Raw genomic sequence first — 115,343 nt, forward strand, 5'->3', positions numbered from 1 at the left:
GTGTGCGGTCGGGGCGGATCGGGAAGGTCATCGTGCTTCCTGACCTCAGACGATGCAACGACCCCTAGAAACCACCCAACGGCCAACACGCCGGCGAGGGAAGGTGCGGCGGCCGCGCCGGGGGTTGCGCGGCCGCCGCACGGGGTTTCAGACGTCGCGGGAGCGGAAGACCGCGAAGGTCACGGCCAGCACGATCGCCGCGACCACGTACAGCCAGAGCAAGCCGCCCAGGGGCGGCAGGAAGCCGGGGTTGCCCTCCGGGGAGAGCACCTGCATGCCCGCCGAACTGGGCCAGAACTTCAGCAGCGGCTTGCCGATCACCGAGGGCAGGCTGGGCAGGATCGCGGTGGGCACCAGCAGGGTCGCGGTGAACATGACCGCGATCCCGCCCGCCGTGGCCCGCACCAGGGTGCCCACACCGAGGCCGAGCAGTGCCACCGCGGTCATCACCAGGCCGACGCCGACCACCGCGCGCAGCACACCGGGCTGGTCCAGGGTCGAGAACGGCACGTCCTGGGCGGCGAAAACGCCCTGTCCGGCGAAGAACATGGCGAAACCGACCGGGATGCCGACGGTGAGACCGGCCAGGGTGACCACGGTGGCCTTGGCCGCCAGCAACCGGCCGCGGCGCGGGACCGCGGCCAGGCTGGTGCGGATCATGCCGGTGGAGTACTCGGAGGTCATCGCGAGCACGCCCAGCACCACCATCGCCAGCATCCCGAAGATGAGCCCGGTGAACAGGCTCTCGTAGGTGGGATCGAAGGCGGCCCGGCGGGCGTCGGCGCCGTTGCGGTAGGTCTGGGCCGCGTCCAGGCTGGCCAGTGACCCGATGCCGACGCCGACCACGGCGGTCAGCACCAGGGTGTACCAGAAGGACTTGAGGCTGGCCATCTTCTGCCACTCCGAGCGCAGCGCGTGCCCGAACGTCGCGGCAGGCGCGGTGGCGTGTTGACTCATCGCAGGGCTCCTTCCGGCACGCCGAATTCCACGCTGTCCCTGGTGAGTTTCATGAACGCCTCTTCCAGCGATGCCTGCCGGGTGGTCAGCTCGTACAGCACCACGCCGTGGGTGGCGGCGAGTTTGCCGACGGCCTCGCAGTACATGCCGGAGACCTCCAGCATGCCGCCCGGTCCGGGGGTGACGCTCGCGCCCGCTTCGGTGAGGCGGCGGGCGAAGGTCTCGGCGTTCGGGGTGCGCAGGAACACCACCTTCTGCGAGTTGGCGCGGACGAAATCGGCCACGCTGGTCTGCGCGATCAGCTCGCCGCGGCCGATGACCAGCAGGTCGTCGGCGGTCAGCGCCATCTCGCTCATCAGGTGGCTGGACACCAGCACCGTGCGGCCCTCGTTGGCCAGGTCGCGCATGAGGTTGCGGACCCACAGGATGCCCTCGGGGTCGAGCCCGTTGACGGGTTCGTCGAACATCAGGATCCCGGGGTCGCCCATCAGCGCGGCGGCGATGCCCAGGCGCTGGAACATGCCGAGGGAGAACTTGCCGACCCGGCGGCCGGCGACCTTGTCCAGGCCGACCACGCCGAGCACCTCCGCCACCCGGCTGCGGGCGATGCCGTTGCTCAGCGCCAGGCACAGCAGGTGCTGGTAGGCGGTGCGCCCGCCGTGCACGGCCCTGGCGTCGATCAACGTGCCGACCTCGCGCATCGGCGCGGGCAGGTCCAGGTAGCGCTTGCCGTTGACGGTGACGGTGCCGCTGGTCGGCCGGATGAGCCCCAGGATCATGCTCATCGTGGTGGTCTTTCCCGCGCCGTTGGGCCCGAGGAAGCCGGTCACCAGTCCCGATCTGATCGTGAAGCTCAACTCGTTGACCGCGGGCACGGCGCCGTACTTCTTGGTGAGGCCACGAGCCTCGATCATCCGTCCTCCTTGGCGCGGACTCTTGGTGCCTCCACCGTGCCTTCGGGCGCTGACCGGAGCCTGACACCGGACAGACCCCCGCGCCGATCACCGGTCTGACCGCGGACCGCCCGGCGGGTGGGTAGGGGGTGGATAAGGGGCTGCCTACGGGGCACCACCCCTTTTCTTTCTGGGTTCCCACGTTGCAAGCCGCGCTTTTAGGGTGCTAGCGGTAAGTCTCCACACCGCACGAGGGAAGGAGGCAGTGGCGTGAATCGGATCAACGACACCCCGGGCGGCACCGAGATCGTGCTGGTGGGCGGCCCGGCCGACCTACCGGCCACGATCAGGAACCTGCGGATCGGCAACGTGGGCAAAACCAAGATCAAGATTCCGCGGCTGGGCGGCTACGAGCACTTCGAGCTGATCGCGGAGGTGGGCAACGGCCGCCCCGCGGTGCCACTGGTGTTCCGGTGGACAATGCGCACCAAGATCGCGGAATAGCTTTCCCCGAGGGAAACAATCGTGTGGGGATGCGGACACCGGGCCCAGGTCCGGTCGCCGCGGTCGCTGTCGTGGGGACGACGAGGCGACCCGGACCCGGCTGTGCGACCGGCGTCTGATTCCCCGGGGGACCGAACCGCCGCTGCGACGCGCCGACGCGTCGCCGGCCGGGAGCCGGGTTCGGTCTGACCGCCTCACCGGGAGGCGAGCACCACCTCGGCAGCTCCTTGGACCACCAATCGCCGAGTTCATATGTGCACCGCGCTGGGGGCGGCTGACGGTGACAGAGCGCTTCAGGGGAGAGGCTTAGTGAAATACGAGATCCTGGGACCGTTACGGGTCTTAGACGACAACGCGTACACCTCCATCAGCGCGCGCAAGGTGGAGATCACCCTGGCCGTGCTGCTGATCCGGGCGGATCACGTGGTGTCCTTCGATCAGCTGGTGACCGAGCTGTGGGGTGATTCGCCGCCGCGCCGGGTGGCCGCGGGGGTGCACGTGCACATCTCGCAGCTGCGCAAGTTCCTGCATCGCCCGGACCGGGCGGACAATCCCATCGTCACCCACCCACGGGGCTATTTGCTGAAGCTGGGCAACGACGAACTCGACTTCCGGCACTTCCTGCGGCTCTGCGAGAGCGGTCGCGGTCTGGTGCGGGAGGAGCGCTGGGCGGAGGCTGCGGACTGCCTGGAGCGGGCGCTGGGGCTGTGGCGCGGGCCGGTGCTGCGTGATCTGGGCAACGGGCCGATCATCGACGGGTTCGCGGCCTGGCTGATGGAGTCGCGGCTGGAATGCCTGGAACTGCTGGCCGACTGCTGGCTCCAGCTCGGCAGGCACCGGGAACTGGTGGCGCAGCTGTACTCGCTGATCGCCGAGTACCCGCTGCGGGAGACCTTCTACCGGCGGCTGATGCTGGCGCTGTACCGCTCCGACCGGCAGGCCGACGCACTGGAGGTCTACCGGCGGGCGCGGCGGACCCTGCACGACGAACTGGGCCTGGAACCCTGCCGGGCCCTGCAGGACCTGCAACGGGCGATCCTGTCCTCACCCAGGCAGCTGGACCTGCTGGCAGCCGGGTGACACCGCCCCGGGGTGGCGGCGCGCACCGCCACCCCGGGCCTCCACCGGCCCGTCTACGAAGGTGTGGTGACCAGTCGTGAAATCCCGTCCGCTGGCGGTGCCCGGCGTGTTCCTGTTCTCCCCCCAGGCTTTCGCCGATCCACGGGGCGTTTTCCTGTCCCCGTACCAGGAGGCGTCGTTCGTGGAAGCCTTGGGGCACAAGCTGTTCCCGGTCGCGCAGACCAGCCAGAGCACCTCCCGGCGCGGGTCGGTACGCGGCATCCACTACACCCTCGCGCCACCGGGCACGGCCCGCTATGTCTGCTGTACCAGGGGTCGGGTGCTCGACTTCGCCATCGATCTCCGGGTGGGCTCGCCGACGTTCGGGCAGTGGGACCAGACCGAATTGGACGGGCAGAGCTGCCGCTCGGTGTACTTCCCGCCCGGGGTCGGGCACGCCTTCGTCGCGCTGGAGGACGACACGGTGGTGACGTACCTGATGTCGGAGCGGTATGTCCGGGAGAACGAGCTGGCGGTCTCGGTGGTGGACCCGGCAATCGGGCTGCCCCTGCCCGCGCTGGCCGACCCTGTCCGCTCGGACCGGGACCGGGAGGCGCCAACCCTGGCCTGGGCCCAGGACCTGGGCCTGCTACCCGACTACGCCGCCTGCCAGGCAGTCGAGCAACGCTGGCGACAGGACTAGGTCCACACCCCACCGGCGTGTTGGCCGTTGTCGTACGCAGTCTTGGCCGATCTGGCGGCGTGCTCCGCGCTCCCGTACCACTTGGGCCAACCGGTACGCCCACTTGGGCCAAATTGGCGTACCAGTTGGGCCAACTCGGCGTCCACAACGGCCAACACACCGTACGACAACGGCCAACACGGGCGGGGGGGTGTTAACGGGCCGCGAGGGGTACTGCGACGCCGCATTCGGCGGCTAGGTGGCGGGCTCGGGTGGTCAGTTCGGCTGCTTGAGGGTCGTCGCCTAGTTCGCGGTGGGCTTTGGCGAGTTCGGCTACTGCGAGGGTTAGTTCGTAGCGGTCGCCTTCGCGGTCCAGGGTGCCGATGGATTCGCGTAGCAGTGGGAGGCGTTCCTCGGCGGCTCGGGTGATTGCGAGTACTCGCAGGGAGACTCCGCGTGGGCTGCCGCCGGCCGGGCAGCGGAGTAGCTGTTCGTAGACCAGGTCGCGGGCCAGGTCGAGTTTGCCGAGGCCGATCAGGGCCTGTGCGGCGTCGGTCCGCCAGGGGACCACGGTGGGCAGGTCGAGTTCCCAGGCGGTCATCAGCTGGCCGCAGGTCTGGAAGTCGGCCAGGGCGGCCTGGTGGCGGTCGGTGGCCAGGTAGTAGCCGCCCCTGGCGCGCAGGTACTGGAGGCCGAAGACACTGCGGAACATCATGTCCGGCACCGGGATCCGCAGATATCGGGCCGCCTGTTCGTGCTTGCCCATCGCGGTGGTGGCCAGTAGCAGCGAGGGCAGCGGCATGGCCAGGAACACGCCCCAGCCCGGCGGCGGGACCAGGGTCACCGCGTCCTCCGCGGACGCCTCCGCCTCGGCCATCCGGCCCTGCCGGATCTGCACGATCGCCTGCAACGCCTTGAGCAGCGCCTGCCAGCCGGGCGCCTTCTGGTACTCGGATTCCTTGACCAGGGACTGGCACCAGCTCGCCGCGCTCTCCAGCTTGCCCGCGTAGACCAGTGCGACCACCGCGGCCATGCTGGAGGCCAGTTCCGCCTCATCGCGCAACAGGACCTCCGGCAGCACCTGCTCGGATTTGGCCAGCACGTCGTGGTCCCCGGCGAGCACCCCGGTCAGCATGTCGCTGGCCCACCGGGGTCCCAGCACACCGGCCGGGACGCCGTCGACTTCGGCGCCGTTGACCCGGGCCGGGCCGGCCAGTTCCGGGAAGATCGCGCGCAGCCAGCGGCGGACCAGGTCCAGATCGCCGGAGGTCGCCGCCGCGCCCTGGCCGGGGTTCGGATCGACCGCGTCGAGGACCTCCAGGGCCTGGTCGAGCTGCCCGTGCCAGGCCAGGTGCCGGCACAGGCCGGCCACGTCGGGTGCAGCTAGGCGGCCATGCCGGGCGTGCGTGACCAGGTCGGGCAGGTAGCGCAGGCCGCGCGCGGGTGCGAATCGCCACTCGGCCTTGGCCAGCTCGGCGGTGAGTCGCGCCTGCTCCCGCTCGTCCGCGCTGATCTCGCGGGCCCGGTGCAGGAAACCCACGGCCTGTTCGCCCTGACCGCATTTCATCGCCTGCTCGGCCGCCTCCTCCAGGACCGGCACCGCCCAGGTGCGGGTGGTGTCCTCGTCCGCGGCGATCAGGTGCCGGGCCACGATCATCGCCGAGCTGCCCCGGTCGTGCAGCACCCTGGCCGCCCGGCCGCTCAGTGCCGCGCGTTCGGCGGGCAGCAGGGTTTCCAGCACCACGGTGCGGGCGGTCTCGTGCCGGAAGAGGTGGTCCCGGACCAGGCCGACCCGGGTGAGGATGCCGAGGGCCTGCCCGACCGAGGGGACGTCCAGGCCGAGCAACTCGCCCAGCACCGCGCGCGTGTCCGCCCGGCCGGGCGCGGGTAAGTCCGGGCCCAGCACCGCCAATGCCTGGGCGAGCGCGAGTTCGGCCGGGTCGCCGCGGTAGAGGCAGTAGGACACCGCGGCGCGGAATGCCTCACCGGGTGCGCAGGCAGTGCGGTTCGCCTGGCAGTCCTCCAGGAAAGCCTGTACCAGCAACGGGTTTCCGCCGGTGACCTGGTGACAGGAGGCGGCGGTGACCGGGGTGCCGTCCAGGTTCGCGGCGGTCAGCAGGGTGCGGACCCCGGACAGGGACAGCAGGTCGAGTCGCAGTTGCCGGCAGTGCGGCATGCTGGACAGTTCGGCCTTGACCGCCAGGTACTCCCGCGGCAATCGGGTGTTCTCGGTGAGCACCACCAGGATCCGCGCGGAGCGCACCCGGCGGGCCGCGTGCAGCAGGCATTCCAGCGAGGCCAGATCACTGTGCTGCACATCGTCGACGAGCACCACCAACGGTTTGTCGCCCGCGAATTCCAGCAACGCGGTCCGGAACTCGCGGCAGAACCGGGGCAGGGAATCGCTGTCGGCGGACCGGGTGGCGCCGGTCTCGGCGAGCAGTTCACCGACCACACCCAGCGGCTCCGCACGTTCCCGCGGGGAGGCCGTCGCGGCGAGCACCACGGCCCCTGACTCGGTGGCATACCGGCTGAATTCCTGTAACAGCGCGGTTTTCCCGCTCGCCGGGACACCGCTGATCACCACCACACCGCCGTTGCCCGCCAGGCAGTCGGTCAGGGTGTCCCGCAGGACCGCGAGTTCGTCGTCCCGGTCGGCCAGGGTCATGATTTCTGCCCGTTGGAGCCTTCGTACAGCTCGTGGTGGTCCACGATCACGTTGGGCACCTTGCGCATCGCGATCAGCGCGGTCACCGCGGCGATCACCAGCAGCACCGCCCCGGTGACCGCGGTGACGTGCACGGCGTCCACGAAGGCCGACCTGGCCGCCGCGACCACCTGCTGACCGGCCTCGCCGGTAAGCCGGCCGGCCGCCGCGATGGCGTCCCCGATGGACTCGCGGATCGCGGGCACCGCCTCGACCGGGGTACCCGACGGCACGACCAGGCCGGTCCGGTAGACGGTGCTGAGCAGGGTGCCCAGGATGGTGATGCCCAGTGCCCCGCCCAGTTCCTGCGCGGTCTCGGCGATCGCGGAGGCCGCGCCCGCACTGTCCCTCGGCGCGCTGGCGATGATGTTGTCCGTAGTGACCGCCATGGCCACGCCCAGGCCACAACCCAGCACCAGGCCCGCGGTCAGCAACAGGGTCAGCCCTGGCGTCACGCCGATCCAGTTGAAGGCCAGGAACCCGGCGGCGGAAAGCCCGAGTCCGGCGCAGACCACGCCGCCACGGCCCAGTTTGGCCACGAGTTGCCCGCCCAGCGTGGCGCCGAGGGTGATACCGAAGACGATCGGCAGGAAGGCCAGTCCGGTGTTGAACGGTGGCCAGCCCCAGGCGAACTGGAGTAGCTGGGTGAAGGCGAAGGACAGCACGACCAGGGTGAACACCGTGATCAGGTTGGCCACGATGGAGGCGGAGAAGGCCGGGTAGCGGAACAACCGCACGTCCATGAACGGGTGCGCCAGCCGCTTCTGCCGCCGCACGAACACCACCAGCAGCACCAGCCCGAGCACCGCGGCCCCGATCACATCCGGTTTGGTGAGCCCGGACAGCGGTGCTTCCTTGATCGCGTAGACCACGGCCACGATGCCGACCGCGGACAGCGCCGCGCTGAGCAGGTCGATGCGGCCGGGCCGCGGGTTGCGGGATTCGGGCAGCACCAGGAATCCGCCGATGACGATCAGCAGCACCACCGGGATGTTGATCAGGAACACCGTGCCCCAGTGGAAGTTCTGCAACAAAGCCCCGCCGACCAGTGGCCCCAGCGCCGCGCCGCCCGCGCCGACCGCGCTCCACACGCCGATGGCCATCGAACTCTCTTTGGGGTCGGTGAAGACGTTGCGCAGGATGGACAACGTGGACGGCATCACGGTGGCCGCCGCCGCGCCCTGCACCGCCCGCGCCACGATGAGCAGTTCGGCGGTGGGTGCGTAGGCCACCGCCACCGAGGCCAGGCCGAACAGCGTGGTGCCGATGAGCAGCAGTCGTCTACGACCGATCCGATCGCCCAGGTTGCCCATGGTGATCAGCAGCCCGGCCAGGGCGAAGGTGTAGGCGTTGGCGATCCAGAGCAGCTGGACCGCGGAGGGTTGCAGGTCGACGGTGAGCGCGGGGATCGCCAGGTGCAGCACGGTCAGGTCGATGGCGAGCAGCATCATCGCCAGGCAGGTGACTGCCAGTACCGCCCACTTCCGCGCCTTGGTCATGCTCGCAGTCTGGCCGCCGCGGCTGACCTCTCGCGGACCACTTGCTGACGGTGCTCGGCGAGCAGCGCCAGCGCCTCGTCCGCGGACATCGACTCGCCCTTGCCTCGCAGGTCCTCGAATCGTTCCACGCCAAGGGTTTCCCTGGCCGCCGCCGCAACCCGCCCGGTGTCCGGATCGCCTGCCCGGGACCGGCCGCGGAGAGCCGCGCCCGCGCCGAGCAACGTCGCGGCGCGGTCCCCGTCACCGGCCAGCACCGCGACTCCGGCCAGTGCTTCGGCGGCCTTGGCCAGGTCGTCGGAGGCCCCGTTGGCCGACCCCACGGCCACCGCCTCACCCAGCAGTTCCCGCGCTCTGGGGAGGTCTCCGTCGGCGGTGCGCAGGCGGGCCAGCGCGATCAGCACCCGCAGCCGGATGTCGTCCTCGGTCCACGCGGCGGCCGGGAGGTCGGAGTGCGCCGATTCCATCAATCGCCGGGCCTGGGCCAGATCCCCGGCCAGCCGGGCGAGTTCGCCGAGGCCGTGCCGGGCCGCGGCGAGCGCGTGTGGCAGGTCGGCGCGGTCGGCCAGCTCGATGGCCAGCTCGAAGTCGGCGCGGCCACCGTCCGGGTCACCGGCGCGGACCCTGGCCTCGCCGCGTTCGCACAGCAGGTCGGCCATGTCGGCGATCGCACCCATCTCCTCGACCAGGTCAATCGCCTCGCTGGTCAGCGCGATCGCCTGCTCGTGCTCGCCGCGCCAGCTGCGCAGGGTGCCCAGCGGAATCAGCGTGGAGGCCATGCCGAGGCGTTCGCGCAGGTGACGGAAGATGTCCAGGGCGACGGCCAGTTCGGCTTCGGCGTCATCGAGCCTGCCACCGGCGATGGCCGCGACGCCCCGGTTGGCGCGGGCCGCGGCGCGGGTCCACCGGTCCTGGCTGTCCTCGCTGTGCCGGATCACCGATTCGGCGGCGCGTGGGTTGGCCATGAACCGCACCACGTAGGGCCAGAACATGGTCAGCAGCGGGTAGCGCGGCGCCCGGTCGATGCCGTCCAGAACCTGTTCGGCGTAGAGGATGTGCGGTTGCAGATCGCGGTCGGCGGCCCCGCCCATGGCCCCGGCGAGCACGCACATCACGTACTCCTCCTCCAGCCCCGGCGGGCAGGTGGTGCCGAGGGCGTCCAGGATCTCCCCGGCCCAGCCGCCGTCGCCGAGTTTGCCGCGCATCAGCCAGTCGGTGCTGAGCACCGCGACCAGTTGCAGGGCCAGTCGCAGGTCGTTCGTCACCGCCCAGCGCACCGCGGCGTGCGTGTCGTCGTCCCCGGCGGCGACCACGCCGAGCCAGTGCCGCTGCCTGGAGCTGCGCAGCCGCGGTTCGGCCTGCCGGGCCAGGCGCAGGAAGTACTCGGCGTGCGCGCGGCGCAGCCGGGTCTCCTCCTCGGTGGCGGCGAGTTGTTCGGCGCAGAACGCGCGCACGGTCTCCAGCATGCGGAACCGGCCGCCGGTGACCTCGACCAGTGACTTGTCGGCCAACCCGGTCAGCACGTCCAGGGGTGTGCGACAGACCTGTTCCACCGCTTCCAGGGTGACCTCACCGGCGAAGACCGCCATCCGGCGGGCGGCGGTGCGCTCGTCCTCGCTGAGCAGGTCCCAGCTCCAGGCCACCACCGCGCGCAACTTCCGGTGCCGTGGTGAGGCGGTGCGGCTGCCCTGGGACAGCAACGCGAACCGGTCGTCGAGGCGGGCCGCGACCTCGGCGGCGGGCAGGGCGCGCAGCCGGGCGGCGGCCAGTTCGATGGCCAGAGGCAGGCCGTCCAGGGACCGGCAGATGTGCAGTGCGGCCTCATCCAGCTCGAAGCCGGGCCGGACCGCGCTGGCTCGGTCCAGGAGCAGCCGGACCGCGGGGAAATCCGAGGCGTCGGCGGGCGGGGTTCCCGGTGGCGGCAAACCCAGGGTGCGCACCGGGTAGAGCGTTTCGCCGGTGATGCCGAGGGGTTCCCGGCTGGTGGCCAGGATGCGCAGGCCGGGGCAGGCGCTGAGCAGCCGGTCGGCCAGCTCGGCCGCGGAGGCCACCACGTGCTCGCAGTTGTCCAGCAGGAGCAGCACCGGCCGCTGGGCCAGCACGGCGGTCAGCCGGTCGACCGGGTTACTCGTGGCGGCGGGCGCGTGCAGCAGTCCGGTGTCCCGCAGTCCCAGCGCGCCGAGGACCGCGTGCGGCACCTCGCTGCCGTCGCCCAGCCGGGCCAGTTCGACGAGGCAGGTGTCCGGCTCCCGCCTGCCGACTTCGAGGGCCAGCCGGGTCTTGCCGGAGCCCCCCGGCCCGGTCAGCGTGACCAGCCGCAACTCGCCCAGCAGCCGGGCCACCGCGGGCACGTCCGCATCCCGGCCGACGAAGCTGGTCAGCTGCGCGGGCAGCCCGGCAGGTCGCGGCGACGCGGCCGGGGGCGCGGGGACCGGCGCGAACATCTCCCCCGCCAGCACCGCCCGGTGCGCCTCGGCCAGTTCCGCCCCCGGGCTCGCGCCCAGCTGCTCGACCAGGGCCCGCCGGGTGTGATCGAACGTCGCCAGCGCGTCGGCCTGGCGGCCGCTGAGACACAGCGCGCGCATGAGCAGCCCGCAGGCCCGTTCGCGCAGTGGCTGGGCGGCGACCAAGCGCTGGAGTTCGCTGACCGGCCCGGCGTGCTCGCCCAGGGTCAGCTCGGCCTCGGCGCGGTCCTCGACCACCGCGGCGCGCAACTCCTCCAGGCTGACCGCGTAGGCCACCACCGAACGGGCGTCCACACCGGTGAGCGCCGGTCCACGCCAGAGGCTCAGTGCCCGGCCGAGCAGCGCGGCGGCCCCGGCGTGATCGCCCGCGGCCAGTGCCCGCCTGCCCTCGGCCGCCACCCGCTCGAACAGGTAGGCGTCCACCTCGGACGGGTCGACCGCGAGCCGGTAGCCGGAGCCGGTGTGCTCGATGGGCAGGTCGAGGGAACTCCGCAGCCGGGAGACCTGCCGTTGCAGCGCGTTCACCGCGCCCGAGGGCGCCGCGCCGCCGTACTCCTCATCGATCAGCTGCTCGACCGGCACCACCCGGCCGACGTTCATCAGCAGCAGGGCCAGCAGATCCCGCAGCCGGGCCCCGCGCACGGTGACCGCGCGCCCGGTGGGCAGCCGCACCTCGATCGGCCCGAGGACGGAGAACCGCACAGTGGTCATCATCGTGGTACCGCTCCCCCTCCCGGCATGGTTACCCAGTCTGCCAGGGCAGACCGGCTTTAGCGGGAGATTGGCCAGCCTTCAGGTAGCCGCGATGTGCTGGCCCCGTCCCGCTCGCCAGTACGCCTCCGGAGGATCTCGTGCGCATTCTCTTCGCCCCGCTCCCCCAGGTCAGCCACTACTTCCACCTGGTGCCGCTGGGCTGGGCCTGCCGCGCCGCCGGGCATGAGGTGCGGGTCGCGGCCCAGCCCGCGCTCGCCGAGCACATCACCCGCTCCGGGCTGACCGGTGTCCCACTGTCCGAGGTGGCCGCCGACGGCGACTGGCTCAAGGTGGACATGGCCGCACTGACCGCGCTCCCGCCGGACCAGCGGCTGCGGAAGCTGCGCGAGGTGCGGACCCGGCAGTTCGTCGCGATGGCCGATGCCGCCGCCGACGACCTGGTCTCCTTCGCGAAGTCCTGGCAGCCCGACCTGGTGGTGGCCGACCCGCTGAACCTGGCCGCCCCCTTGGTCTCGGAGACCCTCGGCGTGCCGCTGGTGCACCACCTGTGGGGCCCGGACGTGGCCAGGCACCTCGGCTATCCGGGCCTCGGCCTGCCGGTGGCGGAGTGGCCCAGCGAGCTGATCGAGCTGTATGAGCGGTTCGGCCTGGAGATCCGGCCCGGGTACGCGCGGCACACCATCGACCCGTGCCCGGACAGCCTGCAGAGCGCCGAGGTCCCCGACCGGATCCCGATGCGGTACGTGCCCTACAACGGCAACAGCCCGCTGCCGGACTGGCTGCGGCAGCCTGCCGAACGGCCGCGGGTCTGCGTGTCCTGGGGCTACACGCACAACCCGGCGGGCGGCGGCGGTTCCCGGCTGCCCGAGGTGGTCGCCGCACTGGCCGCCTTCGACGTGGAGGTGGTCGTCGCGGTCGCCAAGCTGGACCGCGAACTGCTCGGCGACCTGCCCGCGGACGTGCGCGTGGTGGCCGAACTGCCCCTGCAACTGCTGCTGCCCACCTGTAGCGCGGTGGTGCACCACGGCGGCGGCGGCACCATGTTCACCGCGGCCGTCTACGGCGTGCCGCAGGTGGTGGTGATCCCGGACGCCATCGCCGCCGCCCTGCTGACCGGCCCGCTGTCGGACTGCCGGATCGGCGTCTGCCTGGAGTCGGACGCGAGCGTGGACGAGATCAAGGCCGCGGTCGGCTCGGTGCTGGTGGACAGCGCGCAGGAGGGCATCCAGCGGCTGCGTAAGGAAATCCTGGCCACGCCGACCCCGGCCGCCATCGTGCCCCGCCTCGAATCCCTGGTGGCACAACGGAGTTGACCCGGACAAGCAACGGAAGCGCCGCGATCTCAGCCACCGGCGACCCCGGGGGCGGAATCATGCACGATATCGCATCCGTTGACGAAGTAAATAAACCTTCCTAACCTTCCATCATGTCTGAGACTCCGCGAGGCAGAAGGTCTCAACCCACCCGCGACGCCGCCAACGCGCCCCGCCTCGCGGAGCTGTACGACGACGCCATGCGCCGCCACTCCCGCCGCACCGTCTTCCGGGTCGGCGCGCTGGGCGCCGCCGCGCTCGCCACCGGCGGCGTGCTGGCACCCGCAGCCGCCGCCGGTCCGACCGTGCTGCTCAACGCCGACACCGTGGCCGGGTCGGCGTTGCGGCCGTTCGGGCGGCATCTGGCCTTCGGCGCGGACGCCGCCCGGTCGGTGGTGGTCTCCTGGCAGACACCGGCCAGGGTGACCGCGCCCTACCTGCGCTTCGGCACCAGCCCCGGCGAGTTCGGCACCGCCGTGCCGGCCGAGGTGCGTGCGCTGACCAGTGATCTGGCCTGGCAGAAACCGGATCACACCTTCTCGCCGCACCTGGGCAAGGCGGTCACCCAGTACTACCACCACGTCCGGCTGGACGACCTGCTGCCGAACACCACCTACTACTACCTGGTGGGCCACCAGGGTTACGACCCGGCCACCAGCGGGCGGATCGGCGAGCTGGCCACCTTCCGCACCGCGCCGACTCCGGCCGGCGGCGGCGCCTTCGCCTTCACCGCCTTCGGCGATCAGGGCGTGAACTACAACGCGCTGGCCACCAACAGCCTCATCGCCGATCTCGCGCCGCAGTTCCACCTGGCCATGGGGGACATGAGTTACGCGCTCAACGGCGAGGGCGGCCACCCGGCCGAGGACATTTACGACGCGCGCAAGTGGGACTCCTTCTTCGCCCAGAACGAGCCCATCGCGGCGGAGATCCCGTGGATGGTCGCGCTCGGCAACCACGAGATGGAGGGCTGGTACGACAACTTCGGCTACGGCGGGATGCGGGCCCGGTTCTCCATGCCGGACAACGCCTGGGCCGGCTCCACCTGCATCTACTCCTGGCGGTACCAGAACGTCGGCCTGATCAGCCTGGACGGCAACGACATCTGCTACAACAGCCCGTCCAACCTCAACTACACCGAGGGCAAGCAGCTGCGGTGGCTGGAGGCGCAGCTGGCCAGGTTCCGCGCTGATCCCACCATCGATTTCATCGTGGTCTACTGCCACCAGTGCACGTACTCCACTTCGGACTCCAACGGCGCGGAGCTTGGCGCACAACAGAAGTGGGCCCCGCTGTTCGACCGGTACCAGGTGGATCTGATCCTCAATGGACACAACCACGTCTACGAGCGCACCGACCCGATCCGCGGCAACAAGGGCACCCGGACCGCGCCGATCCGCAGCACCGTCAACCCGGTCAAGGACGGCACCACCTACATCACCGCGGGCGGGGGCGGTGAGAGCGTCAACAAGTGGACCGACCGCGGCATCGACGATTCCTACCTGGGCCACGTCCGGGACGCCACCGCGACCATGCGCCTGGACCAGCAGGACGGTCCGACCGAGCTGATCAAGGTGAACTGGTCCCGGGTGCGTTATCGCGGCTACAGCCTGGTCTCGGGCGAGGTCACCCCGGCCGCCAACGGCAATCCCGCCCAGCTGAGGATCCGCGCGCTCACCGAAACGGGCGTGCTGGTCGACGAGATCACCCTGCGGCGCAGCTGATCCAGCCCACTTGCCCTAGCAGATAAGGCTTCCGCATGTCTGACACTGCGCACTACTCGCGACGGACCCACTTCACGGCAGCTGCCACAACCGTTGCCCCAGGCCAGAAACTACGGCCGCTCGGCCGGCACCTGGCCTATGGCGCGGATCCGGCCCGGCAGGTGGTGATCTCCTGGCAGGAACTGGGCGCGGTGACCGGACCGTACGTCCGGATCGCGACCGAGCCGGGCAAATTCGGCCCGCCGATCGCCGCCGAACCACGCACGCTCAAGAGCGAACTCTCCTGGCAGCACAGCGAACACGACTTCCCACCGCACGCCCCGCCCACCATGAGCCAGTACTACCTGCACGTCCGGCTCGGCAACCTCTCCCCCGGCACCACCTACCACTACGTCGTGGGCCACCAGGGCTACGATCCCCTTGCCAGCGGCCGCATCGGCGAGATCGCGAGTTTCCGCACCGCCCCGGCCGTGGGCAGCAGCGCGCCGTTCAACTTCACCGCCGTCGGCGATCAGGGCATCGGCTACAACGCGCGCCGGGCCAACAGCGCGATCGCGGATCTGGCCCCGGCCTTCCACCTCGCGCTGGGCAACCTCAGCTACGCCATCACCTCAGGCAAAGCGGGCCTGGAAGGCGGACACACCGACACCGACCAGTACGACGCCGGCCGATGGGACGCCTACTTCGCACAGAACGACATCGTGGCCGCCGGCATCCCGTGGATGATCACCCTCGGCAACCGCGAGATGGAGGATTGGTACTCCGGCAACGGATACGGCGGCAGCACCGCGCGCTTCGCCATGCCGGACAACGCGTGGAGCGGGTCCACCGGCATCTACTCCTGGCGGTACCAGAACGTCGGGTTGCTCAGCCTGGACGGCAACGACATCTGCTACCGCAACACCGCGAACTACGACCACACCAAGGGCAAGCAGCTCAGGTGGTTCGACAGCCAGCTGGCCAAGTTCCGCGCTGACCGCACCATCGACTTCATCGTGGTCTACCTGCACCACGCCACCTACGCCACCGCCGACGGCGGCGCGGAGCTGGTAGCGCAACAGAAGTGGGCCCCGCTGTTCGACAAGCACCAGGTCGACCTGGTGCTCAACGCGCACAACCGCCTCTACGAACGCACCGACCCGATCCGCGCGGGCAAGGGCACCCGGCAGGTCAAGCCCCGCGGCACCGTCAACGCGACCACCGACGGCACCACCTACCTCACCGCCGGCGGTGGCGGCCAGGGCCTGGACGCGATCTACCGGAACGCCCCGGAGAGCTACCTGGACCACGAGAACACCGGCGGCACGCCGACCATGCGCTGCTTCCACAAGAACAGCTCGAAGTTCACCGAGACCAAGGTCAGCTGGTCCCGGGTGCGGTATCGCGGCTACAGCCTGGTCGCGGTGGACGTCACCCCGGCCGCGAACGGCACTCCGGCCCAGCTGAAGGTCCGGGCGCTGGCCGAGGACGGGACGCTGATCGACGAGATCACCGTCCGGAGGTAGCCCACGTCATTTAAGTCAGCTGATTGACTTATGTCCTCCTCGTGGCCAAGCTGGTGGCAGAAGCACCCACGAGGAGGAGTCGGCGATGACGCAGAGCCAGGCCGGGCAGCTGCCGCGTTTCCCGTTCGAGACCGAGGCCGCGCTGGAGCCGCCCGCCGAGTGGGCGCGCTACCAGTCGGAGTGCCCGGTCGCCCGGGTCCAGCTGGCCAGTGGCGACGAGGCCACGCTGCTCACCCGCTACGACGACGTGAAAAGCCTGCTGGCCGACCCCCGGTTCACCCGGCCCACCTCGGCGGACAACGCGGCCAGGGTCGCCGACACCGAGTCCGGCGGACTGTTCAACAGCGAGATGTCCAACGTCCTCCCCCAGCACGGCGAGGGGCATCTGCGCTGGCGGCGAATGATCGGCAAGTGGTTCACCGCCCGCCGGATGAACGCGCTGCGGCCCGCGATCGAGGCGATGGCCGAGCAGCTCGTGGACGACATGGTGACCAAGGGCGGACCGGCGGATCTCAAGGCAGCACTGGGCTTTCCGCTGCCCGTGTGGGTCATCTGCGACCTGCTCGGCGTGCCGGATGCCGACCGGGACCGGTTCTCGCACTGGTCGGACGCGCTGCTCAGCATGACCCGCTACACCCAGGCCGAGATGGACCTGGCCCAGCTGGAGTTCGCCCGCTACCTGGCCGGGCACATCGCGGCCAAGCGGGCCGACCCGGGCGAGGACCTGCTCAGCGCGCTGATCGGTGAGATCGGCCCGGACGGCGAGCCGATGTCGGACGCGGCGCTGATCGCCACCGGCATGGGTCTGCTGATCGCCGGACACGAGACCACCGCGAACATGATCAGCAAGATGATCGCGATGCTGCTGGCCGACCGGCGCCGCTGGGAGCAGCTGCTGACCGATCCGGCGCTGGTGCGCACCGCGGTGGAGGAGGCGCTGCGGCTGGACGCCAACGCGGGCTTCGGCATGGCGCGCTACCTCACCGAGGACCTGGAGATCGCCGGGACCACGTTGCCCGGCGGCACCACCGCGGTGTGCAGCATGGCCGCGGCCAACCGGGACGAGGAGGTCTTCACCGGCGCCGCCGAGATGGACCTGACCCGCAGCCCCAACCCGCACCTGGCCTTCGGCGCGGGCGCGCACGCCTGCCTGGGTCAGCCGCTGGCCCGGACCGAGTTGCAGGTGGTCCTGGAGGTGCTGTTGCGCAGGCTGCCCTCGCTGGAACTGGCCGTGCCGGTGGCCGAGTTGCGCAAGGTCGAAGGGCTCGCGGTGGGCGGATTGCGGGAGCTTCCGGTTCGATGGCGGTCATGACAACGACCAAGGCCGCGCGGGCGCAGGCGACCAGGGACCTGATCCTGGCCGCCGCGGAACGGCTTTTCGCCGAGCACGGGGTGTTCGCGGTGTCCAACCGGCAGGTCGGCGAGGCCGCCGGGCAGGGCAACAACACCGTGGTCGGCTACCACTTCGGCACCAAGGCCGACCTGGTGCGGGCCATCATCCAGCGGCACGCCGACCCGGTGGAGGAACACCGCGGCCGCCTGGTCGCCGAGGCGGGTGACAGCCGGGAGATCCGGGACTGGATGAACTGCCTGGTCCGCCCCATCGTCGACCACCTGGCCGCCCTGGGCAGCCCCACCTGGTACGCCCGCTTCGGCGCCCAGGTGATGACCGACCCCTCGCTGCGCCCGATCATGATCGAGGAGGCGCTGACCTCCCCCTCCATCGGCCGGATCGTGGACGGCCTGCACCGCAGCCTGCCCGACCTGCCGGCCGAGGTCCGCGCCGAACGCAGCGACATGCTCCGCCAGCTGCTGGTGCACATGATCGCCGAACGCGAGCGCGCCCTGGCCGAGGGCACCGACACCCCCAGGTCCAGCTGGCCAGCCGCCGGCGCGGGCCTGATCGACGCGCTGACCGGGCTATGGCTGGCCCCGGTCACCACCCCGACCACAAAGGACGCCCAACCATGAAGATCAGCGTCGACCAGGACCGCTGCTGCGGCGCGGGCACCTGCGTGCTGCTCGCCCCCACAGTATTCGACCAGCGCGAGCAAGACGGCATCGTCCTCCTCCTCAACCAGCACCCACCCACAGCCCTGCACAAGATCGTCCACGAAGCAGCCACCGTATGCCCCGCCGCCGCAATCACAGTGCAGCCCTAACCCCCACCCACACCGTGTTGGCCGTTCTCGTACGGTGAGTTGGCCGTTCCGGACGGTGAGTTGGCCGATGTGGGCGGTGAGTTGGCCGATGTGGGCGGTGAGTTGGCCGATGTGGGCGGTGAGTTGGCCGGATGGCGTACCACTTGGCCCAACTGGTACGCCCGCTTGGGCAAAACCGGCGTACCAGTTGGCCCAACTCGCCGGAAGATCGGCACGCCAGGGCGAATTCGCCAAAACTGGGTACGACAACGGCCAACACGCCTAAGCCGTTGCCACCAAGGCGATCCCGGCCAGCACCAGGGCCGCGCCGATCAGTCTGCGCACCGGGTTGGCCTCGCCGAACCAGCGCCAGGCCAGTAGCGCACCGAGCACAATGGACAGTTCGCGGACCGGGGCCACCACGCTCAGCGGCGCCAGCCGCATCGCGTACAGCACCAGCACATAGCCCAGTGGCGACAACACCGCGACCACCAGGACCTCGGTGCGGTAGGCCCGCCACACCGCGGCGACCCGCGCGGGCTGCCGCAGTGCCACCGGGGCAAGCAACAGGCTCTGGGTCAGGGATCCCAGGCAGAAGTAGATCAGCGGCGGGACCGCCAGGGTGGTCACCGAGTAGGCGTCCCACAGCGTGTAGCTCGCGATCGCCACTCCGGTCAGTCCGCCGTAGGCCAGGCTGGTGTTCAGCGCGCCGCGCTGGGAACTGGGCCCCAGCCCGATGACGAACACCCCGCCGACGATCGCCGCCGCGCCGAGCAGTCCCGCCCAGCCCGGCCGTTCACCCAGCACCAGCACCGCGGCCAGCACGGTCAGCAACGGACCGCTACCGCGGGCCACCGGATAGACCACCGACATCTCACCCACGGCGTAACCGCGCTGCAGCACCAGGGCGTACACCGCGTGCAGCACCGCGCTCACCGCGACCGCGAGCAGCCAGGTCCACCGCGCCGGGGTGTCACCGAGGAAGAAGGCCAGCACCGCGACCGGTCCGCAGATCAGCACCGAGGCGACCTGGTACAGCCACACGAACGGCGCGCCCCCGTCCCCGGCCCGCTTGGCCGCGAAATTCCACAGCGCGTGCGCGATCGCGGCCAGCAGTACCAGGACGATGGCGGTCACCGGACCTCCGGCAGGCTCTCGAATGGACTATCCGGACTCATCCTTGGCGGGCAGAGCGGGCCGGTCGAGTGATTTTGTACGCACTACTCCCGGCTGATTGACAGCGACGATCTTCACCAGCGACCCTGCAATCAAGGCGAATGCCTTGTGCCACAGGGGGGTTCGAATGTCCGGACGCAGGCTTGGCAAAGTGCCGGTGATCCTCGTCGCACTCTGCGCGTTGATCTCCATCGGCTGGGTGAAACCACCCAGCCAACTCCGGATCATGCCGCTGGGCGACTCGATCACCGAGGCCCCCGGCTGCTGGCGCGCCTACCTCTGGGACCAGCTCCGCCGCGCCGGCCACACCAACCTCGACTTCGTCGGCACCAAGACCGGCGGCAGCTGCCCGGTGGGCCACGACCGCGACCACGCGGGCTACAGCGGCTACCAGGCCGTCGGCATCGCCAGGGACAACCTGCTGCCCACCTGGCTGGCCGTGGCCAGACCCGACATCATCCTGATGCACCTGGGCACCAACGACATCTGGAACGAAATCGGCACTGACGCGGTGCTGTCCGCGTACACGAGGCTGGTTGAGCAGATGCGCGCGAACAACCCCGGAGTACGCATCCTGCTCGCCCGCATCATCCCGATGGAAACCCCCACCTGCACCTCCTGCGCGGAGCGGGTGATGTCGCTCAACAACGCGATCACGGGCTGGGCCAACGGGAAATCCACCGCCCGCTCCCCCGTCGTGGTGGTGGACCAGTGGACGGGCTTCGACCCGGTCGCCGACACCTACGACGGGGTGCACCCGATCGACTCCGGCTTCCGCAAGATCGCCGACCGCTGGTATCCGGCGGTGGCCGCCGCGGTCTGCGCGGCCACCGGCAAGGTCAACTGTGCCACCGGCTGACGATTCTGTCGGCGGATCAGCGGTGTGATCCGCACTCCCGTACCACTTGGGCCAACTGGCACGCCCACTTTGGCCAAACCGGCGTACCAGTTGGCCCAACTCGCCGGAAGCCGTCGGCGCGCCTACCCGGTGGCGGTTCGCTCGAAGAAGAACCAGTACTGCTGCAGGTGTGGCGGGATCTCCGTGCCCGGATACGGCTCCCGCTGCGCAAAACCCCGCGACCGGTACATGCCCTGCGCGTCCGCCATGAACCGCGCGGTGTCCAGCCGGATCGTCGAGGCCCCCAGCCGGATCGCCTGGTCGACCAGACCGTCGAGCAGCCGGGAACCAACACCCTGGCCGCGCCAGGCCGGGCGGACGTACATCCGCTTGATCTCCACGATGCCCGGCGCCAGGGTTCGCAGTGCCCCGGTCCCGGCCAGTTCGCCGGATTCGGTGGCCGCGACCAGCAGGACGCTCGACGGCTTGGCGTACTCGGCGAGGCTGGACCGCATGTCCGCGGGGTCGGTGGGTGAGTCGATGCCGAAGGTGGCCCGGAGTTGCCCGGTGGCCCAGGTCATGTACTCCACCAGGAGGTCACCGAGCGCGTCCGCCTCTGTACCGAGGGCTGCGGGGCGGACGGTGAGCACGGGGTGCGACATGATCGCAGGCTCTCACACCGGCCGGTCAGTCCGGCGCGGCCACCGACCGGCGGTCGGCCAGCACCCGCTGTTTGGCGTTCTCGATGTGCTCCCGCATTCGCGCCGCCGCCTGCTCCGGATCACCCTCGGCCAGGGCCTGGTACACCGCGCGGTGTTCCTCGGCGGCCAGGCCGGGCGCGCCGCGGGCCGAGCCGAGTTTGGCGAAGAACCGGAAGCGCTGCACCTGGCCGCCCAGTGCGCGGTATGCCTTGGCCAGGAACGGGTTGTCCGCCTGGGTGGCGATCAGCTGGTGGAAGCGTTCGTCGATCAGCCAGTAGGAGCTGAACACCTTGTGGTCCGGTGACTTCGCGGCCGCGGCCAACTCGTCCACACTCGCCAGGACCTCGGCCAGGAACTCCGGGGTGGTGCGGCGGGCAGCCTCGTGGGTCAGCGCGGGTTCCAGTACCAGGCGGGCGTCCATCAGCTTGATCAGCTCGCGTTCGCTGAGCAGCGGCGCGACCCGGTAGCCCTTGAGCGCCTCGCGGTGCACCAGGCCGGTGTGTTCCAGGCGGGCCAGGGCTTCGCGCAGCGGGGTCTGGCTGACCTCCAGCTCGCGGGAGAGCGCGCCGATGTTGACCGCTTCGCCCGCCGACCACTTGCCGTCGGTGAACTGCGCGAGCAGCACCTCGTACATCCGGTCCGCCAGTGGTTGCCTGCTGGACTTCCGCGGCGACGCCATCCCCTGCCCTCCTGTCGACGCGTCACGATAGCCCGGCGGTCGAAACTATACTATTGACATCGATCCTATAGTTTCGGCATGAGCAAGCGAGTCCTGGTCACCACGCCCTACCTCGAACCCGGCGGGGAGGTGGACCGGCTGCTGACCGAGGCCGGGTTCGACACCGTCTTCGCCCCCGCCACCCTGCGCCAGGCCACCGGGCTGACCCTGACCGGCGTGGTGCGCGAGGCAGACGGGATCGTGGCCGGCACCGACGCCTTCACCGCCGAGGTCATCGAGGCCGCGCCCCGGCTGCGCGTGTTCGGCCGCTGCGGGGCCGGGTACGACAACATCGACGTGGCCTGCGCGACCCGGCGCGGCGTGGCCGTCACACACACCCCCGGCGCGAACCGCCGCTCGGTCGCCGAACACGTCCTCGCGCTGATGCTCAACTGCGCCCGGCTCATCCCGCAGAACACCGCCGCGGTCCGGGCCGGTGACTGGGCCCAGCGCAGCGGCCTCGAACTGCACGGCGCCACCCTCGGCCTGATCGGGCTGGGGGCGATCGGGCAGACCGTGGCCCGGCTCGCGCTCGCCCTGGGCATGCGGGTGCTGGCCACCGAACCGAACCCGGACCGGGAGTTCCTGGCCGAGACCGGCGTGCGGATCCTGCCGCTGCCCGAACTGCTGGCCGAGTCCGATTTCGTCAGCCTGCACCTGTTCCTGGACGACTCCACCCGCGGCCTGATCGACGCGGAGGCGTTGCGCGCCATGAAGTCCGGCGCGTATCTGATCAACACCGCCCGCGGCGGGATCGTGGACGAGGACGCCCTCGCGGACGCGCTGGAACGCGGCGAACTGGGGGGCGCGGCGCTGGACGTGCTCGCCCAAGAACCGTTGCCCGCCACCAGCAGACTGCGTGGACTGGACACCGTGTTGATCACCGCGCACATCGGCGGCGCGACCACGCAGGCCCGCTCCCGGTCCAGCCTGCTGGCCGCCCGGCAGGTGATCGACGTCCTGCACGGCCGCGCGCCCGCACACCTGGTCAACCCCGGGTACGCGCAGGAGGTCCGGTGATCGAGCTCGACCGCCTGGCCGCCAACCTCGGCTGGCTGTTCACCGAACTGCCCTTCGCGCAACGCTTCGACGCCGCGGCCGTCGCCGGGTTCACCGCGGTGGAATACGCCGACCCGTACCCCTTCCCGGCCGCCGAACTACAGCGCAGGCTCACCGACGCGGGCCTGACCCAGGTGCTGATCAACTCGCCGCAGGGTGGGACCGCCTGCCTGCCGGACCGCATCGCCGAGTTCCGCGCGGGTCTGTCCCTCGCACTGGGCTACGCGGTCGAACTGGGGGCGGCCTTCCTGCACGTGCCGGCCGGGATCCGGCCTCCGCAGCTCAGCCGGGACCGCGCGTTCGCCTGCTACGTGGCCAATATCGCCTGGGCGGCACAGCAGTCCAGGGACACCGGCGTGCGAATTGTGTTGGAGTCACAGAACAAACAGGACAAGCCGGGTTTCCTGCTCGACAATCAGGCGCACGCCGCCTCGGCGGTGGAGGCGATCGGCGCGGACCACGTCGGCCTGCTCTTCGACGTCTACCACGCCCGGCACGACGAGCCCGATGTGCTGGCCGCGTTGCGCGAGTTCCTGCCGCAGACCTGGCACGTGCAGCTCGCCGACGTGCCCGGCCGCGGCGAACCCGGCACCGGCGACATCCCCTGGCCCGAGGTGTTCGGCCTGCTGGAAGCGCATCGCGGCTGGATCGGTTGCGAGTACCGGCCGAGCAGTCCCACCGGCCTGGGCTGGCTCCGATGACCAGGGTCGCGCTGATCAGCGCGACACCCGCCGCCATCGGCCCGGCCACCGCCGCGCTGGGCGAACGGTTTCCCGCGGCGGACCTGTGGAACTTGCTCGACGACAAGCTACTGGCGGACGCGCGCAACGGCGTCACACCCGAACTGGCGGAACGGATGCGGCGGCTGATCGCCTACGCGGTGCACGGCGGCGCGGACGCGGTGCTGCTCACCTGCTCGCTCTACGGCCAACTCGCCCGCACCAGCACCGCATCGGTGCCGGTGCTCGCTCCGGATGACGCAGCCTTCGACGATGTGCTGGCCCGCGCGCCGCGCCGGGTGCTGGTGCTCGCCTCGATCGCGGCGGCGCTGCACGATTCGGTCACCCGCCTGCGCGACCGGGCGCCGCGGCTCCAGGTGGTCGGCGTGCACGCGCCGGAGGCCTTCGCCGCCACCGGCGACACCAAGGCGCTGACCGACATCCTGCTCCGTGCCTGCCAGCAGGAGTCCACAGTGGACTCCGTGCTGCTGGCCCAGTACTCCCTCGCGCCCGCCACGGTGCCGCTGGCCGCGGCGACCGGGTTACCGGTGTTCTCCGGCCCGCGCAGCGCGGCGGCCCGGCTGAAAGCGTTGGTGGGCCAATGCTCGGGGTGATCGCGGACGACGTCACCGGCGCCACCGACGTGGCCGTGTCGTTGCGTCGCAACGGGTTGCGCACCCTGCTGTACTTCGGCACGCCACCAGCCGAGACCGAGCTGCCCGCGGCCGAGGCCGTGGTGGTGGCGCTGCGCAGCCGGATGATTCCGGCCGCGGCCGCGGTCACCGACTCACTGCACGCACTGGGCTGGCTGCGCGGGCACCGGGTCCGGCAGGTCTACTTCAAGTACTGCTCCACCTTCGATTCCACCGCCGAGGGCAACATCGGCCCCGTACTGGCCGCCCTGGCCACCGCGCTCAACGCCCCGACCGTGGTGACCACACCCAGCTCACCGCAGCACGGCCGCACCCAGTACCGCGGCCACCTGTTCGTCGGCGACGACCTGCTCTCCGACTCCCCCCTGCGCGACCACCCGCTGACCCCGATGCGCGACGCCAACCTGGTGCGCCTGCTGCGTGCCCAGGTCACCGACCCGGTCGACCTGCTCGGCCACGACACCGTGCGCGCGGGCGGGGCGGCCGTCCGGCGGGCGATCCGGCAGTCCACCGCCCGCTACCTGCTCGCCGACGCGACCACCGAACAGGATCTCCGGGTGCTGGGCCGGGTCCTGGCCGAGGCCCCACTGGTGGCCGGGGCGGCAGGGCTGGCGGGCGGACTCGCGGCGGCCACCGGCCGTGGTCACCCGCCCGAGGACGAGTTCAGCGTCACCGGCCCGGCCGCGGTGCTCGCCGGCAGCTGCTCGGCCCGCACCCGGGAACAGGTCGGCGAACTCCTGCGCCTGGGCAGGCCCGCGCACCGCCTCGACCCTGTCGCCCAGCCCGACCCGAAAACCCTTGCCGCCCAAGCACTCGACTGGTTCGACACCACCACCGGCGACGCCCCACTGATCTACTCCACGATGAGTCCCGCCGAACTGCGCCACACCCAGAACATCCTGGGCGTCGAGGGCTCAGCGCGGATCCTGGAACGGGCCACCGGCCTGATCGCGGTCGGCCTGGTGCGCCGCGGGATCCGCCGGTTGATCACCGCGGGCGGCGAGACCTCCGGCGCGGTGGTGGCCGCCCTCGGCGTGCGCGGCGGCGCGGTCGGCCCCGAGGCCGCCCCCGGCGTGCCGTGGATCCGGCCGGTCGACCCCGCACATCCCTTGCTACTGCTCAAATCCGGCAACTTCGGCGACCCCGACCTGCTCGCCACCGCCTCGGAAACCCACCACCCGGTCCCCCATCGAACGGATCCGCCATGACCGATCGACCCACCGTCAGCCTGTTCAGCGCGCTCTCCGTGCGCACCGCGCTCGACGACGTGCTGCTCCCGGCCTTCACCGAGCACTCCGGCGCAGATGTCGAAACCAGCTACGACCCCACCACCGTCCTGGTCCAGCGCATCACCGACGGCGCACGGCCGGAACTGGTGATCGCGATCACCGAGGCATTCCCGGCCCTGGCCGAACTCGGCGCGATCGACCCCGCAACGCGGACAGCACTGGCCCGCAGCGGCATCGGCCTGGCCGTCCCTGCGGATGCGGACGCCCCCGATCTGTCCACAGTGGACGCATTGTGTACCGGGCTGACCTCGGCCCGTTCGGTCGCCTACTCGCGCACCGGCGCCAGCGGCATCCACTTCGCCGCCCTGATCGAGCAACTGGGCATCGCCGAGCAGGTGAACGCCCGCGCGACCGTACTGCCCAAGGGTTTCACCGCCGAAGCCCTCCTCGACGGCCGCGCCGACCTGGCCGTGCAACAGCTCAGCGAACTGGCCGCGGTCCCCGGCGTGCGAATCGCCGGTCCACTGCCGGATGAGGTCCAGCAGCACAGCGAACTGTCCCTTGCCCTCGCCCCGAACGCCGGCAGCACCGCCGCCGCGCTGGCCCTGTTCCTCACCCGTCCCCGGGCCACGGCCGCCTTCGCCGCGGCCGGGCTGCTGCCGGTATGAACGCCGTCTACGCCCTCGGGGCGTTCATCGGGGTCATCGTGCTGTGGAACGCGGTGTTCAAGCGCAACATCGGTGAGGCGATGGTGGTCGGCTTCCTGGTCACCGCCGCCTTCGCCGGTGGCGACGCGGTGTCGGTCGGCTGGCAGGGCCTGGTGGACGGGCTCAAGTCCGAGATCACCTTCGCCGCGCTGGCCTTCGTCTTCGTCAGCGAACTGCTCACCCGCACCGGCCTGGTGCAGCGCCTGGTGGACATCCTCAGCTCGGTGCTGGGCCGCCGCCGCGGCGGCTCGGCCTACGCCGCGACCGTGGCCTCCGGCCTGTTCGGCGCGGTCGCGCACAACGGCGCGGCGATCGTGGCCACCATCGGCGCCATCACCATCCCCTGGCTGAAACGCTCCGGTGCCAGCGGCGAGACCGCCGCGCTTGTTCTGTCCGGCAACGCCGGGGTCGGCGCGACCTTCCCGTTCAGCGGCGCGTTCTTCCTGCTGCTCGCCGCGCCCACCGTGCTGCCCGTGCTGGGCACCGGCGGCATGGTCGCCACCATGTTCGTCACCGGCGTCTGGATGGTGCTGATGCGCCTGCTGGTGGCCCGGCTGATCGTGGCCCGGCGCGGGGTAGGTGCGATGAACCCAGCCGATGTGCACCCCTTTGGCCGGACTTTCCGCACGGGCTGGACCTCGCTGCTGGTGCTGGCCTCGGTGGCGGTGCCGGTGCTGCTCACCGCGTCCCCGACCAGCGACCTGGTCTCCGCGCACGTCGGCGTGGCCGTGGACAAGGCGATCCCGATGCTGGTCTGGCTGCCGGTGGTGATGCTGCTGGTCGGCCTGCTGGTCGAACGCCGGTCCCTACCGACCGGTCGGGCGCAGTGGTGGGAGCTGCTGGGCACGGTCGGCCCGAAACTCGGCCTGGTCGGCGTCACCATGATCGCCGCCTTCGCCGCCTCCAACGTGCTCACCACCCTCGGCCTGGGCAGCCAGCTCGCCCCGCTGCTGACCGGCCTGACCGGGGTATCGCCGCTGGTCGCGGCCATCGTGGTCGGCCTGGTGATCGTGATCGTGGCCGGCCCGCTCAACACCACCTCCACGGTGGCCGCCATCGGCCCGGTCGCCTTCGCCGCGCTGACCGCCGCGGGCATTCCCCCGCACGTGGCCTTCGCCGCGATCCTGGTCTGGGCCTCCTCCGAAGGCTGCTCCCCACCCGGCGCCGCGCCGCTGTACGTGGCCGCGGGCATCGCCGGGATCAACCCGGTCCGGGTCTTCCTCCCGGTCGTTCTCTACTACCTGCTGCCCACCCTGCTCTTCGGCGTGCTGATCGCGGTCGGCGTGCTGTGGCTGCCCAGCTGACCTCAGGAGCGTGCCCGTGTACCGGATCCTGCTTGTCGCCACCCGCCTGTGCCTACTCACCTTCCTACTTGGCGGCGTGCTCGTCATCGCCGGTCAGACCACCGGCATCCTGCTCGGCTCCGGCCCGCTGGTGGAAACCTTCGGCGGTTCGGTGGCCGATGTCGCCTGCATGATCGCGGCGCTCGCGGGCGTGTGCGCGTTCCTGCTGCGCTACACCCGGGAGGGCCGGGCGAACACGGTTGACGAATGACGCGGCCCACGGCGGGTGTGCCCGGCCGGTGCGCACCGGCCGGGTAGCATCGCCGCCGTGCCCGGCAGCGTTCCGCCACCGCCCCAACGCGGTCTGCTCACCGAGACCATTTCCCGGCAACTCCGCCAGGAAATCCTCTCCGGTGACCCGGCCACCGGCGCCAAACTGCCCTCCGAGCGTGAGCTGGCGGTGCGGTTCGGGGCCAGTCGCAACGTGGTCCGCGAGGTGTTGCGCAGGCTGGAAGCCCAGCACCTGATCGAGATCGCGCCAGGGCGTGGGTCGTTCGTGGCCGAACGGTCCGCTGCCGAGGCACACGGCTACGACGCGCTGTACCGGACCAGCAGGCCCACCGTGCGCCAGGTGATGGCGGCCCGGATCGTGCTCGAACTGGAGACCGTCGCGCTGGCCACCCGGCACGCCACCGAGGCCGAGGTGGCGGCGATCCGGGCGGCGCACGAGCGGGTGCTCGCCGCTACCGACGTGGTGGCCAAGGCCCGGGCCGACGTGGACTTCCACGACACCATCGCCGCGGCCGCGGGCAACCCGGTGCTGCGGATCATGCTGGCCTCGATCAGCGGGATGATGTTCGAGATCATGCTGCGCTCCAACTCCGAGACCGCCGACCCGGGTCCCGGCGTGCCGCACCACCCGGAGATCGTCGCCGCCATCGAGGCCCGCGACGTCGACCTGGCCCGCCACTGCATGCACGAACACCTGGCCCTGGCCGGCCGCAGCTGGGGCCCAGCAGCCGACCTGAGCGTGGACGCGATGGCCTCCCACCACCTGGAAACCCTCCTCCACCGCACCCACCCGCCAACCTGAGCAGGTCACCGGAAGTTCCCGTCCGCCGTCGACTTGGCCCAAGTGGTACGCCCAGTTTGGCCAACCGGGCGTACGACTTGGGCCAACTCGGCGTTGGGTGGGGCGACGGACCGGTCTTGGCCCTTGCTCCTCGGTGGCCTCGGACGTACTGTCTGGCCGAACTGGTACTACCAGTTGGACCAGGGTGAGGAGGTGGGCTGTCGATGTCGCCGACCCGGCGCGGGTTCCTCACCATGCTCGGGGGTGTTTCCGCTGGTGCCGCGCTTGCGGGCTGTGGTCCGGGCAGTCCTGGGCGGGATTCGCCGTTGCGGGTGCTGGCCGCGAACCACGTGTGGACGCGGGCGGTGCGGGAGCGGATCGGGGAGTTCGAGGAGCTGGTGCGCAGGCGGGTGACGATCACCATGCTCACCGGGGATCAGCTGGCCAGTGCCTACAACGTCAAGCTCAACGCCTCGGCCACCGACATCGACGTGCTGATGGTGCGGGCGTTGCAGGAGCAGGCGCTGTTCACCCGCAACGGCTGGCTGGCCGATCTGACCGACCTGGTCACCGGGGACGCCGGGTACCGGTGGTCCGATGTGCAGCAGGCGCCGCGCACCGCCTCGATCGTGGACGGGCGGGTGCGGTCGGTGCCGGTGGTCACCGAGCGGCCGGTGCTCTACTACCGCAAGGACCTCACCGGCGCACCCGGCACGCTCGCCGAACTCCTGGACCGCGCGCTACGGCTGCACGATCCGGGACGCGGGATGTTCGGCGCGGTAGGGCGGGGGCAGCGGACCGGGGCGGTGACGCAGTGGTCCAGTTTCCTCTACTCCCACGGTGGCGACTTCGTGGTGGACGGGCGGTCGGCGATCGCCAGCCCGGCCGCGATCAACGCCTACCAGTACTACGGCGAGCTGCTCGGCCGGGCCGGGCCGCCGGGGGTGGCGAACATGAGCCTGGAGCAGGCGATGCCGGTGTTCGCGCAGGGCAAGGCGGCCTTCTACGTGGACGCGGACGCGATCTACACCAGCATTGTCGATCCCAAGACCTCGCTGGTGCGGGACCGGGTTGGTTTCGCGCCGTTTCCCGCGGGGCCGGCCGGGGCGCGGCCGTACAACGTGCCCTCGTGGAGTCTGGGGATCAACCGGTTTTCCTTGCTGCAGGAGGATTCCTGGCGGTTCCTGCGCTGGGCCTCCTCGCCGGCGATGGTGGCGGCGTTGCAGGCCAAGGGGATTCCGGGGGCGCGGGAGTCGGTGTGGGCCGATGCTGGCACACTGACCGGGTTCCCGGCGGAGCTGGCGGCGGCGATGCAGGTCAACGCGCGCAACGGGATCGGCTCGGATCGGCCGCGGGTGTTGCAGGTCGGGCGGGCCCGGGACATCGTGGGCGCGCCGCTGGTGGCCGGGGTGCTCGGGCAGCCGGTGGAACCGGCGGCGCGGGCGGCCGATGTGGAACTCGCCGCGTTCCTGGTGCGGGACAACCGGCATCGGGAGCACCGGTGACCGGCGCGCAGCGCAGGCTGCGCTGGCTGATGCTGTCCCCGGCGCTGGCCTTCGTCGGGCTGATGATCGTCTTTCCGCTGGTGTTCACGGTGTACCTGAGTTTCACCGACGCATTTGGCGCGGTGAACGCGGATGCGGGGTTCGCCGGGCTGCGCAACTACGCCGACGCGCTCGGTGACGGCCGCCGGTTCTGGCCCGCGCTGTGGCGCACGGTGGTGTTCACCGTGGGCGCGGTCGCGGTGGAGTCGGTGCTCGGGCTGGCGCTGGCCATGTTGCTGCGCAAGGCTTTCCGCGGGGTGCGCTGGGTGCGCACGGTGCTGATCGTGCCGCTGCTGACCGCGCCGGTGGCCATCGGCGTGCTGTGGCTGCTGATCCTGGATCCCACCAACGGCGTGGCCAACCACCTGCTGACCGCGATCGGCCTGCCCCGGCAGGCATTCCTGGGGTCGGTGACCGGTTCACTGCCCACGCTGATGGCCATCGACGTCTGGCAGTGGACGCCGATGATGGCGATCCTGTTGCTGGCCGGGCTGTCCACGCTGCCCACCGAACCGGAGGAGGCCGCGCTGGTGGACGGAGCCACTGCCTGGCAACGGTTCCGGCACGTGGTGCTGCCGATGCTGTTGCCCGCACTGGCCGCCGCGGTGCTGCTGCGCGCGGTGGACGCACTCAAGACCTTCGACCTCATCTACGCCACCAAGGGCGCGGGCGGTGGGTCCGCGTTCGAGGCCGAGACGCTCAACGTGCTGGCCTACGGACTCACCTTCGACTACCAGGAGTACGCCCTGGCCGCGGCGGTGCTGGTGTTGTTCACCGTGGTCATCGTCGGCGTGGTGCTGGTCGTGCGCCGCCGCCCGGGACGGGAGGCCGCGTGAAAGCCTGGCTGCGCGGTGGCGCGATCACGGTGGCACTGCTGGTTTTGGTGCTGCCGGTGGGGTGGATGGTCGCCTCGGCGTTCAAGACCAACGTGCAGATCACCGATCCCGGTTCCTGGCTGGTGTTCACGCCGACGCTGGAGAACTTCGGCACCGTGCTCTCCGGCGGCGAACTGCCGTCCTCGATGCTCAACTCGCTGATCGTCGGCGTCACCTCCACCGCGCTGTCCGCGGTGCTGGCGGTGCCCGCGGCCTGGGCGGTGGGGCGTTTTCGCTTGCACGGCACGGGTTCGCTGGTGCTGGTGGCCCGGATCGTGCCCGCGATCTCGCTGCTGGTGCCCTGGTACTACCTGTTCGCCCAGCTCGGTCTGGTCGGCAGTTACGCGGTGCTGGTGCTCAGTCACATGTTCGTCTCGGTGCCGCTGATCCTGTGGGTGATGATCAGCTTCTTCGAGGGCCTGCCGGTGGAACTGGAGGAGGCGGCGCAGATCGACGGGCTCACCCCGTTCGGCACCTTCCTGCGCATCGCGCTGCCACTGGCCATGCCGGGCATCGCCACCGCCTGCGTGCTGGCCTTCATCTCCAGCTGGAACAACTTCATGTTCGCGCTGATCCTGGCCGATGAGGACACCAAAACCCTGCCGGTGACGCTGTTCTCCTTCGTCTCCTACGCGGGCACCGACTGGGGCGGGCTGATGGCCGCGGCCACGATCACCACCCTGCCCGCGCTGGCGGTGGCCCTGTTGGCGCAGAAGCACATCGTCGCCGGGCTCACCGCCGGCGCCACCAAGGGCTGAGCGCCCGGAAAGAGGCAGTAGTGAAGATCGTCGACGCGAGCGTGCTCGTGTGCAGTCCCGGCCGCAACTACGTGACCGTGCGGATCGAGACCGACGAGGGCGTCTCCGGCCTGGGCGATGCCACCCTCAACGGCCGCGAGCTGTCCGTGGCCGCCTACCTGTCCGAGCACGTGCTGCCCACGCTGATCGGCGCCGATCCGCACCGTATCGAGGACACCTGGCAACAGCTCTACCGCGGCGCGTACTGGCGGCGCGGCCCGGTCACCATGGCCGCCATCGCCGCGGTGGACGTGGCGCTGTGGGACATCAAGGCCAAGGTCGCCGGACTGCCGCTGTACCAGCTGCTGGGCGGGGCCAGCCGGGACCGGGTGCGCACCTACGGCCACGCCGCCGGCCGCGACCTGCCCGAGCTGTTCGACTCGGTGCGCGCCCGGCAGGCCGAGGGCTATCAGGCGATCCGCATCCAGTCCGGAATCCCTGGACTGCAACGGGTTTACTCCATCGCGCAGTCCGAGCACACCCCGGGGATGCCGGTGGTGGAGGACTGGGACTCCGCCGCCTACCTGCGCCACATCCCGGGCGTGTTCGAGGCGGTGCGTAACGAGTTCGGCCCGGAACTGCCGCTGCTGCACGATGTGCACCACCGGCTCACCCCGCAACAGTCCGCCCGGCTGGCCAAGTCGCTGGAGCCCTACGACCTGTTCTGGCTGGAGGACTGCACCCCTGCGGAGGACCAGTCCGCGCTGCGCCTGGTCCGGCAGCACAGCACGATCCCGCTGGCCATCGGCGAGGTCTTCAACACCGTTTTCGACTACCAGACCCTGATCACCGAACGGCTGATCGACTTCGTCCGCTCCCCCGTCACCCACTTCGGCGGCGTCACCGCGGTCAAGAAACTGCTCGATTTCGCCGCCCTGTACCAGATTCGCAGCGGTCTGCACGGTCCGGCCGACATCTCCCCGGTGGGCATGGCCGCCGCGGTGCACCTGGGCCTGGCCATCCACAACTTCGGCATCCAGGAGTACTCCGGCTACCCGGCCCAGGCCGCCGAGGTCTTCCACCCCGGCTACACCTTCACCGACGGCCACCTGCGGCCCAGCGAGGCGCCGGGACTGGGCGTCACGCTGGACGAGCAGGCCATGGCCGCGCACCCGTACCGGCGGGACTACCTGCCGTACAACCGTTTGCTGGACGGCACCTTGCACGACTGGTGACCCACCGGCGTGCTCAGGAGCTGGCGGCCGCGGCGAGTTCCCGCCAGATCACCTCGGCCGGGCGCTCCGCGGACAGCCGGTTGGTCACCACGGCGACGGTGAGGCCGCGGGCGCGATTGGTGCCCGCCATGGAGTTGAACCCGCCGTAGCTGCCGCCGTGGCCATGCCAGCTGATGCCGCCGGCCTGCGCCCGGTAGCTGCCCATCCCGTAGCTGCGGTCGAAGTCCGGGTTCCGCACTGCCTGCGGCGACGGGGTCACCATGTGCCGCAAGGTTTCCGGGCGCAGCAGCCGGCCGCGGGCGAACAGCCCGTCGAGCACCAGGCCCACGCCGGTGGCGGTGCCCGCGTGGTGCCCGTCGGTGAACGGCAGGCCGTACAGGTCGGTCGGGATGCCGGTCGCGCCGTAGGCGGTGAAGTAGTCCTGTAGCGAGCCGTTGTCCCGGCGGTTGTATCCGTGTGCCAGGCGGCGCAGGGCTTCCGGCGAGCGGTCCAGGGTGATCAGCTGCTCGGTGATCGGTGTCTGCGGGGTGCCCGCGCCGCGCAGGTAGTTCTGGTAGGCAAGGCGCAGGGCGTCGTCACCGCCGGCGAGCTTGGCCAGGACGTGGCCGAGCAGGATGTAGCCGGTGTTGGAGTAGGCGAAGCGCGCCCCGGGCTCGACCGGCGCCCGGATGCCCTTGGCCAGCATCGCGAAGGTGTAGGGCCGGTCCGGGTCGTACTGCTCACCGGGCGGGAACAGCGGCTCGGTGGCCGGATCGGCGTACAGGTCCGGGTAGCCCGAGGTGTGTGTGAGCAGCATCCGGACGCTGACCCGCCGCGCACCCGGCACCGTGTCCCCGATATAGGCCGAGATCGGCTTGTCCAGGGCCAGCGAGCCGTTCTCAACCTGGTGCAGCGCGTACGCGGCGAGCACCAGTTTGCTGAGGCTGGCGTAGGCGAACATGGTGTCCGCGGTGACCGGTCGTGGCGGGTCGGTGATCGCCAGGCCGCGTTGGCCCGACCACAGCACCTGGCCGTGCCGGATCACCACCGCCTGCACCCCGGCCTGGCCGAAGGCGGCGGTGGCCCGGGCCAGTACGCGGTCCATCCGCTTGGCGAAGTCCTCGGCCGGGGCCGCGACCGCGGCGTTCGGCAACATGCTGGACATGCCGAGGACCAGGATGAGGAAGCAGTGCCGGAACCGGCCGCTCATGGTTGCTCCATAACATTGTTGGTACTCAGGACAGGGGGCCGTAGATCGTCGGGGAACCGTCGATCCGGACCGTCGCGCGCCGCTGATTTGGTGCGGCCAGCGGGTCGTGGCGATCGACGGTCAGGGTGAACGCGCGTTCGGGGCCGGTGCCGAGCCTGCCGATGCCGGTCACGCTGAACCAGCCGTCTGCGGTCTGCAACCGGCCAAGGCGCACCGAGTGCAGCACGCCGTGCGGGCCAGCGACCACCACCGTTCCCGCGGCAGACCGGGCGCCGGCGTGCTGGGCGAGCGCGACAACGATTGCGTTGGCACCGCCCGTTTCCGGCCGCACGAGCCCCGCCGTGGCCACCGTGCGGTCCTTGCCGACATGCTGCGGACGGGTGGGCATGCTGGACGCCCGCCGCAACGCCTGCCCAGCGGCCGCGCGGGTGGGTTCGCCGCCGGTGAGCGCGAGCTTGCCGTTGACGAAAACCCAGCGCACGCCAACGGAATACTGCTTCGGGTGCTCGAAGGTGGCCCGGTCGCCGATGGTCTTCGGGTCGAACACTGTCACGTCCGCGGCCATGCCCTCGGCCAGGTAACCGCGGTCCACCATGCCAACCATGGTCGCGGGCAGGCCGGTCATCTTGCGGATGGCCTCCTCCCAGGACAGCAGGCCGCGTTCGCGGACGTAGCGGCCGAGCACGCGCGGGTAGCTGCCGTAGTGCCGGGGATGGGTTTGCGCGGACTCGGTCACGCCGCCGTCGGAGGAGAAGGCGACGAACGGGTCGGTGATGAAGTTGGCGAGATCCTCTTCGGACCCGATGTGCATGACGGCGAGGATGGATCCGTTGTGCGCCTTGAGGACTCGCATGATCGCCTCGCCGATGCTCACGCCGCCGTACTCGGCCATGAGGTCGGCGATCGTCTTGTTGGCCAGGTCGGGCAGCACCACCTTGTCCGGGGTGCCGACGTCGTCGCGCACGAACGCGCTGGTCTCCGCGTCGATGCGCGGGCGCAGTGCCGGGTCGGCGAAGCGGGCCAGCATCGCTGCTGTGCCACCGTCCTTGGCCCAGCCCGGCACGTAGAACTCCAGCGCGGTCGAGGCGGCCGTGTACGGATAGACGTCGCCACCGGCGTGTGTGCCAGCGGCCCGTGCCTCGCGCAGCAGGCGCAGCATGGTCGCGGACTTGCCCCAGTTGCCCGGACCGGCGACCTTCATGTGCGTGATCTCCGGCATCAGCCCGGCGGCCTTGCCGATCGCGATGTCCTCCGCGGTGGATTCAACCACCTGGTTGGTTTCGTCGCGGATGTGGTCGGTGAACATCGCCCGCCAGGCTCGCGCGCCGCGCACCACCTCGGCGACCTCCTGGGTGCGGGCGTAGGAGGCGGGCGGGTAGCCCAGTCCGCCCGAGACACCCCAACCGCCTTGGCGCATACCGCTTTCGATCCGGGCGCGCATCTGGGCGGACTGGGCCGCGGTCGGGCGGGTGTCGCGTTCGCCCATGGTGGCCTGCCACACCGTGTTGAATCCGACGTAGGGCGCGACGTTGATGCCCTTGGGCGCCGCGTCCAGCTCCCGCAGCTGCTGCTCGATCTCATACGCGCCACCGCCGTCCGGGCCGAGCAGCTCGGTGGTGACGCCCTGGGTGAGCGAGCTTTTCGCCCCGGCCAGCGGCGGGCCGGTCTCGGTGTGCGCGTGGATGTCGATGAAACCTGGGGTGACGTACTGGCCGGTGGCGTCGTACCGGGTGCGGGCGCGGATCCGGCCGAGGTCGCCGATCCGGTGCACCCGCCCGTCTTTGAGGCCGACGTCGGTGACCCGGCCGGGTGCGCCGCTGCCGTCGAAAACCTTGCCGCCGTGGATGATCGCATCGAGTTCGGGTGGCGGGGCGGCGGTGGCCGCGGCGGGCCAGGACAGCAGGAGTCCGGTGGCCAGCACGGCCGCCACCGCCCGCCGGGGCAGCACAGTCATGACGCGTTTTCCCTTTCTGCGCAAGCACTCAGCCGCGAGTGGTGGCGGCTGTAGAGCAGGTACACCGCGAGCGCCAGCGCCAGCCAGCCACCGAAGAGCAGGTAGGTGGCGGACGGGAGCTGGTAGATCAGGTAACCGCAGCAGCCGATCGACAGCAGCGGCACCACCGGGTAGCCGGGCACCCGGAAGCCGCGCTTGAGATCCGGCTCCTGTCGCCGCAGGATGATCACCCCCAGGGAGACCACCGCGAAGGCGACCAGGGCGCCCATGCTGGTCAGGTTCGCCAGCGCGTCCAGGGGGACCACCGCGGCGATCAGCGCGACAAAACCACCCACCAGGACGGTGCCGGTCACCGGGGTGCCCCGGCGTGGCTCGATCCGGCAGAACACCGGCGGGATGATGCCGTCCCGGCCCATCGCGTACAGGATGCGGGTCTGGCCGTAGAGCACGATCAGGATCACGCTGACCACCGAGATCACCACCCCGGCGGAGAACACCGGTCCAGGCCAGCCGCCGCCGGTGACCCGTTCCAGGATCGCGGACAGCCCGGCCTGCTGGCCCTCGAAAGCCGTCCACGGCTGCGCGCCGATGCCGACCAGCGCCACCAGCACATACACCGCGGTGATCACCAGCAGCGCGCACAGGATGGCCAGCGGCAGCGTCCGGCGTGGGTTGCGCACCTCCTCCCCCGCCGTGGACACCGCGTCCAGGCCGACGAAGGAGTAGAAGACGATGGCCGCGGCGGCGCCGATGCCGGCGAAACCCATGGGGGCGAACGGCTGCAGGTTCCCGGCGTCGAATCCGGCCGCGCCGACCACCACGAACAGGGCCAGGATCGCCAGCTTGAGCAGCACCATCACCGTGTTGACCACCGCCGATTCCCTGGCGCCCCGGACCAGCAGCAGGCAGCACAGTCCGACCAGGATCACGGCGGGCAGGTTGAGGTAGCCGCCGCTGCCGGGTGGCGCGGAGATGACCGCGGGCAACTGGGCGCCGAAGAGCCGTTGCGTCAGGTCGTTGAGGTACTGGCCCCAGGTGACCGCGATGACCCCGGCGGAGACCGCGTACTCCAGCAGCAGGCACCAGCCCACCGCGACCGCGGCCAGTTCGCCCAGGGTCGCGTAGGCGTAGGAGTAGGACGAGCCAGCGACGGGCACGGCGGAGGCGAGTTCGGCGTAGCACAACGCGGTCAGCGCCGCGGTGACCGCGCCGAGCACGAAGGAGAGGATCACCGCGGGACCGGCCTTGGGCACGGTGGTGTTGAGCGCGAAGAAGATGCCGGTGCCGATGGTGCCGCCGATACCGATCATGGTGAGCTGGAAGACGCCCATGGTGCGGCGCAGGCCGCCGCTGTCCGCCTCGGCGTCGGTGAGGAACGCCCGCACGGGTTTGCGCCTGAGCAGCTGGTTTCGCAGCGAAACACCGGTTCCCAAGAGGACCTCTTTCCGTGTCCGGGAGGTCCCGTCATCCTGGCCGCCCGCGCCCGCCCCGTCGTTGGCGGAACCGCCTACACTTCCCCGGTCCGCCTGACGGAACCGCCCAACGTTTGCGGTGGCCGCAACCGGCCAGCCGGCGGACCGGCCGCGGAAACCTCGCCGAAACCTCGGCGGTGGTCGGCTGAGCGCATGACCTACACGGCGAAACGCCGGACCTGGCTGGTGACCGGTGTCAGCGTGGCCATGGTGCTGGCGGCGGCGACGCCCGCGGCGGCGATCAGCGGCGGCAGACAGGCGACGCAGCGGTATCCGTTCATGGCCTCATTGCAAGCCGACGGCACGCACTTCTGCGGCGGCACCCTCATCCGTCCACTGTGGATAGTCACCGCGAAGCACTGCGTGCTCGACCGCGACGGGAATCCCAAGGATCCCGGCAAGATCCGGGTGCGCTTGGGCAGCAACAACCGCACCCAGGGCGGTGAGATCCGCCGTGGCGCACGGATCGAACCAGCTCCGGCGGCCACCTCAGATATGGCCCTGCTCAAGCTCGACGCGCCGTCCCGGCACACTCCCGCGGCCTTGCCCCGCACCGAACTGACCCCCGGTGACACGGTGCGCACGATCGGCTGGGGCGACCACCAACTGCCGGAGAACCCGGGCGACCCGTGGCCGCCGCCCCCGATCCAACTGCGGCAACTGGACAGTCGGCTCCTCGACCCCGGCCGCTGCCTCGGCATGAGCGGGGAGCCGATGGAGCCCGGCGAGTTGTGCATGGCGGCGCTGCCCGGCAAGGGCAAGTGGCCGCAGACCACCCGCGCCGGTGACTCCGGTGGGCCGTTGCTCAAGCGCGCCAACGGGATCTGGACGGTCTACGGCGCGGTCTCCCGCGGCACCCGCGATCAGCACGGGATCTACGGCTCCGTGCACGGCGCGCTGCCGTGGATCAAGGACACCCTGCGCCGGAGCTGAGCACCTATGCTGGGCCGGTGCGGATGACCGAACCGCCCAGCATCGGCGGCACCAGCGAGGAGCTGTACGCCCTCGCCGACGCCATGGCCGCGGTCATCGGCGGTTCGGTGTCCATCGAGGACCTGGACAACCGGGTGCTCGCCTACTCCGCACTGCCCGAGCAGCGCATCGACGAGCTGCGCCGCCGCGGCATCCTGGACCGCCGGGTCCCCGACCAGCCCCAGCAGATGGACCAGTATCGCCAGGTCCTGGCCGCGACAGGAGTGGTCCGGCTGCCCGTGCTGGCCCCGGACGAACTCCCCCGCGCCGCTGTCGCCATCCGGGACGGCGAACGGCCGCTGGGCACCATCTGGGCCATCGAGGGCCCCACGCCGCTGGGCGCCACGGGTGAGTCCGCGCTGCTCGACGGCGCCCGGCTGGCCGCCACCCACCTGCTGCGGCACCGCGGCGCGGCCGAGTTCGACCGGCAGGTCCGCGAGGACGCCCTGCACAGTGCCCTGCTCGGCGACGGCACGGCGGGCGAGGTCCGGGTCCGGCTCGGTCTGCCCGACCCGCCGCGGCTGACCCTGCTGGCCTTCGCCCCGGCCCGCCCGCCCGAGGGTGAGCCGACGGTGGACGGGCGGCTGGGCGCGGCGGCGGCCCGGCACTGGGCCGCGGTGTCGGCCGAGGCGGCCACCGCCACCATCAACCGCACCGTGTACGTGCTGCTGCCCGACGACCCGCCCGCTACCGCCCGCCGCCTGGCCGAACAGGCGGTCGCCGCCCTGGAACGCAGTCTGGACGCGCCGGTGCGCTGCGCGCAGAGCCGCGGCACCGGCGAGGTCGCCGACCTGCCCGCGCTGCGCACCGAAGTGGACGGCATCCTGCGGGTGACCACGGCCGATCCCGGCGGACGGCCGGTGGCCGCACTCGGCGAGGTGCACGCCGGGGTGCTGCTCGCGCACCTGTCCGACGAGCTGGCCCGGCACCCCGGCCTGCGCCACCCCGGCATCGAGGCGATGGTCGAACACGACCGCACCCGCCGCACCCACTACACCGCCTCGGTCACCGCCTGGCTGGACGCCGCGGGCAACGTCGGCGAGGCCGCGCGCCGCCTGACCGTGCACCCCAACACCCTCAAGTACCGGCTCCGCCGCGCGCACGACCTGTTCGGCCTCGACCTGTTCGGCCACCCCGACGACCGGCTCTCCTGCTGGCTACAACTCCGCCTCCAACCCCCACCGACCAGGTGACCGTCCCGTCGAGTTGGCCAAAGTCGTACGCCTAGTTGGCCCAAGTGGGCGTACCACTTGGGCCAACTCGACGATGTGCCCTCAGATCCCCGGCCGCAGCTCAGGCCCGGTGGTGCCGAGCTGCTCGGTGGACACCACGGGCGGTGGCGGCCAGGTGACGCCGGGCGGTGGCCACTGCTGGCCGGTGGTCTGGAGGAAGTCGGCGGGTGGCTCGTACAGCGGCGGCTGGGTGCCGTCGGGGATCAGGCTCTTCCAGCCGGCTCCGGCGGTGCGCTCCTCGAACTCCTTGCGGATGGCCGCGAGCACCTCGGGCTGGGTCAGCAGGTCCACGGCCGTGGCGGCCAGGTACTTCGCGGCGGCCAGCAGTCCCTTGTGCGCGATGCCGCTGGCCGCGGCAGAGGTGACCGCCCAGTTGTGGTGCGGGATGCCGGGCGGGAAGGTCGCGGCGAGCACGGTGACCTTGGGCGTGCGCCAGGAGACGTCGGCGGCGTCGGTGGACGGTCCGCCCAGGAACGCCGCGGGCGGCGGGGTCAGCGGCACGAGCTGGGTCGGCAGCCCGATTTCGGGACGCCCCAGGGACTTCTGCAAGGTCCGTGCAAGCCGCTGATCCTCCGCCGAGAACTGCGGTGGCCCGATCTGGCGCATGTTCTCATCGGCCAGCTCGGCGGCGATCTTGTTGCCGAGGGAGTTCCAGGTGGCGGCGTGGAACTTGTGCACCAGCCGGGTCTGGCTGGCCTTGGCGGCGGCCTCCGCGGCGGCCACGATCTTGTCGTAGAGCACGGTGAGCCGGGCCGGGCTGCCCTCGCGGACGAAGAACCAGATCGAGCACATGTCGGGGGTGACGTTGGGCGCCCCGCCACCGTTGATGATCGCGTAGTGGAACCGGCCGGAGGGTGCGACGTTCTTCTCCCGCAGGTACTCCGTCATGGTGGCCATGAGCAGCGCGCCGTCCAGCCCGCTCTTGTTGCCCAGCGGCGATCCCCCGTGCCCGGCCGCGCCGAGGAAGGTGAAGGTGGCCGAGGCCAGCGCGGAGGTGGTGTTCCAGCTGGCGAGGGTGGCGGCGAACGGATGCCAGTCCAGGTAGGCGTCCAGCCCCTCGTACGCCCCGGCCTTGACCGCGAAGGGCTTGCCCACCAGCTGTTCTTCCCCGGTGGACCCGAACACCTTGAGCGTGCCCGGCAGTCCGTGCCGCTCCATGGCATGCCGCACCGCGATGGCGGCCCCGGTGGCGCCGGCCCCCAGCGCGTTGTGCGCGTCCCCGTGCCCGGCGCCGTAGGTGGGTCCGTAGGCGTCGTGGTTGTAGACCAGGGGATCGTGCGTGCCGGCGCCGCGCTTCTGGGACAGTCCGGGCAGGGCGTCGTACTCCACGTTGAACCCGAGCACCGGCTTGCCGGAGCCGTAGGTGGCGGTGAACGCCGCGGGAAACCCGCCGGTCCCCCACTCGATGCGGAACCCGTTGCGCCGCAACAGCTCCGCGATGGCCTGCGCGGACCGCCACTCCTGCAAGGACAGCTCGGCGAACTCCCACACCGCGTCACTGAGCCCGGTGATCGCCGCCGCGTTGCCGTCCACCCAGGCGAGCGCGGCCTGCTTCGCCGCCGAGTCCTTGGCCAGCCCACTGGGCGCCCGGTACTGCTCGGCCGAGACCCCGATCGCCTCGTCGTAGGCCAGCGTGGCCCCCAGCACCGGATCAGCCGCCCGCATCGCCGCGACCCCGGCCCCGGCACTCAACCCGAAGAGCTGCAACACCCTCCGCCGCCCAACTCCATGATCCATCCCCGCATCCTGCCCGCCAAGGCGGCCCAGCGTCGAGTTGGGCAAAGTGGTATGCCCAGTTGGGCCAACTATGCGTACGACTTGGGCCAACTCGGCGTGGGCGGGGGTACGGCTTAGGCTGCTGCGCCGGGCTGGGTTGCGCGGAGTTGGGTGAGGAATTCGGTGTTGGACTTGGTGGCGCGCAGGCCGTCCAGGAGTTTGTCGACGGCCTGGGCTGGTTCGGTGTTGCTCAGGGCGCGGCGCAGGGTGTGGGTGGCGGCCAGTTCCGCGGGGGAGCAGAGCAGTTCCTCCTTGCGGGTGCTGCTGCGGCGCACGTCCACCGCGGGGAAACGGCGCTGCGCGGCGACCTTGCGGTCCAGGGTGAACTCGGCGTTGCCGGTGCCCTTGTACTCCTCGTAGATCAGCGCGTCGCCGACCGAGCCGGTGTCCACCAGGGCGGTGGCGAAGATGGTCAGCGAGCCGCCGTCCTCGATGTTGCGGGCGGCGCCGAGGAAGCGTTTCGGCGGGGTGAGCGCGGCGGCGTCGACCCCGCCGGAGAGGATGCGGCCGGACAGCGGCGCGGCCAGGTTGTAGGCCCGGCCCAGTCTGGTCAGCGAGTCCAGCAGCACCACCACGTCCTGGCCCAGCTCGACCAGGCGTTTGGCGCGTTCGATGGCCAGTTCGGCCAGCAGGATGTGCTCGGCGGGCGGCTGGTCGAAGCTGGCCGCGATGGTCTCGCCGGGCACGGCCCGGCTGAAGTCGGTGACCTCCTCCGGGCGTTCGCCGACCAGCACCGCCATCAGGTGGCACTCCGGGTGGTTGTGGCTGATCCCCTCCGCGATGGCGCGCAGCACCGTGGTCTTGCCCGCCTTGGGCGGGGCCACGATCAGCGCGCGCTGGCCCTTGCCGACCGGCGTCAGCAGGTCCATCACCCGGGTGGTCAGCACCCGCGGTCCGGTCTCCAGCCGCAGGCGTTCGCGCGGGTAGAGCGGGGTGAGGTCGGTGAAGGCCGGCCGGCGGGCACTCTGCAGCGAGCTGAGTCCGTTGACCGTATCCAGCTGGGTGAGGCGTGGTGTGCCGTTGCCGGCCGGTTGCGCGGAGCCGGTGAGCAGGTCACCGCGGCGCAGACCGTACGCGGCGACCAGCGCGGCCGGGACGGCGACGTCGTCGGGTCCGGGCAGGTAGCCGTCGACGCGCAGGTGGTGGTGGCGGTTCGCCGTGGTGTCAAGCACCCCGGCAACCGTGCTGAGGATGTCGGACATGGGAGTCTCTTTCGGTTTGGTAGCGCGTTGTTGATCACTGAGGTTGTTCGAGATACCCGTTCGAGCCGGGGAAGGCCGATGCTCAGGCCACGTCCAGCACAGGAATTCCGGGATCTCACACACGCGCTTCGGGGGACATTCGTCCAGAACCCGCAAGCGGTAGACGCCGCCAAGGTAGCAGAGGTCGCGCCGGGCGGCCACTGCGTTACCCCGTGGCCCTGACCAGCACCCCCAGGCCGTGACCTGCGCGTTACCGCAGGTCCGGGGAAATGCGGAGGTTGTTTGTACGGCGGGAGCGCCGACACCAGACAACCTCTGGCGGCGTAGACCTTGACCGTCCGGGTCCTACCGGGGGTCCAGGACGTGAGGGGTCAAAGTGAACACAACGAGGGTCAGCACGAACGCACTACCAGTAGGCCGGGCCAGCCGTGCGTGGGACACGGCGGCGGTCACCGGCTCCGCGCTGGGCACGGGTCACCCGATGCGGTGCGAACCGCAGCAGGTCCTGGCGGTCTCGCACCGCGCCACCTGGTGACCAGCCACCGGTAGTCCAGCAGGCGGCTCCACGCGCTCCGTTCCCCGGGCGTGTGGAGCCGGCCGGGACCTAGGCCAGACCGCTGAGCAGAGCGTCGAGTCCGAGCCGCCAGCGACGATCCACCGACTGCTTCGAGCCGCCGAGGCGGCGCGCGTTCTCCGCCGCGGCCAGGCCCTGGATCAGGGTGAAGAAGACCAGCGCGACATCGGTCGGGTCGCCGGAGAGCAGCCCCGCGTCCACCGCGGCCCTGACCTTCCGGATGAAGATCTTGCGCACCAGCACCCCGGCCTTGACCTCGGCCGCGGTCGGGTCGAAATCGGCGAACGGCCGGGCGAACATCACCTCGGCCAGCACCGAGTGCGTGCGGACGAACCCGCGGAAGCCCTCGGCCAGCCGCCGCAACGCCTGCAGCGGGTCCTCAGTCGGCGGCAGTGCGGACAACTCCGCCGCCAGCAGCCGGAAGCCCTCGAAGAAGACCTCCCGGACCAGGCCGGACTTGTCGCCGAAGACCTCGTAGATGGCAGGCACCGAGGCGTTCGCCCTGCTGGCCACGGTGCGCGTGGTCAGTCCGGCCACGCCCTGCTCGGCGAGCACCGCCAGCGCACTGGCCAATCCGCGCTCACGGAGGGCGTCGGTGCGCTGCTTCACCCTGGGCATCAGCCGACCTTAGCACTGAGTCCACAAAGGCTGGACAGACGTTACGGAACAACGATACGAAACGATGGTACAAAGGACGGGTGACCCTCTCCGTGACCCAGCTGCTGCGCGAGCGCAAGCGCCAGGGCAGCACGCCAGGACAGCGGCGCGATGACGCGCGCCTGGTGCTGTTGATCGAGGGCGGCAGCTCTCGCGGCGCCTACTCCAGCGGCATGACCATCCCGATCGAACGCCAGGGCCTGCTCCCGCTGTTCGACGCCGTCTACGGCAGTTCGGCCGGTGCACTGAACGCCGCCTGGCTGTTGTGCGGCCGCGCGGAGAGCACCATGCACGCCTGGTGGGATCCGGTGGTGATGGGCTCGACCATCAACCTGCGCAACGCCCTGCGCCGCAAGCCCGTGGTGGACACCGGGTTCCTGGTGGGCACCGTGTACACCGAGATCATGCCGCTGGGGTTCCAGGAGATCCTGGACAACCCGGTGGAGTTCCACCCGATGGCCACCGACGCGCACACCGGCGAGGCCGTGGACCTGCATGAGCAGATCACAGACAAGGCCGGGGTGCAGGCGGCGCTGCGGGCCTCGACCGCGATGCCCATCCTGGCGGGCAATCCGGTGCGGATCGGCGGGCGGTCCTATGTCGATGCCGGGCTGAGCGAGACGGTCCCGGTGCGCACCGCACTCGCGCAGGGGGCCACGCACCTGGTCGCGCTGCGCACCCGGCGCACGGATGAGGTCGCCACTCCCCCGTCCTTCGGCGAACGCCTGGTGGCGAAACGGTGGTTCACCCGGCGGGCGCCCGGCGCGCTGGAACCCTGGTTGCGCGGCAACCTGATGCGGGCCGAGGAGGAGCGGCTGCTGGCCGAACATCCGGCGACGCTGCAGATCCGGCCGCCGCTGGGCAGCACCCGGATCGGCCGCACCGAACGCCGCCCGCACCTGCTGCGCGCCGCGGTCGAGGCCGGTCACCAGGCCGCCGCGGCCGAACTGGCGGACTGTGTGGACGAGCCGCTGCCGCGCTGACTCAGGTCGTGGCCAGCACCCGGTCCAGCAACGATTCCGGGGACAGGCCGAGCGCCGCGTGGGCCCGGTGCGCGGTCAGCGAGGCGATGCCGTGCACGCCGACCAGGCGGGCGAGCGCGTCGGTCTCGGTGTCGGTGGGGTGCCGCGCCAGCCAGGCCACACACCAGCGCCGTACCAGGGGGATTGTGGTCGAGCGCAGGTCGGCGCCGGAGGCTTCCAGGAGGTCGTGCCGGAAGAGCAGGTCGAAGGCGTGCGGGCGGCGCACGGCGAAGTCGAGGTAGCCGCGGGCGAGCCGGTCCGGGGTTTCGTCGGTGTGATCCAGCTTGGCGGCCAGGTCTCCGGCGATGCGCTTGGCCAGGTGCCCCAGCAAGACGTTGCGCGCGGGGAAGTGCCGGCGTGGCGCGCCGTGCGAGACCCCGCAGCGCCGCGCGGTCTCCCGGATGGTCACCGCTTCCGGGCCGCTCTCGTCGAGCAACTCGGCGGCCGCGTTGAGCAGCTGTTCCCGGAGATCGTCCGCCACCATCGGCCACACCCTTCGTAGACAGCGTCTACTCTAGCTGGTAGACACTGTCTACGTGATAGCTCTGGGGTTGTTGGCGGTGGCCGCGCTGTGCCACGCCGGGTGGAACCTGCTGGTCAAGTCCTCCGCGCAGCAGGGGCCCGAGTTCGTCTGGCTGTACTCGGTGATCACCGCGCCGGTCGCGCTCGGCCTGCTGGGCTGGTCGATCGCGCAGGGCACGGCGCTGTCCTCGGTGTGGCCGGCGCTGGTGAGCATGGTGCTGCACACCGCCTATGCCGTTGTGCTGCAACAGGCCTACCGGACCGGGGAGTTCACCGTGGTCTACCCGGTCAGCCGGGGCACGCCGCCGGTGCTGGTCACCCTGGCCACCATCCCCTCCGCGGGCTGGCCGGGACTCCAGGTGTGGAGCGGCGTCGGCCTGGTGCTCGGCGGCGTGCTGGCCCTGGACCGGATGTGGACCCGGCCGGGCGTGGCCCGCGGCACGCTGCTGGGCCTGGCCGTCGCGGTGTGCAGCTGCGGCTACACGCTGTGGGACGCCTACGCGATCTCCACCCTCGGCGTGCAGGTGCTGCCCTATCTCGCGGTGGCCAACCTGGGTCAGGTGCTGGTGCTCTCCGCGGTCATCCGGCCGCGCCGGGAACGCCTCGGTCCGGTGCTGGCGTACTGGCGGCGGGCGCTGCCGATCGCGGTGCTGGTCCCGGCCGGCTACGGCCTGGTACTGGTGGCGATGTCATTGGAACCCGTGTCCGCGGTGGCCACCGGCCGCACCCTCAACGTCGTGCTCGGCGTGCTGCTCGGCGTGCTGGTGCTGCGCGAACGCCTCACCGCCTGGCGGGTGGCCGGGCTGGCCGCGGTGATCGGCGGCGTCCTGCTCGTCTCGACCTGAATCGCGTGCGCTACCTAGGCACAGCGCCCGGAACCACACCTTCGGGTCGCGCCCGGCCCAGCCCGGTTTCACCTCCGCCCTGACCGCCCAACCGAAGGTATGAACAGCACAGACAACCCAGCGACACTGTGGATCCACACCGGGGACTGGTGGGTGCGGGCCGATCAGGTCGCCGCGATCGGCATCGCCGAGGTGTTCCACATCGGCGGCCGCTACAGCGTGCGGATCCACCTCGCCGGGGTGCCCGGCGACGGCGAGTTCCACGAGCTGCACCGGTGCGCCGACCAGGACCAGGCCCGTGCCTGTGCGGCCGCCGTCGCCGAGCGCCTGACCGGCTGGCGGCACGGGTACGGCACCTTGCAGGTCAACTCCGCCGGCGAGGTGGTGACCGTGCGTCCGGTGCCGGAACTGCTCGACAGCGGTTGACGTCGACGGCCTCAGCGCGGCTGCTCGGCCAAGGGGCGCAACGCATCCCGGAACTCCGCGGGCACCGGCGGCATGCCCGGACGCTACCGCGACCGCCCGGGATCGATCCCCCCGCCAGGTCAGCCGCCGCAGGGCGGGGCGTAGTCGCGTTCGGGCAGATGCCGGGCCCACTGTTCGCGGGTGATCGGCCGGGCGCCCGCGCACATCCCGGCCTGCGCGCGGGTCACATCGGTCTCCCACAGCCGCGCCGACCGGTCCGCGCCCGAACTGGCCAGCAACCGGCTGTCCGGGCTGAACGCCACCGCGGCCACCTGGTCGGCATGACCGGTCAACGTGCCCACCTGCTCCGGCCATTGTGGCCGGGTCACGTCCCACAGGCGGATCGTCCGGTCCGCGCCCGCGGTGGCCAGCAGTCGCCCGTCCGGGGAGAACGCCGTCATCCACACCAGGCCGGCGTGGCCGGGCAGCGTGGCCAGCGGCCGCGGGCGGCCGGGGTCAGAGACATCCAGCAGCCGCACGGCTTTCGCGGGTTCGTGCCAGGTCGCCAGCAGCCTGCCGTCGGGACTGAAGGAGCGGGCGGTGACCATGTCCTCCTGGCCGGTCGGGAACTCGATGGCGGTGGGGTTGGCCGGATCGCGCACGTCCCACAGGCGGGTTCGCCACTCGCCGTCGCCGCCGGTGGCCAGGGTCCGGCCGTCGGGGCTGAACAGCACGGTCCACACCATTCCGGCGAAGTACGCGCGGCGGACTACCCGGCGCGGCTGCTCCTCCATGGCCCACAGGCTCAGCGCGCCCGGACCGCCGACGGCGAGCAGCTTGCCGTCGGGGGCGAAGGCCACCGCCGCACCCGATTCCGGCAGCACGGCCAGGTTTCGGGGCGCGCGGGGATCGGCGAGGTCCCACAGCCGCACCGCGTCCTCCTGACCGACGGCGAGCACCCGCCCGTCCGGGCTGAACTGCACCGACCGGATCGGGCCCGCGCCACCGGCGACGATGGCCAGTTCCCGCCGCTCGCGCGGGTCGCTGATCTCCCACAGCCGGGCGGTGCCGTCCCAGCTGCCGGTGGCCAGCATCCGGCCGCCCGGCGCGAAAGCCACCGCCGCGACCACATCGCGGTGGCCGACCAGCGGCAGCGCACGCAGTTCCTGCAACCGCACGCCGTGGTCGGCGTCGGTGGCCGCGATGGTCGAGCCGTCCGGGCTGAACACCGCCGAGGCGCGGCCGCCCGGGATGGTGGTGATCGTGGTGGGCGCGGCGCGATCGCGGACGTCCCACAGGATCGTGCCGCCGCCGGTGGAGGCCAGGGTGGTCCCGTCCGGGCTGAACGCGATCGACCACACCGCGCTCGGATGCCCGGTGAGCACGGCGCCCGGGATTGGCGCGGCCGGGTCACCCACCGCCCACAGCCGGACCCGGTTGTCCCAGCTGGAGGTGGCCAGCCAGCGGCCGTCCCGGTCGAAGGCCACCCCGGTGATCAGCCCGGTGTGTCCGGAAAGGACACCCAGCGGCCGGGGCGCGGCAGGCGCGCTGATCTCCCACAGCCGCACCGAGTCCCCGGAGGCGACGGCCAGCACCCGGCCGTCCGGCCGGAAGGCGACCGTGGTCGAACGGACCGAGTCCGAGGCCGATCCGGTGGCCGGGGCGGACAGTTCCCGTGGCCGCCGCGGATCCCGGATGTCCAGCAACCGCACCGATTTCTGGTTGGTGGCGACCGCGAGCAGGCTCCCGTCGGGGCTGAAGGCCAGCGAGGCCACGGCCGCCGCGCCACTGGGTTCGGCCCACACCTGCGCGGGGTTGCGCGGATCGCTGACATCCAGCAGCCGGATGCTCGACTCCCCCACGGTGGCCAGCAGCGGACTGGCGGGCGCGAGGGCCACCGCCAGCAACTTCTCCGGCAGTCTGGTCACGCTGATCTCCGCCGGTGGCCCGGAAACCTCCCACAGCCGCAGCGTCATGTCCCCGCTGACCGTGGCCATCCGCTTGCCGTCCGGGGCGTAGGCGGCGAAGACGTCGGTGCTGGTGTGCCCGGCCAGCCGGGTCGAGCGCGGTGCGGCGTAGGCGCTGAGCAGGGTGTCCCTGGTCTCGGCCAGCGGGGCGATCCGGTGTGCGGCCAGCACGAGTTGCCCGGCCAGTGCCGGGTCGACCGCGCGCACCGCGTCCGCACCGGTGAGCACCCGCCGGGCGATGGCCACGTTGCGCTGTTCGGTGGCCTCCTGTTCGGCGCGCACCGCGTACCCGCCGGCGGCGGTGGCCGCGATCAGCAGCACCGACAGCAGTGCGACCAGCCGCCGCAACCGGGTGGCCTGCCGCCTGGCGGTGACCGCCTCGGCCTGTTCGGCGGCCACACTCGCGGCCAGGAATCGCTGCTCCACCAAGGTGAGCACGGCCGTGGCCGACCAGTCCCGGGCCACCGCCAGGCGGCTGCCGCGGTAGAGCGTGCCGGGGTCGTGCTCGTGCGCCTCCCACACCTGCGCGGCCTCGGTGAGCATCCGGTGCACCCGCAGCCCGGCGCGGTCCTCGGCGATCCACTCGCGCAACCGCGGCCAGCAGCGCAGCAACGCCTCGTGGCCGAACTCCACGGTGTCGGCGTCCACGGTCAGCAGCCGCGCCGCGGTGAGCCGGTCCAGCACCGACCCGGTCTCCAGCTCGTCCCGCCGGACCCGCCGCTTGGCCGGTGCGGCGCCGTCCGGAAAGGCGATCAGCCGCAGGAAAACCCGGCGCGCGATCTCCCGTTCCGGCTCGGTGAACCCGGTGTAGACCTGCTCGGCGGTGCGCGCGATGGCGTGCTCGATCCCGCCGGCCGCCTCATATCCGGCCAGGGTGAGGGTGGCCCCGCTGCGCCGCCGCCAGGTCTCCAGCAACGCGTGCGAGACCAGTGGCAGCACCACCGCCTGGCCCGCCGCGTCCGCGATCAGCCGGGACACCAGCGCGGCCTCGACCATGCAGTCCGCGTCCGCGGCCGGCCGGGTGATCACCTGCCGCAGCTCCTCCGGGCCCATCGCGCCGACGAGCAACTGCCCGCCGCGCAAGGCCGCCACCAGCGCCGGATAACGCCCGCAGCGTCCGTAGAAATCGGCCCGCACCCCGATCACCACCCGGGCCCGTCCCTGTTCCGCGGCGCCCACCAATGCCTCGACGAACGCCACCCGCTCGGCCTCGTCCTCGCAGAGGGTGAACAGCTCCTCGAACTGATCCACCACAACTAGGGGCTCGTCCCCGCTCACCCGGTCCGCGAACTCGGCCAGGGGGTGCTGACCAGGGGTGAACAGCACCGCGGGCCCGTCCACCCTGGCCAGCAGCCCCGCCCGCAGCACCGAGGACTTGCCCGCCCCGGAGGCCCCGAACACCCCGGTGAACCGCCGCTCCCGCACCAGCCCCAGCAGCTCCTCGACCACCGCGTCCCGCCCGAAGAACCGCCCGGCGTCCCCGGCCTGGAACGGCGCGAGGCCCACGTACGGCGCGCCGGTGTCCACCGGGTCGTCACCCGCGGTGAGTTCGGCCGACACCGTCCGCCACCGCTCCTGCCACTGCCCGACATCCCCACCGCAGGCGCGCACGTAGGCCAGCGTCACCGCCAGGCTCGGCAACGCCCGGCCACCGGCGGCCTTGGACAACGCGGCGACCGAGTAGTCCACCCGCGCGGCGAGTTCCCGGTAGGTCGGCGACCCGGCCTGAGCGCGGAGTTCCCGAAGCTCGGCGGCGAAGCGGCCCAGCGCGCTGTCAGCCGCGTCCAGCGGCCGTTCCCCCCGTGGCACAACGGCCTCCTGATCGCACTTTGGTGCAGCCGAGCGTTGTTTCCGATCATCGGCCCGGCGGTAAACAACGCGGTCACGGTAGACCCACCGCACATACCCCGTACAGCCGAAAGAGACTTCCTGATGACGAATCCGACCAGGTTCGCCAGACGCCTTGTCATAGCCACCGCGGCGACCGCGGTGCTGGCGAGTGCGGTGGCCGTGCCGAAGGCGGTCGCGGCCGATCCGGGGATCACCCCGGAGCAGTTGTCCACCGCGTTGTTCAGCGCCGCCGTCCAGCTCAAGGACAACGGCCGCACCCATGACCGCAACCTGCTGCTCAGCGCCGAACTCCTGGACTGGCGGGCCAAGAACCCGGGCGCCTCCGCCGACGCCCTGGACCGGCACGCCGCCGACGTGCAGCGGGTGGTCGGCCTGGCCGTGGCCCCGGCCACAGCCCGTGACCTGGTGCCGGACACCCTCGGCCGAGGGGTGGAGGCGCTCTACGCCATCCCTGAGGTGGACCGGGGCGGCCCGCAGCTCAAGGTGCTGCTCGGCGCGCTGACCACGCGCGACCTCAAGGCGACCAGCGCGCCAGAGGACCTGCGTGGTGTGCTGACCCAGATCACCTCCTCCTCGATCGAGATCGCGCCCACCATCTGGAGCGCGCTGCGCGAGGCCGCGAGCCGGGACGCCACCCTCAACGGCATCTGGCAGAACCGGCTCGGCAAGGCCACCGTCGCCGAGTCCGCCCCGGTGGACCCGGCCGCGTCGCTGGACGCGCTCAAGCAGCTGCCGCAGATCAAGAAGGTCATCGACGTCGAGGCCATCCAGGCCGGGTTCCGCCAGGGCTTCCCGGAGGGCATGGCGGCACTGACCAAGCAGATCAAGCCGCTGATCAAGGTGCTCGGCGACCCGAACTCGCCGGACACCCCGCTGGGCAAGGCGCTGGCCTGGGTCAAGGAGCACGTCGACCCGGTCACCGGTGAGATCAAGCGCCCCACCGAGGACAAGCTCAAGCAGTACGCCGAGGACGCCAAGCAGTTCGACGAGTACCTGGACAAGGTCAAGGGCGGCCTCACCGCCGTGGCGACCGTGGCCAAGGTGCTCAGCCCCCGCTACGCGGCGGAGCTGGTCAAGTTCGCCGACGCGCTATACAAGATCGGCAAGCACGTGGCGCCGATGATCAACGCGGTGGCCGCGCTGGGCACCGCCATCGCGGCGGGCGCGGCGATCGGCTCGATCGTGCCCGCCATCGGCACCGTGATCGGCGCCGCGGTCGGCCTGGTCGTCACCCTGGTCGGCCTGCTCGGCAGCGGTGGTGGTCCCAGCGCTGAGCTGCAGGCCATCCAGAACATGCACAAGGAGATGCGGGAGAGCTTCAAGCAGCTCAAGGACTTCCTGATCGCCTTCCACCAGGACGTCAGCGTCCGGTTCGACCGCATCGACGCCACGCTGAACCTGATGTACGGCGACATGCTGCTGAAGTTCGACGAGGTGCTGCTGGCCATCGCGAACTCCAACTTCCAGCTGACCCAGCAGATCAAGGACCTGCACGCGCACCTGCTGGGCATCGCCTCGAACATGCAGTCCAACCACCAGCAGCTGATGGCCGCCGTGCAGGCCGACGGGGCCAAGGACTTCCGCGGCGCGGTCCGCAAGTACCTGGACTACGCCGCCCGCGAGGGGCGTCCGATCCCCTCCTTCGACCAGGGCAACGACAACTACAAGGAGGCCGCGCAGGCGTTCTCCGACGGCGGCGACGACCTCGCCCGCACCGCCCTGTTCATGCACAACGGCCAGGACGCGGCGCCGGAGAGCGTGCTGCCCGGCAACAACTCCACCTTCCTGGTGAACTACCTCAAGACCTGGGCGGTCAACAACGTCGGCGCCCAGTACGGCAACGGCCACCCCGGCTCCGGGGTGCCCAACGCCGACCTGCTGGCCGCGGCAATGCGCTCCTACAGCACCCTGATGAACCAGAACCCGGCGCTGTCCGCGCAGGAACAGCTGGTCGAGCTGAACGGCAAGAAGACCGTGGCCAGGGTGCAGGACCTGCTCAACGCCGGCGAGGACGTGATCGCGGCGACCCGGCGGTTCAACCAGCCCCGGTTCAAACCGGCCACCGGACCGTGGACCGCCACCAACTCGCTGCTGGAGCGGGTCCAGCAGGACAACGCCGCCCGGCTCACCGAACTGGCCAACGGGCTGAAGCGGTACGAGTCCGATCCCGCCGTGCAGGAACCCGGCCGGCCGTTCAACCTGTGGGCCGACCGGAACCAGCGGGTCGAGGGCTTCATGAAGCGGGACGACGTCCCGGTCTACAACTGCGACAACCCCAACGAGGCCACCAAGATCGCGGTGATGCCGGACGCGATCAAGAGCGACAAGATGCCCGCGCCGCTGCGACTGCTCCGGCAGCTCCACTCCGGCATGGACCCGCGCACCTGCTGGCGCGAGGTGCGGGTGCGCGACGACGAGACCACTTACGAGCGGTACCCACTGGACGGACCGACCAGGATCCCGTGTGAGTGGGCGGAGGACCCGCCAGTGGGCTGCACCAAGACGGTGCACGAGGGTCTGAAGAAGATGGTGCGGCTCAATGTCACGTTCGAGATCCTGGGCAGGATTCCCGGCTATGCCGGCGAGTGGCAGCTGGGCAGGCACACTGGAGTGATCGCCTGGGAGCGGTGCCGGTTCCCCGGCGTCGACTGGGCCGCCGACGAACCGAAGAACGACAAGTGCTGGAACAGCAGGGCCAAGCTCGAGGAGATGGTGCCGAAGCCGCCCCGGTACGACTTCACCGGCGCGATGTCGGAGGTCCACACCGACACGATCCACCCGCTGATCGACAAGACCCTGGCCGGGCGCCGGGCCGCCTACTACGGGCTGATCACCAACGACGTCAAGGACGCGACGCCGAAGCTGCCCGAGGCGGTCCGGGTCGACACCAGCCTGCGGCTGCTGCGCGCCTACCTGGAGGTCGGTTTCCCCACCGCGCTGCAGAGCGACGCGCGTTTCCGGGAGCTGATCTACGGCACCAAGGCGATCCCGTCCTCGCTCAACGTCCGGCCCTCAGTGGCCAACGAGATCAGCCCGCTCGCCGGGCTGTACGCCAAGGCGGCGCAGAACGCGGCCGCCCAGCTGCCTCCACTGCACGAGCAGAACGTGTTCAGCCAGTCCGAGCTGCCCAACTGCGCCGCGGCCCCGGAACAGGTCACCACCCAGGACCCGGTGGCCCGCTGCCTGGTCACCGTCTCCGGGCTGCGCCGGGGCGCGCTCGGCGAACGGATCGAGTACTACTCCACCGATCTGGTCACCAACCCGGCCGCCCAGGACCCGCAGATCACCAGCGCGCTGATGCGTTCGCTGCGGATCCAGACCAAGGCCACCCACCCGGACTACCCGCTGGATCCCCCCGGCGAGCCCAACCCGGTGCCGCCCACCGAGATCGGCAAGACCTTCGGCGGACTCGGCGGCTCCGCGCGGGCCACGCTGAACGGCAAGCACTTCATGGTGTGGCAGGGCAGGCAGGACGAAGTTCTGGTCGCCACCAGCGAGGACGGCAAGGCATGGTGGCCGCCGGTCACCGTCTCCGGCCCGCACACCTCCGGTGACGTCCCGGTCCTGGCCGCCTTCCAGAACAAGCTGGTCGCGATCTGGCGCAGCGGGGCGTTCTCCTGGCAGGACGGCAACAACGACCGCACCCTGGCCATCGCCACCAGTGCCGACGGCCGGACCTGGACCACACCCGCCCGGCTGGTGCCGATCACGGTGGGCACCGGCGGCCTCAGCCTGTCCGTGCAGAACGACCGGCTGCAGCTGCTGTTCCGCGGCGCGGGCGCCGACCAGGGCAAGTGGATCACCTCCAGCCACGACGCCAAGAACTGGAAACGGCCCCGGTACACCGAGAACAACGGCGGCACCAACGCCACGCCCGGACTGGCCACGCTCAATGGCACCCTGGTCCAGCTCTGGCGCGGCGCGAACGCCGACCAGGCACTCTGGTTCGCCACCAGCGGCAACGGCATCGACTGGAGCAACCAGCAACTGCTGCCCAACGCCTTCAGCCAGTCCGGGCCGAGCCTGACCGAGTTCACCGGCAAGGTGTTCGCGGTCTGGCGCAACGGGCCCAACGACGGCCTGTCCGTCAGCGACACCGCCAACGGCGGGGCCTGGGCCGCGCCGCGGGCTCTGCACGCGCAGGCGCGCGCCGTCGGGGTGCCCTCGCTGGGCGTGGTGGGCGGCAAACTCGCCGCGATCTGGCGCAATGCCACCGATCCCGACCGGGTGGACGTCTCCACCAGTACCGACGGCATCACCTGGTCGGCGCCCGAGCCGATCAGCAAGCTGACCTTCGAGATCCGGCACCAGCACAACGAGTCGCTGATCACCGAGGCGACTCAGCTGTGGGCGCGCAACGAGCGGGAAGCCGCCGTGGCCAAGGCCAAGCAGGCCCTCGTGCTGGCCAGGGAACTGGTCCGGGAACGGCCGTCCTACGCGGCCACGTTCGGGCAGTGGATCCGGCACCCGGTCGGCCCCTACCTGTCCGAGTCCGGCAAGGTGGACGAATCGATCGCCCTCTACGACGAGGCCATCGCCGCCTTCCGCAAGCTGTCCCAGCAGGAGCCGCAGAACCTGGAGCACAAGCTCTACGAAGCGGCCACCGTGGTGGTGCAGGGCAGCCGGATCTGGGACAAGGGCGAGAAGGACAAGGGCCGCGACCGGTCCCTGGAGGGCGTCAACCTGGCCCGCCCGCTGGTGTCCAAGGGACCGCGCTATGCCGCGGATTTCGCCACCTGGATCCGTTGGCCAGTCAGCGCTTTCCTCGCCGAGACCGGCAAGGTGGACGAGGCCATCGCGCTGCTGGGCGAGGCCGTCACCGCCTCCCGCCAGGCGGCCCAGCAGGAACCGGACAACCCGGAGCACAAGCGGGACGAGGCGGATGCCCTGGTGTGGCAGGGAAATCGGCTGTGGCACCAGGGCGAGAAGGGCCGGGGCCTGGACAAGGCCCTCGAAGGCATCAACGTCGCCCGCCCGCTGGTCGCGAAGGGCCCGCGTTACGCCTCCCACTTCGCCACCTGGATCCGTTGGCCGGTCAGCGCTTTCCTCGCGGAGAGCGGCAAACCCGATGAGGCCATCGCCCTGCTGGGCGAGGCGGTGACCGCCGCACGTCAAGCGGGCCAACAGGAACCCGGCAACCACGAGCACAAACTCAACGAGGCGGATGCCCTGGTGTGGCAAGGCATTCGCACCTGGGACAAGGGCGAGAAGGACAAGGGCAGGGACAAGGCCCTCGAAGGCGTCAACGTCGGCCGCGCCCTGGTGGACAAGGGACCGCGCTACGCCTCGCACTTCGCCACCTGGATCCGCTGGCCGGTCAGCGCCTACCTGGCCGAGACCGGAAAGTTGGATGAGTCGATCGCCCTGCTCGGCGAGGCCGTCACCGCCGAACGCCAAGCAGCCCAACAGGAACCCGGCAACCACGAGCACAAGCTGAACGAGGCCGACGCCCTGATGTGGCAAGGCATCCGCACCTGGGACAAGGGCGACAAGCCCGGCGCGCTGGCCAAGGTCCAGGAAGGTCTCGTGGAGGGCCGCAAGGTAGCGGACAAGGGCCCGCGCTACGCCGAACCGCTCGGCACCTGGCTGCTGTGGCCGGGCACGGAATTCGCGATGGGCAACGGCAAGAAGCCGGAGGCGATCGCCATGGCCCAGGAAGCGGTGGACATCTTCACCCGGCTCACCGCCGCCGACGCCAAGTACCAGCCAAAACTCGACTCCGCCAAGCAGAAGCTGACCGAACTCCAGCGCTAAGCAGGGTCCCTGCCTCACCGTACGACAACGGCCAACACGAAGGACGATCATCATGGGACAACGCATGCGCACACTGGTGCTGGCGGCCGCCGGGCTACTGGCCTCCGCTGGGCTCAGCCCGGCGAGTGCCGCGGCCGCACCGGCCGAGGATCTGCGGGTCATCACCTCCTCCTTCGAGGGCGGGCAGGGTTGCCTGGCCCCGCTGTGGGGCAGCACGGAACCCGGCGCCTACATCAGCTTCGAGCGGTGCGACAAATCCAGGGCCCAGGCCTGGCACCTGCTCCCCCGCGACGGGGTCTGGGGCGGTTTCCGGTCGGCCACCTCTGGGCTGTGCCTGACCGTGCTCAACAGCGGCACCGGCCAGGGCGAGGACATCGTGCAACAGCCCTGCGCCGGCGCCCCGAACCAGCGCTGGCGATCGGTCTCGCGGGACCCGTTCGCCAAGTTCCTCGAAGAGCACGCCCAGCACAGCGACAAATGCCTGAGCGCGGGCTACACCCACCACACCACGCCGGCCGAGGTGGTGCAGCTGGACTGCCTCAACGTCAGCTGGCAGAAGTTCGCCGTCGACACCTGGTCGCCCGCCACCTGAGCACTCCGCGACCCAATCCCTGACCACGAAAGGAGATTCCCCATGCGGAGATGGCTGTCCGTGCTCACCGCGGTGCTGGTGGCGAGCGTGCTCGCGCCACCGGCGCAGGCCAAACCCCAAGCACCGCGACAAAATCCGGCCGAGGTGACGCTGCAACGCGCCGAGGTCTTCTTCCACACCAACGACGAGGACAAGGACCACGACACCCGGATCAAGATCGTGGTCACCGACCAGAACGGCACCGAGGTCGCCGTGGTCGAGGACACCTTCGGGCACTTCGACGACGGCAGCGACCACGGCCCGTTCCCGATGCGGATCACCACCCCGATCCCGCGGGATGTGATCAACGCCGGGATGACCACGATGGTGATCGACCCCAACGGGAACGACACCTGGCGGTTCAACCTGCGGGTCGGCCTGTTCTTCTCCGACGGCTCCCGGATCGGCACCGATCGCGACGGCCTGGAACTGTCCGAAGGGGACACCACCAAACGCTGGGCCATCGGCGACTACTCCGACGAGTACAAGCGGATGGACTTCAGCTGGATCGCGCAGCCGGACACCCTCGCCGACTCGGTGCGGGACGGTTACGCCCGGCGGATTCCCGCGCTGTTGTGGGAATCCTGCGTGCAACCGGACAACACCGGGCGGGGTGAGGGCTCGGCGAGTCACGTGGCCTCCAGCGCCGCGTTGCTCAAACTGATCGAGGACCCGACCGGGCGGACCGAACTGGCCAGGGCCTTGGGCACCGAACCGCCGCTGATGGCCGATCCGACCGGGCTCTACCGGCGCTGCCTGGACCGGATCGCGCCGGGCTGGCGGCCGCCGCCCACCGGCGCCGTGGACCGGCTCAGCACGCACCCCGGCTGGCGGCGGGTGATCAGCGACCTGATGCGGATTCCCGCGCACGCCGGGAAACCGGGCACGGACGCGGTGACCACCTGTCGCACCAACGGATCCGACACCGAGGACTGGGACATCACGATGTCCCTGGCCATGCGGGCCTGGGGTTTGGTGCGCACCGTGCCGCACTCCGTCCTCTTCGGACCGGCGGATCCCGCCTCGCACCCGGCCAAGATGGCCGAGCTGGAGAAGGAGGTCGCGGCCAGGGTGTGGTTGCAGGGCGGCACCGCCAAGGTGGACGAGATCGTCTGCACCATCGTCGCGCCCGACGTCCCGGAAACCGAGAACCACACCTGGATGATCCGCACCACCCGGTTCCTGCACAACGAGCTGCTGCCGCAGACCCAGACGCCACCGCACCAGCCCAAGTACGTGGTGGAGTACAACCGCGACCCGAACCCGGACAACCGGACCAACGGGGTCCTGGCGTACCTGCGGGACGTGACCGCGCAGTGGTCGCGAGAGGACTTCAAGGAGTACAACGCGCGGCCCTACGTGCGCTACCAGATGATCGGGCTGCTCAACCTGTACGACTTCGCCCTCGACCAGTCGGTGCGCCAGGACGCCAAGAAGGTGCTGGACTTCCTGGCGCTCAAGCACGCGGCCACCTCACAGGACAACCAGCGGGTGGCGCCGTTCCGGCGCAAGCAGGTCGAGCAGACGCCGTACCTGTTCCAGGGCAGCACCACCGATTCCATGTACGAGGCATGGGTGGGCGGGCTGCCGCAGCCGGTCCGGCCCGCCGCGGGCGCGGGCAGCTTCAGCGGTGAGATGGCACTGGCCGCGAGTGCGACCTACCGGCCGCCGGCCTGGATGGCCGATCTGCAGCTGGACACCCGGCACCGGGACTACCTGCAGTACTTCAACGGCCGCAACCAGCACGAGGTGGCCTACGGCGGGCGGGACTTCACGCTCACCGGCGGCGGTCGCCGGACGCCCTGCCCCTACCCGGGACCCGGTGGCATCTGCGTTGGCGCGGGCAACGACGAGGGCACCATGCAACCCACCGTGCTGATCCCGCGCCAGTTGCGCACTGACACCGCCAACACCACCGACAATCCGAAGTACTTCGACAACGTCCGGCTGCAATCCTCCTGGGGCAAGCACATCTCCTGTGTGAACCGCAACATCGCCTGCGGGGAGAAGCTGATCGTGCCCGACCGGGTGGTGCGGGACAGCCCGGACTGCCGGATCACCCTGTCCCAGCCGGGACAGCCGCTGGAGATCGGGCTGCGCTTCGACCGATCCTGCTCCCCGGAGCCCGGCCTGTCCTACACCGGCGACTGCTTTTTCGCCTACGGCAAGCAGATCGCGCTGGCCGCCGGCCTGCCGGAGATCGCCTACCTGGTGACCCACTCCTGCGAACCGGGCAGCAGCGACGCGGACCGCAAGAAGTGGTTCGAGGCATTCGTGGAGTACATGGCGATCCAGGGCAACCCGCGCTCGGAGTGGGACCGCTGCGCGGGACCCAACCAGTACTGGATCAAGGTGCACACCAAGCAGCCGCCAGCGGACCGGATCGACCTGACCGGGGTGACCGAGGGCAGGCCGGTCACCGCGCACGGCACCCTGTGCACCGACGAACCCGGCTTCGAGCTGATCATCAACGGCCAGGGCGGGTTCCCCGGCACCGGCGCGCTCAGCGGCGATCTCACCCTGTCCGGCGGCCGCTATCCGGTGCCCAGGGTCTCCCTGGCCACCACACCGGACCGGACCTCGGCGGCCGGTGAGCAGTTCGCGCTGACCGCCACCATCCACGACACCGACAACCGGGTCCCCACCGGGAAGGTGGCCTTCCTGGTCGGCGCGCGAGTGATCTCCGAGCAGCCGGTGACCGTCGCGCCCGACGGCACGGTGTCGGCGAGAATGCTCACCATCCGGGGCTTGGAGCTGGGCGTCCGGCGGGTCACCGCGGTCTACACCGGGGACGAGGTGTTCACCGGAGCCGCGGTCACCGAAACGCACACCGTCCGCCCGGATCTGGCTCGGGCCAAGGAGCTGATCGAGCAGGGCAACCTGCTGTGGAACCGCGGCGAGCGGGCGGACGGCTACATCCGGACCGCCGGGGCGATCGAGCTGATCCGCGCCCTGGCCGCGGCCGACCCGGCGCACCGCAGGCTGATGGCGGAGTGGCTGGCCAACCCGGCGGCCAACTACCTCGGCGAGCTGGGCAGGCACGGCGAGGCGGTCGAGTTCGTCACCGAGTCCACCGAGCTGTACGACCAGCTCATCCGGGAGAACCCCGGTGACCGGAGCTTGACGGACGGACTGATCGGCGCGCTGTGGGAGGCCGTGGCCATCCACACCCGCACCGGCGACACCGCGAAGGCGGACGCGGCCCGGAATCGCCTGATCCAGCTCGGCGCGTTCGTCGGACGGTGGACGATGACCCAGTCCAACGGCCACGTGGTCACCCTGGAACTGACCGGCGACCGGACCGGCGCCCTGGGCGGTCGCGGCACCTACAACGGGATCGCCGGCGAGATCCGGGACGGACGCCGGACCGTGGACAAGGTGGAGTTCGTCATCCACTGGATCGACGGCGCGATCGGCAAGTACACCGGCCAGCGCGGGGCGGACGGCACATGGTCCGGCGACTCCGTCCGGCTGACCGGCGAACCGATCACCGCCCGCTGGACGGCGATCCAAGCCTGACCCGAAGCCGCCGAGTTGGCCCAAGTCGTACACGTAGTTGGCCCAACCGGGCGTGCGATTTTGCCCAACTCGGCGGCGGAGGTGGGGCTGTGGGTGCGAACATAGGAGTTGATGTCCGTACAGCTCGCATTTGGCCTGACCGCCGCAGCTGGGTCGCGCTGCTGGCTGCCCACCTCCGGCGGCCGGCTCGCACCCAGACCCGCCGAGGACCGGGCCGGCGCGCACCCGCCCGGCGCCCCCGTCGCCATCGGACCGGCCGAGGCCGGACCCGAACAGGTCCGGGAGGCGTGTCGGCAGCTCGTCCTGTTGGTGGGCAAGGGAACCGAGGCGGTCGCGGCGGCGGGCGTCGACCTCGGCGGCGGCTTCACCTCGGCGCGACTGGCCGGGGCGCGCGGGGACCGGCGGGACGCGGTGCTGGCCGCGCTGCGGGTGCTCGGCGCGGACGGCGCGGACCGCCTGGGTGACCGCAGCGCCCGGCTGGTGGCGCTGTTCGGGCCGTCGGCCACCAAACGGGTCGGCGCGGCCGCGCACACCGCGGTCGCCGAGGAACGCTGGGCCGCCCTCGGCCTGGCCGCCGCGGCCTCGGACCTGCTCGGCCCGGAACAGCTGGAACGCCTGCTCGAACTGCGTGCCCCGGACGGCATCGACCCCTTCCCGCGCGGCGCCGCCGCCACCCTGGCCGGGCACCTTTCCCTTGCGCTGAGCGGCTATCCCCAGCCGCGACGGCTCGCGCTGATCCTCAGCCTGTGGGAACAGGTGTGCGCGCGACTTCTGCACCGGCAGCGCCTGACCCGGCTGGCCGCCACGCAGACCAAGGCCGACCGGATCGAGAAACTCCGCACCCGCCACCAGGACTTCTTCGACGGTGCGATCCTGCGGCAGGCGGGGTACAGCCTCGGAAACCGTATGACGCTGGCCGCCGCGGCTCGCTGGCGGCCGCCCTCCTGGTGGGCCACCTGGGAAATCACCTGGTTGCTGCACGACGCCATCGCGGCGACCGCACTGCTGCGGTTCGCCAGGACGGTCTCCGACGAGGGTCTCGCGGCCGCCATCGAGCAGCACCGCGGCGAGCTGCTCGCGGCCGACGCCATCCTCGATGAGGACACGCGGTCCAAGGCCGCCCGTCGTCGGGAGGGCGACTACAGCCACCCGGCGCGGCCGGGGTGCTACCTGCACCAGGTGCTCCAGTCGCTGGAACCGGGACGGGCGATCACCCCGAAGACCGAGAACGCGGTGCGGACCCGGATCGCCATGGCCCGCAACTACGGCGAGGTCGTCCTCGACGCGGTGACCGAGCACCTCCCCACCTTCGAGCGGCAGTACCTGCATCACTGCTGGAACCACCAACAGCGCTGGCAGGCCGGCCACCTGCGCAGGTGGCGGGCCGCGGCGGGGTTCACCAGGGCGCCGGGCAGCTGGGAGCAGCCGCCGCTGGAAGACGCGCACGCCGAGGAGCTGACCCAGCCGCTGGCCCAGCGACTGGCCGCCAACCCGGACGCGGACCCGGTCACCGTGGAGGAACCGCACGATCTGCTGTGGTACGCCGATCTCGCCGACGCGCTGGCGCCCTTCGCCGGCCACGAGTCCGCCACCGCGGTGCCCGGTGAGTCGATGCCCGAACTGTCCTACGCCGGGCCGCCGGACCAGGAACAGCCGAGCGCCGACTCAGTGCCGCTGGCCGCCGCCGAGGTGGCCCAGCTGGTCGCCTTCGGCGCGAAGCCACCACCCCGCTGCCGGAGCTGGACCGAACTCGCCGAGGGGGTCAGCGCCGCCGCGGTGATCGCCGAGGCCAGCGTGGGCGCCTTCCCCATCCCCGCCGAAGTGTCCACTGTGGACAAACAGATCGTCCCGGGCGCGGAACTGGTGGTGGAACTGGGCCGGGAGCCGCGGCAGCTGGCCGCCTGGTCCGGCTACATGGGCAACTGCATTGGCGACACCTGGTACGCCGAGGTGGCCCGCCGCGGCCAGTGCGTGCTGATGGCGTTGCGGCACCCCGTCCAGGGCCACATCGTGGCCAACCTGGACATCCGGCGGCACACCGGCGGCTGGCACGTGCACGAGCTGCGCGCCCGGTTCAACGACGACCTCGACGAGTCGCTGGCGGCGCACATCAAGAACTGGGTGACCGCCCTCCCGGTCCCCGCACCACCCGAACCCGAACCCCTGGAACCCGTGGCACCAGCGCGGGCCCGGGGTGGCGGCGCCCGCCGGAACGCGGCGACCCGGCTGCCCGCCGACCTCACCCGCGACCTGACCGCCGAGGTCGAGCGGGAACTGGCCTCAACGCCGGTCGCCGCGGCCCGGCGCACCTACGTCACGCTGGCGCGCGGGCTCGGCCGAGCCGGGCACCCCGCCGATTTCGAGCCCGAGGCGGCGGTGATCGCGCTGAAACGGCTCAGCCCGGCCGAGCACGTCGACCTGCTCCGCACCGCCCTGGCCAACGGACTCGGCGCGACCGCCCTGTGGCACGCCACCCGGGTCCGGCCGCTGACCACCGCGGTGGGCCGCCTCGACCCGGCGCAACGCGAGTACGACCGGGTGGCCACGCTCACCGGCGGCGGACCGCTGCCACGCTCACTGCGCGCGCTGGTCCGCCGCGCGGCGATCACCCCGGCGCACGCCATGGACGAGGTGGCGCGGGCGGTCCGGGCGGCCATCGGCGCACTGGCCCACGACGAGGCCCTGGGCCGGTCGGTGGCCCGGCGGCCCGCACCCGAACTGGTGTGCGCGCTGGCGATCGCGACCACCTGCGCGACTCCGTCCACAATGGACGGTGTGCTGCGGGTGACCGAGCCGAAGAAGGCGACGGTGCCCGGTTTTCCCGCCGGCGACCTGTTCGACGAGGACGGACCGTGGCAACGAGCCCTGGCCGCGGCGGCCGAACTCGGCGCGCCGGTGCAGGTCTTCGCCGACCGGATCGCCGAGCACGGACTGCTGATCCCGGCGGCGTTGCTGGGCAAGGGCGGCTGGCCCGCGCTCTGGCAGCGCGCCCACCGCTGAGAGTAGGTTGGGGCAATGGCGTGCCGGATCAGTGAACTTGTGCTCGATTGCCGCGATCCCGCGGCGCTGGCGCGGTTCTGGTGCGAGGTCCTGGACTTCGTCGTGCTCGACACCGAGGAGGACGGCTCGATCGAGATCGGGCCGCGCGCAGGGTTCGGCGGGGCGCAACCAACGCTGTTCCTCAGCCGCCAGGACGAGCCGCGGCAGGGGAAATCCCGGCTGCACATCGACGTCAACGCCACCGACCGCGATCAGGGCGCCGAACTCGAACGCCTGCTCGGGCTCGGCGCCCGCCCCGCCGACATCGGTCAGACCGGCCAGGAGCAGTGGCATGTCCTCATCGACCCGGAGGGCAATGAGTTCTGCCTGCTCAAGGCCCGCCTCAACCCGCTCTGACGCCGCCGGTCCCCGGTGCGGCCTGATCGATCTGTTCGCGCAGGATGTCGCCGTGTCCGGCGTGCCGGGCGAACTCCTCGATCATGGCGAGCAGGGTCCAGCGCATGCTGACCGTTCCTTCCAGGGCGATGTCCTTGGTGTCGTCGAGGTCGAAGCGGGCGGCGATCTCCCGTGATCGCCGGCTCGCGCGTTCGAACTCGGCGATCACCTCGGCCAGGGACTCCTCCTCGGTGACGGTGAAGGTGCCCTCGTCCCGCTCCGAGTAGCCGTCGCATTCGGACGCGTCGAGTCCCGCCCAGAACCGTTGGAACCAGATCCGTTCGGCGGCCGCGGCGTGCTTGAGCAAGGAGATCGGTGTCGTCAGTGACGCGACGAGCCGGCGGCGGGCGTCCACTTCGGAGAGGCCGCGGACGGTCTCGATCAGGGCTTCACGGTTGCGATCGAGCATGTTCTCGATGAGCGTGCGTTCGAGGCCGTTGGTGATTCTGTTGGTACTCAAGGCTTTCACTCCATGCGGGGTGTGCGGACAGGACGATGCGTCCAGAGGCTGGAACAGGGGGAACGTCGAGGCGTTCGAGTCGATGCGGGCAGAACACAACACCGCAGTCGCCGGGCAGATCCATTGAAGGCGCCGACGTCGTCACCCTACCACCCGGTCCCGGCGCACGAACAACACCAGCACCGCCGCCAGCAGACTCGCCGCGGCCAGGGCGTAGAGACCCCAGGTGACCTCGCCGGTGGCCTCCTTGATCAGGCCGAAGCCGTACGGGGCGACAAACCCGCCCAGGTTGCCCAGCGAGTTGACCACCGCGACCACCGAGGCGATCGCCACCGGGTGCACGTTGCCCTGCGGAATGGTCCAGAACAGCGGGCTGGCGCTCTTGAAGCCCATCGCGGCCACGCACAGCAGGACCAGCGCGAACAGCGGTGCGGCCACCGCCGCGAGGTAGGTCGCGCCGGCGGCCACCACGAGTGCGGCGATCAGCAGCGGTTTGCTGCGGCCGGTGCGGTCGGAGGCGCGGCCGGTCAGGTACATCGCCACGATCGCGCAGATCCACGGCAGCGAGGACAGCAGGCCGACGGTGACATCGTCCGCGCCGGAGATCCGGTGCACGATGGTGGGCAGCCAGAACGTGTTGGCGTAGATGGAAAGCTGGATCGCGAAGTAGATGAGACAGAACAGCAGGATCTGCGGGTGCAGCAGCATCCGCCAGCGGGACACCGGCCCGTCGGCGGTGGCCCGGCGACCGGCGTCCTCCTGTTCGATCGCGGTGGATAGCGCTTTCTTCTCCGCCACGGAAAGCCAGCCCGCGGTGTCGATGCTGGTGTCCAGCCTGCGGTAGGCGAACAGCCCGACCACCACGGAGAGGGTGCCCTCCAGCACAAAAAGCCATTGCCAGCCAGGGATGCCGAGGAATCCGTGCAGGGCCAGCAGCGGACCGGAGAGCGGGCCGGAGATGGCCGCGGCGATCGAGGAGCCCGCGACGAACAGCGCGGTGGCGCGGCCCCGGTGCGAGGAGGGCAGCCAGCGGGAGAAGTAGTAGATGATCGCCGGGAAGAACCCGGCCTCGGCCGCGCCGAGCAGGAACCGCAGCAGGTAGAAGGAAAGCGGGCCCTGCACGAACACCATGGCCGCGGACACCACACCCCAGCTGACCATGATCCGGGTCAGCCAGATCTTGGGGCCGTAGCGCTCCATCAGCATATTGCTCGGCAGCTCGAAGAACGCATAGGCGATGAAGAACAGCCCGGCGCCGAAGCCGCACGCGGCCGCGCCGAGGACGACATCGGCCTCCAGATGCCGTTGCACGTAACCGATACGCCGAATTGGCCCAAGTCGTACGCCTAATTTGCCCAACTGGGCGTACCACTTGGGCCAACTCGGCAGTTATGAGTCGGGGAACAGGGCCCGCGGTGTGCCGCGCAGCCGGACCGTGACGAGCAGCCCGCCGGTGGGGCCGGGTTCGAGTTCCAGGATCCCGTCGTGGGCCCGGACGATGCTGTGCACGATGGCCAGCCCGAGGCCGACGCCGGCGTGGTCCTCGGTGCGCACGCGTTCGGTGCCGCGCTGGAAGGGTTCGGTCAGGGTCGGCAGCAGCTCCGGCGACAGCGGCCGGCCGGTGTTGGCCACCCGCAGCACACTCGCGCCGTGCCGCGATTCGGTGTGCACCGTGACAGCGCCGCCGGCGGGCAGGTTGTGCACGATGGCGTTCTGCACCAGGTTCATCACCATCCGCAGCAGCAGCGCGGCCGAACCCGCGGTCGGCGTGGGTTCGCCGGTGACCTCCAGGGTGATCCCGCGCCGTTCGGCCAGTGGCAGCAGGGTTTCGGCGGCTTCCTCGGCGAGCAGGGAGAGATCGACGGGCTCGCGGGTGAAGCCGCCGCGGTCGCTGCGGCTGAGCAGCAGCAGGGCCTCGGTGAGGTCGATCGCGCGTTTGTTGGCGGTGTGCAGGCGTTCGATCAGTTCGCCCCGGTCCTGGGCAGGGTCGGTGCGGGCGACTTCCAGGAGTGCCTGGGAGATCGCCAGCGGGGTGCGCAGTTCGTGCGAGGCGTTGGCGGCGAAGCGTTGCTGTTCGGCAACGTGGGATTCGAGCTTTTCCAGCATGGTGTCGAAGACGTCGGCGAGTTCACGGAACTCGTCCCGGCGGCCGGGCAGCCGGATCCGGTGGGACAGCGAGCCCTTCGCGGCCAGCCGGGCCGCGTCGCCGATCCGGTTCAGCGGCGCGAGCATCCGCCCGGCCAGGAACCAGCCGCCCACCAGGCCGATCACCAGCAGCACGATCATCGCCACGGTCGCGGCCTCGCCGAAGATGCGCGACAGCAGGAATCGGTTGGGGCTGATCCCGAGCAGGCCCTGATCCTTGTCCGGCACGTACCGCAGCAGGTACAGCCAGGCCACGGCGATCAGGACACTGCCGGTGACCAGCACGACCCCGGCATAGCTGACGGTGAGTTTCAGCCGGGCGCTCGCACCCGGATGCCTATCCACGGGCATCGCCGCCCTCGATCCGGTAGCCGACGCCGGGCACGGTGGCGATCAGCCAGGGTTCGCCGAGCCGCTTGCGCAGCGCGGACACGGTGATGCGCACGGCGTTGGTGAACGGGTCGGCGTGCTCGTCCCAGGCCCGCTCCAGCAACTCCTCGGCGCTGACCACCCCGCCCTCGGCCGCCACCAGGACTTCGAGCACCGCGAACTGTTTGCGGGTGAGCGCGACGTAACGCCCGTCCCGGAAGACCTCCCGGCGGAACGGGTCCAGCCGCAGGCCCGCGATCTCGCGGACCGGCGGCCGGGCGTGCCCGCGCCGACGATCCAGTGCCCGCAACCGCAGCACCAGCTCACGCAGCTCGAACGGTTTGGTCAGGTAGTCGTCGGCGCCCAGTCCGAACCCGGTTTCCTTGTCGTCGATCCGGTCCGCGGCGGTGAGCATCAGGATCGGGATCCCGCTGCCGGATGCCACGATCCGCCGGGCCACCTCATCACCGGAGGGTCCGGGGATATCGCGATCGAGAACCGCGAGGTCGTAGGAGTTCACGCTGAGCAACGCCAGCGCGGTGTCCCCGTCCCCGGCGATGTCCGCCGCGATCGCCTCCAGCCGAAGCCCGTCCCGGACAGCCTCAGCCAGATGCGGCTCGTCCTCCACGATCAACACGCGCATATCAGCAGCCTAGGCACTCGCCCCACCACCGCGTCGTCCGTTCTCGCACGGCGTGTTGGCCGTTATGGACGGCGAGTTGGCCGTTGCGGACGGCGAGTTGGCCGTTATGGACGGTGCGTTGGCCGAGTGGGCGTACCAAGACTGCGTACGACAACGGCCAACACGCCGGTGAGTTGCGGACATGGCTAGGCGGCCTGGCAGATCGGCGACGCCGGGACGTCGGATCTGGTGCGCCACCAGCGGCGCGAGATCAGCGCGGCCAGCACCGCGCCGGTGGCATTGAGCAGCACATCGTCCACAGAGGACACCCGGTCCAGCTGGAACACGTACTGCGCGACCTCGATCAGGATCGAGGCGCCGCCCGCGACCGCCAGCACCCGCCGTAGCGACCCCATCGCGAAGAACCGCATCGGGGCGCAGAATCCCAGCGCCGCGAAGATCAGCATGTTGCCGATGATCTGGCCGGTGTCCATCTCCAGCAGATCCTGCAACGGCACCAGGCTCGTCCGGCCGGGCACCAGGCCGGCCCGGCTGCCCGGCATCAGGGTCAGCCACACGAACGGCAGCGTCCCGTAGACCAGGCCGACCTCGGCCACCGACCGCCGCCACGCCCACCCCGTCGGCGTGCCCGCGGCCCGCCGGAGCACCGCCAGCCCGCACACCACCGCCCCGGCCACCGGCAGTGCGAGCACCGTGCCGGCCACCAGACCGGTCTCCGTGCCAACCCAGTCCTGCCACTTGTCGAGCACTCTTACTCCGCTTTCCTTCGACCGAGATTGTCTTGTGGTGCCAACAGAAGTCAGGGCGCGCCCATGATGACCTTCTGCTCCAGCTCCAGGATCTCCCCCAGCGGGATGTCGTCGTAATTGCTGAGCACCACGCCGACCCAGCCACTGTCCAGGTAGAGGTTGTAGTTGACGCTGGTGCCGGGATTGGTGCCGCCACGCCCGGTCACCCACTGTCCCTTGTGGATGGACATCGGCATGGTGTAGTTCGTGAACGCCGGGAAATCGGGCGGTGGGCCGCCGAACTTGCCCCGGCCGATGGGGATCTTGGCCTGAGTGAACAGGTCGGCGTATGCCTTCTCCAGCACCGTGCCGTCCCGCAGTCCCTGTGCGAACCTGGCCAGGTCCGTCGCGGTGGCAAAGCCGCCGTTCCCGGCGTGGTCGATGAAGGCGCGGGCATTGTTCTTGCCCGGTTCGAACGGACTCAGGCCGCCCTTGTCCAGGTTCCGGACCGCGTCCACCCGGCTGCCGTCGGCCTGCCGCATGTAGGAGTGCGCGATGTGCGGCTCGGTGAGCCACTGCGGCCTGGTGAAGAACCCCGACCCGGTCATGCCCGCGCGCCGGAAGATGTGCTCCTGCACGTAGTCCCAGTAGGTCAGACCGCTCACCGCCTCCACGATCTGCGCGGCGACTACCAGGCAGCCTTCCGACCGGTCGGAGTCCGAGCCGGGGGCGAACTCCAGCTTGCCCTGCCGGGACCACCGCTCCCAGTACTCGTGCACCTCCTCCTTGCTGTGGAAGACGCGCTGCAGGTCATGCGCCGGGTTGACCAGCCCGGAGCTGCCGCTGAGCAGGTGGTGGACGGTCACCTTCTCCAGGATGTCGGTGGCGAAGCCCTTGAGATGGGTGCCCACCGGTTCCCACAGCCGCACCTTGCCCTGCTGCGCCAGTTGCAGGATGGCCACCGCGGCGAACGGCTGGACCGCCGAGCCCAGATTGACCGCGACGCCGTCATGGTTGCGGATCCCCTTTTCCTTGTCCGCCAAGCCATAACTGCGCGAGAGCACCGTCCGCCCCCGGTAGGACAGCAGCACCGTGCCGGAGAACTTGTCCTCGGCGGCCAGCTTCGCCACAAACCGGTCGTAGGCCCCGCCGGGCAGGGTGTCCGGCGGCAGCCGGTCCTGCCGGGACGACTCAGCCGGTGCCGCGTGGCCAAGCCCGGCGCCCAGCAGCGGCGCCCCGGCCACCGCGCCCGCCGCCGCCAGCCCACCCCAGCCGAGCAGCCGCCGCCGGTCGATGCCGCCTGCGGAATCCGAGTTCATACCCACGGTCCTTCCCTGGCCGGCGCACCGACCGTTGTCGCTTGTCGCCTCCACTGAAGTCGGTGGACTGTTGTCAGGGCGTATGCGGTTTTCGATACGCCCGCGATACATCCCGGCCCGGACTGAAAGACCGGGTCCCCTGACGGACATATGCCCTCCGAGGAGCAGTCCGTCAGAAGGAGAGCCCCCGTTGAGACAGCACCGCCCGCGGGCCGCGCTCAGCCTCGCGCTGAGCACGGTCCTCGCCCTCGCGATCGCGACCCCCGCCGCCGCGACCACGGCCCCCACCAGCCCACCGTCCGCCACCGTCACCTCCGCCGGACAGCACTGGATCACCCTGGTCACCGGTGACCGGGTGCGCACCGACGACCAGGGCAGGCCGACGCAGTTCCGGCCCGCGCCGGGCCGGGACCGCATCCCGGTCGCTGTCCGCTCCGACGCCGGGCACGTGTACGCGGTGCCGGCCGACGCGGAGGTGATGATCGCCCAGGGCAAGCTCGATCGGCGGCTGTTCGACCTGGCCCTGTTGAGCCGTCCCGAGTACACCGCGCGCAAGGGCCTCGGGCTGCTGGTCTCCGCCCAGGGCGGGGCACCGGGGTGGCGGCGGAGCGGAGCCGAGGTGACCCGGTCGTTCCCGCGGATCGGGGCCGACGCCCTGATGGTGTCCGCTGATCGCGCCAGCGGCATGTGGGAAGCGCTTACCGTTGGTAGTGCCAAGGAACGTCGTCCCGCGCCCGGGGTGAGCACGATCTGGCTGGACGCGGTGCACCGGGCCGCGCTGGACCGCAGCACCGGGCAGATCGGCGCGCCAGCGGCCTGGCAGGCCGGGTTCGACGGCAAGGGGGTCAAGATCGCGGTGCTGGACACCGGGGTCGACCAGAGTCACCCGGACCTGGCGAGCCAGGAGATCGCGGAGCAGAACTTCACGCCCGCGCCGGACAACAAGGACCGGGTTGGGCACGGCACGCACGTGGCCTCCATCGCCGCGGGCAGCGGCGCCAAGTCCGGCGGCAAGTACCAGGGTGTCGCGCCGGGCGCGCGGATCCTGGACGGCAAGGTGCTCGGCGATGACGGGTCCGGGGCGGAGTCCGGGATCCTGGCCGGGATCGAGTGGGCGGTGCAGCAGCAGGCGGACATCGTCAACCTGAGCCTGGGCGGCCACGACAGCCCGCTGCTGGACCCGATGGAGATCCTGATCAACAAGGTCTCCGAGCAGACCGGCACCCTGTTCGTGATCGCGGCAGGCAACGCGGGTCCGAACTCGGTCGGCTCCCCCGGCAGCGCACAGGCCGCGCTCACCGTGGGCGCGGTGGACCGCAACGACAAGCTCGCCGAGTTCTCCAGCACCGGGCCCCGCAACGGCGACGGCGCGATCAAGCCCGACCTCACCGCGCCCGGGGTGGGCATCGGCGCGGCGGCCGCGGCGGGCAGCAGGCTGGGTGAGTCCCGGCCCAAACCGGCCGAGGGCTATATCTCCCTGGACGGCACCTCGATGGCCACCCCGCACGTGGCCGGGGCCGCGGCGATCCTGGCCCAGGCTCGCCCGGACTGGCGTGGCGAACAGCTCAAGGCCGCGCTGATGGCCGCGGCGAAACCGGGTGCGCACAACCCGTTCGAGCAAGGCGCGGGCCGGGTCGACGTGGCCAAGGCGATCACCCAGACCGTCTCCGCGGACAGCTCGCTGTCCTTCGGCACCGCGCTGTGGCCGCACGGCGACGACACCCCGATCAAGCGCGACCTGGTCTACCGCAACACCAGCGACCAGCCGATCACGCTCTCGATCGGCGCGGAAGGCAAGGGCCCCAACGGTTCCGCCGCACCGCAGGGCTTCTTCACCCTCGGCCAGAGCACGCTGACCGTGCCCGCCCGCGGCACCGCCACCACCACGCTCACCGCGGACACCAGGCTGGGCGGGGACGCCGAGGGCACCTTCAGCGCCTACGTCACCGCCACCGGCGGCGGCCAGTCCGTCAGCACCCCGGCCGCAGTGACCCGCGAACCCGAGCGGTACAGCGTCACGATCAAGGCGATCGACCGCAAGGGCCGGCCCGCCGCGGACTGGCGGACCGACCTCCAGGGGATCACCGGGGAAGCCAAGGGCACCTACCACGAACTCGGCACCGGCCTGGAAACCCTGCGACTGCCCAAGGGCCGCTACCTGCTCACCGGACGCAGCTGGATCGGCCCGGAACAGCCGGACGCCGGCTACAACTGGTTCAACGGCGGCAACATCGAGGTCGGCGCGGACACCACGCTCACCCTGGACGCGCGGCAGGCCAAGCCGGTGGACATCGGGCTGCCCGACCGCGAGGCGGTGCAGCGACACGCCTACATCAGGGTCGGCCACAAGACGCCGGGCATGGAGTACGGCTTCGGCCTGCTGGGCCTGCCGTTCAACGTCCTGCACACCGCGCACATCGGCCCCGAGGGCAAGCCGGGTGAGACCGAGGAACTGCTGGTCGGCTCCTACTCCGGAGCCGCCGACCGCACCGAGTTCCACCTGGTCGACCAGTCCAGCACGCTCACCCGGTTCTGGACCGGCTACCGCAAGCACCTGACGAACAAGGACCTGGTCACCGTCACCGCCGCGGCCGGTGCCACCGCGCCGGACCGCACCGGCTTCCTCTACGCCAACGCCGCCATCAGCGACAGCCCGGTGATCACCGGGGCCTTCGGCTACGCACTCCCGCACACCCGGACCATGCACCTGTACTCACCCAAGCAGGTCTGGGGTTTCCGCTTCGAGCAGGACCACGGCAGCAGCACCGAGGCAGCCTGGGAAACGGAGGATGAGGTGCTCAAGCCGGGCCGCACCCACCAGAAGACGTTTAATACCGGCGTTTTCGGCCCCGCCCTGCCCGCGGAGCGCCGGACCGGCCTGTTCCGGGACGGGGACATCCTGCTCGGCGGCCTGCCGTTCTTCACCGACGGCCAGGGCCGCGGCGGCGGCTCGGCCATCGACTCCGGCTCCACCGTGCTGAAGCTGGACGGCAAGGTGATCGGCTCCACCGACCGCCCACTGGACCCGGAGACCTTCTTCTCCCTGCCCGCGGCGGCCGGCCGGTACGAGTTCACCACCACGGCCAACCGCAAGGACCTGGCCGCGATCAGCACCTCGGTCAGCACCACCTGGGGCTTCACCTCGGCGCACACCGACGGCCTGACCCGGGTGCCGGTGTCCATGGTCCGGTTCACCCCGGCCCTCGGCCTGGACGGCGCGCTGCCCGCGCACTCCTGGCAGCGGGTGCCGCTGACCGTGCAGGGCGCGGCAGCCGGTGACCAGCTCAAGTCACTGACCGCGGCGGTGTCCTACGACCGGGGCGTCAGCTGGCAGCAGGCATGGGTCGCGGGCGGGGCGGCGTTCGTGGTCAACCCGGCCAAGGGCAAGAGCGTGTCGCTGCGGGCCACCGCGGTGGGCAATGGCGGGGACACGGTCACCCAGACCGTGCTCGACGCCTATCTGACCAAGTAGCGCGGGGAAGGACACGAAGCGCCCGGCCAGCTCCCCTGCCGGGCGCTTCGTGCTGTTCAGCGGCGTGGGAACGCCTGGTCGTAGAGCGCCCGCAGCTCCGCGTCGGCCGGACCGCTGTAACCGCAGCCCATCACCTGCCGGTCGGCGGCGGCGACCAGGTAGGTCTGGCCGGGTTCCGGCGCCAGTCCGGCCAGGATCGCCGAACTGGCCGCGTCGGCGTTGCGGACCTCGGCGAGGTCGGTCTCCGCGCCGGTCCAGGTGCGTTTGACCTGGAGCGTGACCAGGTTGTCCACCACCCGCAGCACGGTGCCCTCGAAGGCCAGCCCCGCGGTCGCGGCCAGGTGCTGGGCCTCCGGTTTGGGGCAGCGGCCGCCGGGGTCCGCGCGGTCGGTGAGCACGTTCACGGTGATCTTGCCGCCCGGTGTCGGCGAGGTGGTCGCCGGTGGCGGGCTGGTGGTGTGCGGGGTGCCGGAGGGCGGTCGGCCGGTGGGGTTCGGCTGGGCCGCGCTGCTGCTGGGCGCTCCCGGGAACGTTCCCGGGAACGTTCCCGTCCCCGGTCCCGGCTGCCCGGTGCTGGTCGGCAGCGCGATGACCGGCCCAGGACCTGGTTCGCCGCCACCACTCCCGCCGCTGGTCAGGGCCACCACCACGACTGTGGTGGCGACCAGGGCGCCGGCGCCGATGAGCACCAGCGGTCGCCGGAGGAAGGGTGGCCGGGGCGCGGGCACGTCGAGCACGGCCGTGCTGGCCTCGGTGAGCAGTCGGCGGGTCTGGTCGGGTGGCAGGGGACGCAGTCCGGCCGCCGGGTCGGCGCGGCGCAGCCGGTCGCGCAGGTTGTCCTCGGTCATGGCCGCTCCCCTTCCGCCTGCGCCCGCTCGTGCTCGGGCAGCATGGACCTCAGCTTCTGCCGTGCGCGGTGCAGACGGATGCTGACCGCGTTCGGGCTCAGCCCCACCACCAGGGCGATCTCGGCCGGGCCGAGTTCCTCCCAGGCCCACAGCCGCACCAGCTCGGCGTCCACAGTGGACAACCGGGCCAGCGCCCCGGCCAGCTCCGGATCCGGGTCCGACCCGGCGGGCGGGGGCTCGGGCGGGGCCTGCTCCGGCGGCCGGGCCAACTGCCAGATCCGCACCAGCAGCCGGTCCTGTCTGCGGCGCGCCCGGTCCGCGTTGGCCAGGCAGTTCCGCGCCACGGCATAGGCCCAGGCCAGCGGCTCGGCCGGGAGTTCGGCCCGCCGCCGCCAGCAGACCAGCAGGGTCTCGGACAGCACGTCGTCCGCGGTCGCCGGATCCGTCCGCCGGGCCAGGTACCGCCGCAACGGCTCGATCAGCCCCTGCGCGAGCGCCTCGAACCCGGTCTGGCGCGGCTCCACGTCCACCTGCTCCACCCTGGGTTATGTCCGGCTGCGCACCCAGTCTTTCAGGGAGGTCCCGGTGCAGGTCAGCGAGTCAGCGAGGCGGGCAGCGCGCCCGGTGCGGGCCAGGAGTCCTCGACCAGTCGGCGCAGCCGGTGCAGCGAGTGGTCGGCGGGCAGCTGATCCGGCTCGCGGTCCGGCGGGTGCACGAGGAGATCGCGGATGGCGTAGGCCAGGGTGTAGAGCCGCAGCCGGGCCGCGGGGTGCGGTCCGGCGAACGCCGCCGGGTAGTCCGACTCCAGCCCGCGCAGCACGGTCGGATGGGTGTCGGCGCCAACCAGGTGGTCGGTATCGGCGCGTTCGCAGAGCCGTTGCAGGTCCAGCAGTGGCGGCCCGAACCGCACCCACTCCAGGTCCAGCACGGTCAGCTCGCCGGCCTCGGACCACAGCAGGTTGCCCAGCTGGAGATCGCCGTGCAGCAGCCCGTGCGCCGCCGGATCGTCCACCGGCTGCCCGAGTGGCGCGAGCTGGTGCAGCACCCCGGCGGCGGCACGCAGCAGACCGGGATCCACGTGCGGCAGGCCGGTCGCGTGCTCGGCCAGCTCGGCCGCGCGCGCGACCGGCAGCGGATTGTGGTCGCCGCCGAGCAGGCCGGTGATCCGGTTCCCCGGGCGGTACGGGCGATCCAGCAGCAGTGCGGTCAGATCGGGCGACGGCGTCCACTCGTGCAGCTCCCGCAGCATGGCGGCCAGCTGGGACACCGCCGACCGCCGTTGCCCTTCGGTCAGCGCGGGCCAGCACTCGTCGAGTGGGCGTCCGGGCACCAGGCGGGTCAGCGAGTAGGCGAGCTGACTCCCGTGCAGGAACAGCGTGCCGTGGTCCAGGACCTCCGGGCAGCGGATCGTAGCGGGCAGCTGCCGGGTCACGGCGACCTCCCGGCCGATCCGGGCGACGTCGCCGCGCCAGGACACCCGCAGCACCACCGGGCCGCGCCACTCGTCCTCGATCAACCAGGTGTCGTTGGAGTGACTGACGATCCGCCGTGGTGGCGCGATCGGCCGCAGCCCGGCGGTGGCGCACGCGTGGTCGAGCCGGGCGTCCGGCGGCGAGACGGTCACCAGCTGATCCTCGCACCCGGCGGCAACCGGTTTCCGGGCCTCAGCCCTTGAGGAAGCGCAGCAACTCCTCGGTGACGAACCGCGGGTTCTCCTCCACCAGCCAGTGCCCGGCCTGCGGCACGTCCACCGCGCGCACGATGTTGGTCAGCCGCGGCGCCACCGTGGCCTTGATCGCCTCGACCTGCCCCTGCGCCGTCATGACCAGCGCCGGAACTCGCACCGGGGCCGCCGCCACGGTGTCCCGGACGTCCTTGTCCAGGCTGCGGTACAGCTCGAAGCCGCCGGTGAGCGCCTCGGGGCGGCGGTAGGTGCGGGCGTACTCGGTGATCTCGGCCTCGGTGAACGGCGAACGGTCGCTGGTGCCGCCGAAAGCCGTGCCACCAAAGGAAACCTGGGGGTAGAACAGGGCCAGGTACTCGCGGACGTTGTCGCCCACCACGGCTTCCGGCACGCGGCGCTGGGAGTGGAAGGCGATGTGCCAGCTCAGCGAGCGGTAGGTGGCGGCGTTGATGCCGGGGCCGGGCAGCGGCAGGTCGAGGTAGCCGAGCTGTGTGGTGTCGGCGGGAAACTGGGCGGCGTACTGGAAGGCCACCGCCGCGCCGAGGTCGTGGCCGATCACGCGGGCGTCGCGCACGCCGAGGCGGTCGGCGATCAGGGTGTGCACGTACCGGGCCAGGGTGGCCTTGTCGTAGCCGGTCGGGGTGCCGCTGCTGTCGCCGAGTCCGGGCAGGTCGACGACGTAGACGGTGTGGTGTTCGGCCAGTGCGGGCAGGATCGGCCACCAGCCGAACCAGGTCTGCGGCCAGCCGTGCAGCAGTACCACCGGGGTGCCGCGGCCGCCGGTGACGTAGTGCATCCGGACGCCGTCGACCTCGGTGAACTCGTGCCGGAAGGTCTTGGCGAAGGCCGGATCGCCGTGGGTGGCGGTGGCGTGCGCGGGAATCTCGGCGGCGGGCGGTGCGGCGCAGGCGGCGGTGCTGAGCAGCAGGGCCAGGGCGATGGCGGCGATCCGGCGGGCGGGGCGGCGCGGTGCGGTGATCATGGGTTCCCGTCCTGGAAACGAGGTCGGCGGCACCGGATGGCGCCGCGGCCAGTCTCGCCAGGGGTTGCCGGAGCTGGCACGGATTCTTGCCGTTCTGGCAACCTGGAGCCATGGACGACGAGATGGACCAGGTGCTCGACGCGGTCGGCCCGCGCCTGCGCGCGTTGCGCACGGCCCGCGACCTCACCCTCGCCGAACTCGCCGCGGCGACCGGGATCTCGGAGAGCACACTGTCCAGATTGGAGAGTGGGCAGCGCAAGGCGACCCTGGAACTGTTGCTGCCACTGGCCCGCACCTACGACGTGCCGCTGGACGATCTGGTCGGCGCGCCACGCACCGGCGACCCGCGGATCCACCTCAAGCCGATCCACAAGTTCGGCCTGACCTTCGTGCCGCTGTCCAGGCGACCGGGCGGGGTACAGGCGTTCAAGATGCTCATCCCGGCCCGGCGCGAACCGGCCGAACCCACCCCGCAGACCCACGCCGGCTTCGAGTGGCTCTACGTGCTCAACGGCCACCTGCGCCTGGTCCTCGGCGAACGCGACCTGACCCTGCCCCCCGGCGAGGCCGCCGAATTCGACACCTCCACCCCGCACTGGCTGGGCAGCGCCGACGGCGAGGCGGTCGAGATCCTCGTCCTGTTCGACCCACAAGGCGTCCGAGCCCACGTCCGAACCACCCCGGAGCGCTAGCTCCCCGGCGTGTTGGCCGTTGTGGACGTCGAGTTGGCCCAACTGGTACGCCGAGTTGGCCCAAGTGGGCGTACCAGTTGGCCCAAGTGGTACCAGTTCGGCCAACGCACCGTACGACAACGGCCAACACGGCGTCCGGAACGGCCAACACGGCGGGTGGGGGGGCTACTTCTCCTGCTGGCGGCGGACCATTTCGTTGATCCAGGTGGGGGCGAAGGGGGAGGTGCAGTTCGGTGGGGTGGGGTAGTCCTTGAGCACCTGTAGGCGTTCGCCGATGGCCAGGGCGCGGGCGCGGTGTTCGGGGTGTTCGATGCCGATCTGGGCCAGGCAGAAGTTCATTGCCCACTGGAGGCGTTCCGGGGCGTCCTTCATGTGCGCCTCGATGAGGTCGAGCAGGGCCGCCAGGTCCAGGCCCTCGGGCTTCTTGATCACGCGTTCGCTGGTCAGCGCCCAGCCCGCGCTGGCCACCACCGGGTCCGGGTCGGCGAACCAGATCAGCCGCAGCTCCTCCGCGTGCGGGCCCTTCTTCACCACGTAGTTGACCAGCCAGTCGTGCACCTTGGGCCGGTGCGCCTCGCGCAGCATGACGTCCAGCTCGTCCCGCTCGAACGCCTTGGGGCGGCAGATCAGCAGCGCCAGCAGCCGGGCCGGGGTCTCCCCCGTGGCCCAGAGCTGCCGGGCGAGGTCCTGCTGGGTTTTCAGCCGTTTCGCGATCGCGCGCAGCTTGCCCAGGTTCACCCCGTGGTCATCGCCGTGCTTCTCGTTCACCGCGCGGGCCTTCGGGTCCTCCAGCGCGGCCAGTTCGGCCAGCAGCTCGGGCACGGTCGTCCCGGCCAGGGTCGTCTCGGCCATCACCCTCTCCTCTTCCGTCCCGGATGCGGCCCAGCCTACGAGCAAGCGCGGTGCGCCGCTCAGCTCCGGGCTGGTCACCGGTCCACGGCGGCCCCGGCCAGCCAGGTGCGCAGGGCCCACCAGGTGTGCAGGGTGGTGAGCACGTTCGAGCGGCCAGTGGGCGAGGTTTCGCTGAGGTCGATCTCGGTGAGTTCGGCCAGCCGGTCCAGGCGGTAGCGCACGGTGTTGGCGTGGATGTGCAGGGCCGTGGCGGTGGCGGTCAGTCGACGGCCGTGGTCGAGGTAGCACAACGCGGTGGCGGCGATTTCCTGGTGGAAGCCGCTTTTCTCGTCCAGCGGGCGCATCAGTTCCGCGGCCAGGGTCGCCGCCAGCGCCGGGTAGGCGGCCAGCGCGGTTTCCCCGGCCAGGTCAGTGAGCCGGTGCACGCCGGTGACGGCCACGGCAAGGGCCCGCACGCACATCGGGTAGACCTCGCGCAGCGCGGTCAGCGCGGTGGCGGGTGCGACCACCAGCTGCACCTCGTCCTCATCGGACCAGCACGGCGGCTGCTGGGCCAGGCCCGCGAGTCGTCCCTCGACCAGGCCGTAGACGCCGCCGAAGGGTTGCAGGCGGGCCTCCAGGGCCCTGGCCCGGCCCGGATCGGTGACGTCGGAGACCACACAGTGGTACTGCTCGGCCGGTCGCAATCCCGCCCGGCCGAGTTCGGCGGCGTCCGGGAAATCGCCGTCGGGCACCAGCAACCGGCGCAGCACCTGGGTGTTCAGATCGCGCGCGGTGCGGGAGAGCTGGAGTTCGGCGGTGTGGTAGCCGCTGATGATGTGCCGTTCCACCGCGCCGACGTAGTGGTCCAGGTCGACGATGAAGTCCAGGATGGTCGCGTCGTCGGCGTCGGTGCCACGGGCCAGTTCCACACTCGCCCTGATCAACTCGGTGCGGCCCGCGTGCACCCCGCGCAGCAGGCCGCCGATGGACACGCCCTGGGCGGCCCGGTCCGCGCCGAGTGCCTGCGCCGCGGTGAACTCGCCTTCCTCGTGCGCGTCGCCGCGTTCCAGGTGCGCGATGCCCTCGGCGAGCAGGGTGGCGATATGCCGCCGGTTCTCCGCCTCCGGCAGCCGGGCCACCTCGGGCGAGTGGGCGCGGGCCGCGTTGGTCACCCTGGCCACGACCTTGTCGTCGGCGGCCACCACCGCCAGCGCGCGCAGCATCACCTCGGTCATCCGCCCAGCAACCACAAGCACCCTCCGGAGACGTCGTTGTGTGGCGGCCACAACGGGGTCGACGGCCTTTGGCGGGACGAGCCTATCTTCGCCTCGGCCACTACTGGTTACCTGGGATCACGCGAGCGTAACAGCGCGGTCCCCTGCCCCGTCAGCTCGCGCCAACACCCCCTTCGGCGCGGAAAGGTGTGTTCAGCGTGCCCAATTCCAGTCAGGACACCGGTTCGGGCTTCAGCAGGCGCACGCTGTTGACAGCGGGTGGCGCGCTGGCCGTCGGCGGCACCCTCGGCATCGCCCAGGCGCAAGCCGCGCCCTCAGCCGGGCCCAGCGCGGACGCGGACGTCATCGTGGTCGGCTCCGGCCTGGCCGGACTGGTCGCGACCTCGGAACTGGCCGCCGCGGGCAAGCGGGTGCTGTTGCTGGACCAGGAACCCGAGGCGAGCCTGGGCGGTCAGGCGTTCTGGTCGCTGGGCGGGCTGTTCCTCATCGACTCCCCCGAGCAGCGCACCGCCGGGATCAAGGACTCCCTCGAACTGGCCCGCAACGACTGGTTCAACACCGCCGGTTTCGACCGGGGCGTGGACAATCCGCTCGGCGAGGACTACTGGGCCAAGCGGTGGGCCGATGCCTACCTGGAGTTCGCCGCCGCGGAGAAGCGGAACTGGTTGCACGGCCTGGGGGTGCGCTGGGTGCCCATCGTCGGCTGGGCCGAGCGCGGCGGCATGCTGGCCGACGGGCCGGGCAACTCGGTGCCGCGCTTCCACCTGACCCTGGGCACCGGTCCCGGGGTGATGGAGCCGTTCGAGAAGCTGGTGCGCGACCAGCACGCCAAGGGCAACGTCTACTTCCGCTTCCGCCACCAGGTCGACGGGCTCATCACCTCCGGCGGCGCGGTCACCGGGGTACGCGGCAGCGTGCTGGCGCACAGCACCGCCGCCCGCGGCACCCCCAGTTCCCGCACCAAAATCGGTGATTTCGAGCTGCGCGCGCCGATGGTCATCGTCACCTCCGGCGGCATCGGCGGCAACCAGGAACTGGTGCGCCGCAACTGGCCCAGCCGCTTGGGCCCGCCGCCCACCCGCATGATCACCGGCGTGCCCGCGCACGTGGACGGCCGGATGCTGGGCATCACCGAGCAGGCCGGGGCCAGGGTGGTCAACCGGGACCGGATGTGGCACTACACCGAGGGCATGACCAACCACACCCCGATCTGGCCCGGCCACGGGATCCGGGTGCTGGCCGCGCCGTCCTCGCTGTGGGTGGACGCCACCGGCCGCCGCTTCCCCAGCCCCGGCATGCCCAGCTACGACACCCTCGGCACGCTGGAGCTGATCAAGCGCTCTGGGCACGACTACTCCTGGTTCGTGCTGAACAAGCGGATCATCGACAAGGAGTTCGTGCTCTCCGGGTCCGAGCAGAACCCCGAGCTGACCGCGAAGAACCTGATCGCCTACCTGGCCAGCCGCCTGCTCAACAGCACGCCCCCGCCGGTGAAGGCGTTCATGGACAAGGGCGAGGACTTCGTCATCGCCAACGCACTGCCGGAACTGGTCGCCGGCATGAACCGGCTCACCGGCAGCAACCTGATCAACCTGGACTTCCTGCGCAGGCAGATCACCTTGCGGGACGGTCAGGTGGACAACCCGTTCACCAAGGACAGCCAGATCATGGGCATCCGCAACTCGCTGGCCTACTCCGGCGACAGCCTGGCCCGAACCGCGCCACTGCACAAGATCCTGGACCCGGCGGCGGGCCCGCTGATCGCGATCCGGATGAACATCCTCACCCGGAAAACCCTGGGCGGCCTGCAAACCGACCTGTCCGGCCGGGTGCTCGGCGCCAACGGCCAGCCCATTCCCGGGCTGTACGCGGCGGGCGAGGTGGCCGGATTCGGCGGCGGCGGCGTGCACGGCTACCGCGCCCTGGAAGGCACTTTCCTCGGCGGCTGCCTGTTCTCCGGCAGGCAGGCCGGGCGGGCCGCGGCCAGAGAGGGCGCGTAGCGGCCGGAGTCCGGCGAGTTGGGCCAACCGGTACGCCGGTTTTGCCCAAGCGGGCGTACCAGTTGGGCCAACTGGTACGCGGGCGCGGGCAGTCCCAGCGACTGGCTGCGGGACAGGGCCCGGTCCAGGTGTGCCTGCGCGGCTTCGAGGTCCCTGGCCTGGCGGGCGGTGTGGGCCAGGCCGGTCTCGGCCAGGATCTCGCCGCGGGTGCAGGCGCGTTCCACCGAGATGGTGCAGGAGCTGGGCCTGGCCCTCGGGGTGGCCGTGCTGGGCAGCCTGGCCGCCGTGGCCGCCGGTGCGGGCATCGTGTTGCTGGCGGTGCTGGCCGCGGTGGTGCTGCGGCACATCGGGCGGCTGGGCAGCTCCGGCTACGCCGCGACCGGCGATGGCGGGCGCCGTCCGCAGCCTGATTGAGGTTGTGCCGGCGAGCCCCGTCCGCACCGGGGCTCGCCGGGAACCGGTCACTTCGGTTCGAGCACGAACACCGGGATCTGCCGGTCGGTCTTCTCCTGGTACTCCGCGTAGGCGGGGTAGGCCGCGACCGCCCGCTCCCACCACTCGGCCCGTTCCGCGCCGTCGACCTCGCGGGCCTGGTAGTCCTTGGTCACGGTCCCGTCCTGCAACGGGAACTCCGGGTGTGCCTTGAGGTTGTGGTACCAGGTCGGGTGTTCGGGGGCGCCGCCCTTGGAGGCCACGACCGCGTACCGGCCGTGGTGCTCCACCCGCATCACCGGGGTGTAGCGCAGCTTGCCGGACTTCGCGCCGCGCAGCGTCAGCAACACGATGGGCGAGCCCAGCACCTCGATCCCCTCGGTGGTCCCGGTGTCCAGGATCCGCTTGGTCTGGTCCTGGACCCAGTCGGTCGGACTGAACTCGACGTTCTGCTCTGCCATGTCCACGATCAACGCCCGGCCTCCGGCCCCCATTCCCCGTACCGCCCGTCCGGGTGACAGACGATCCGCCACCGGCGCTCAGCCGACCGGGAGCACCGCCGTGAGCAGCGGCAACGTGGTGGGCTGGGCCGAGCCACCCGCGGGCTCCACGGTCAGCCCGATCCGCTCCCCCGGCGCGACCCCATGTGCGACAAGGGTTTTGCCCGCCCCCAACAGCCCGGCCGACCGCGCCCCCGCGACCCCGATGACCCACGCCTGATAGCCGCGCCCCGCCGCCGGAGCGGGCAGGCCACTGGCGAGCAGGACCACCGCCGCGCGCGCCGGGGAGTGCACCACCGACAGCGTGCCGCCGCCCGGCGCGGTGGCACTGAGCACCCGGGCGTCCTGGGCGGCCAGCAGCGCGGCGGCCTCGGCGGAGAACTCCTGCGCGGCGACCTGACCGGCCACCTGGTCACCGGGCGCGGTGCTCTGCACGCCCAGCAGCAGCACCGCGAGTACCGCCGCCGCGGCCGCGATCAGCACCCGGCGGGAGCGGCGGATTTCCGGTGCGGGCAGCGGGGTCGCGGGCGGGAACTGGGTGGTGCGGGCGGCCGCGGTCAGCACCCGGGCCCGCAGCCCTGGCGGCGGGGGTTCGGCCAGGGCCTCGGCGAACAGGGCGGCGGTCGCGGTGAACTCGGCCACCTCCAGCACGCAGCTCGGGCAGTCCCGCAGGTGCCGGTCGTAGTCGGCGTGCTCGGCCGGGGAGAGCGCACCGGCGACAAAAGCGCCGGTCAGCGCGTGCGCGTCGGCTGCGGGTTTCATCAGGTCACTCCCAGGCAGTCGCGGAGCCGGATCATGGCGTCCCGCAGGCGCCGTCGCACCGTGGGCACGGGCAGGTTCAGCAGTGCCGCGATCTGCGCGCAGTCCCGCCCCTGGTAGTAGGCCAGGACCAGGCAGTCGCGCTGTTCCCGGGTGAGCCCGGCCAGCTGGCGGCGGAGCTGATGCCTGCGCAGGCTCGCGCCACCGGATTCCGGTTGCGGCGCCTCGGGTTCCGCGACCGCCGCCGGTCTTGGCCGCGGCACCGGAGTGCCGGTGCGCAGGTGCTGCACGGCGGCCTGATGCGCGCGGGCCACGATCCAGGCCAGCGCGCTCCCCCGGTCCGGGTCGAACCCGGCCGCCTCTCGCCAGGCGGCCAGTAACACCGCCTCGGTGAGGGTCGCCGAACTCGTCTCATCCCGGACGAGCTGGCGAACGATGCCCCAGACGGGGCCGATCACCGCGTCGTAGAACCCGGCGAAAGCGGCGCGGTCACCACGGGCGGCCAGCACCAGCAGTTCCTCGGCCGTGGCCGGGGCGGCCTGGCCGGACTGGGTGGCACGCAGGCGGACGGGCTCCGGCATGACGACTGGCTCCCACTTCCGATCGGTGGACGAACACCCTCTTGTTCGCACACCGGAGCACTCCGGTTCAGCCCCGTTTTTGGCCCGTCGTCCCCGCTCAGTCCAGGCAGAACTCGTTGCCCTCCGGATCGGTCATCACGATGTGCCCCGCCCCCATCGGCGGTTCCGGGTCGTGCCGGAGCACCCGCGTCCCGCCCAGCTCGACCAGCCGCGCGCACTCGGCCTCCAGCGCCGCCATCCGCTCCGCACCCTGCAACCCGGGCGCCGCCCGCACATCCAGGTGCACCCGGTTCTTCGCGACCTTTCCTTCGGGCACCTGTTGAAAGAAAACCCGTGGTCCGCGCCCGTCCGGGTCCTCGATGGCCGAGCGGGTGTTGCGGTGCTCCGGCGGCACCCCCAGTCCGGCCAGGAAGTCGTCCCAGGCGGCCAGCGCATCGGCGCCCGCGGGCAGCTCGACGCCGGGCGGGGCCGGGTGCACGTAGCCCAGCGCCGCCCGCCAGAAGATCGACAGCGCCTTGGGGTCGTGCGCGTCGAAGGTGAACTGGACCTCGCGGCTCATCGGGTGGCTCCGTTCGTGTGCAGGTACAGGTCGCGCAGCAGGCTGACCTCGGACAGGTGGTGGATCAGTTCGCGGTGGATGTGCAGCACCAGATCGGCCATGGCCAGCTCCGGGTAGGGCTCCTTGTCGCCGACCGGCACCCGGAGCCCCTCCGCGCCCAGGCCACGCACCCCAGCCAGCCAGAGGTCCAGCTGGGTGTCGAGCTGGTCGAGCGCGGTGGCGGCGTCCCCGGCGTACTCCCAGGTGTCATAGGCGGCCGCCGGGGCGCCGAAGTGCGCGGCGTTGCGCATGGCGAGCACGCCGACGATGACGTGGCCCAGGCGCCAGGCGATGGTGCTGAACGGCGCGGGCACCGGTGCGGGGTAGGCGTAGTCGATGACAAAGTCGCCGCCGCCGACCGCCAGCGGCGTGATCGCGGCGCCGCGCGGCCGCACGCTCCAGGCGTCCGGGACCGGCGACCAGAAGTACTCCTCGTCGGTCAGGCCGTCAAGCCGGGCGCGCACCTGGTGGTTCCAGTGGAACTCCCACTGCTCACGCAACCGCTGGTTCCAGTCGAGTTCGTCCATGGCACCACCCTGACATCCCTAGCGGACAGTATCGGTCCGCTATCTCTGGCAGGCTGCCCGATATGGACCTGACGGGTGACGCGGAGCGGGGCACCACCGAGCGGGTGCTCACCCTGCTCGGCCTGCTGCAACAGCGCCCGGTCTGGACCGGCCCGGAACTGGCCGGACGACTGGGCGTCACCGCGCGCACGGTGCGGCGTGATGTCGAGCGGCTGCGCGCGCTCGGCTACCCGGTGCAGGCCAGCCAGGGCGTCGGCGGCGGCTACCAGCTCGGCCCCGGCCAGGACATGCCGCCGCTGCTGCTGGACGACGCGGAGGCGATCGCCACCGCGGTCTCGCTGCTGGCCGGTGCGGGCGGCGCGGTCGCCGGCGCGGGCGAGGCCGCGTTGCGCGCACTGTCCAAACTGGACCGGGTGCTGCCCACCCGGCTGCGCGCCGAGGTGCGGGCGCTGGCCGACTCGGTGGTCTCTTTCGACGGCGGCCGCACACCGGTGGACGCCGAGGCACTGCTGACCCTGGCCAGGGCCTGCCGCGATGAGGTGGAGGCCGGTTTTGACTACCCGTCCCACGGCGAGGTGCGCAGGCGGCGGGTCGAGCCCTACCGCTTGGTCGCCTCCGACCGGCACTGGTACCTGCTCGCCTACGACCTGGACCGGGACGGCTGGCGCAGTTTCCGGGTCGACCGGATGGCCGAGGTGGCCGCGCGGGCCTGGCGGTTCCGCCCGCGCCCGGTGCCCGACGCCGCGACCTACGTGCAGGAGGGCGTGGCCAGCCGGGTCTACCCGCACCAGGCCCGCTTCCTGGTGCACGCCCCGGCCGAGCTGGTGCGCACCCAGATCCCGGCCGCGGCGGCGGTCGTCCGGCCACACGAGGACAACCGCTGCGAGGTGCTCAGCGGCGGCGTCAACCTGGACGGGGTGCTGATGCACGTGCTGCTGCTGGGCCACGACTTCCAGGTGCTCGACCCACCCGAACTCGGGCAGCGCGCCCGCGAACTGGCCGAGCGGCTGCGCGCGGCGTCAGGATAGGTACGCGGGCAGGCCGAACCGGGTCAGGTCGGCGGTGAGGAAGGAGGTCACCTCGGCCACCCGATCACCTTGCAGGGTAAGGATATCCAGGCCACCAGGCCGGTACTGACTGGCGGCCTCCTCCCACATGTACGTGCCGAAGGCGAGCTGTCCGTTGGCCGCGGCCGGCAGGAACCGCCAGCCGTAGCGCAGCGGGCCGTCGAGCAGGAAGGCGCGGATCGCGTCCCGGCCGCGGTACCACTCGGGCAGCGGCGGCATCGAGTAGCGCGCGTCCTCGGCCAGCATGGCCACGATCGCCTCGACATCGCCGAGCTGCCATGCCTCGGTCCAGCGGGCCGCGAGCGCGGCGACCGAGTCCTCCCCCAGCTCGCGCAGCACGGTCTGCTGGGTCGGCGCGGCCGAGTCGATCACCTTGCGGGCCCGTTGCAGCGCGCTGTTCACCGAGGCCACCGAGCTGTCCAGCTGACCGGCCACCTCCGCGGCGGAGAAACCGAGCACCTCCCGCAGGATCAGCACCGCCCGCTGGGTCGCGGTCAGGTGCTGCAACGCGGCCACAAAGGCCAGTTCCACGCCCTCGCGGGCCAGGTAATCCTGCTCGGGCGAGGGGTAGGGCTCCAGCCAGCTGACCTCGGTGGCGGACGTGGCCGGGTCCAGATCCACCGGCAGTTCCCGGCGGCCCCGGCGTTCGATCATGGTGAGACACCGGTTGGTCGCGATCTTGTACAGCCAGGCGCGCACGAACCCGCGGTCGTCCAGGTTGCCCAGTCCGCGCCAGGCCCGCACGAGTGACTCCTGCACCGCGTCCTCGGCGTCGTGCAGTGAGCCGAGCATCCGGTAGCAGTGCGCCAGCAACTCGCCCCGGTAGGGCAGGACCAGCGCCTCGAACGCGTCGGCGTCGCCGCGGCGGGCGGCGGTGAGCAGGTCGGCTGGCGCGGTCACCTGCCCATCTTGCAAGGAAGTTCGCGCCACCGCGATGAGTTCCGGCGTTTCCCCGGGTTCCACCGGTACCAGTCACTACTCAGGAGGACCCGAGATGACCGACGAAGCGCAGATCCGCGACCTCATCCAGCGCTGGGCCACCGCGGTGCACGCCGCCGACCTGCCCGCCGTGCTGGCCGACCACGCACCCGGCATCGTCATGTTCGACGTGCCCCCGCCCGAGCAGGGCGTGCGCGGCCTGGACGCCTACCGGGACAGCTGGCCCGGCTTCTTCCAGTGGCAGTCCGGCGGCGCGCTCTTCGAGATCGAATCCCTGGAGGTCACCGCGGGCGCCGAGGTCGCCTTCGCCTTCGCCCTGCTGCGCTGCGGCACCCCCGCCGACTTCGAGCGCGACCCGGACCGCAGACTGCGCCTGACCCTCGGCCTGACCAAGACCGGCGACCGGTGGAGCGTCACCCACGAACACCACTCCTTCACCGACCCGAGCACCCTGCCGGAGATCGCCGCCACCGAGGTCCGGGCCGTGCACGAGCAGTGGTCCGCGCAGACCGCGGCCAAGGACCTGGACGGCCTGATGGCTGCCATCGCCCCGGACATCGTGTCCTACGAACACGCAGGCCCACTGGAGTACGTCGGCATCGACGCGGTCCGCGAGGTGTGCCGCCACGGCCTGGAATCCTCGCCGGAGCGGATCACCTTCGACACCCCCGATCTCACCGTGCGGGTGGACGGCGATCTGGCTGTGTCGTGGGGAATCGACCGGATCGTCACCGACGGCGTAGAGGATCGCTCGCGCGGCACCCGGGTCTTCCAGCGCCGCGACGGCGGCTGGCAGCTGATCCACCAGCACCTGTCCCATCCGGAGAAGTAGAAACACTCAGGACAAGGCCGCGCGGGCACGGTTGGCTACCCGGGTGCGTACCCACCGCCTTGTGCCCGCGCTCGGCCTGATCCTGGTCCTGACCGCCTGCGCCCACCCCGGCGACACCGAAACCGACCGGCAGGCCGGGACCCTGGCGACCGCGATCAGCTACCCGAGACAGTCGGACGCGGCAGGGTTCGCGCGGGCGGCACTGGCCACCAACCTGGGCAAGTCGGCGGACTTCGCGGTGCTGGTGGCCCGGGAGGTGCCACACGGGCTGGACACGAACGAGCAGACCGCCCACCTGGTGATCCGGATCCACCGGGACGCCCAGGAACCCAGCGGAATTCTCGGCAGCCGCAAGCCCGCGCTGGACGCCTGCTACGAGATGAACTTCAACTACTACGGGATCATCGGCGAGCCGGACCGGACCGCCTGCCCGAAGGTCGCCACCCCGTACACCCCGCCGCCACTGCCGGTCTTCTGGCAGGTCCCACCCGACGCGGACGAGAAGCTCACGGCGTTGCTGCGTGGGCTGCCCGCCGCGCCGGGACAGGCGGAGGTGCTGGCCACCGTACGCACGGAAATCGGCTTGCCGCAACCGGATCCGGCCGACGCCGCACCGCGGCAGGGCGCGCTGGTGAAGGTGCTGGGCGCCGATGTCGCGGTGGCGGTGTGGGCGGGGCGCGGCGAGTCGATGGACTGCATCAGGGTGGTGCGCAAAGCCGGGGAGCTGCGCACCCACGGGATGTCCTGGCGGGAGAAGCGGACGGGCGAGGGCAACCCGGGCTGCCACCCGGATACCGTGCTGCCCGGCTGACCACACACCGTCCACTGTGGACTGTCAGAAGTCGGCGAACTCCTCCACCAGTTCCGCGCCAGCCTCGACGTCCGGGCTGAGCTGGCGGTCGGTCATGCTCGGGTTCAGCCGCGCCGCCGCCAGCTCGTAGGCCCGGCGCAGCGGCGTGCCCGGCGCGGGCGCCAGCTCGCGCATCCGCAACGCCCGGACCGCCGCGACCAGTTCGCAGGCCAGCACCAGCCGGAAGGAGGCCAGGGTTTCCAGGGACTGGCGGGCGGACTGGAAGGCGAAGCTGGAGTGCTCCTCGGTGCCCCTGGACACCACCGCGTTGCCCAGGCTGGCCAGTTCGGCCAGGGTGCGCATGTCGGCCAGGGCGGAGTTGGCGCCGTACTCCAGGATCATCACGCCCGAGCTGCCGCTGGCGCCGTCGGCCAGGAACGGGCGTAGGCCGGTGAACTTGGGTTCGACCAGGCTGGCCAGGCGGGCGGTGGAGAGCTGGCCGGTGTGCAGCAGGGACAGCCGCAGCCGGTCCAGGGCCTGGCCGAGGTGGGCGCAGTGGAAGCCGCCGTGGTGGTAGACCACGTCGTTCTCCGCGTCGATCAACGGGTTCTCCGCGGCGGCGTTGATCTCCACACCCAGCACCTTGCCCAGGTCGGCGGCGGCGTCCAGCGCGGGTCCGTGCACCTGCGGGTAGCAGCGGTAGCCGAAGGGGTCCTGGATCCGGGCGGCCGGGCGCAGCGGGTCGCCGAGCAGCCTGCGTAGTTCGGCCGCGGTCTGGACCTGGCCGGGGTGCGGGCGGGCCGCGTGCACCCGTTCGGCCAGGGGCTCGTGCGAGGCGTCCACGGCCAGGAAGGACAGCGCGGTCACCACGTGTGTGGCCGAGAGCAGCCGGTGCGCCTCGTGCCAGGCCAGCGCGGCAATGCCGATGGTGAGCGCGTTGCTGCTCATCAGCGCGAGGGCGTCACCGGAGTCCAGGGTGATCGGTTCGGGGGCCGGGCCTTCGCCGAGCCAGGGGCGTTCGCCGATCAGGGTCAGGCCGGTCTCGGCCAGCGCGGTCAGGTCGCCGGTGCCGATGGCGCCGAACTCGTGCACCGCGGGGAACAGCCGGGAGTTGAGCGCGGCCGCGAGCGCCTCGGCCACCGCCGGGCGCAGGCCCGCGCCGCCGGCGAGCAGCTGGTTGACCCGCACCGCGAGCATCGCGCGCACCTGTTCCTCGGTGAGCAGCCCGCCCAGACCGCCGGCGTGACTGCGCAACAGCCGCAAACCGTGCTCCGGCAGGCTTTCCGCGTCCACGACCTCCATTCGGTTGGCGCCGACGCCGGTGGTGCGGCCGTACACCGGGCGGTGCAGCACGACCCGCTGGACGGCCTGCCAGGACGCTTCGAGGCGCTGCCTGCCGACCTCGTCCAGCAGCACCGGGACGTGCCCGCGGGCCACCCGCACCACCTCGGCGGCGGTGGTGGACCACCCGGTGAGCACCACGGGATCAACGGCGGCGGTCGGCGCGGCGGAAACGTCCAGGTGCATGGTCCGGCCTTTCTGGGCGTGCGAGGGCTCCACGTCTCCCGCCGTTTCCTGGTTGTGAACTTTTGTGGACGGTCTCTTGACTTCGGTTGACGCACCACAGAGCCTGCATGAACGCATTCACGATTAACAAGAGGTGAATCGTCTTGATCAGTTTCGCGGCTGTGAACAAAAAGTTCGCCGACGGCACCACCGCGGTGCGCGAACTCGACCTGGACGTGCCCGAAGGCCGGCTCACGGTGCTCGTCGGCTCGTCTGGGTGCGGCAAGACCACCACCCTCCGCATGATCAACCGGATGATCGAGGCGACCAGCGGCGAAGTGCTCGTCGGTGGCCGTGACGTGCGGAAACTCAAGGCCTCGGCGCTGCGCAAGGGCATCGGCTACGTGATCCAGCAGTCCGGGTTGTTCCCGCACCGCACCATCGCGGACAACATCGCCACCGTGCCCCGGCTGCTCGGCTGGGATCGTGGCCGGATCCGGGACCGGGTGGCCGAACTGCTCGACACCGTCGGACTGGCCCAGGAACTCGGGCCGAAGTATCCGCATCAGCTCTCCGGCGGTCAGCAACAGCGGGTCGGCGTGGCCAGGGCACTCGCCGCCGATCCGCCGATCCTCCTGATGGACGAACCATTCGGCGCAGTAGATCCGGTGGTCCGCACGCTTTTGCAGGACGAACTCCTGCGACTCCAGGCGGAATTACGCAAGACAATCGTGTTCGTCACCCATGACATCGACGAGGCGGTCAAACTCGGCGACCGCATCGCGGTCTTCCGCACCGGCGGCCACCTGGTGCAGTTCGCCAGCCCAGCCGAGCTGCTCGCCCGGCCCGCGGACGAGTTCGTCACCGACTTCCTGGGCGCCGAACGCGGCCTGAAACTGCTCACCCTGACCACCCTGGCCGAGGTCCCGGTCGAGCCGGTGCCCACCGCGACCGCGTCCAGCACGATCGCCGAGGCCCGCCGCGCCACCGACGGCTGGCTGCTGCTGATCACCGGCCAGGGCAAGCCGCTGGGCTGGCTGCACACCGACCGGCTGCCCACCACCGGCACGCTGGCCGAAGCCGACCCGATCCCGGTCACCGGACTCACCGCCGAAGACACCCTGCTGGCCGCACTGGACGCCACCGTGTCCTCCCCCGCCGGGCTCGCGGTGCGCGTCGACGCGGACGGCCTGGTCGCCGGGGTGTCCAGCCAGCAACGGATCAACGAACGCGCCGCGCGGTTCCGGGCCCAGGTGGTCACACCGTGAAATGGTCCTGGATCCCCGACCACGCGAGCGAACTGGCGCTGACCACCCTGGAGCACAGCGCGATCGCCGCCATCTCCGTCCTTTGTGGACTCATGCTGGCCCTGCCGCTGGGCGTGCTGGCCGTGCGCCTGCCGGTGCTCAAGGGCGTCGCGCTCGGCATCTCCGGGGTGCTGTTCACCATTCCCTCGCTGGCGCTGTTCATCCTGCTGCTGCCGCTGACCGGGCTCAGCTACCTCACCGCGGTGATCGGCCTGACCACCTACACACTGGTTGTGTTGGTGCGCAACACGGTCGAGGGCCTGGCCACCGTCCCGCACCACGTCCGCGAGGCCGCCCGCGCGATGGGGTACGGCGGCCTGCGCACCCTGCTCACCGTCGAACTGCCACTCGCTCTGCCGGTGATCATGGCAGGCGTCCGGGTGGCGACGGTGATGGCGATCAGCCTGGTCAGCGTGGCCGGGTTCATCGGGCACGGCGCGCTCGGCCAGCTGTTCATCGACGGGTTCCAGCGCGATTTCGCGGTGCCGGTCATCGCGGGCGTGGCACTCACCCTGCTGCTGGCGCTGATCGCCGATCTGGCCCTGGTCGGCCTGCAGCACATGCTCACCCCGTGGACCAGGAGAGGACGGTAGGCATGGGTCAGTTCATCGCCGAGGTACTCGGCTGGTTCGCCGACAGCGCCCGCTGGTCCGGCCCGGAAGGCATCCTGGCGCGGCTGTTCGAGCACCTCCAGTACTCGCTGCTGTCCACCCTGGTCGCGGTGCTGATCGCGTTGCCGATCGGCCTGCTGATCGGCCACACCGGCAAGGGCGCCTTCCTGGCCATCAACCTGAGCAGCTTCGGCCGCGCCCTGCCCACCGTGGGCGTGGTGATCCTGGTGTTCCTGATCAGCGGCCTGAACCTGTGGCCGGTGTACGTGGCCCTGGTGGTCCTCGCCATCCCGGTGATCGTCACCAACACCTACGCCGGCATGGCCGCGGTCGACCACGACGTGCGTGACGCCGCCCGCGGCACCGGCCTCAACGGCTGGCAGGTGCTCTGCCAGATCGAACTGCCGCTGGCCGTACCACTGATCATGACCGGCGTACGGCTGGCCGTGGTGCAGGTGGTGGCCACCGCGACCATCGCCGCCTACATCAGCTTCGGCGGTTTCGGCCGCTACGTCTTCGACGGCTTCGCCCAGAACGACCTGCCCCAGGTCTTTGGCGGCGCCCTGCTGATCGCGGTGCTGGCCATCGCGCTCGACCTGGTCCTCAGTGGACTGCAACGGGTGCTCACCCCACGCGGATCGTTGCTGCGCAACCGAAGGAGCGAATCATGAAGCGCCGACTGGCCACAGCGGCGATCCTGGCCTGCCTGAGTCTGGCCATGACCGCCTGCGCGGGCGGCCTGACCTCCCTGGACCCCAAACGCAACCCGATGGGCAAATCCGGCGGCCTGGTGGTGGGCACGGCCAACTTCAGCGAGAACGTCATCCTCGGCCACCTGTACGCGGGAGCGTTGCGGGCCAAGGGAATCACCGCCACGGTCAAGCAGAACCTGGGCTCCCGCGAGATCATCGTGCCCGCGCTCAAACAGGGCGACATCGACGTGCTGCCCGAGTACCAGGGCAGCCTGCTCCAGTTCCTGGACAAGAACGCCCGCCAGAGCGCCGCCGAGGACGTCCAGCAGGCACTGGAAAGGACCGTGCCCCAGGGCGTCAAGGTGCTGCCCTACGCCGCCGCGGAGAACAAGGACGTCTACGTCGTCACCCGCGAAACCGCGGACCGCTACGGCCTCAAAACCCTGGAAGACCTGCGCACGCACGCCAAGGACCTGATCTTCGGCGGCCCCGCCGAGGACAAGACCCGGTACGTCGGCCTGGTCGGGCTGAAGGAGTTGTACGGCGCGGAGTTCAAGGACTTCAAGGCCCTCGACACCGGCGGCCCGCTCACCAGGGGCGCACTGCGCGGCGGCGACATCCAGGTGGCCAACCTGTTCAGCACCGACGTGACGATCACCAACAACAACTGGGTGATCCTGGACGACCCGAAGAAACTCGTGCCAGCCCAACACATCGTGCCCTTGGTCAACGAGGCCAAGGCCAGCACCACCGTCACCGAAGCCCTCGCCGCGCTCAACACCAAACTCACCACCGAGGAACTCAGTAAGCTCGACGCCAAGGTGGACAACGACAAGGAAGACCCGGACCGCGTCGCCAAGGCCTGGCTCGAACAGCACGGACTCGGCTCCCAGTAAGGAATTGAGAGCGCGATGGACTCGACCGGACTGCGGCAGCTGCTGGGCGGGCGGCGCTTGTCCCCCGCCCAGCGGCGCATCGCCCGGTACCTGCTGGACCACCCGCACGAAGCGGCCTTCCTGGGCACCGTGGACCTGGCCGAACGGGTCGGCGTCAGCCAGGCATCGGTGACCCGCTTCGCCTTCGCCCTCGGCTTCGACGCCTTCCCCGAATTCCGCGCCGCCCTCCGCGCCCTGGTCCTCACCAAACCGGCCAAACCCGCCCCCACCGAGGCCCTCAACGAGATCCAATTGCTGGTGGACACCGAAATCCGCAACCTGCACGCCCTACGCGACAGCCTCGCCGACCTGGGCCCCCTGCACCAGGCCGCCGCCGCCCTGGCCGCCTCCCGCCCCCTCCCGGTGATCGGCCAACGCGTCTCCGCCCCCCTGGCCCACCTCTTCGGCTACTTCGCCGCCAAAGTCCACCTCGACGTCCGCGTCCTGGACATCCCCGGCTCCCTACTCGAAGACGGCCTCACCCGAGCCGTCGACGCCGGCGCCACCTGCGTACTGGCCTTCGCCCTCCCCCGCTACCCCCGCGAAACCCTGTCCGCCCTGACCTGGGCCAAACAAGTCGGCCTGACCACCATCCTGGTCACCGACCAACCCATCACCCCCCTGACCGACCACGCCGACCTGGTCCTCACCGCCCCCGTCAGCTCCCAGTTCGCCTTCGACTCCCACGCCGCCTCCACCGCCCTGTGCGCAGCCCTCCTCCACGCCATGCTCGCCGCCCTACCCCCCACCCAGCAGGCCAGCCTGGAAGCCTTCGAACAGTCCGCAGCCCAACGCGAGGTCTTCCTAACCGACTAACCCCACCCCCAGCGTGTTGGCCGTTGTGGACGGCGAGTTGGGCCAACCCGTACGCCGGCTTTGCCCAAGCGGGCGTACCAGTTGGCCCAAGTGGTACGAGAGCGGGGCTCGAGCCCCGTGACGGGGTGGGGTTGGGGGTGAAAACCCCACGACGAGGGCTCTCGCGTGTTCTCCGTACGGCCTGGAGCATGCAGACCACACCTCACCGAGTGGCCCCTGCAACCTGCCGCCGCCAACACCGCCCAACGCGACCGGGGCCGCTCGGTGAGGTGTGGTTGGCTGGCGGACGGCCGTGCGGAGAACACGCGAGCCCTCGGAGCCACGCTGGATCCGACCCCGGCAGCCTGCCCAGCCCCGCAACCCGCTGGACCCGGCTCTTGATCTGCCCCACCCCTCCGGTGGTCTGCCCGGCCGGCGAGGCCATCCTTTTTTGATCTTAAAACCGAAGCTCAGGAGACGTTTGAAAAGCCACCCCTGCCACCGGTTTCGGGCTTCGCCCGCCTGCTCTCGGCAGTCACCGCCTGGACCGTCCACAACGGCCAAGACGCCGCCCATAACGGCCAAAACACCGTACGACAACGGCCAACACGCCGTCCGGAACGGCCAACACGGTGCGGGTTACCCGGCGCTGGTTAGTCGGCGCTGGTTAGTCGGCGGCTAGTTTGACGCCGAGGCCGATGAAGATGCCGCCGGTGGCCATGTCGATGCGGCGCTTGGCTGCGCGGCGGGTGCGCAGCCAGCCGCCGATCCGGCCGGCGAGCACGCCGACCGTGCCGTCCACCAGGAACTCCAGCACGATCAGCACCGCGCCCAGGATGGCGAACTGCAGCCACACCTGGCCCAGGGCGGGGTTGATGAACTGGGGCAGGAAGGCGATGGTGAAGGTGACCATCTTCGGGTTGATCAGGTTGGTGAACAGGCCGTTGAGGAAGGCTTTGCGCGCGGTCATGCCGCCGCCGGACTGCACCTCGTCCGGGCTTTCCTGACCGCGGTTGCGGATCATCTGCACGCCGAGGTAGACCAGGTAGACAGCACCCGCGATGCGCACCACGGTGAACGCGGTCGGTGCGGCCTCGAACAGCGCGGCCAGGCCGACGGCCGCGAGGGCGACGTGCACCGCCTCGCTCACCGCCACCCCTGCGGTGGCGAACAGGCCGGCGCGGGGGCCGCCCTTGATGCCGCAACCGAGTACGAACAGCATGTCCGGCCCGGGGGTCAGCATGGCGACCATCGTCGCCAGCGTGAACAACGCGAGAAGATGCAGGTCGATCGGCATTTCCGGATACTCGCACAGCCTGCCGACAAGACGCCTGGGACTTTTCGACAGTCGGCAGGATCCGGGCCGCGCCGACCCCGGCCGCCGATCGTGCGCGGCGGCCGGGGACGGCGGTGGCTACCTCAGCTGCCCGTGCAGCGCGTGGGCTGGAAGTCCACGTGCTCCAAGGCCGAGCTGCCATTGACGTCCGCGCCCGGCCAGGCCGCGTTCGGGTCAGCCAGGTCGACCGTGCGCACCTCGGTCAGTTTCAGCGGCGGCTGGAACTTGCCGAGCACCGGCAGGGCCAGGGTCAGTTTCCGCAGGCCCTCCGCTGGCGCGTTGGCCTCGACCTGCTTGCCCGCCAGGCTGGTGTGGGTCACCCCGAAGGCGTCGAAGTACGGCCGGAAGTCGTACCCGGTGATCCGGGACAGCTGCACCAGCAGGAAATCGTTGCCGATCATCTCGCCCACGTTCTTCCCGCCATAGGCCGGGGCTCCCGAGTACGGGAACAGCGAGAGGCCCAGGTCGGACCGGCGCGCGTGCCACTTCGCCTCATCGTCCGCCCAGGCGGTGAAGGTGCGGGCCGCGCCGTAGAGCGCGGTGTAGATGTCGGGGCCGCTGTCCAGCTTCGTGCCGTTGGCCATTGTCTTGCCCTCCAACAGGATGGGCAGGGTCAGGTAGAAGGTCAGCCGGGTGTGGCGGTTGGTGTAGGTGCCCTCCTCGCCCCAGACCGCGTCGGTGAGGGCGCTCTTGGCCGTCGCTGAGGCCGGATAGGACTTGGCGACCTTGCACTCGGCGTCGTAGACCACCCGCTTGCCGTCCTTCATCACGTTGCCCATCGCCGAGCGGTGGCTGGCGAACAGCGTGACGAAGCCGTCCTCGGAGTACCAGGTCAGCGGGTCGTCGACCTTGCCGTCACCGCGGGCGGGGCGCACCTTGCGGGCGAAGTTCCACAGCACGAAGTGGGTGAAGATGTCGTTGGAGGTCTCGCCGGAGCGAGGGACGTAGTTGGTCCAGGTGTCGATCTTGCCGGGCTGGCTGCCCGCGCCGGTGTCCGCCCAGCCGATGTTGAGCTGGTGGCGTTGCAGGTTGTGGCCGAGTTCGTGGTTCATGCCGGGGCTGACCGGGTAGACGGCGCCGTCACCGCCCATGTCGATCGGGTTTCCGGAGCACAGGTTGCCGCACATCGTGTACAGGTCGTAGTTGACGTGCTGGATTCGCTTGCGGGAGTTGATTTCCGGGTCCAGGCACGGCCACTTGTAGGTCGCGCAGATCGCCTGCACCGGCTTCGGCACGGTTTCTTCGAGCTTGGCGCCCATGACCTTCAGCCCGGCCAGCCGCATTTCCTGGTTGTACCAGGAGTCGCGGATCTCCAGCAGGAACTTCCGCACCCCGCTCGGTCCGGTGTAGAAGGTGGTCAGGCCCATGTCGGTGAGACCGGCGGCCTCGAAGGTCTTGCGGACCCGGGACACCGGGGCGTGCAACTGGAAGCCGTCACCCACCAGGTCGGTGTAGTAAGCCTTGGTGGTGGCGATCTCCTTGGCGTAGCGGTCCAGCTGGCCCAGGTCGTTCATGTCCAGCACCGCCGGGTGCTGGCCCATCCCCGCGAAGGCCACGTTCACCCCGATGCCGGACTTCTTGCCAGTGCCGTCCATCCGGATGTACAGCGGTCCGCCGTAGGGCGAGCTGATCGTCACCGCCTTGTTCGGCGGCAGCCGCACCCAGTCGGTGGCCAGGAACTGCGGCCGGGTGTACTTGGACACGCCGTTCTCGACCTCGCCGGTGCGGGTGTTCACCCGGGTCGGGAAGGCCCGCACATAGACCGGGATGTTCGGATCGTTGGTCAGGGTGAGCGTGCCCGCGCGGCCGGGAATGAGGTCGAAACGGGTCGCGGTCCACTCGTCCAGATCGGTGGCGGTGAAGGTCATCGATCGGTCGGTCTGGGCCGGGAAGTTCGGCTCCGGACAGGTGCCCTGGGCGACCTGGACCGGGCTAATGCACCAGGCGGTGCCGAGGTCATTCGCCTTTCTGTTGCCCGGCCAGGCGGTGAGCACGAACCAGTCGGCGAACAGCGCCTGGGTGATCCGCTTCGGGTCCTGCTGGTCGATCGGGTAGTCGATCGCCACCACGTTGTCGCCGGGCTGGGAACCCTGGGCGCCGGTGCGCTGCTTGTCCGCGAGCAGGGCAAGCACCCGCATGGTCTCGTTCTGGTCGTTGACCCTGGGCGGCGCGAAGACGTTGTGCGCCAAGGCGTTCAGCCCGGCCACGGCCGCCTTCAGCCGGGTGATGGCGCCCATGAAGGCGGCGGATCCCGGCGTTGGACTGTCCACACAGGACGTCAGGTAGCTGCCGTGCAAGGAGTAGTCGGTGATGCATTTGCTGTAGTCGGCCAGTGCCAGCGGATTTCCGTTGAGCCGCCGGGCGATCTCGGTGGCGTCCCTGGCGAACTGGTCGTCGGTCACCTTGGCCGGCGCCTGCGCGGACTTGGGCGACTGCCGGATCAGGTTGCGCTGGAAGTAGTTCGAGCCGGTCTCCGGGTTGCCCAGATCCCGCATCAGCAGGTTGCTGGTCGACTCGCCCGCGCTGGTCTCGCCGAAGACCAGCAGCGGGATCCCGGAGCTGTAGGCCCCGGCGATCTGGGCGCGCAGCACGGGATCGTCGGTGCCGCTGGTGTCGCCGACGAACAGCGCGGCCGCGCCAGTCAGGCACGGATTCGCGGTGCCGGGCTTGAAATCGCAGGCCCCGTAGGCGGAATTGCCGCCGTTGACGATCAGCTTGGGGAAGTTCTTGGCCAGGAACTCCTTCATCGGCTTCTCGCGGGAGGAGGCGGTGTTGGCGATGACGATCTTGCCGGTGAGTTCGCCCGCCGCAGTGCCCGGTTTGCCCAGCAGCCAGGCGGTGGTGCTCAGCACGAGCGGGACCATCCCGGCCTCGTCCATCGGGATGTTCGGCCCGCTCAGCGAGGTGTTCACAAACGGGTTGCCCGCGAAGTAGGCCAGTCTGGTCTCGCTGAGCGAGGAGCTGCCGACCGCGGCCAGCACCCGGTTGGGCGAGTCACTGCTGCCCCCGTTGTGCGTGCCGGTCAGCAACGGCTGCAGGTACGGCGAGAGCTGGCGGATCTGGCCCGCGTTGGGGCCGGGGGTGAAGGTGACGACCGCGCCGTCCGGGATGATCTCGTACGGCAGCGACTGCCGCTTGCCGAGGGCCTTGGGCAGGTGGGCCAGGAGTTCCTGCTGGGTGACCAGCTTGGGGTCGCCGGTGGCCAGCGCCCGCGCCATCCGGTCCCCGTCGGCCGGCTTGGTCACCTTGACCGACCGCGAACCCTTGACCCCCTGATAGAGGGCGGTGATGGCGGTCGTGCCCGGACCCACCCCGGTGACAACGCCCTTGTCCACGGTCGCGACCGCGCGGTCGCCGGTGGTCCACTGCGCGAGGGCGCTGATGTCGGTCCGGGTGCCGTCGGGGCGGACCGCGGTCGCGGCGAGTTCCACCTTCTGGCCGACGGTGAGCGGGACCGGGGCCACAGCCCCGTCGATCTGCACCGGGGGCTGCTGCGCGGCCTCGCTGACGAGCAGCTGTTCCCCCGAGGTGCCCGCCGCCGCGGCCGGGTCACCGGCCGTGCCACACCAGCCCAGTAGCACGGCCACCAGTCCGAGCGCGCCCAGCGCCACCCGGTGATTGCGTCTGTCCACGTGATCTCGCCCTTCATCCCCGGACGGCGGATTCACCACCACGATCGACGTTAGGGGCGGCTCAGCAGGTTTGGCGCGGCGAGAAAGGGGGTAAGGGGGTCACTCAATCGGTACCTGGGTACCGGGCACCCAGCGTGAGTACGCCGGTCGGACGAAAAAGGCGGAATGGCCCGTCCAGGCGTGGACGGGCCATTCCGGTGGGGGTCTGATTCAGGCGCGCACGATGTACTGGCCCATACCACCACACCCGTTCGGGCTGGTCATGGTGATCACGTAACCAGGCGGGATCGGCGAACCGAGGCAGATCCACATGCCATTGCGCGGCAGTTCGATATAGCGGCCGGTGCCACCGCAGCCATTCGGACTCAGCATGCTGATGACGTAACCCGGCGGAATGGGCGAACCCAGACAGGTCCACATGCCATTGCGCGGGAGTTCGATGTACTGACCGGTGCCGCCGCAGCCATTCGCGCTGAGCATGCTGATGACATAGCCGTCCGGGAATGGCGAACCGAGGCAGATCCACTGCCCGTTGCGCGGGAGTTCGATGTAGCGGCCGGTGCCGCCGCACCCGTTCGGGCTGAGCATGGTGATCACGTACGGGGTGGGAATGGGTGAGCCCAGACAGGTCCACTGCCCGTTGCGGGCCGGTTCCAGGTACCAGGACACGCCGCCGCAGGCCGTGCTCAGCATGGTGATGACGTGACCGGCCGGAATCGGCGAGCCGCCGCAGACCCAGCCGGTGAACGCCACCCCGGCCGGCGCGGCCTTGATGACCTCGACCTTTTTGTCACCCGCCGCCGCGGGCGCGGTGTCGGTGGCGGCGGCGGGTCCGGCGGCGAGGGCGCCGCCGACCACGACCATGGCCGCAATGGCCGCGAGTTTTCCGACCGTTCTCGACCAGCGAGAGCGCGCGCGTGAATAACCGTTCACAGCATTCTCTCCTCAAAAAGCAAAGCCCCGAGAACTACATCCCGGCAAAGACGCGGCTTGGCCGATGACCACCGGCACTACTGACCGTATACGAACGGCCACCGGTCAGGAAATACTCCGAACCGCCCAATCGGACGGCGTACGATAACGGCGCGAACCGGAGCACGCATCGAATGGCAAGGTACTTTCGGGCAGTCCTGTGCCAGCGGGCGGGCCGGATGGGGGAAAGGACGAAGGTGACGGTCGAAACCAACGACCAGCGGCCGGCCAGGCTCAGGGACAACCGGGATTTCCGGCTGTGGTGGGGCGGCACGGTGCTCAGCGCGATCGGGGACGAGGTCACCGCGATCGCGTTGCCGCTGCTGGTGCTGCTGATGACCGGCTCGCCGCTGCACGCCGGGCTGGTGGGCAGTGTGGAGGCCATTCCGCCGCTGCTGCTGGCGCTGCCCGCGGGCGCGCTGGTGGACTGGATCTCCCGGCGCGGCCTGATGATCGGCTCCTCGGTGCTGAGCATGGTCTCGATCACCTCGATCCCGATCGCCTACCTGCTGGAGAGCCTGACCCTGCCGCAGCTCTACCTGGTGGCCATCGTCAACAGCGCCGCCGCCACCGTGTACCGCATCGCCAACACCGCCGCGCTGCCCCGGATCGTCGGTCAGCGCGAACTCGGTGCCGCCGCCGGGCAGAGCGAAATGATCTGGGGCATCGCCGCGATCATCGCCCCGCCCCTGGCCGGGCTGATGTTCGAGGTCACCGGGCCGAGTTCGCCGTTCCTGATCGACGCGATCTCGTTCCTGGCCATCGCGGTGTGCATCCTGGGCATCCGGGCCAGGCTCGGCCCGGACCGCACCCGGTCCGCGGAACCCGTGCGGTGGCGGGCGGAACTGACCGGCGGCGGCCGGATCGCGCTGAGCCTGCCGCTGCTGCGCGGCCTCACCATCCTCACCTCGATCGGCGATTTCCTCTTTGCAGGCATCGGCCTGCTGCTGATCGTGCTGGTGAAGAACAACGGCGCCGCGGGCATCGAGATCGGCGCCGTGTTCACCTTCGCCGCGGTGGCCAGCATCGCCGGCTCGCTGCTGGCCCCGAAACTGGAGGACCGGCTCGGCCTGCTGCCGACCGTGATCGGCAAGCACTGGCTCACCGCGGCGCTGTTCCCGTTGCTGCTGCTCGACTTGCCCGGCTGGGGCACCGCCCTGGTGTGGGGCGTGATCTGCCTGCAGATCGCGGTGCTCAACGTGATCCAGCTGAAGTACCTGATGGGCATCGTGCCGAATGAGCACCTGGGCAAGGTGGAGGGCTTCCTGACCTTCATCTCCGACACCGCGCAGCCACTGGGCTACGCGCTGACCGGTCTGCTGCTGGAGGCATTCGGCGTGCCGACCACCCTGCTGGTCTACGAAGTGGTGCTGGTGCTGCTGGCGATCTACGCCACCCTCACCCCGGAGCTGCGACCGAAAGCCTTGCGGGACAACGGTCCTAGCTAGCCGCGCCGAACCACCTCGGCAGGTGGTCGAGCAGGTCCCGCTGGTCCTCGCCGACCCAGGCCACGTGGCCGTCCGGGCGCAGCAGCACCGCGGGCGCGTCCAGTTCCTCGCTGACCTCCACCACGTGGTCGACCCGGTCCGCCCAGCCCGCCGCGGAGAGCCGCCCGGTCTGGTCCAGCAGTAGTCCGCGACCGGCGTGCAGCAGCGGATACAGGCGGCCCTGCTTCAGCTCGATATCGCGCAGCCGCCGCCCGAGCAGCTCGGGCCCGTCGCCGAAGTCGTACCGGATCCCGATCGCGATGACCTTCTCGATCAGGTGCCGGTTGACCTCCTCGAAGTCCATCAGCTCCGCCAGCAACCGGCGCACCGCCTGGGCGCCAGGGTCCGGGGACAGCAACTGCATCTGCGCGCGGGTGTTGTCCAGCACGTCCGCGGCCACCGGCCGGCGTTCGGCCTGGTAGCTGTCCAGCAGCCCGGCCGGGGCCCAGCCGTTGACCTCGGCGGCCAGTTTCCAGCCCAGGTTGAACGCGTCCTGCAGGCCCAGGTTGAGCCCCTGCCCACCGGTGGGCGGGTGCACGTGCGCGGCGTCGCCGGCCAGCAGCACCCGGCTGGTGCGGTAACTGTCGGCGAGCCGGGTCGAATCGCCGAAACGCGAGAGCCAGCGCGGCGAGTGCACACCGAAGTCGGTGCCCCCGAGCGCCACCAGCTGCCGCTTGAACTCGTCCAGGGTCGGTGGCACCGACCGGTCCTCGGTGACCCCGTCGGCGGGCACCAGCACCCGGAACACCCCGTCCCCCAACGGCATCGCGCCGAACCGGAACTGGGTCTTGCGGACCTCGGCCATCACCGCGGTCAGCGTCTCCGGCGAGGCGGTCAGCTCCATCTCACCCAGCAGCGTCTCCACCCGGGACGGCTCACCGGGGAAACCGACGCCGAGCAGCTTGCGCACCGTGCTCCGGCCACCGTCGCAGCCCACCAGGTACCGCGCACGCAACCGGCTGCCATCGGCCAGCTCGACGTGCACCCCGTCCGCGTCCTGACTCAGCCCGATCAGCTCGTTACCGCGCCGGATCTCCACTCCGGCTTCGAGCGCGTGCTCGGTCAGCAGCCGCACGGTGACCGGCTGCGGAATGCCGAGCACGTAGGCGTGCGCGCTGTCCAGCCGCGCCGGTGTGGGCTTGGTGATCCCTGCGAAGAACCCGCCGACCGGATGCTGCTTGCCCAGCGCCAGGAACGGTTCCAGCAGCCCACGCTGGTCCAGCAGTTCGATGCTGCGCGCGTGCAGGCCGAGCGAGCGCACCACCTTGGTCGGCGCCGGATCCTTCTCCAGCACCAGTGCCTGTACACCGTGCAACCGCAATTCACTCGCCAGCATCAGACCGGTCGGCCCGCAGCCGGCAATGATCACGTCAATCATGCGTCCCCCGATTCGCCAAGCTCGCATTTTCGCAGGTACTGGCTTCGGCCGCAGAGTGTGCAGCAGACAGGGGGCCTTGCCGCAAGGCCCCCTGTGCGTTATAAGTTGAAGTGGGCAAGGAGAGTTCTCCTTGCCCATTCTGCTTTTCCGGCCACTGTGGACGGTGGTGGGGGCGGCGCCGATACCGGGCGGCGCCGCCCCCACCAGCTCAGCCGGCGATCAGCCCGACGGTGATACCGCCGGTCGCCGCCCGGTCCCCGTCGATCACCACGGTGTAGTTGCCAGCACTCGGCAACGCCGGGATCGCGAGGTTCGTGGTGTCGGTCTTCAGCTTGCCGTCCAGGCCGGTCAACGGCTTGCCGTCCGGGCCGAGCACACTGACCCGGAAGTTCTTCGAGGGCTGGAAGTTGTTGCCCGCGAAGGTCAGCGCGAGCTTCTGCCCCGCCGTGCCCGCGAAGGACAGCGTGCCGTCCTGACCCACCCGCGGCAGCACCAGCGGCACCGCCGCGCCGCCTGCGGTGAGCGAGCCACCGTTGACCGCGGTGGACAGGGTCACCCGGACATCACCAGTGTTGGTGTTCTCATCGGTCGGGTCGAGCTGGATCTCGTAGGTCCCGGCCACCGGGAGCACGATGTCCTTGTCGTCGCGGCCGGCGTAGACCGAGCCGAAGCCGCCGCCGATCTCGGTTCCGTTGGGCTGGAACAACTTCACCCGGTACTGGCCGTTCAGCGTGGTGTCGGAGAAGCCCAGGCTGATCCGCTGGCCGGCGCTGCCCTGGAAAGTGGCGCGGGCGTTCTGGCCGGCCCGCTGCACCGGCAGCACCACCGTGTCGCTGAACTCGCCCTTGTTGAGGTCCGAGGACAGCACGAAGGTGCCGACGCCGGAGACCGCGCCCAGGTCCGCCAGGAACTCATAGGTTCCGGTGGCGGGGAAGGTGAAGTCCACATTGTTACGGGCGCCCATGTCCAGCAGCTTCTTGCCGGTCGGGTCGCGCAGCACCGCGATCAGGCCGGTGCCCCACGGGTGCAGCATGCCCAGGCCGGCCTTCTGCCCGGCGGTGGCGTTGATGGTGAAGCGCACGTTCTGACCAGGGCGGTCCACGCTGATCTCGGCGGGTTCGCCGTCGAGGGGCAGCACGCCACCGTTGACGTCCTCGGACACCCAGAGCGTGTAGGTGCCGGTGTTGGGCACCGGGTTGAACCACAGCGTGTAGTCGCCGTCGACCGGCAGCGCCTCGGGCATCTCCGCGTCCGCGCCGGGGGTCAGCTGCCAGCTCTTGCCGTTGGGGGCCACCACACTCAGCGACGGGATGGCCGCGCCCTGGGCGACATCGGTGATGCCGAAGCCCAGCTTCTGCCCGGTCTTGCCGGCGAAAACCAGCTTCTGCGCCTGGCCGAGCCGGGCCACGGTGAGCTGCTTGGGCGCGCCGCCGACCTCGACCCGGCCGGCGTCCACGCTCTGCGAGAGCGTCAGCACCAGCGAGCCGGGCTGCGAACCGACGGTGAGGCTGTCACTGACCAGGAACACCTGGTACCGGCCGGACACCTTGGCCTCGAAGGACAACGCGCTGGGCCGGGCGCTGAACGGCGTGGAGCTGAACAGCTGCCGGTCGTCCGGGCCGAAGATCGTCGCCATCACCTGGGCGCTGGCCGGGAAGTTCCAGTCGGTCGGGGTCAGGCTGTAGACCTGGCCAGCCTCGGCGTTGATGGTCAGCGCGACCTGGTACCAGGGGTCGTGGAAGGCGATGCTGGTGGCGGCCCCGGTGGGGCTGAGCACGCCGCCGTCCTTGATGTTCGGCTGGATCACGTTGATCTTGCCGACGCCGGTGTCCGTGGTCGGGTCGATCACCAGCGAGTAGGTGCCGGTCACCGGCAGCGGCGGCAGCAGGTACTGGCCGCCCTCCTTGGCGAAGTTCTTCTCCACCCGGAAGCCGTCGACGAGCAGCTGCTTGCCGTTGGGCAGGTACGGCTTGACGTCGAAACGCGAGTTCAGCGTGCTCTTGTCGAAGCCGAAGCTGACCCGCTGGCCCGCGGTGCCGCTGAACCGGATCAGGCCGATCTTCTTGCCCGCGTTGATGTCCACCAGCTGGCCCTTGGAGTCGGGCAGGATGCCGCTGGTGTAGGCGATGTCGGCGAACTTGTACCGCTCGGGCGCGATGACGAAGTCCTCCGCGCTGCTGGCGGAGCCGTCCGGGGTGCTCACCTGGATCTTGCCCGCGCCGGTGCCCGCCGGGACGAGCGCGGTCAGGCTGGTGTCCGTGACGCCGGTGACGGTCGCGGTGACGCCGTTGATGCTCACCTTGGCCGCGGCCGCGTCGGTGCCGAAGCCGCTGCCGGAAACGGTGAAGCCGGCGCCCGCGTCACCGCCGATCGGGCTGAACCCGGTCACCGCGGGCGCGGCGGCGGCCAGCGCCACCCCTGGCGCCAGGCTTGCGATCACGGTGAAGGCGGCGGCCAGGGAAACAACCCCGGTCAGTCGCTTACGCACGGAATTCCCTTCGTTCTCACTCATAGGTGAAGACCTCGGTCTTCAGGTCGCAGGTGGCGATATAGCCGCCGAGTCCGGTGCAGCCCTCGGGCAGCCGGTACCACCAATACTTGGTGCCATCCGGGTCCATGATCAGCTCCACTCGGGACTGGGAGCGGACATAGTGCTGACTACCCGGACGCGGGCCGTAGAAGGTGGCCTTGCTCTCCACCGGTCCGTTGAACACCGGACCGCCCTTGGGCGCGGCGTGTTCCAGCTGGCCCTTGCCGGAGTACATCTTGGCCTGGATTTCCGACAGCGGGTTGGGGCCGGGTCCGCAGTTGAAGTTGGCGTAGTAGTTGATCGCGGCCACCCCGCCGGCCGGGGTGGCGCCGTGGTTCCAGTGGCACTCGAACAGCGGCGGATCGTCCTTGGTTCCCGCAGTTCCAGGCTTGATCGCGATGGCCACGAACTCGCCGGCGGCGATCTTGGCCGGAGCTGGTGCCGCCACGGCGGGGGCCGACACCACTCCGGCGGCGGTGATCGCCGCGGCCGCCAGGAAACCGGCCTTTATCCTGAATGACATGAGTTCTCCTGATGACGTGAACAGAACTCGATACACATAATCAGACGCAGCACAAATAGCCCTACAATAAATGCCTCCCCCAGGATGGGGCCGCGCACTCGCCACTGCCGCGAAGGGGCCCAGCCGGGAACGTTAGCAACTGACCGACCGACTGTAAACTGATTCAGTTTTTTCTTGCCGGGGATTCAACGGTGGCTTAAACCGGCACGAAAGGAGCATGGCGCGAAAAGGCGGGCGGCAACTGGGCCGCGGGCGCGGATGTGTACGGTGTGGCCGCATGGGCACCCGAACAGCCGTGAAGATCTGCGGTCTGACCAGGCCGGACGATGTGGACGCCGCGGTCGAGGCCGGCGCCGACGCGATCGGCTTCGTGCTCTACCCGCCCAGCCCGCGCTACGTCACCCCGGAGCGGGCCGCCGAGCTGGCCGCGCGACTGCCCGCCTTCGTCACCCCGGTGCTGCTGTTCGTCAACGCCCCCGCGGCCGAGGTGCTCGCCACCGCCGCGGCCGTGCCCGGCGCACTGGTGCAGTTCCACGGCGACGAAACCCCCGCCGACTGCTGGGCGGCCACCGGCCAGGGCCGGCTCGCCTTCCTGCGCGCCGCCCGCATCCCCCTGGACCCCGGCACCCCACCGTTCGACCTGACCGGCTTCGCCCGGCGCTTCGACCGGGCCAGGGCGATCCTGCTGGACGCGCACGTGCCGGGTTACGGCGGCGGCGGCCGCACCTTCGACTGGTCGCTACTGCCCGCCGCGCCCGAGGAGCACCTGGTGCTCAGCGGCGGCCTCACCCCCGGCAACGTCGCCGAAGGGATTAGGACGTTGCGTCCGTTGTGCCGGACGCTGTCGGTGGACGTCAGCTCCGGGGTCGAGGCCGCCAAGGGCGTCAAGGACCACAACAAGATCCGCGAGTTCATCACCGCCGTCCGCAACGCCTGACTCAGCCGGGCGGCTCCTCAACCAGCAGGGTGCGCAGCCGCTCCCGGAAGGCATCCCGGAGTCCGGCCGGGGCAAGCACCAGCCAGTTCCAGCAACACCTTCGAGGACACCGGATCCTCCTCGGCCCGCGGGATCTACTCGACGGCCGCATCGAACTCGCCGAGTTCATGGTCTGTCCACAATGGACGGTCAGACAACACCGACACGAGCCGGAACAGCCGCGCCGACGCACCCACCAGCACACCCCACCGGCGTGTTGGCCGTTGTCGTACGCCACGTTGGCCGTTGTCGTACGACTCTGCCGGCGGATCGGCGGCGCGATCCGCACTCCCGTACCACTTGGGCCAACTGGTACGCCCACTTGGGCCAAACCGGCGTACCACTTGGGCCAACTCGGCGTCCACAACGGCCAACACACCGTACGACAACGGCCAACACGGTGCAGATGAGTGCTCAGCCGAAGAAGCCGACGATGCGGGTGATTCGGTTGTCGGGGGCGAATTCGACGAAGTCGACTCCGGGTAGTTCTCGGCCGTAGTCCACGCCCGCGGCGACGATGGGTTCGGGCGAGGTCATCAGCCAGCTGAACCTGCCGACGTTGTGGTGGGTGTCCAGGGCGCTGGTGGGGCGGAGGGTGAAGCCGGGGTACTGCGCCCGCATGCCGAGGATGAGCTGGACCATGCCCTCGACGCCCACCACGGTGTCGGTCACCGTGTCGGTGTAGGTGCCCGCCGGCGCCCAGCACCGGGCGAAGGCCGCCGCGATGGTCTCGGCGTCATTTCCACTCCACGCCGCCGCGTACTCGGCGATCGCCTGCTGTCGCTCCATGTCCACTCCTGACTAGTCCAGACTTGAATATGGCCAGACCGTAGGCCGCCGGCGGGCAGCTAGTCAAGACTGGACTAGAGTGTCGCCTGTGTCAGTCGGTGGTTATCTCGTACTGGGCCTGCTGCTGGACGGTCCCGCCTCGGGCTACGAACTCGGCGCGCGGGCGTCCAGGGCGGTGGCCTACTTCTGGCCGATCACCCGGTCGCACATCTACGCCGAGCTGCCCAAGCTGGTGGATCGCGGACATGCCACGGTGCGCCACGTCGTCCAGGACGCGGTGCCGGACAAGCGGGTCTACACCGCGACCGACGCGGGTCTGCACGCCTTCCGCGGCTGGCTGGACGGCTTCAACACGGTCTCCGAACGAGCCAGGCAACCGTTGCAGATCCAGCTGCATTTCGCCCAGCACACCAGCGCCGAACACCTGCTCGGCCAGCTCGATCAATGGGAGGAGGAGCTGCGCCACACCCTGGTGCTGTGCCAGGAACTCCTCGCCGAGTACGCCGACCACACCGGGCGCGGCCTGACCGCGCGGTTCGCGATCAACCGCGCCGAGGCGGACCTCGCCTGGATCGGCGAGGCCCGCGCAACGCTGTCCTGACCCCCCTCATCCGCCTGCCGATCCCGCCGCACCGCCGAGTTGGGCCAACTCGTACGCCCAGTTTGGCCAACTACGCGTACGAGTTGGGCCAACTCGGCAACCGGTTCGTGGGTAAGGAAAACCGGCGGTTCGGTGACCTGGTCACCGAACCGCCGGACCCTTACCCCACCGCGGGACTAGCCGGCCGGGACCGGCAGCGGCATGCCGGGCACGCTCTGGTCGGCCGGGACGACCCCGTCCACCAGGTAGGCGTTCACGATCTTGTCCACGCCGGCGTTGCCGCCGCTGTAGATGCCGTGGTCACCCTCGCCGGTGACGGTCAGCAGCCGCGAGTTCTGGAACGCCGCGCGGGCCCGGCGCGCACCCTCGATCGCGGTGGCGCCGTCGTTGTCGGCCTGCACGATCAGCACCGGCGGCACGCCCTTGCCGTCCAGCTTGGGCAGCGGCCGCGGCCGGTCCGGCCAGAACGCGCAGGTCTGGAAGCCCATCCAGCCCGCGCCGTAGAGCGACAGGCCGCGGTCGACCTGCTGCTGCGAGCGGCGGATCAGCGATTCCCGGTCGCCGGTCCACGGACCGTCGTTGCACAGCGTGTGCCACAGCGTGGCCAGCATCGCGTCCGGGGCATCGGCCTTCACCTTGTCCACGGCGTCCTTGACCGACACCTCCGCCTTGGCCTTGGCCTGCGCGGGCGCGTCCTGCTCGGTCAGCGTCCTGAGCTGGACCAGCCGCTCGGCCAGGGTAGGGAACTGCGCCTTCGCCTTGAGCGAGCCCAGGATGAGGCTGTCCACCAGGCTCGGGTAGATCGTGACCCCGCCGATCTGCACCGGCTTGCGGGCCAGCGCGGCCCGCACCTGCTCGAAGGTCTGCCGGGCGGCTTCGCCGGTGGCGCCGAAGTGATATTTGGCGTCATAGCGGGCGATCCAGGGCAGGAAGTCCTGCCGCCAGCGCCGCTCGAAGGCCAGCGGCTGCCAGTCGAAGGACTGCTGCCAGCTGGCGGTGAACTCGGTCGCGGAGTCCAGCACGAACCGCCCGACCCGGTTCGGGAAGCGCTGCGCGTAGTGCGCGCCCAGCCAGGTGCCCGCCGAGTACCCGATCCAGTTGAACTTGTGCCTGCGCAGCAACACTCGCAGCAGGTCCAGGTCCTTGGTCATCTGGAAGGTGTTGATCAGCGGCCCCAGCTCGCCGGATGCCTGGCGACAGGTCTTCGCGCCCTGCTGCACCGCGTCCACGATCAGGTTGAGGTTGCGCGGATCCCGGTTGCGCGCGTCCAGTTCGGGCGCCGGGCCGGACTGTCCGCCGCAGGTGATGTTGGTGCTCTTGCCGGTGCCCCTGGAGTCGATGCCGATGACCTCCTGGTGCGTGCGCAGCTTGTCCTGGCCGCGGAAATGCAGCGGCAGCGACCGGCCGGGCCCGCCGGGTCCACCCGGGTTGGTCAGCACCGAGGCGGTGGTGACGCCGGTGGCGCGCAGCCTGCTGACCGCGATGGTCAGATCCTTGCGCTCGGTCGGGCGCTCCCAGTCCCGCGGCGTGGCGAACGTGGCGCACTCCAGCAGTCCGACCTCACCCGGCGGCGTGCCGGGCAGTTCCTCGGTCGTGCAAGGGTGCCAGCCCAGTGCCTGCCCGGCGTAGCGGGCCGGGATGTGCGTGGAGTTCAGCGCTTCCGCCGCCGGCTCGGCCAGCGCCGGGGTCAGCCCGGCGAACAAACCGCCCACGACCACCGGGATCACCCCGGCGACACGCAGCCTTCTACCACTCATGTGTTCCCCCTCATTCCGATTCGTTGTGTGACGCCCGGAAACGGCGTCAGCGGGTCATCCGGACCAGCACGTCGACCTGGGCCGGGTTGTAGAGGTCGGTGATGGCCTGGCTCATCGCCTGCAGCCCGGTGGCCGCACCCAGCGGCGCCCCGGCGAACAGGTTCCGCAGCTCCGGCGTGTCCTCGATCATCTGCCTGCTGACCGGCGCCAGCCGCTCGGCCAGGTCCTGCCGGGTCCGCTCATCGGCGTCGGCAGGCAAGTTGTCGAACTCCCTGAGCACCGGATTCGAGCTGGTCCTGCGCACCGTCTCCGCGTAGGCATGCAGCGTGGCCGGCGCGAGGATCCGGGTCAGCACAACCACAAAGTCCCGGTCCGCCGCACTGATCTCGGTGCCCGCCACCGCCTGGGCCAGTTCGGGTCCCAGATCGGTCGGCGCGGACCGGCGCAGGATCAGGGCCAGTTCGGCCCGTACCCGTTGCAGCCGCTCGATGGTCTCGGCCAGCTCGGTGTCCAGTGACCGCAATGCCTCTTCCGGGTGCTCATCCGCCGCGCCCAGTTCGGCGATCTGGCTGAGCGACAACCCGAGCCCGGTCAACCGCTTGATGCGCAACACCCGGATCAGGTGAGCCACGCTGTACCGCTTGTAGCCGTTGGCCCGCCGTTCCGGCTCGGCGAGCAGCCCGACGTCGTGGTAGTGCCGCACCGCGCGCACGGTCGTGCCCGCCAGTTCGGCCAGCTGCCTGGTGCTCCACCCCACGACGGTCACTCCCCGAGCCCTGCTTCCCCGGCACGATCGCGCCGACAGGGAACAGTCCAAACTATGCCGCTACGGCACGGTCAAGTCCCGGACCCGGTCGGCCGCTGTCCGGATCCGGACAGCGATTTCTCCACTGTGGACAGACCGGGTATCGGCCGGGTGGTTCCGCCCGGTTCACCGGGTGCCCGCCCGCGCCGGGTCCGACACTGGACCGCATGACGCGACGCGTACCCACCCGGCTACTCGCCACCCTCGCCGCCACCACCCTCTCCGTCGCCACCCTGGTGGCCCTGGCCCCCGCCGCCAGCGCGGCGCCGGACTGCGCGAAGGTCGAGCACTCGGCCAAGGGGATCTGGCAGCGGGTGACCGTGACCAACAACTGCCGCAACAACATCAGCTACGTGGTCCGCCGCGCGCACGGCCCGGACAGCAAGTGCACCATCGTGCCCCCGCGCCATCAGCACTACTTCGAGTGGGCCCGCTACGGCGCCCGCTGGCAGGGCATGCGCTGGGACTGCGCCTGATCATCGCTGGTGAGCTGGTTCACACCGGGGTGTGGTCACGTTCCGGGCAGCCGGCTCGTCCAGGGGGAAAGCGAAAGGAGCTTTCCCCATGCAGGCCATCATCGTGTGCACCTCTGTCTCACACGGCAACACCCGCAGGGTCGCCGAGGCCATGGGCCAGGTGCTGGATGCCCGGGTGGTCGCTCCCGACCAGGTTGATCCGGCCACGCTGGCGGACTACGACCTGGTCGGGTTCGGCTCGGGGATCTTCCTGGGGTCCTTCCATGCGCAGCTGCGGGAGTTCGTCCAGGCTCTTCCGGTCCAGCGGCGGCGGCATGCGTTTGTCTTTGCCACCAGTGGTTTTCCCGAGGCCGGGTTCCAGCGCTTCTCCCGGCCGCTGGCAAAGGTGCTGCGGGACAAGGGGTTTGCGGTGGCGGACACCTTCTCCTGTCGTGGGTTCGACACCTGGCTGCCGTTCAAGCTGGTCGGCGGGGTCCGAAAAGGACGGCCGGACGCCGCCGATCTGGTGGCAGCACGGGAGTTCGCCGACGGGCTGCGCACCCGGCTGGACGTCACGCCCTGACCCGGTTCACTCGGCGGTGCGGCGGTGCCGCCACTTCGCGGTGTAGGGCAGCGCGAACAGGTACAGGCCGGTGGCCAGCAGCAGGAACAGTGGGAGCAGCGGCAGGTAGGACAGCCAGATGACCGGGTTCTCCTGGGCCAGGGCGACGGCGGTGATGACGATGGTCGCGGTGAACACGATGGACAGCCAGCGGTGGAGCTGCCGGATTCGCTTGCTCGCACTCATGAAGACCTCCTCGGAAGTGGGCCGCGGCCGGTGAATCCGGCGCGTTTTCCCTGGAGGTGACGTTAGGTGCGGCGGGTGGGCCCAGGCTTCTCGATTCCTGATCGGTCTGCTGGTCAGGGCCGCTGGCGCATCGTGCCGTCGGCCGCGACGAGCACCCCGGCTTGCGGCTGGCCGCCGCCGCAGTGCGCACCGGCGGGGAAAATCTCCTTCGGCGTGAGCTGGATGTCCTGGTCCACCAGCACCGCGCCCGCGGCGTCGGTGAGCCGGACGCTGAGCCGCATCGGCTCCAGTTTCAGCCCGGTCTGGTCGAGGAAGCCGTTCTTCGCGCCGGTGCGGACCATCTTGGCCGAGCAGGGCTGGTCCGGTTTTCCCGGCGGGCAGGTGGACGGCACGGCCGCGGTGGACTCATCCAGGTGCACGTCCTTGCCGTCGACGGTGGCCTTAACGACCTTGGCGGCCAGCGGCGCCTCGATGTCCAGGCCGATACCCGCGCGGGCGGCCATCGCCGGACAGGCGACACTGGCCGGACCGCCGCTGCAACCGGTGAGCAGGGCGAGTCCGGCCAGTGTCAACAAGAACATGCGCATACCTGTCCAGACGGAGTGCGGCGGCCACCTGGTTGCACCCACCACCCCCGTGTTGGCCGAGTGGCGTACCAGTTCGGCCAAGACTGCGTACGACAACGGCCAACACGCCGACGGGGTAGGGATGGCCAGCGGGCTAGGCGAAGAAGCGGTCGAGTTCGGCGGTGACCGCGGCGGGTTGTTCCTCGGCGATGTAGTGGCCGGAGTCCTTGATCTCCACCACGCGCACGTCGGTGGCCTTGCGTGGCAGGTGATCGGCCAGGAACCAGTAGTTGGGGCCGGCGCCCAGGCCGAGTACGGGCATGGCCAGCTTGCCGTGGGTTTTCTCGTCCACGATGTCCTGGACGAAGCCCTGGTACCAGCCGTTGCCCGCGCGGACCGCCTCCGGGGTGGCGTAAGCGTGCGCGTAGATCGCCCGGTCGCGGTCGTTGATGGCGGCGCGGTTGACCAGCAACATGTCGCAGAAGTGGTCGATGAGCACCCGGGAGCGGCCGGCGATCAGCTGTTCCGGCAGGCCCTGCGCCTGGTTGAAGGCGAACCACCACGGGAAGAACGGCTGGCCGGGCCGCGGGATCAGGGTCAGCTGGTACAGGTCCTCATCCGGGTGCGCGACGTCCAGGAGGGCCAGTTTCCGGACTGTGCCGGGGAAAAACGCGGCCAGGCTCTGCGCGACCATGGCGCCGATGTCGTGCCCGGCCACATCGGCCCGCTGGTGGCCGAGTTTGCGGATCAGCTCGTGGATGTCCGCGGCCATGGTCTTCTTGTCGTAGCCACCCGCCGGTTTGCCGGAGCCGCCCATGCCGCGCAGGTCCACCGCGATCACGGTGTGCCGCTTGGCCAGCGCGGGCATGATCTTGTGGAATTCCCACCAGGTCTGCGGCCAGCCGGGCAGTAGCACCAGCGGCGCTCCCGAGCCGCCGATGACGTAGTGCAGGCGGGTGCCGTTGACTTCGGCGTGCGCGCTGCGGAAGTTGCCGCCCAGTGAACGGGCCAGTGCGGCATCCGACGGGGCGCGCGGTCCTGGTGCGGCCGCGGCCTCACCGGTCATCGCGAGAGCCGCGGTGGCGGCGCCCAGAGAAAGCATGGTTCGACGGTCCATGGTGCCCCCAGAGCTGGGATCGAAGCTGCCGGTCGGCACGGTAACCCGGCCAACCCGCCCGGCCAGCATGTTTCAGCCATCGCTGAACGGCAGGATGACCGGCTGCTGACCGGCTGCTGAGTGCGACCGAGCAGACTGGGCCACATGACCGCACCGGCTGGCCCGCCCGCACCCCTGGCCGTGCACGGCCTGTGGTCGCCCGGTCGGGGCCTGCTGCTGTGGGCGGAGAGCCCGCGCCGCCCGGCCACCACCGCCATGCGCCCGACCGCTTGGTCGGTTCGCCCGCACCCGTTCGCCGCGCCCACCGCCGAACTGATCGCGCTGCACCCGGGCAAGCCCGTCCCGGCCACCCTGCTGCTGCCCTCCCGCCCCAACGGGCCCCGGCCGTCACCGGATCTCGCGCGCGAGATCCGCACCCGTACCGACCAACCGGTCACCCTGCAGCCCTGGTCGGTGCCTGCGCTGCTGGTCGACCCGTCCGAACTCGACGATCCGGCCGAGGGCATCCGCTACGGCACCTCGGTGCAGCACCTGCGGGCCGTGTACCGCCTGGCCCTCGACCTGGCCCACCGGGGCCGGGTGCTGCCCACCGTCGTGCCCGCCGGGAACGGTGCACACGCCCGCTGGCGGCCGGTGCTGCGTGGCCTGGACGCCGTCGCGGCCCAGCGCCTGGCCCAGGCCCTGCCCCCGATCGGCCGCGCCGAGCAGTCCGAGCGACTCGACGGCGCGGATCCGGCGATGCTGGTCGAGGACGCCCTGGGCGCACTGGTGGACGCCGCGGTGCGGGACCGGCTCGCGCACGCGGACCTGCCGCTGACCGGCGGGGACGGGCCGATCGAGGTGTGGCTGCGGGCGCTGTGCGCCGCCGACGGCCGGGCCGACCTGCCCGCCGCCGCACACCGGGTGGTCGCCGACGCCATCGGCGCCTGGGACGCCGAGGCCAACACCGACCTCGGCGAGGGCACGGTGTGCGTGCGCCTGTCCGAACTGCGCACCCTCTCCACCCCGGAACCCGGCGGCGACCCGGACGACCAGACCGGCGACGGCACGCACTGGCAGCTGTCCTTCCACCTGCGCGCCGCCGCCGATCCCAGCCTGCTGCTGCCCGCGGCCGAGGTCTGGTCCGGCCGCGCGCACCCGTTCCTGTCCGACCCCGAGGGCCTCCTGGCGGCCGAACTGGGCCGGGCCGCGCTCGTGCTGCCCATGCTCGCGCCCGCGATCACCGGGGCCCGGCCCGGCAGCTACGACCTCACCGTGGCCGAAGCCGAGGAGTTCCTGGTCAGCGGCGCGCAACGGCTCACCGAAGCCGGGTTCGAGGTCCAGCTGCCCGCCTCCTGGGGCGGACGGCGGCGGGCCGGGCTGCGGTTGTCCGCGCACAGCGCCCCGACCGACCGGATCGCCGGTGAACGGCGGCTCAGCCGGGAGGAACTGGGCACCCTGCGCTGGTCGGTCTCGGTCGGCGACGAGGTGCTCACCGAGGACGAACTGCGTGATCTGGTGGCCGCCAAGACCAACCTGGTCCGGCTGCGCGGGCACTGGGTCAGCGTGGACGCCGAACACCTGCGCCTCGGCCTGGCGCACGTGCGCCGCGACCCGCACCGGGCCAAACCCCGGGTGCCCACCGTCGGCGAAGTCCTCGCCCTG

At 70.8% G+C, this 115,343-nt stretch carries 97 protein-coding genes (1 of these 97 running past the window's edge); 50 read left to right on the forward strand and 47 right to left on the reverse strand.

Annotation, left to right across the window (positions count from 1 at the left end):
- Window positions 1-147: 147 nt before the first annotated feature.
- Both MZC64_RS42035 and MZC64_RS42040 read right to left on the reverse strand, forming a co-directional pair.
- The gene (locus MZC64_RS42035; RefSeq protein ID WP_247765074.1) at window positions 148-957 is read right to left on the reverse strand and encodes an ABC transporter permease; all 810 of its coding nucleotides are present in this window, start codon (window positions 955-957) and stop codon (window positions 148-150) included.
- Window positions 954-1,871: an ATP-binding cassette domain-containing protein gene (locus tag MZC64_RS42040; protein ID WP_247765075.1), complete on the reverse strand. Its 918-nt coding sequence runs from the start codon at window positions 1,869-1,871 to the stop codon at window positions 954-956. Before MZC64_RS42040 ends, MZC64_RS42035 begins: the two co-directional genes overlap by 4 nt.
- A 249-nt stretch (window positions 1,872-2,120) precedes the next feature.
- On the opposite strand from MZC64_RS42040, the gene MZC64_RS42045 reads away from it, so the two are divergent.
- The 3 genes from MZC64_RS42045 (at window position 2,121) to MZC64_RS42055 (ending at window position 4,116) form a co-directional block, all read left to right on the forward strand.
- Window positions 2,121-2,354, forward strand: coding sequence for a DUF5988 family protein (locus MZC64_RS42045; protein WP_247765076.1), 234 nt, complete (start codon window positions 2,121-2,123; stop codon window positions 2,352-2,354).
- A 309-nt stretch (window positions 2,355-2,663) separates the two neighbouring features.
- On the forward strand, window positions 2,664-3,434 hold the full coding sequence (locus tag MZC64_RS42050; protein WP_247765077.1) for an AfsR/SARP family transcriptional regulator: 771 nt from the start codon (window positions 2,664-2,666) through the stop codon (window positions 3,432-3,434).
- A 76-nt stretch (window positions 3,435-3,510) separates the two neighbouring features.
- Entirely contained in the window at window positions 3,511-4,116 is a 606-nt protein-coding gene (locus MZC64_RS42055) for a dTDP-4-dehydrorhamnose 3,5-epimerase family protein (protein ID WP_247765078.1), read from the forward strand.
- A 193-nt stretch (window positions 4,117-4,309) separates the two neighbouring features.
- On the opposite strand, the gene MZC64_RS42060 is transcribed toward MZC64_RS42055, so the two are convergent.
- The 3 genes from MZC64_RS42060 to MZC64_RS42070 are packed head-to-tail and all read right to left on the reverse strand — an operon-like array spanning window position 4,310 to window position 11,477.
- Window positions 4,310-6,763, reverse strand: coding sequence for an AAA family ATPase (locus MZC64_RS42060; RefSeq protein ID WP_247765079.1), 2,454 nt, complete (start codon window positions 6,761-6,763; stop codon window positions 4,310-4,312).
- Window positions 6,760-8,301 (reverse strand): MFS transporter, encoded by a 1,542-nt coding sequence (locus MZC64_RS42065; RefSeq protein WP_247765080.1) that lies wholly within the window; start codon window positions 8,299-8,301, stop codon window positions 6,760-6,762. Before MZC64_RS42065 ends, MZC64_RS42060 begins: the two co-directional genes overlap by 4 nt.
- Window positions 8,298-11,477: a BTAD domain-containing putative transcriptional regulator gene (locus MZC64_RS42070; RefSeq protein ID WP_247765081.1), complete on the reverse strand. Its 3,180-nt coding sequence runs from the start codon at window positions 11,475-11,477 to the stop codon at window positions 8,298-8,300. The genes MZC64_RS42065 and MZC64_RS42070 overlap by 4 nt, the downstream gene beginning before the upstream one ends.
- 137 nt (window positions 11,478-11,614) lie before the next feature.
- Between MZC64_RS42070 and MZC64_RS42075 the strand changes: the two genes are divergently transcribed.
- The 6 genes from MZC64_RS42075 to MZC64_RS42100 all read left to right on the forward strand — a co-directional run bounded on the left by MZC64_RS42075 (window position 11,615) and on the right by MZC64_RS42100 (window position 18,181).
- Window positions 11,615-12,790, forward strand: coding sequence for a nucleotide disphospho-sugar-binding domain-containing protein (locus MZC64_RS42075; RefSeq protein WP_247765082.1), 1,176 nt, complete (start codon window positions 11,615-11,617; stop codon window positions 12,788-12,790).
- A gap of 113 nt (window positions 12,791-12,903) precedes the next feature.
- Window positions 12,904-14,514, forward strand: a complete 1,611-nt coding sequence (locus tag MZC64_RS42080) for a metallophosphoesterase family protein (RefSeq protein WP_247765083.1) — start codon at window positions 12,904-12,906, stop codon at window positions 14,512-14,514.
- A gap of 35 nt (window positions 14,515-14,549) precedes the next feature.
- Window positions 14,550-16,019, forward strand: a complete 1,470-nt coding sequence (locus tag MZC64_RS42085) for a metallophosphoesterase family protein (RefSeq protein ID WP_247765084.1) — start codon at window positions 14,550-14,552, stop codon at window positions 16,017-16,019.
- 85 nt (window positions 16,020-16,104) lie between these two features.
- Complete coding sequence (locus MZC64_RS42090) at window positions 16,105-17,331, forward strand: cytochrome P450 (protein WP_247765085.1); 1,227 nt, start codon at window positions 16,105-16,107, stop codon at window positions 17,329-17,331.
- Entirely contained in the window at window positions 17,328-17,990 is a 663-nt protein-coding gene (locus tag MZC64_RS42095) for a TetR/AcrR family transcriptional regulator (protein WP_374205869.1), read from the forward strand. The genes MZC64_RS42090 and MZC64_RS42095 overlap by 4 nt, the downstream gene beginning before the upstream one ends.
- Complete coding sequence (locus MZC64_RS42100; RefSeq protein WP_247765087.1) at window positions 17,987-18,181, forward strand: ferredoxin; 195 nt, start codon at window positions 17,987-17,989, stop codon at window positions 18,179-18,181. Before MZC64_RS42095 ends, MZC64_RS42100 begins: the two co-directional genes overlap by 4 nt.
- Window positions 18,182-18,442: 261 nt before the next feature.
- Here the strand turns inward: MZC64_RS42100 and MZC64_RS42105 are convergent, their stop codons facing one another.
- On the reverse strand, window positions 18,443-19,297 hold the full coding sequence (locus tag MZC64_RS42105) for a DMT family transporter (RefSeq protein WP_247765088.1): 855 nt from the start codon (window positions 19,295-19,297) through the stop codon (window positions 18,443-18,445).
- A gap of 190 nt (window positions 19,298-19,487) precedes the next feature.
- Between MZC64_RS42105 and MZC64_RS42110 the strand changes: the two genes are divergently transcribed.
- A complete protein-coding gene (locus MZC64_RS42110; RefSeq protein WP_247765089.1) occupies window positions 19,488-20,195 on the forward strand; it encodes an SGNH/GDSL hydrolase family protein in 708 nt (235 codons plus the stop codon).
- Between the two features lie 122 nt (window positions 20,196-20,317).
- Here MZC64_RS42110 and MZC64_RS42115 read toward each other — a convergent pair whose 3' ends face one another.
- Both MZC64_RS42115 and MZC64_RS42120 read right to left on the reverse strand, forming a co-directional pair.
- Window positions 20,318-20,836, reverse strand: coding sequence for a GNAT family N-acetyltransferase (locus MZC64_RS42115; protein WP_247765090.1), 519 nt, complete (start codon window positions 20,834-20,836; stop codon window positions 20,318-20,320).
- 25 nt (window positions 20,837-20,861) lie between these two features.
- Entirely contained in the window at window positions 20,862-21,554 is a 693-nt protein-coding gene (locus tag MZC64_RS42120) for a GntR family transcriptional regulator (protein WP_247765091.1), read from the reverse strand.
- A 78-nt stretch (window positions 21,555-21,632) separates the two neighbouring features.
- Here MZC64_RS42120 and MZC64_RS42125 point away from each other — a divergent pair, with 78 nt between their 5' ends.
- The 12 genes from MZC64_RS42125 to manD all read left to right on the forward strand — a co-directional run bounded on the left by MZC64_RS42125 (window position 21,633) and on the right by manD (window position 32,706).
- Window positions 21,633-22,613, forward strand: coding sequence for a phosphoglycerate dehydrogenase (locus MZC64_RS42125; protein WP_247765092.1), 981 nt, complete (start codon window positions 21,633-21,635; stop codon window positions 22,611-22,613).
- Window positions 22,610-23,353 carry a TIM barrel protein gene (locus MZC64_RS42130; protein ID WP_247765093.1) on the forward strand — a complete coding sequence of 248 codons (744 nt, stop codon included), beginning with the start codon at window positions 22,610-22,612 and terminating at the stop codon, window positions 23,351-23,353. Before MZC64_RS42125 ends, MZC64_RS42130 begins: the two co-directional genes overlap by 4 nt.
- On the forward strand, window positions 23,350-23,985 hold the full coding sequence (locus MZC64_RS42135; RefSeq protein WP_247765094.1) for an aspartate/glutamate racemase family protein: 636 nt from the start codon (window positions 23,350-23,352) through the stop codon (window positions 23,983-23,985). Before MZC64_RS42130 ends, MZC64_RS42135 begins: the two co-directional genes overlap by 4 nt.
- Window positions 23,973-25,232 carry a 3-oxo-tetronate kinase gene (gene otnK, locus MZC64_RS48395; protein ID WP_282106768.1) on the forward strand — a complete coding sequence of 420 codons (1,260 nt, stop codon included), beginning with the start codon at window positions 23,973-23,975 and terminating at the stop codon, window positions 25,230-25,232. The genes MZC64_RS42135 and otnK overlap by 13 nt, the downstream gene beginning before the upstream one ends.
- Window positions 25,229-25,921, forward strand: a complete 693-nt coding sequence (locus tag MZC64_RS42150; protein WP_247765096.1) for a substrate-binding domain-containing protein — start codon at window positions 25,229-25,231, stop codon at window positions 25,919-25,921. Before otnK ends, MZC64_RS42150 begins: the two co-directional genes overlap by 4 nt.
- Entirely contained in the window at window positions 25,918-27,264 is a 1,347-nt protein-coding gene (locus MZC64_RS42155; RefSeq protein WP_247765097.1) for a TRAP transporter large permease subunit, read from the forward strand. Before MZC64_RS42150 ends, MZC64_RS42155 begins: the two co-directional genes overlap by 4 nt.
- 16 nt (window positions 27,265-27,280) lie before the next feature.
- Complete coding sequence (locus tag MZC64_RS42160) at window positions 27,281-27,514, forward strand: hypothetical protein (protein WP_247765098.1); 234 nt, start codon at window positions 27,281-27,283, stop codon at window positions 27,512-27,514.
- Between the two features lie 57 nt (window positions 27,515-27,571).
- Complete coding sequence (locus MZC64_RS42165) at window positions 27,572-28,336, forward strand: FadR/GntR family transcriptional regulator (protein WP_247765099.1); 765 nt, start codon at window positions 27,572-27,574, stop codon at window positions 28,334-28,336.
- Between the two features lie 203 nt (window positions 28,337-28,539).
- The gene (locus MZC64_RS42170) at window positions 28,540-29,820 is read left to right on the forward strand and encodes an ABC transporter substrate-binding protein (protein WP_247765100.1); all 1,281 of its coding nucleotides are present in this window, start codon (window positions 28,540-28,542) and stop codon (window positions 29,818-29,820) included.
- Complete coding sequence (locus tag MZC64_RS42175; RefSeq protein WP_247765101.1) at window positions 29,817-30,695, forward strand: carbohydrate ABC transporter permease; 879 nt, start codon at window positions 29,817-29,819, stop codon at window positions 30,693-30,695. The genes MZC64_RS42170 and MZC64_RS42175 overlap by 4 nt, the downstream gene beginning before the upstream one ends.
- A complete protein-coding gene (locus MZC64_RS42180; protein ID WP_247765102.1) occupies window positions 30,692-31,492 on the forward strand; it encodes a carbohydrate ABC transporter permease in 801 nt (266 codons plus the stop codon). Before MZC64_RS42175 ends, MZC64_RS42180 begins: the two co-directional genes overlap by 4 nt.
- A gap of 20 nt (window positions 31,493-31,512) precedes the next feature.
- Window positions 31,513-32,706, forward strand: a complete 1,194-nt coding sequence (gene manD / locus MZC64_RS42185) for a D-mannonate dehydratase ManD (RefSeq protein WP_247765103.1) — start codon at window positions 31,513-31,515, stop codon at window positions 32,704-32,706.
- A 13-nt stretch (window positions 32,707-32,719) separates the two neighbouring features.
- On the opposite strand, the gene MZC64_RS42190 is transcribed toward manD, so the two are convergent.
- Genes MZC64_RS42190 through MZC64_RS42200 form a run of 3 tightly spaced genes read right to left on the reverse strand, consistent with a single transcriptional unit; the run spans window position 32,720 to window position 37,234 of the window.
- The gene (locus MZC64_RS42190) at window positions 32,720-33,895 is read right to left on the reverse strand and encodes a serine hydrolase (RefSeq protein ID WP_247765104.1); all 1,176 of its coding nucleotides are present in this window, start codon (window positions 33,893-33,895) and stop codon (window positions 32,720-32,722) included.
- Between the two features lie 25 nt (window positions 33,896-33,920).
- Window positions 33,921-35,849 (reverse strand): amidohydrolase family protein, encoded by a 1,929-nt coding sequence (locus MZC64_RS42195; RefSeq protein WP_247765105.1) that lies wholly within the window; start codon window positions 35,847-35,849, stop codon window positions 33,921-33,923.
- Window positions 35,846-37,234, reverse strand: coding sequence for an amino acid permease (locus MZC64_RS42200; RefSeq protein WP_247765106.1), 1,389 nt, complete (start codon window positions 37,232-37,234; stop codon window positions 35,846-35,848). Before MZC64_RS42200 ends, MZC64_RS42195 begins: the two co-directional genes overlap by 4 nt.
- 240 nt (window positions 37,235-37,474) lie before the next feature.
- Here MZC64_RS42200 and MZC64_RS42205 point away from each other — a divergent pair, with 240 nt between their 5' ends.
- Together MZC64_RS42205 and MZC64_RS42210 are read left to right on the forward strand one after the other, a co-directional pair.
- The gene (locus MZC64_RS42205; protein WP_247765107.1) at window positions 37,475-38,254 is read left to right on the forward strand and encodes a trypsin-like serine protease; all 780 of its coding nucleotides are present in this window, start codon (window positions 37,475-37,477) and stop codon (window positions 38,252-38,254) included.
- A 23-nt stretch (window positions 38,255-38,277) separates the two neighbouring features.
- Complete coding sequence (locus MZC64_RS42210; RefSeq protein WP_247765235.1) at window positions 38,278-39,486, forward strand: CdaR family transcriptional regulator; 1,209 nt, start codon at window positions 38,278-38,280, stop codon at window positions 39,484-39,486.
- A gap of 81 nt (window positions 39,487-39,567) precedes the next feature.
- On the opposite strand, the gene MZC64_RS42215 is transcribed toward MZC64_RS42210, so the two are convergent.
- The 3 genes from MZC64_RS42215 to MZC64_RS42225 form a co-directional block, all read right to left on the reverse strand.
- Window positions 39,568-41,262 (reverse strand): amidohydrolase, encoded by a 1,695-nt coding sequence (locus MZC64_RS42215; protein ID WP_247765108.1) that lies wholly within the window; start codon window positions 41,260-41,262, stop codon window positions 39,568-39,570.
- 113 nt (window positions 41,263-41,375) lie between these two features.
- Window positions 41,376-42,503: a transcription termination factor Rho gene (gene rho, locus MZC64_RS42220; protein WP_308301132.1), complete on the reverse strand. Its 1,128-nt coding sequence runs from the start codon at window positions 42,501-42,503 to the stop codon at window positions 41,376-41,378.
- 604 nt (window positions 42,504-43,107) lie between these two features.
- Window positions 43,108-43,695, reverse strand: coding sequence for a TetR/AcrR family transcriptional regulator (locus tag MZC64_RS42225; protein ID WP_247765109.1), 588 nt, complete (start codon window positions 43,693-43,695; stop codon window positions 43,108-43,110).
- An 80-nt stretch (window positions 43,696-43,775) separates the two neighbouring features.
- Here MZC64_RS42225 and MZC64_RS42230 point away from each other — a divergent pair, with 80 nt between their 5' ends.
- Window positions 43,776-44,717, forward strand: a complete 942-nt coding sequence (locus MZC64_RS42230) for a patatin family protein (RefSeq protein ID WP_247765110.1) — start codon at window positions 43,776-43,778, stop codon at window positions 44,715-44,717.
- Window position 44,718: 1 nt separating this feature from the next.
- Here MZC64_RS42230 and MZC64_RS42235 read toward each other — a convergent pair whose 3' ends face one another.
- Window positions 44,719-45,240, reverse strand: a complete 522-nt coding sequence (locus MZC64_RS42235; protein WP_247765111.1) for a TetR/AcrR family transcriptional regulator — start codon at window positions 45,238-45,240, stop codon at window positions 44,719-44,721.
- Between the two features lie 52 nt (window positions 45,241-45,292).
- Here MZC64_RS42235 and MZC64_RS42240 point away from each other — a divergent pair, with 52 nt between their 5' ends.
- Both MZC64_RS42240 and MZC64_RS42245 read left to right on the forward strand, forming a co-directional pair.
- Complete coding sequence (locus MZC64_RS42240) at window positions 45,293-46,123, forward strand: EamA family transporter (protein ID WP_247765112.1); 831 nt, start codon at window positions 45,293-45,295, stop codon at window positions 46,121-46,123.
- A gap of 99 nt (window positions 46,124-46,222) precedes the next feature.
- Window positions 46,223-46,549, forward strand: coding sequence for a hypothetical protein (locus MZC64_RS42245; protein WP_247765113.1), 327 nt, complete (start codon window positions 46,223-46,225; stop codon window positions 46,547-46,549).
- A gap of 119 nt (window positions 46,550-46,668) precedes the next feature.
- Here MZC64_RS42245 and MZC64_RS42250 read toward each other — a convergent pair whose 3' ends face one another.
- Window positions 46,669-50,304 (reverse strand): hypothetical protein, encoded by a 3,636-nt coding sequence (locus MZC64_RS42250; protein ID WP_247765114.1) that lies wholly within the window; start codon window positions 50,302-50,304, stop codon window positions 46,669-46,671.
- Window positions 50,305-50,427: 123 nt separating this feature from the next.
- Here MZC64_RS42250 and MZC64_RS42255 point away from each other — a divergent pair, with 123 nt between their 5' ends.
- From MZC64_RS42255 to MZC64_RS42275, 5 genes are all read left to right on the forward strand, one after another.
- The gene (locus tag MZC64_RS42255; protein WP_247765115.1) at window positions 50,428-56,100 is read left to right on the forward strand and encodes a sialidase family protein; all 5,673 of its coding nucleotides are present in this window, start codon (window positions 50,428-50,430) and stop codon (window positions 56,098-56,100) included.
- Window positions 56,101-56,152: 52 nt separating this feature from the next.
- Entirely contained in the window at window positions 56,153-56,692 is a 540-nt protein-coding gene (locus MZC64_RS42260) for an RICIN domain-containing protein (protein WP_247765116.1), read from the forward strand.
- A gap of 42 nt (window positions 56,693-56,734) precedes the next feature.
- Window positions 56,735-60,250, forward strand: a complete 3,516-nt coding sequence (locus tag MZC64_RS42265; RefSeq protein WP_247765117.1) for an Ig-like domain-containing protein — start codon at window positions 56,735-56,737, stop codon at window positions 60,248-60,250.
- Window positions 60,251-60,361: 111 nt separating this feature from the next.
- Window positions 60,362-63,250, forward strand: a complete 2,889-nt coding sequence (locus MZC64_RS42270; protein WP_247765118.1) for a hypothetical protein — start codon at window positions 60,362-60,364, stop codon at window positions 63,248-63,250.
- Between the two features lie 15 nt (window positions 63,251-63,265).
- The gene (locus tag MZC64_RS42275) at window positions 63,266-63,646 is read left to right on the forward strand and encodes a VOC family protein (protein WP_247765119.1); all 381 of its coding nucleotides are present in this window, start codon (window positions 63,266-63,268) and stop codon (window positions 63,644-63,646) included.
- On the opposite strand, the gene MZC64_RS42280 is transcribed toward MZC64_RS42275, so the two are convergent.
- The 6 genes from MZC64_RS42280 to MZC64_RS42305 all read right to left on the reverse strand — a co-directional run bounded on the left by MZC64_RS42280 (window position 63,633) and on the right by MZC64_RS42305 (window position 69,349).
- On the reverse strand, window positions 63,633-64,145 hold the full coding sequence (locus MZC64_RS42280; RefSeq protein WP_247765120.1) for a DinB family protein: 513 nt from the start codon (window positions 64,143-64,145) through the stop codon (window positions 63,633-63,635). The two genes, MZC64_RS42275 and MZC64_RS42280, sit on opposite strands and share 14 nt — an antisense overlap.
- A 141-nt stretch (window positions 64,146-64,286) precedes the next feature.
- Window positions 64,287-65,456, reverse strand: coding sequence for an MFS transporter (locus MZC64_RS42285; protein WP_247765121.1), 1,170 nt, complete (start codon window positions 65,454-65,456; stop codon window positions 64,287-64,289).
- A 78-nt stretch (window positions 65,457-65,534) separates the two neighbouring features.
- Window positions 65,535-66,635 carry a HAMP domain-containing sensor histidine kinase gene (locus MZC64_RS42290; protein WP_247765236.1) on the reverse strand — a complete coding sequence of 367 codons (1,101 nt, stop codon included), beginning with the start codon at window positions 66,633-66,635 and terminating at the stop codon, window positions 65,535-65,537.
- Window positions 66,628-67,302, reverse strand: coding sequence for a response regulator transcription factor (locus MZC64_RS42295; protein ID WP_247765122.1), 675 nt, complete (start codon window positions 67,300-67,302; stop codon window positions 66,628-66,630). The genes MZC64_RS42290 and MZC64_RS42295 overlap by 8 nt, the downstream gene beginning before the upstream one ends.
- 185 nt (window positions 67,303-67,487) lie before the next feature.
- A complete protein-coding gene (locus tag MZC64_RS42300; RefSeq protein ID WP_247765123.1) occupies window positions 67,488-68,051 on the reverse strand; it encodes a VanZ family protein in 564 nt (187 codons plus the stop codon).
- Between the two features lie 50 nt (window positions 68,052-68,101).
- Window positions 68,102-69,349 carry a serine hydrolase gene (locus MZC64_RS42305; RefSeq protein WP_247765124.1) on the reverse strand — a complete coding sequence of 416 codons (1,248 nt, stop codon included), beginning with the start codon at window positions 69,347-69,349 and terminating at the stop codon, window positions 68,102-68,104.
- Between the two features lie 190 nt (window positions 69,350-69,539).
- Between MZC64_RS42305 and MZC64_RS42310 the strand changes: the two genes are divergently transcribed.
- Window positions 69,540-72,821: a S8 family serine peptidase gene (locus MZC64_RS42310; protein WP_247765125.1), complete on the forward strand. Its 3,282-nt coding sequence runs from the start codon at window positions 69,540-69,542 to the stop codon at window positions 72,819-72,821.
- A 56-nt stretch (window positions 72,822-72,877) separates the two neighbouring features.
- Here the strand turns inward: MZC64_RS42310 and MZC64_RS42315 are convergent, their stop codons facing one another.
- The 4 genes from MZC64_RS42315 to MZC64_RS42330 form a co-directional block, all read right to left on the reverse strand.
- On the reverse strand, window positions 72,878-73,669 hold the full coding sequence (locus MZC64_RS42315) for a hypothetical protein (RefSeq protein ID WP_247765126.1): 792 nt from the start codon (window positions 73,667-73,669) through the stop codon (window positions 72,878-72,880).
- Window positions 73,666-74,199, reverse strand: coding sequence for a sigma-70 family RNA polymerase sigma factor (locus MZC64_RS42320; RefSeq protein WP_247765127.1), 534 nt, complete (start codon window positions 74,197-74,199; stop codon window positions 73,666-73,668). Before MZC64_RS42320 ends, MZC64_RS42315 begins: the two co-directional genes overlap by 4 nt.
- A gap of 62 nt (window positions 74,200-74,261) precedes the next feature.
- A complete protein-coding gene (locus MZC64_RS42325) occupies window positions 74,262-75,293 on the reverse strand; it encodes a phosphotransferase (RefSeq protein WP_247765128.1) in 1,032 nt (343 codons plus the stop codon).
- 40 nt (window positions 75,294-75,333) lie between these two features.
- The gene (locus MZC64_RS42330; RefSeq protein ID WP_247765129.1) at window positions 75,334-76,335 is read right to left on the reverse strand and encodes an alpha/beta fold hydrolase; all 1,002 of its coding nucleotides are present in this window, start codon (window positions 76,333-76,335) and stop codon (window positions 75,334-75,336) included.
- A gap of 110 nt (window positions 76,336-76,445) precedes the next feature.
- Between MZC64_RS42330 and MZC64_RS42335 the strand changes: the two genes are divergently transcribed.
- Window positions 76,446-77,027 (forward strand): helix-turn-helix domain-containing protein, encoded by a 582-nt coding sequence (locus MZC64_RS42335; RefSeq protein ID WP_247765130.1) that lies wholly within the window; start codon window positions 76,446-76,448, stop codon window positions 77,025-77,027.
- A 165-nt stretch (window positions 77,028-77,192) separates the two neighbouring features.
- On the opposite strand, the gene MZC64_RS42340 is transcribed toward MZC64_RS42335, so the two are convergent.
- Both MZC64_RS42340 and MZC64_RS42345 read right to left on the reverse strand, forming a co-directional pair.
- Window positions 77,193-77,879, reverse strand: coding sequence for a DNA alkylation repair protein (locus MZC64_RS42340; RefSeq protein ID WP_247765131.1), 687 nt, complete (start codon window positions 77,877-77,879; stop codon window positions 77,193-77,195).
- 74 nt (window positions 77,880-77,953) lie between these two features.
- The gene (locus MZC64_RS42345) at window positions 77,954-79,096 is read right to left on the reverse strand and encodes a helix-turn-helix domain-containing protein (RefSeq protein WP_247765132.1); all 1,143 of its coding nucleotides are present in this window, start codon (window positions 79,094-79,096) and stop codon (window positions 77,954-77,956) included.
- Window positions 79,097-79,386: 290 nt separating this feature from the next.
- Between MZC64_RS42345 and MZC64_RS42350 the strand changes: the two genes are divergently transcribed.
- Both MZC64_RS42350 and MZC64_RS42355 read left to right on the forward strand, forming a co-directional pair.
- Window positions 79,387-81,096 (forward strand): FAD-binding dehydrogenase, encoded by a 1,710-nt coding sequence (locus MZC64_RS42350; RefSeq protein ID WP_247765237.1) that lies wholly within the window; start codon window positions 79,387-79,389, stop codon window positions 81,094-81,096.
- Window positions 81,097-81,303: 207 nt separating this feature from the next.
- Window positions 81,304-81,510 (forward strand): hypothetical protein, encoded by a 207-nt coding sequence (locus MZC64_RS42355; RefSeq protein ID WP_247765133.1) that lies wholly within the window; start codon window positions 81,304-81,306, stop codon window positions 81,508-81,510.
- A 47-nt stretch (window positions 81,511-81,557) separates the two neighbouring features.
- Here MZC64_RS42355 and MZC64_RS42360 read toward each other — a convergent pair whose 3' ends face one another.
- The 5 genes from MZC64_RS42360 to MZC64_RS42380 all read right to left on the reverse strand — a co-directional run bounded on the left by MZC64_RS42360 (window position 81,558) and on the right by MZC64_RS42380 (window position 84,493).
- Entirely contained in the window at window positions 81,558-81,989 is a 432-nt protein-coding gene (locus MZC64_RS42360; protein ID WP_247765134.1) for a nitroreductase family deazaflavin-dependent oxidoreductase, read from the reverse strand.
- Window positions 81,990-82,067: 78 nt separating this feature from the next.
- Complete coding sequence (locus MZC64_RS42365) at window positions 82,068-82,790, reverse strand: anti-sigma factor (RefSeq protein ID WP_247765135.1); 723 nt, start codon at window positions 82,788-82,790, stop codon at window positions 82,068-82,070.
- Window positions 82,790-83,368: a sigma-70 family RNA polymerase sigma factor gene (locus MZC64_RS42370; RefSeq protein WP_247765136.1), complete on the reverse strand. Its 579-nt coding sequence runs from the start codon at window positions 83,366-83,368 to the stop codon at window positions 82,790-82,792. The genes MZC64_RS42365 and MZC64_RS42370 overlap by 1 nt, the downstream gene beginning before the upstream one ends.
- A gap of 97 nt (window positions 83,369-83,465) precedes the next feature.
- Window positions 83,466-83,927, reverse strand: coding sequence for a VOC family protein (locus tag MZC64_RS42375; protein ID WP_247765137.1), 462 nt, complete (start codon window positions 83,925-83,927; stop codon window positions 83,466-83,468).
- Window positions 83,924-84,493 (reverse strand): DinB family protein, encoded by a 570-nt coding sequence (locus tag MZC64_RS42380; RefSeq protein WP_247765138.1) that lies wholly within the window; start codon window positions 84,491-84,493, stop codon window positions 83,924-83,926. Before MZC64_RS42380 ends, MZC64_RS42375 begins: the two co-directional genes overlap by 4 nt.
- 62 nt (window positions 84,494-84,555) lie before the next feature.
- On the opposite strand from MZC64_RS42380, the gene MZC64_RS42385 reads away from it, so the two are divergent.
- Window positions 84,556-85,521 carry a YafY family protein gene (locus tag MZC64_RS42385; protein WP_247765139.1) on the forward strand — a complete coding sequence of 322 codons (966 nt, stop codon included), beginning with the start codon at window positions 84,556-84,558 and terminating at the stop codon, window positions 85,519-85,521.
- Here the strand turns inward: MZC64_RS42385 and MZC64_RS42390 are convergent.
- Window positions 85,513-86,460 carry a sigma-70 family RNA polymerase sigma factor gene (locus tag MZC64_RS42390; RefSeq protein ID WP_247765140.1) on the reverse strand — a complete coding sequence of 316 codons (948 nt, stop codon included), beginning with the start codon at window positions 86,458-86,460 and terminating at the stop codon, window positions 85,513-85,515. The genes MZC64_RS42385 and MZC64_RS42390 overlap by 9 nt on opposite strands.
- 94 nt (window positions 86,461-86,554) lie before the next feature.
- Between MZC64_RS42390 and MZC64_RS42395 the strand changes: the two genes are divergently transcribed.
- Together MZC64_RS42395 and MZC64_RS42400 are read left to right on the forward strand one after the other, a co-directional pair.
- Window positions 86,555-87,331 carry a nuclear transport factor 2 family protein gene (locus MZC64_RS42395; protein ID WP_247765141.1) on the forward strand — a complete coding sequence of 259 codons (777 nt, stop codon included), beginning with the start codon at window positions 86,555-86,557 and terminating at the stop codon, window positions 87,329-87,331.
- Between the two features lie 43 nt (window positions 87,332-87,374).
- Window positions 87,375-88,142: a hypothetical protein gene (locus MZC64_RS42400; protein ID WP_247765142.1), complete on the forward strand. Its 768-nt coding sequence runs from the start codon at window positions 87,375-87,377 to the stop codon at window positions 88,140-88,142.
- Window positions 88,143-88,166: 24 nt separating this feature from the next.
- Here MZC64_RS42400 and MZC64_RS42405 read toward each other — a convergent pair whose 3' ends face one another.
- Entirely contained in the window at window positions 88,167-89,648 is a 1,482-nt protein-coding gene (locus MZC64_RS42405) for an aromatic amino acid ammonia-lyase (protein WP_247765143.1), read from the reverse strand.
- A gap of 161 nt (window positions 89,649-89,809) precedes the next feature.
- Here MZC64_RS42405 and MZC64_RS42410 point away from each other — a divergent pair, with 161 nt between their 5' ends.
- The 5 genes from MZC64_RS42410 to MZC64_RS48400 are packed head-to-tail and all read left to right on the forward strand — an operon-like array spanning window position 89,810 to window position 93,988.
- On the forward strand, window positions 89,810-90,895 hold the full coding sequence (locus MZC64_RS42410) for an ABC transporter ATP-binding protein (protein ID WP_247765144.1): 1,086 nt from the start codon (window positions 89,810-89,812) through the stop codon (window positions 90,893-90,895).
- Window positions 90,892-91,527, forward strand: a complete 636-nt coding sequence (locus tag MZC64_RS42415; RefSeq protein WP_247765145.1) for an ABC transporter permease — start codon at window positions 90,892-90,894, stop codon at window positions 91,525-91,527. The genes MZC64_RS42410 and MZC64_RS42415 overlap by 4 nt, the downstream gene beginning before the upstream one ends.
- 2 nt (window positions 91,528-91,529) lie before the next feature.
- Entirely contained in the window at window positions 91,530-92,216 is a 687-nt protein-coding gene (locus tag MZC64_RS42420) for an ABC transporter permease (RefSeq protein ID WP_247765146.1), read from the forward strand.
- Complete coding sequence (locus MZC64_RS42425) at window positions 92,213-93,133, forward strand: ABC transporter substrate-binding protein (RefSeq protein ID WP_247765147.1); 921 nt, start codon at window positions 92,213-92,215, stop codon at window positions 93,131-93,133. Before MZC64_RS42420 ends, MZC64_RS42425 begins: the two co-directional genes overlap by 4 nt.
- Before the next feature lie 15 nt (window positions 93,134-93,148).
- Window positions 93,149-93,988 (forward strand): MurR/RpiR family transcriptional regulator, encoded by an 840-nt coding sequence (locus MZC64_RS48400; protein WP_282106774.1) that lies wholly within the window; start codon window positions 93,149-93,151, stop codon window positions 93,986-93,988.
- A gap of 646 nt (window positions 93,989-94,634) precedes the next feature.
- On the opposite strand, the gene MZC64_RS42440 is transcribed toward MZC64_RS48400, so the two are convergent.
- The 3 genes from MZC64_RS42440 to MZC64_RS42450 form a co-directional block, all read right to left on the reverse strand.
- Entirely contained in the window at window positions 94,635-95,264 is a 630-nt protein-coding gene (locus tag MZC64_RS42440; protein WP_247765148.1) for a LysE family translocator, read from the reverse strand.
- 122 nt (window positions 95,265-95,386) lie between these two features.
- Window positions 95,387-98,935: an ImpA family metalloprotease gene (locus MZC64_RS42445; protein ID WP_247765149.1), complete on the reverse strand. Its 3,549-nt coding sequence runs from the start codon at window positions 98,933-98,935 to the stop codon at window positions 95,387-95,389.
- 210 nt (window positions 98,936-99,145) lie between these two features.
- On the reverse strand, window positions 99,146-99,868 hold the full coding sequence (locus MZC64_RS42450; RefSeq protein ID WP_247765150.1) for a hypothetical protein: 723 nt from the start codon (window positions 99,866-99,868) through the stop codon (window positions 99,146-99,148).
- Between the two features lie 236 nt (window positions 99,869-100,104).
- Between MZC64_RS42450 and MZC64_RS42455 the strand changes: the two genes are divergently transcribed.
- Complete coding sequence (locus tag MZC64_RS42455) at window positions 100,105-101,355, forward strand: MFS transporter (protein WP_247765151.1); 1,251 nt, start codon at window positions 100,105-100,107, stop codon at window positions 101,353-101,355.
- Here the strand turns inward: MZC64_RS42455 and rox are convergent.
- The 3 genes from rox to MZC64_RS42470 form a co-directional block, all read right to left on the reverse strand.
- Complete coding sequence (gene rox / locus MZC64_RS42460) at window positions 101,348-102,772, reverse strand: rifampin monooxygenase (protein WP_247765152.1); 1,425 nt, start codon at window positions 102,770-102,772, stop codon at window positions 101,348-101,350. The genes MZC64_RS42455 and rox overlap by 8 nt on opposite strands.
- 208 nt (window positions 102,773-102,980) lie before the next feature.
- On the reverse strand, window positions 102,981-105,284 hold the full coding sequence (locus tag MZC64_RS42465) for an IPT/TIG domain-containing protein (RefSeq protein WP_247765153.1): 2,304 nt from the start codon (window positions 105,282-105,284) through the stop codon (window positions 102,981-102,983).
- A complete protein-coding gene (locus MZC64_RS42470; protein ID WP_247765154.1) occupies window positions 105,277-105,825 on the reverse strand; it encodes a hypothetical protein in 549 nt (182 codons plus the stop codon). The genes MZC64_RS42465 and MZC64_RS42470 overlap by 8 nt, the downstream gene beginning before the upstream one ends.
- Before the next feature lie 277 nt (window positions 105,826-106,102).
- Here MZC64_RS42470 and MZC64_RS42475 point away from each other — a divergent pair, with 277 nt between their 5' ends.
- A complete protein-coding gene (locus MZC64_RS42475) occupies window positions 106,103-106,762 on the forward strand; it encodes a phosphoribosylanthranilate isomerase (protein WP_247765155.1) in 660 nt (219 codons plus the stop codon).
- A 453-nt stretch (window positions 106,763-107,215) separates the two neighbouring features.
- On the opposite strand, the gene MZC64_RS42480 is transcribed toward MZC64_RS42475, so the two are convergent.
- Window positions 107,216-107,590 (reverse strand): nuclear transport factor 2 family protein, encoded by a 375-nt coding sequence (locus tag MZC64_RS42480; RefSeq protein WP_247765156.1) that lies wholly within the window; start codon window positions 107,588-107,590, stop codon window positions 107,216-107,218.
- A gap of 88 nt (window positions 107,591-107,678) precedes the next feature.
- Between MZC64_RS42480 and MZC64_RS42485 the strand changes: the two genes are divergently transcribed.
- Window positions 107,679-108,191 (forward strand): PadR family transcriptional regulator, encoded by a 513-nt coding sequence (locus MZC64_RS42485; protein WP_247765157.1) that lies wholly within the window; start codon window positions 107,679-107,681, stop codon window positions 108,189-108,191.
- Between the two features lie 176 nt (window positions 108,192-108,367).
- Here the strand turns inward: MZC64_RS42485 and MZC64_RS42490 are convergent, their stop codons facing one another.
- Window positions 108,368-109,948, reverse strand: coding sequence for an alpha/beta hydrolase (locus tag MZC64_RS42490; protein ID WP_247765158.1), 1,581 nt, complete (start codon window positions 109,946-109,948; stop codon window positions 108,368-108,370).
- Between the two features lie 46 nt (window positions 109,949-109,994).
- The gene (locus MZC64_RS42495) at window positions 109,995-110,705 is read right to left on the reverse strand and encodes a MerR family transcriptional regulator (protein WP_247765239.1); all 711 of its coding nucleotides are present in this window, start codon (window positions 110,703-110,705) and stop codon (window positions 109,995-109,997) included.
- 215 nt (window positions 110,706-110,920) lie between these two features.
- On the opposite strand from MZC64_RS42495, the gene MZC64_RS42500 reads away from it, so the two are divergent.
- Together MZC64_RS42500 and MZC64_RS42505 are read left to right on the forward strand one after the other, a co-directional pair.
- Window positions 110,921-111,229 carry a hypothetical protein gene (locus tag MZC64_RS42500; protein WP_247765159.1) on the forward strand — a complete coding sequence of 103 codons (309 nt, stop codon included), beginning with the start codon at window positions 110,921-110,923 and terminating at the stop codon, window positions 111,227-111,229.
- 88 nt (window positions 111,230-111,317) lie between these two features.
- Entirely contained in the window at window positions 111,318-111,791 is a 474-nt protein-coding gene (locus tag MZC64_RS42505; RefSeq protein ID WP_247765160.1) for a flavodoxin family protein, read from the forward strand.
- Window positions 111,792-111,797: 6 nt separating this feature from the next.
- On the opposite strand, the gene MZC64_RS42510 is transcribed toward MZC64_RS42505, so the two are convergent.
- The 3 genes from MZC64_RS42510 to MZC64_RS42520 form a co-directional block, all read right to left on the reverse strand.
- Window positions 111,798-112,016 carry a hypothetical protein gene (locus tag MZC64_RS42510; protein ID WP_247765161.1) on the reverse strand — a complete coding sequence of 73 codons (219 nt, stop codon included), beginning with the start codon at window positions 112,014-112,016 and terminating at the stop codon, window positions 111,798-111,800.
- Window positions 112,017-112,129: 113 nt separating this feature from the next.
- Window positions 112,130-112,597, reverse strand: coding sequence for a hypothetical protein (locus MZC64_RS42515; RefSeq protein WP_247765162.1), 468 nt, complete (start codon window positions 112,595-112,597; stop codon window positions 112,130-112,132).
- Window positions 112,598-112,736: 139 nt separating this feature from the next.
- Window positions 112,737-113,684: an alpha/beta fold hydrolase gene (locus tag MZC64_RS42520; RefSeq protein ID WP_247765163.1), complete on the reverse strand. Its 948-nt coding sequence runs from the start codon at window positions 113,682-113,684 to the stop codon at window positions 112,737-112,739.
- Between the two features lie 159 nt (window positions 113,685-113,843).
- On the opposite strand from MZC64_RS42520, the gene MZC64_RS42525 reads away from it, so the two are divergent.
- On the forward strand, window positions 113,844-115,343 hold the 5' end (the start) of the coding sequence (locus MZC64_RS42525; protein ID WP_247765164.1) for a DEAD/DEAH box helicase. It continues 1,560 nt past the right edge of the window; 1,500 of the gene's 3,060 nt are visible here — the first part of the coding sequence; it begins with the start codon at window positions 113,844-113,846; its stop codon lies off the right edge, out of view.

The organism is Crossiella sp. S99.2 (assembly GCF_023094165.1).
Lineage (GTDB): Bacteria > Actinomycetota > Actinomycetes > Mycobacteriales > Pseudonocardiaceae > Crossiella.

Excerpts from the sequence above, each read along its gene's own strand:
- MZC64_RS42035 (WP_247765074.1), bottom strand. The coding sequence starts at position 957 with ATGAGTCAACACGCCACCGCGCCTGCCGCGACGTTCGGGCACGCGCTG.
- MZC64_RS42040 (WP_247765075.1), bottom strand. The coding sequence starts at position 1,871 with ATGATCGAGGCTCGTGGCCTCACCAAGAAGTACGGCGCCGTGCCCGCG.
- MZC64_RS42060 (WP_247765079.1), bottom strand. The coding sequence starts at position 6,763 with ATGACCCTGGCCGACCGGGACGACGAACTCGCGGTCCTGCGGGACACC.
- MZC64_RS42065 (WP_247765080.1), bottom strand. The coding sequence starts at position 8,301 with ATGACCAAGGCGCGGAAGTGGGCGGTACTGGCAGTCACCTGCCTGGCG.
- MZC64_RS42070 (WP_247765081.1), bottom strand. The coding sequence starts at position 11,477 with ATGATGACCACTGTGCGGTTCTCCGTCCTCGGGCCGATCGAGGTGCGG.
- MZC64_RS42080 (WP_247765083.1), top strand. The coding sequence starts at position 12,904 with ATGTCTGAGACTCCGCGAGGCAGAAGGTCTCAACCCACCCGCGACGCC.
- MZC64_RS42085 (WP_247765084.1), top strand. The coding sequence starts at position 14,550 with ATGTCTGACACTGCGCACTACTCGCGACGGACCCACTTCACGGCAGCT.
- MZC64_RS42090 (WP_247765085.1), top strand. The coding sequence starts at position 16,105 with ATGACGCAGAGCCAGGCCGGGCAGCTGCCGCGTTTCCCGTTCGAGACC.
- MZC64_RS42095 (WP_374205869.1), top strand. The coding sequence starts at position 17,328 with ATGACAACGACCAAGGCCGCGCGGGCGCAGGCGACCAGGGACCTGATC.
- MZC64_RS42100 (WP_247765087.1), top strand. The coding sequence starts at position 17,987 with ATGAAGATCAGCGTCGACCAGGACCGCTGCTGCGGCGCGGGCACCTGC.
- MZC64_RS42115 (WP_247765090.1), bottom strand. The coding sequence starts at position 20,836 with ATGTCGCACCCCGTGCTCACCGTCCGCCCCGCAGCCCTCGGTACAGAG.
- MZC64_RS42120 (WP_247765091.1), bottom strand. The coding sequence starts at position 21,554 with ATGGCGTCGCCGCGGAAGTCCAGCAGGCAACCACTGGCGGACCGGATG.
- MZC64_RS42125 (WP_247765092.1), top strand. The coding sequence starts at position 21,633 with ATGAGCAAGCGAGTCCTGGTCACCACGCCCTACCTCGAACCCGGCGGG.
- MZC64_RS42135 (WP_247765094.1), top strand. The coding sequence starts at position 23,350 with ATGACCAGGGTCGCGCTGATCAGCGCGACACCCGCCGCCATCGGCCCG.
- otnK (WP_282106768.1), top strand. The coding sequence starts at position 23,973 with ATGCTCGGGGTGATCGCGGACGACGTCACCGGCGCCACCGACGTGGCC.
- MZC64_RS42150 (WP_247765096.1), top strand. The coding sequence starts at position 25,229 with ATGACCGATCGACCCACCGTCAGCCTGTTCAGCGCGCTCTCCGTGCGC.
- MZC64_RS42155 (WP_247765097.1), top strand. The coding sequence starts at position 25,918 with ATGAACGCCGTCTACGCCCTCGGGGCGTTCATCGGGGTCATCGTGCTG.
- MZC64_RS42170 (WP_247765100.1), top strand. The coding sequence starts at position 28,540 with ATGTCGCCGACCCGGCGCGGGTTCCTCACCATGCTCGGGGGTGTTTCC.
- MZC64_RS42190 (WP_247765104.1), bottom strand. The coding sequence starts at position 33,895 with ATGAGCGGCCGGTTCCGGCACTGCTTCCTCATCCTGGTCCTCGGCATG.
- MZC64_RS42195 (WP_247765105.1), bottom strand. The coding sequence starts at position 35,849 with ATGACTGTGCTGCCCCGGCGGGCGGTGGCGGCCGTGCTGGCCACCGGA.
- MZC64_RS42205 (WP_247765107.1), top strand. The coding sequence starts at position 37,475 with ATGACCTACACGGCGAAACGCCGGACCTGGCTGGTGACCGGTGTCAGC.
- MZC64_RS42210 (WP_247765235.1), top strand. The coding sequence starts at position 38,278 with ATGACCGAACCGCCCAGCATCGGCGGCACCAGCGAGGAGCTGTACGCC.
- MZC64_RS42215 (WP_247765108.1), bottom strand. The coding sequence starts at position 41,262 with ATGGATCATGGAGTTGGGCGGCGGAGGGTGTTGCAGCTCTTCGGGTTG.
- rho (WP_308301132.1), bottom strand. The coding sequence starts at position 42,503 with ATGTCCGACATCCTCAGCACGGTTGCCGGGGTGCTTGACACCACGGCG.
- MZC64_RS42225 (WP_247765109.1), bottom strand. The coding sequence starts at position 43,695 with ATGCCCAGGGTGAAGCAGCGCACCGACGCCCTCCGTGAGCGCGGATTG.
- MZC64_RS42235 (WP_247765111.1), bottom strand. The coding sequence starts at position 45,240 with ATGGTGGCGGACGATCTCCGGGAACAGCTGCTCAACGCGGCCGCCGAG.
- MZC64_RS42245 (WP_247765113.1), top strand. The coding sequence starts at position 46,223 with ATGAACAGCACAGACAACCCAGCGACACTGTGGATCCACACCGGGGAC.
- MZC64_RS42255 (WP_247765115.1), top strand. The coding sequence starts at position 50,428 with ATGACGAATCCGACCAGGTTCGCCAGACGCCTTGTCATAGCCACCGCG.
- MZC64_RS42260 (WP_247765116.1), top strand. The coding sequence starts at position 56,153 with ATGGGACAACGCATGCGCACACTGGTGCTGGCGGCCGCCGGGCTACTG.
- MZC64_RS42265 (WP_247765117.1), top strand. The coding sequence starts at position 56,735 with ATGCGGAGATGGCTGTCCGTGCTCACCGCGGTGCTGGTGGCGAGCGTG.
- MZC64_RS42270 (WP_247765118.1), top strand. The coding sequence starts at position 60,362 with ATGTCCGTACAGCTCGCATTTGGCCTGACCGCCGCAGCTGGGTCGCGC.
- MZC64_RS42275 (WP_247765119.1), top strand. The coding sequence starts at position 63,266 with ATGGCGTGCCGGATCAGTGAACTTGTGCTCGATTGCCGCGATCCCGCG.
- MZC64_RS42295 (WP_247765122.1), bottom strand. The coding sequence starts at position 67,302 with ATGCGCGTGTTGATCGTGGAGGACGAGCCGCATCTGGCTGAGGCTGTC.
- MZC64_RS42305 (WP_247765124.1), bottom strand. The coding sequence starts at position 69,349 with ATGAACTCGGATTCCGCAGGCGGCATCGACCGGCGGCGGCTGCTCGGC.
- MZC64_RS42315 (WP_247765126.1), bottom strand. The coding sequence starts at position 73,669 with ATGACCGAGGACAACCTGCGCGACCGGCTGCGCCGCGCCGACCCGGCG.
- MZC64_RS42330 (WP_247765129.1), bottom strand. The coding sequence starts at position 76,335 with ATGATCACCGCACCGCGCCGCCCCGCCCGCCGGATCGCCGCCATCGCC.
- MZC64_RS42335 (WP_247765130.1), top strand. The coding sequence starts at position 76,446 with ATGGACGACGAGATGGACCAGGTGCTCGACGCGGTCGGCCCGCGCCTG.
- MZC64_RS42340 (WP_247765131.1), bottom strand. The coding sequence starts at position 77,879 with ATGGCCGAGACGACCCTGGCCGGGACGACCGTGCCCGAGCTGCTGGCC.
- MZC64_RS42345 (WP_247765132.1), bottom strand. The coding sequence starts at position 79,096 with ATGACCGAGGTGATGCTGCGCGCGCTGGCGGTGGTGGCCGCCGACGAC.
- MZC64_RS42360 (WP_247765134.1), bottom strand. The coding sequence starts at position 81,989 with ATGGCAGAGCAGAACGTCGAGTTCAGTCCGACCGACTGGGTCCAGGAC.
- MZC64_RS42365 (WP_247765135.1), bottom strand. The coding sequence starts at position 82,790 with ATGAAACCCGCAGCCGACGCGCACGCGCTGACCGGCGCTTTTGTCGCC.
- MZC64_RS42370 (WP_247765136.1), bottom strand. The coding sequence starts at position 83,368 with ATGCCGGAGCCCGTCCGCCTGCGTGCCACCCAGTCCGGCCAGGCCGCC.
- MZC64_RS42375 (WP_247765137.1), bottom strand. The coding sequence starts at position 83,927 with ATGAGCCGCGAGGTCCAGTTCACCTTCGACGCGCACGACCCCAAGGCG.
- MZC64_RS42380 (WP_247765138.1), bottom strand. The coding sequence starts at position 84,493 with ATGGACGAACTCGACTGGAACCAGCGGTTGCGTGAGCAGTGGGAGTTC.
- MZC64_RS42385 (WP_247765139.1), top strand. The coding sequence starts at position 84,556 with ATGGACCTGACGGGTGACGCGGAGCGGGGCACCACCGAGCGGGTGCTC.
- MZC64_RS42395 (WP_247765141.1), top strand. The coding sequence starts at position 86,555 with ATGACCGACGAAGCGCAGATCCGCGACCTCATCCAGCGCTGGGCCACC.
- MZC64_RS42405 (WP_247765143.1), bottom strand. The coding sequence starts at position 89,648 with ATGCACCTGGACGTTTCCGCCGCGCCGACCGCCGCCGTTGATCCCGTG.
- MZC64_RS42420 (WP_247765146.1), top strand. The coding sequence starts at position 91,530 with ATGGGTCAGTTCATCGCCGAGGTACTCGGCTGGTTCGCCGACAGCGCC.
- MZC64_RS42425 (WP_247765147.1), top strand. The coding sequence starts at position 92,213 with ATGAAGCGCCGACTGGCCACAGCGGCGATCCTGGCCTGCCTGAGTCTG.
- MZC64_RS48400 (WP_282106774.1), top strand. The coding sequence starts at position 93,149 with ATGGACTCGACCGGACTGCGGCAGCTGCTGGGCGGGCGGCGCTTGTCC.
- MZC64_RS42440 (WP_247765148.1), bottom strand. The coding sequence starts at position 95,264 with ATGCCGATCGACCTGCATCTTCTCGCGTTGTTCACGCTGGCGACGATG.
- rox (WP_247765152.1), bottom strand. The coding sequence starts at position 102,772 with ATGATTGACGTGATCATTGCCGGCTGCGGGCCGACCGGTCTGATGCTG.
- MZC64_RS42465 (WP_247765153.1), bottom strand. The coding sequence starts at position 105,284 with ATGAGTGAGAACGAAGGGAATTCCGTGCGTAAGCGACTGACCGGGGTT.
- MZC64_RS42470 (WP_247765154.1), bottom strand. The coding sequence starts at position 105,825 with ATGTCATTCAGGATAAAGGCCGGTTTCCTGGCGGCCGCGGCGATCACC.
- MZC64_RS42475 (WP_247765155.1), top strand. The coding sequence starts at position 106,103 with ATGGGCACCCGAACAGCCGTGAAGATCTGCGGTCTGACCAGGCCGGAC.
- MZC64_RS42480 (WP_247765156.1), bottom strand. The coding sequence starts at position 107,590 with ATGGAGCGACAGCAGGCGATCGCCGAGTACGCGGCGGCGTGGAGTGGA.
- MZC64_RS42490 (WP_247765158.1), bottom strand. The coding sequence starts at position 109,948 with ATGAGTGGTAGAAGGCTGCGTGTCGCCGGGGTGATCCCGGTGGTCGTG.
- MZC64_RS42500 (WP_247765159.1), top strand. The coding sequence starts at position 110,921 with ATGACGCGACGCGTACCCACCCGGCTACTCGCCACCCTCGCCGCCACC.
- MZC64_RS42505 (WP_247765160.1), top strand. The coding sequence starts at position 111,318 with ATGCAGGCCATCATCGTGTGCACCTCTGTCTCACACGGCAACACCCGC.
- MZC64_RS42510 (WP_247765161.1), bottom strand. The coding sequence starts at position 112,016 with ATGAGTGCGAGCAAGCGAATCCGGCAGCTCCACCGCTGGCTGTCCATC.
- MZC64_RS42515 (WP_247765162.1), bottom strand. The coding sequence starts at position 112,597 with ATGTTCTTGTTGACACTGGCCGGACTCGCCCTGCTCACCGGTTGCAGC.
- MZC64_RS42520 (WP_247765163.1), bottom strand. The coding sequence starts at position 113,684 with ATGCTTTCTCTGGGCGCCGCCACCGCGGCTCTCGCGATGACCGGTGAG.